The following is a 115,343-nucleotide window of genomic DNA, read 5'->3' as shown; positions in this document are numbered from 1 at the left end:
TCGTGCTCGAAGTGCCCGCGCCGTCGGCTGGCGTGCTCGCGCAAGTCATCAAGCATGACGGCGATATCGTCACGGCTGACGAGATCATCGCGAAGATCGACACCGAAGCGAAAGCAGGCGAAGCGCCCGCCGCCGCCGCCGCTGGCGACGCCGAAGTGAAGCCCGCGCCGCAAGCCGAGCCGGCCGTGGCGTCGTCGTCGGCGACCGCGCAAGCGACCGCCTCCGCGACGGGCGGTTCGGTCACGGGCGGCGCGGCATCGCCCGCCGCGACGAAGATTCTGGCCGAGAAGGGCGTGTCCGCCGACCAGGTGTCGGGCTCGGGCCGCGACGGCCGCATCACGAAGGGCGACGCGCTCGCCGCGCAAGCCGGCGCACCCGCCGCCGCCAAGGCGCCGGCACCGGCTGCTGCGCCCGCCAAGGCCGCGAAGCCTGCGCTGCCGCAAGTCAACGCGCCGGCATCGGCGGATCAGTGGCTGAAGGATCGCCCGGAACAGCGCGTGCCGATGTCGCGTCTGCGTGCGCGTATCGCCGAGCGTCTGCTCGAATCGCAGCAAACCAACGCCATTTTGACGACGTTCAACGAAGTCAACATGGCGCCGGTCATGGATCTGCGCAACAAGTACAAGGACCGCTTCGAGAAGGAACACGGCGTGAAGCTCGGCTTCATGTCGTTCTTCGTGAAGGCCGCCGTGCACGCGCTGAAGAAGTTCCCGCTCGTGAACGCATCGATCGACGGTAACGACATCGTCTACCACGGCTACTTCGACATCGGTATCGCGGTCGGTTCGCCGCGCGGTCTGGTCGTGCCGATTCTGCGCAACGCGGACCAGATGAGCCTCGCGGACATCGAGAAGAAGATTGCCGAATTCGGCGCGAAGGCGCGCGACGGCAAGCTGTCGATCGAAGAAATGACGGGCGGCACGTTCTCCATCTCGAATGGCGGCGTGTTCGGCTCCATGCTCTCGACGCCGATCATCAACCCGCCGCAGTCCGCCATTCTCGGCGTGCACGCGACGAAGGAACGCGCCGTGGTCGAGAACGGCCAGATCGTGATCCGTCCGATGAACTACCTCGCGCTGTCGTACGACCACCGTATCATCGACGGCCGCGAAGCCGTGCTGTCGCTCGTCGCCATGAAGGACGCGCTGGAAGATCCGGCCCGTCTGCTGCTGGACCTGTAAGAACACAGTGCCTTCGGTGCGCGCGATAGGCTCGCGCGCACCGCTCGAAGGCGTCTCCGCAAGAGCGGGGTCTACTCAAGGAAAGTCATGTCCAAGGAATTTGATGTCGTCGTGATCGGCGCGGGCCCGGGCGGCTATATCGCGGCGATTCGCGCAGCGCAACTCGGCAAGACGGTTGCGTGTATCGAGAAGTGGAAGAACCCGGCCGGCGCGCTGAAGCTCGGCGGCACCTGCCTGAACGTGGGCTGCATTCCGTCGAAGGCGCTGCTCGCGTCCTCCGAAGAATTCGAAAATACGTCGAAGCATCTGGCCGATCACGGCATCAGCGTGTCCGACGTGAAGCTCGATGTGTCGAAGATGCTGGCGCGCAAGGACGGCATCGTCGAAAAGATGACGAAGGGCATCGAATTCCTGTTCCGCAAGAACAAGGTCACGTGGCTCAAGGGTCACGGCAAGTTCACCGGCAAGACGGACGCCGGCGTGCAGATCGACGTGTCGGGCGAAGGCGAAACGGAAACCGTCACGGCGAAGAACGTGATCATCGCGACGGGCTCGAAGGCGCGTCATCTGCCGGGCATTCCGGTCGACAACAAGCTGATCGCCGACAACGAAGGCGCGCTCTCGTTCGATTCCGTGCCGAAGAAGCTCGCCGTGATCGGCGCGGGCGTGATCGGTCTGGAACTCGGCTCGGTGTGGCGTCGTCTGGGCGCTGAAGTGACGGTGCTCGAGGCGCTGCCGCAGTTCCTCGCCGCAGCGGACGAATCGCTCGCGAAGGAAGCGGCCAAGCAGTTCAAGAAGCAAGGGCTCGACATTCATCTCGGCGTGAAGATCGGCGAAGTGAAGACGACCGGCAACGGCGTCTCGATCGCATACACGGACAATCAGGGCAACGCGCAAACGCTGGAAGCGGACCGCCTGATCGTCTCCGTCGGACGCGTGCCGAACACGGACAACCTCGGTCTGGAAAGCATCGGCCTGAAGGCGAACGAGCGCGGCTTCATCGACGTGGACGATCACTGCGCGACGAGCGTGCCGGGCGTGTACGCTATCGGCGACGTCGTGCGCGGCCCGATGCTCGCGCACAAGGCGGAAGACGAAGGCGTGGCGGTAGCGGAAATCATCGACGGACAAAAGCCGCATATCGACTACAACTGCGTGCCGTGGGTCATCTACACGGAACCGGAGATCGCGTGGGTCGGCAAGACCGAGCAGCAACTCAAGGCGGAAGGCCGCGAGATCAAGACCGGCCAGTTCCCGATGATGGCCAATGGCCGCGCGCTGGGCATCGGACGGGCGGAAGGCTTCGTCAAGATGATCGCGGACGCGAAGACCGACGAGATTCTCGGCGTGCATATCATCGCAGCGGACGCATCGGATCTGATCGCGGAAGCGGTCGTCGCGATGGAGTTCAAGGCGGCGTCGGAAGACATCGGCCGCATTTGCCATCCGCATCCGTCGCTGTCTGAAGTGATGCGCGAAGCAGCGCTCGCGGTCGACAAGCGCGCGTTGAACATGTAATTCGGCTCGACTTCGGGCAACAAGCAGGGCATCGCACACGAAGGCGAGCGGATCAAACCGCTCGCCTTCGTCACATCGAACGGCAGAAGATGAACGTCACCGAATACTACGAAAACGAACTGCGCACGCGGGGCTACCAGTCCGACGAAGCGCAGCTGGCGGCGGTCGCTCGCCTGCAACGCTGCTACGAAGAATGGGTCGCGTACAAGGCGCGACGCTCGAACGCGATCAGGAAGTTTCTCGTGCATCCGGAACTGCCGCGCGGTGTGTACATGTGGGGCGGCGTCGGGCGCGGGAAGAGTTTCCTGATGGACAGCTTCTACGCCGTCGTGCCGGTGCAGCGCAAGACGCGCCTGCATTTCCACGAGTTCATGCGCGAAGTGCATCGGGAGCTGGAGGAATTGAAGGGACAGGCCGATCCGCTCGATGAACTGGCGCGGCGCATCGCGAAGCGTTACCGGCTGATCTGCTTCGACGAATTCCACGTCTCCGACATTGCGGACGCGATGATTCTGTATCGCCTGCTGGACCGCCTGTTCAACAACGGCGTGCAGTTCGTGATGACGTCCAATTACGAGCCGGACACGTTGTATCCGGAAGGCTTGCACCGCGACCGGCTGCTGCCGGCCATCGAGTTGCTTAAGAAGAATCTCGACGTGCTGAATGTCGACGCGGGCACCGATTATCGCAAGCGCACGCTGTCGCAAGTGCAGGCGTATCACACGCCGCTCGGCGCGGCGGCGGACAAGGCGCTGCGCGCGGATTACGCGAAGCTCGCGGCCGTGCCCGATGAAAGCCCGATCCTGCATATCGAGAAGCGCGAGATCAAGGCGCTGCGCAAAGCCGATGGCGTCGTGTGGTTCGACTTCGCGACGCTCTGCGGCGGCCCGCGCTCGCAGAACGACTATCTGGAGATCGCGAACCGCTTCCACGCGGTCATCCTGTCGGACGTGCCGCAGATGTCGCCGCGCATGGCGTCGGAAGCACGCCGCTTCACGTGGCTCATCGACGTCTTCTACGACCACAAGGTGAAGCTGCTGATGTCGGCGGCGGTGCCGGCAGAGGACCTGTACGTGGAAGGGCCGATGGCGAACGAGTTCGCGCGCACGGTCTCGCGCATCGTCGAAATGCAGTCGCAAGAGTATCTGGAGGCGCCGCGGCGGCTCGCGAACATTTCGCTTACCTGAGCTAATACGAGAATCAAAAACAGGCGTCTAGCCAAATGGCATAAGGCTTTCGCCGGGTTTTCAAGATTAGGACCTCTCTGATTTGCCGGTTGAAGGGCACTCGGTATTGTTCTGGCCAGTTAATCAGCAGTTAATTGGAGAGAATGCCGTGAAACCCTACCGCGATATGTCCGACGAAGAATGGCAGATGGTCGCACCGCTGCTTCCGGAATTGCGTCCGCGCTCGGAGTTGCGCGGCCGTCCTCTGGCCAACACGCGCGCCGTGCTCAACGGCGTGCTCTGGGTCATGTACAGCGGCGCGTCGTGGTCCACGCTGCCGCGCAAATATCCGTCGTATCAGACGTGCCATCGCCGCTTCAAGGCCTGGCATGAATCGGGCGTGTTGCTGCGCGTGATGACGCAACTCTTCGGCCCCGCCGGTGAATCGCTGTACGGGCTCATGACTTCCCGCATGCGCGTGCCGGCCGAATTGCCGGTTGCGACAGAGCAAGCCTTGGAGCCGATGCGCGCCCTCGCGGCGGCGCGCTCGCCGCAAGGCGATGAACCGGTTCGTCACGCTGCCTGAACCGCGCGCTGAATCAAAAGAAACGGGCGGAAGACAAGCAGTCTTCCGCCCGTTTTTCTTTGCGCGTTAAGAAGCGCTACTGCTGTCGCACCCACGTTTGCGAGCGCCCGAGCAGCGACACGCCGATATAACCGCGCACCACCAGCTTTTGTCCGCCGTCTTCCAGCTTCATCTTGCACTTGTACAGCTTGCCGTTTTCCGGGTCCAGAATCTGGCCGCCTTCCCACGTATCGCCGTTCTGCTTCATGCCCGTGATGATGGTCATGCCCTTGACCAGTTGATCCTTCCGGTCGTCGGTGCACGCGGTGCAGCGCCGGTCCGGATGATCGAACTCGCCGATGCCGCGCACTACCTTGCCGGAAAGCTGCCCGTTACCGTCGTCGATGATCTGGATGATCGCCTTTGGCTTGCCGGTGGCGTCATCGATGGTTTGCCAGGTGCCTGCGGGCGACGACGCCTGCGCGAACGCGCCCGCCGCCGACAATGCGATAAGCGCGCCGGCCGCGATGCGGACGAAGTGCTTCATGTTGCCTCCTTGTTTTTGTGATCGTGGCGCCCGAAGCGTTGCCGGGCGCGTTGCCGACGCAGCATACGAGAAACCGTGCGTTGCGTCTGGGAGGAAAGGCTCTAGGTTCACGCGCCGGCGCGCAGACCGGCTTCGAGCGTGGCGAACGTGCGGGAATCGGTGCGATCGAAATGCAGCGGCGTCACCGAAACGCGCTTGCTCGCGACCACGGCGGTTTCGCTGTCGGGCGCATTCTCGCGCTGACCGCGCTGGAATCTCAGCCAGAAGTAGTCGATGCCGCGCGGATCGGTCTCATCGAGCACGTCGATGCCTTCCACGAGCCCAACGCCCTGCCGCGTCACGGTGAGCGGACCGGCCGAGGATGCATCGCAGTCCGGGAAGTTGACGTTGAGACACGTCGGCGCGTCGTGCGAGATGGCCAGCAACTGACGGATCACGCCGGGCGCGAGCGCGCGCGCCGTATCCCAGCGCACGCTTTCACGGTCGGAGAACGTCTGACTGAGCGCGATCGAAGGCAGGCCGAGAAGAAGGCCCGTCATCGCCGCGCCGACGGTGCCTGAGAACATCGTCTCGACGCCGAGGTTCGCGCCGCGATTGATGCCCGACAGCACGAGCGTCGGCGGCGCGTCTTTCATGAGATGCCGCGCGGCCATCACGACGCAATCGCCGGGCGTGCCCTGGACGCCGAAGCGCCGCTCGCCCTGACGCGAGATGCGCAGCGGCGAATGCAGGCTGATGGAGTGCGAAGTACCGCTCTGATCGTGCTCGGGCGCGACGACCCAGACTTCGTGCGCGAGTTCTGCGGCGACGGCTTCGAGCACGGCCAGGCCGGGCGCATCGATGCCGTCGTCGTTGGTCAGCAGCACACGTTGAACGATGGGTTCCATGGCGGGCATCGCGAATCACTCCTCGGTCGGTTAAGAAGGTCGACCGATTATTACAGAGATCGCGACGACAAGACGGGCGCTTACTTGACGCCCAGGCCGCGCAGAACGGCGTTGCCGTCCTCGGTGAGCCGCACCTTGGGACCGTCCGCGTCGGGCGAGACGATTTCCACGTAGCCGTACTCCTGCAGCGAGGTCACGTCGGGCGGCGCGGCCATCGCGTCGATCGGCGCGTGCATCAGCAAAAGCAGCGTGGCAATCTCGTGGTGACTCAAGAGCCGTTTGATGGCTCGCACGGGAGCCGAAGCAGAGCGGAGGTTCATGCGCGAACTCCTTGGTTTACATGACGATTCGCGCCGCAGACAGTGCGGCGTCATGGATGTCGATGATGAAGTGCGGCAAGCGTATCGGCCGAAACTTAGGCGAGACTTAAACGCTGCTTAAACGCCGCGCATCGGCAAGGATGCGTGTGTTACAGCGCATGTCACGCAATCGGTGCGCGCTTCAGAAGCGGTAGTCGGGGTTGTGCGGATCGAATGTCAGGCCGTCGAACGTTTTCGGCTCGATGTGCTCGAAGACGACGCTTTCGAACACTCTGCCTTCGTTGTCGAAGGATTCGACCGCGCGGATCAGCGGCGCTTCGAGATCGAGGTCGATCACTTCGCGCTTCGCATAGAAGTCGGGCTGCCCGGCCGGCGCGACATACGTCAACGCGACGACGCGCGCGCCGTTGACGGTCGTCACCGCGATATCCGACGCCTGCGTGATGCCGGCGTCGGCGAACTTCCTGCCTTCGTCGATAAAACGCTGCGTCATGGCATCGATGCCGAGTTCGCGGATCGAATGATTCGATTGCGCGCGGGCGAGCGGGCCGTTCAGCGATGTCCACATCGGCACGACACCGAGCAAGCCGCCGAGATGGCCGTAGAGTTCGCCGGGGCGCCTGGACTCGTCGTAGATGACTTCCTGGCCCGCATGAGCGCCATCGGGCAGCCATCTGGCGTAGACGCGCAGCGGTTCGCGCGTGACGCGCACGAGCATGTGGTCGGGCCGCTCTGGCCATTTTCCGCCGATGCGCTCGCGTCGAACGATCGTGAATTCGCAGGATGCATAGCGGGCTAAGCCGTCGCGCAGGTAGCGCGGCAGCGTCGCCGGATCGAGCGCACGGAAGAGGGCGACGAGTTCGTCGTCGCTGAGGCGCGCGAGCGTGCCGTCGGCGGCGGCGCGTGAGAGCCATTGGGCTTGTTGGTCGGCCGTTTGCGTGGCAATTTTCGTGGACCGCCGGCTGTGGAGTCGCTCGGGCGGGGGCCGGGCTAGCAGTGATCGACGCTGACAGCGCGCACGCGAGCGTCGAGTAGAGGAGGCGACGGACGTGCGCTTGAGTCATGACTTGTCTTCGCGTTTGACGGTGCCGAAGCGGTCCCGTGTAAACGGCGAAGTGCAAGCATTCTTCCGTGAGCGCAAGCGCGAGTCGTCGGGAAAGGCGTTTCGACAGGTACGCCGCAAGCCCTATCCCGTCGCCCCCACTTCCTCCGCCGACCGCGTCATATCGATCCCCCTGCGTTCCCGGCTAAAGAAAATCAACGCCGCAATCACCACCGCAACGGTACCCGCGACGATCGCCATCGCCATGCCGTAGTTGTTTCCGTGAGAAGTGGCAATCGACGCCTGCATCGTCGCATTTATCGCGGCCAGCAAATTGCCGAGTTGATACACGAGCCCCGGAAAAGTGGCGCGAATCTCATCCGGCGATATCTCGTTCAAATGCACCGGAATCACGCCCCACGCGCCTTGCACCGATATCTGCATCAGAAACGCGCCGATTGCCAGCGCAACCGGAGTCGCCGAAAACGCCCATAGATAAAGCACCGGTAACGCGATCAATGCGGCGATGAAAATGGCCACGCGCCGCCCGATTCGCTCGGACAACGACCCGAAAAATAGCCCTCCGACAATCGCGCCGATATTCAGTACGATGGTAATGATGGACACCGTATGCGGATCGAAGTGATGCTGTTCGCGCAGAAACGTCGGATAAAGATCCTGCGTGCCGTGCGAAAAGAAATTGAATGCGGTCATCAGAACGATCGCGTAGAGCGAAAGTGTCCAGTTCTGTTTGAGCGTCGCGAGCAGGCCGGGACGTTTGCGCTTTTCCATCGCTCGCCATGCGGGCGATTCGGGGACATGCGCGCGAACATAAAGCACGAGCAGCGCGGGCGCCACGCCGACGAAAAACATACCGCGCCAGCCGACGAACTGGTACAGCACGCCGAATACGATCGACGCGAGCAGATAACCGCTCGGATAACCGGCTTGTAGCAAGCCGGACACGAAGCCGCGCGCCTTGGGCGGCACGGTTTCCATCGTCAGGGCAGAACCGACGCCCCATTCACCGCCCATCGCGATGCCGAAAAGCGAGCGCAAGATGAGAAGCGTCGTCAGGTTGGGCGAGAGGCCGGAGAGCAATTCCAGCAACGAATAACAGGCGATATTCACCATCAGCGTCGGACGGCGGCCGAACTTGTCCGCAAGCCGGCCGAAAATCAGCGCGCCGATAGGGCGCATGGCGAGCGTGAGCGTAATGGCAAAGGCGACTTCGGGAATCTTCGTGTTAAATTCCGCGGCAATGTCCTTCAGGACGAAAACCATCAGGAAGAAATCGAATGCGTCCAGCGTCCAGCCGAGATAAGCGGCAATCGTTACGTTTCTTTGTTCTCGCGTCCAACTCATCGCGTCGGTCTCCCAATCAGTATTGATCAGCTTGATATGCAATGCGGTTGCACGCGGCGGTTATGCGGTCACGCGGGCAGGACGAGTGTACGCCGCCGTTTAAGAGCGTGCTGAACGTTACTGATGGAGAAAAGACGATAGCGCGGCCGATCCATTCATTTCGCTTTAACCCGGTCAGAAGCCGAATAAAAACGAAAGAAAAGCGAAGCAGATTATAAGAAAGAGAACCGCGAGCAGAAAACAAAAAGCCCCACGTGCAATTGCGTGGGGCTTTTCGCGAGAAAGGGACCTTGGTGCCCAAGAGAGGACTCGAACCTCCACGGTGTTGCCACCGCTAGGACCTGAACCTAGTGCGTCTACCAATTCCGCCACCTGGGCAAGGGTGCGTTGCTGCGTATTTCTTTGTCTGCGTCAGCAGCAAAGAACGCCATTATAGCGACTCGCGAGCCGCTGTCAAGCGTTTCATCGCCGGTCGCGGCGGGGCCGGCGTTTGCTGCACTGGCAACGAGCAAGCGCCGGCCGGGCGGTCAGTGCGCACAATAGGCAGTGTTAGAATGATTTCAACGATTGCCGCTCGACTAACGGCAAAACACGGCGAAAGTCCAGTCCAACGAGAAGAACTCTATTAAGCCCTTGAGCAAATATCCGTATCCGATTCCCAGCCGCGAAGAGATTCTCGGCGTGCTGCGCACGAGCGAAACGCCTCACTCCGCGAACGACATCGCCGAGGCCCTGTCGATCAAGCGCCAGGAGCGCGAAGGATTTTTCAAGCGACTGGCGGCCATGGAACGCGACGGGCAAATCCGGCTCGACAAGCGCGGCCATTATCAGCTCACGCATCCGTCGAACTTCGTCGCGGGGCGCGTGCAAGGTCATCGCGACGGCTTCGGTTTTCTGATCCGCGATGACGGCCAGGACGATCTGTTCCTGCCCAACGGCGAAATGCAGAAGGTCATGCACAACGACCGCGTGCTCGCACGCATCGTCGGCTACGACCGGCGCGGGCGGCCCGAAGGCCATATCGTCGAGGTGACCGACCGCGCGAACAAGCGCATCATCGGGCGGCTCGTGAATGAAAACGGCGCGCTCATTCTCGTGCCGGAAGACAAGCGCATCGGCCACGACATTCTCATCACGCAGAACCCGAAAAAGGCGAAAGTCGGGCAGGTCGTGTCCGTGGATCTGACGGACTTTCCGAGCCGCCATTCGCAGCCGCTCGGGCGCGTGGCCGAAGTGATCGGCGATATCGACGATCCCGGCATGGAAATCGAGATCGCGGTGCGCAAGTACGGCGTGCCGCATCAGTTCAGCGAAGCCGCGCTCGCCGCAGCCGCGAAGCTGCCCGACGAAGTGCGGCCGGTGGACATCCGGCATCGCGTGGATCTGCGCGACGTACCGCTCGTCACGATCGACGGCGAAGACGCCCGCGACTTCGACGACGCCGTGTATTGCGAGCCCGTCGCTGTCGGCCGCGGACAAGGCTTCCGCCTGCTCGTGGCGATCGCCGACGTGTCGCACTACGTGCGCCCGAACGAGCCGCTCGATGTCGACGCGCTCGACCGCAGCACGTCGGTGTACTTCCCGCGCCGCGTGATCCCGATGCTGCCGGAGAAGCTCTCGAACGGGCTGTGCTCGCTGAATCCGGACGTCGACCGCTGCGTGCTCGTGTGCGACATGATCATCACGGCGCGCGGCGAGATCAAGGCGTACCAGTTCTATCCGGGCGTCATGCACTCGGCGGCGCGGCTCACCTACACCGAAGTCGCGGCCGTGCTCGCCAACACAAAGGGCCCGGAAGCCGCGCGGCGCGCGGAACTCGTGCCGCAGTTGCAGAACCTTTACGGCGTCTTCAAGGCGTTGCACGCGGCTCGCCAGAAGCGCGGCGCGATCGACTTCGACACGACGGAGACGTATATCGTCGTGAACTCGCAGGGCAAGATCGAGCAGATTCTGCCGCGTCATCGCAACGACGCGCATCGGCTGATCGAAGAGTGCATGCTCGCGGCGAACGTCTGCGCGGCGGACTTCCTGAAGCGCAACAAGCATCCGGGCCTGTACCGCGTGCACGCGGGGCCAACCGAGGAAAAGCTGGAGAACCTGCGGCAGTTTCTGCGTGGCGTCGGCCTGACGCTGACGGGCGGCGACAAGCCGCACGCGAGCGACTACGCGGCGCTGATCGCGCAAATCCGCGACCGGCCCGACGCGCAGATGCTTCAGTCGATGGTGCTGCGATCGATGCAGCAGGCCGTCTACAGTCCGGACAACATCGGTCACTTCGGGCTCGCGTATGAAGCGTACGCGCACTTCACGAGCCCGATTCGCCGCTATCCCGACCTGCTCACGCACCGCGCCATCTACGCGATTCTGCAGGGCAAGAAATACGTGCCGGATATCGGCCATGACGTTTCGCTGAGCACGGGCTTGACGAAGGCCGCGCGCGAAATGCAACTGGCCGACGACAGCGCACGCGGCCGGTCGCGCAACAGCGTCGCGGTGTGGGAGGAACTCGGCCTGCATTGCTCGTCGAACGAGCGTCGCGCCGACGAAGCGTCACGCGACGTCGAAGCCTGGCTCAAGTGCTATTTCATGCGCGACAAGCTCGGCGAGGAATACGGCGGCATGGTGAACGGCGTGACGTCGTTCGGCATCTTCGTGCAGCTGGACTCGCTCTTCATCGAAGGGCTCGTGCATGTGACGGAGCTCGGCTCGGACTACTTCCAGTACGACGAGATCAAGAACGAGCTGCGCGGCGAGCGCACCGGCATCCGGTATCGCATGTTCGATCGCGTGCGCGTGCAGGTGGGCCGCGTCGATCTCGATGCGCGCAAGATCGACTTCCGTCTGGTGCGCGATACGCCCGTCAAGCCGTCGCCGCGTTCGTCGTCGGGCGCGGCCGATCACGGCGCCTCGGGCGCGAATGGCGCGAATGGCGCAGCGGGTCCGCGCATTCGTCCGCTGAACGACGACGCGCCGAGCACGCGTCAGCGCGGCGGCACGAAGAAGGGCGCGTCACCGGCGGCGCGCGGCGGCGCGGCGAAGAAACGCGGGGGGACGTCCAACTCGGCGTCGAAGTCGGCGGCGCAGGGGCGGCCGGCGCGCAAGAAACGCTAGCGGGCGCTCATCGCGTCAACGAATACGCGCGGTCCGGTGCGCTTTGCGCCGGGCCGCGTCGTGCTTTTCATGGTCATCACGAAGGTTCGAATCAGTCATGTCACGTCTCAAGGTTCTTTACGGTTTCCACGCGGTGACGGCGCGCGTGCGGGCGGATGCCTCGTCTATCGAGGAAGTGTTGTACGACCCCACGCGGAAGGACCGGCGCATGCAGGACTTCCTGCGTGCCGCGAAGGACGCGGGCGTGCGTCTGATCGCCGCCGACGAAGGGCGTCTTTGGGGCCTCGCGGGCAATATCCAGCATCAGGGCGTCGTGGCCCGCGCGCACGACTTGCCGCTCGCGCAGAACCTCGCGGAACTGCTCGACGGCATCTCGGGAACGCCGTTGCTGCTCGTGCTCGATGGCGTCACCGACCCGCATAATCTCGGCGCATGCCTGCGCGTCGCGGACGCGGCGGGCGCGCACGCGGTCATCGCGCCGCGCGACCGCTCGGCGGGCCTGAACGCGACCGCCGCGAAAGTGGCGAGCGGCGCGGCCGAAAGCGTGCCGTACATCACGGTGACGAACCTGGCGCGCGCGCTGCGCGAACTGAAGGACGCCGGCGTCTGGGTGATCGGCACGGCAGGCGAAGCGACGGCGAGCGTCTACGAGACGAAGCTCGACGGCCCGGTGGCGATCGTCGTGGGCGCGGAAGGCGAGGGCATGCGCCGCCTCACGCGCGAAACGTGCGACGAGATCATGCATATCCCGATGGCGGGCGCGGTGGAAAGCCTGAACGTGTCGGTGGCGAGCGGGGTGTGCCTGTTCGAGGCCGTGCGGCAGAGGATGGTGAAGAAGTAAGGTGTTGCGCATGCTTCGCCTCGTCTGTCTCACGCTCGCCTGCGCTCTCGTTACCGCCTGCACCCCCACCATGCAAAACCGCGGCACCTACATCGCCGACACGCAACACCACGCGAAGAACGCCGATTCGCGCGTGCGTTTCCTCGTCATGCATTACACGGAAATCGACGAAGCGCGCTCGCTCGCCGTCCTCACGGGCGATGAGGTCAGCGTCCACTACGTCGTGCCGGACGCGCCGCGCATCGAGAACGGCGAGCCGGTCGTCTATCAACTCGTGCCCGAAGACAAGCGCGCGTGGCATGCCGGGCAGAGCTACTGGCAGGGCGCGACGGAGCTGAACGCGTCGTCCATCGGCATCGAGAACGTGAATCTCGGACCGATCGATACCCTCGCCGGCCGCACCTGGCAGCCGTATCCGCCCGCGCAGGTCGATGCGCTCGTGAAGCTCTCGCGCGACATCGTCGAGCGTTACGGCATTCCGCCGACGCGCGTGGTAGGCCATAGCGATATCGCGCCGCAGCGCAAGATCGATCCGGGTCCGCTCTTTCCGTGGCGCACGCTGTACGAGGCGGGCATCGGGGCCTGGCCCGACGACGCGACCGTCGCCGCGCATCTCGCGGGCCGCGATCCCAAAGCGCCGTGCGATGTGCGCGCGTTGCAGGAAAAGCTCAAGCGCTACGGTTACGACGTCGCCACCGACGGCATCCTCGACGAGAAGACCCGCCGCGTCTTCGGCGCGTTCCAGATGCACTTCCGGCCTTCGGACTACGCGGGCGACGCGGATGCGCAAACAGACGCCATCGCGCAGGCCTTGCTGGACAAATACTTCCCCTGACCGTTGCGTTAGACAAAAGAAGAAATGGGCGACTACTTTCTGCCGCTGCGCGCGCTCCATATGACGTGCGCGGGCCTGAGCATCGCGGGCTTCGTTTTGCGCTGGATCTGGATGCTGACGGACTCGCGCCTTCTCGCCGCGCGCGCGACCAGAATCCTGCCGCATATCGTCGATACGCTCTTGCTCGCGAGCGCGATTGCGCTCGTCGCGATCATCGGCTTCGGGCCGAACGCGGCGTGGCTGGGCGCGAAGATCGCGGGCCTCGTCGTCTACATCGTGCTCGGCACCTTCGCCCTCAAGCGCGGCCGGACGAAGGGCGCACGCGCCGTTTTCGGCGTGCTGGCGGTCATCGTGTTCGCGTTTATCGCGTCCGTCGCGCGCACGCACGATCCGCTCGGATTCCTGCACAGCATGCTCTGACCGCCTGCGCAAAAAGCCCGGGAAGGCGCGCGCGCTCCGATAAAATCGCGTTTTACCCTCACGCGCAGCACCATTTTCATGACTCAGGACGAACTCAAGCAGCGCGTCGGCCAGGCCGCGGCCGACTACGTGAACGCGCACGTGCCCGAAGGCTCGATCATCGGCGTCGGCACCGGATCGACGGCCAATTGCTTCATCGACGCGCTGGCCGCCTCGAAAGCGCGTTATCGCGGGGCCGTTTCGAGTTCGCTCGCGACGACGGCGCGGCTCGAATCGCACGGCTTCAAGGTGTTTGACCTGAACGACGTGGACACGCTGCCGGTCTACGTGGACGGCGCCGACGAGATCGACGCGAGCGGCGCGATGATCAAGGGCGGCGGCGGGGCGCTCACGCGCGAGAAGATCGTGGCGTCGGTGGCGGAGGTGTTCGTGTGCATCGCGGATGCGAGCAAGCGCGTCGACGTGATGGGCACGTTCCCGCTGCCCATCGAAGTCGTGCCGATGGCGCGCACCGCAATCGGCCGCAAGGTCACCGCGCTCGGCGGCGTGCCGATCGTGCGCGTGACGCAGGACGGCATGCCGTTCATCACGGACAACGGTAACGAGATCATCGACGTGAAGGGCCTCTCCATTACGGACCCGCGCGGACTCGAAGCGCAGATCAACGCGTGGCCGGGCGTGGTGACAGTGGGTCTGTTCGCGGCGCGCGGCGCGGACCTGTGCCTGCTCGGCACGGAGCAGGGCGTCGAGCGCATCGACTACTGAAGCGCCTGACCAAAAGCGCAACGGGCCCGGCAACGCGAGTCGCCGGGCCCGTTTTCTTTCGATGCAGCGCGCAGCTCGCTCAGTACGCGTTTCGTCCGATGAAGCCCTTGAACAGCGTCATCGCGACGATCTTGATGTCGAACCAGAACGACCAGTTGTGAATGTAGAACAGGTCGAATTTCACGCGGTTCTGCATCTTCTCGACCTTCTCGGTCGCGCCGCGATAGCCGTTCACCTGCGCCCAGCCGGTAATGCCCGGCTTGATGCGATAGCGGAACATGTAGCCGTAGACGAGATCCTTGTACAGATCGTCGTGTTCGATCGCATGCGGACGCGGCCCGACCACCGACATGTCGCCGAACAGCACGTTGATGAACTGCGGCAGTTCGTCGAGGCTCGTGCGGCGCAGGAACGCGCCGATCTTCGTCACGCGCGGGTCGTTGCGCGTCGCCTGCGTCACGTGTCCCTTCGACTCGCGATGCACGGCCATCGAACGGAACTTGTAGATCTTGAACGGCCGTCCGTCGGCGCCCTTGCGGTTTTGCGTGAAGAACACCGGCCCTTCCGATGTCGCCTTGATCGCGATCGCAATCGAAATCATGATCGGCGAGAGCGCGAGCAGCGCGGCCGCGGCAAAGCAGCGGTCGAACAGCATCTTCGGCCACATCTGCAAGGTGCTGACAGGCGACGTCGTCAGGTTGATGGTCGCAAGCCCCGCGACATCGGTCATCGAATGATTGAAGAGCGAGATGCTGCGCGTGTCCGGAATGAGCCGCAGATTCACGAAGTCGTGCCGCAGTGCATGCACGAAGCGGTAGATCGTGTGTTCCTGCGAAAGCGGCAGCGCGAGCCACACTTCGTTGATGTCCTCGGCGCGCACTTTCTCGACGAGTTCGTCGAAATCGTTGAGCACCGGCAGGCGCATGGACGCGCCGGGCCGGCTGCCGAGGCCGCTCGCATGCAGTTCTTCGTCGCCCGTCGTGTCGAGCAGACAGACGGGCGTGAAGCCTTGCTCGGGCGTGCTCGACAGATGGGCGAGCAGCGTGCGCGCGAAGCCCTGCGCGCCGACGATCGCCACCGTGCGCTGGTTAAAGCCGCGGCCGCGCATGATACGAAGGCTCGCGTACACCACGCATTTCGCGACCACGATGAGCGCGCCGGAGATCAGCGTCGAATACGTGAACCACAGCCGCGACACCGCATCCATGCGATGCAGCGTGAAGGCGAGCAGCAGCGCCGCGGCGGCCACCGTCATCCACGCGAGCGTGACGCGCGCCAGCATCATCGGAAGCGGCTTGCCGCGCCAGGCTTCGTACACGCCGAACGTCGGGAACAACAGCAATGCCAGCACGCTATTGAACGCGATCAGGAGCTTTTCGATATCGCTGAATTCGAGCGAGGAAAAGCGCATCGAATGCGCGATCACCCCGCCCGCGATGACGAAGAACACGTCCAGACAGCGCGCCGTCCAGCCGAACATATCGTGACTTTTATTGTGCATCCGTATCTCAGACACTGGAGGCCGAAGCCGTCTCCTGCGCGCGCAGACGCGGCAGCAGGCGGTCGAACTCACGTTTGACGAGGCCGTAGCATTCGCAGGCGCGCGCTTCCAGCCCTTCGCGATCCACCACCTTGATGCAGCCGCGGCTATGGTGGATGAGGCCCGCATCGTGCAGCTTGCCGGCCGCTTCGGTCACGCCTTCGCGGCGCACGCCGAGCATGTCGGCAATCAGCTGCTGCGTGACTTGCAGTTCGTTCGACGCGGTGCGGTCGATTTCGATCAGGAGCCAGCGGCACAACTGCTTGTTAAGCGAATGATGACGATTACATGCTGCGGTCTGCGCGACTTGCGTGAGCAGGGCCTGCATGTAGAGGAGCATCAGGCGGCGCAGAAAGTCCGAACGTCCGAACTGTTCGCGCAGCGCCTGGGCGCTCATGCGATACGCAAAGCCCGGGCACTGCACCTGGACACGCGTGGGCATGGTTTCGCCGCCGGTCAGGACCGGCACGCCCGTCATGCCTTCGCGGCCGACTGCGGCGATTTCGACCGAGCCGCCGTCTTCCATCGTATGCAGCAAAGAAATGATGGCGGTCGTCGGGAAGTACACGTGATGAATACGTTGGCCCGAATCGCAGAGCAGTTGCTCGGTGCGGAGTTGAACCAGTTCGAGATGCGGAGTCAGAGCTTGCCACTCATGTGCCGGAAGGGCGCCGAGGAGGTGGTTGCCGTGCAGGTCGGACTGAAGGGTCAGCATGTTTGTTCTCTCGTAACTTCGCGCGTTGCGCTTCACTTTTTTCTTTACTGGTGTGATCGTTCTCCGGTCGCGTCTGTCGCGGCTATGAAAACGTCTCACACCAGCCCCGTTTAACAGCCCGTGCTCGCTTGAGTTGATTTAGTAGATCGCGTCGCTTCGGGTTGCGCGACTCTTTTAGCGAGGACTGTGCCAATGCGGCGAACGTCAATGCTGGTGGGGCCTCACTGCTCGAACCCCCACTGTGATGCGGCGCAGCGTCGTCTTTTTGTTTCAGTCTTGAACATCGGTGGTCTTAGGAATCCCCATGCGCCCGGAGGGGTATCGTCAGCGCAAACCGCTCGCGGACGGGGCCGGGCTTTGACGATCACCGTGCGATAAGCCTCAGAGGCCCGCGTCCCGCCGAGAGAACCCCTCCTTTTGTAGGGACATTGAAAATTGATTCATCTGTGTTCCATCATGTTCGTGCCCTAACGAACGCGCTGCCGCCGCAAACCCTCTTGCCTCCCGCGAGAGCCTTGCTGCACAAGGCTTTGCGCGCAGTGAAGAATGTGTTCCATGGCGATTTCGCAAACGGCTAAACGTTGCGCCCGTTGCACGAAACGGCTCGTCTGTGGGCCAGGCCGCGCCCGAATGCGTGAATCGTGCCTGCAAGTGGGCGTGACTTCGCCCACATAGGGCATGCGAGCGACCGTCTTTTCCCCCGAAAACCCCGATGTGCGTGTCAAACGTTTGCGAAAGGCGCATGGGTTCCGAGCCTTGGCCCCAGATCAGAGCGTTCCCGACGAACGTATGGAACGCGCCATTACGCAGCGCGGAAATGTTTCATCGGGGACAATAGGGTCGTGGCCGCTCGTCGCATCTCACCATGCGAGCGTGAAATGCGCATGACGCGACGGGAATCATCGCGATGTCATGCGCGTGTGGGTGACGGATACCGCGTTCGAACGATCAGCAGACGATAGACGCCAGCGTGGGCACCACGCGTTCATACGCGGCTTCCATGATGTCGAACGACGCGTCGCAGAGATCCGCTTGCCCGTTGGCAAGCGCCCGCGCGAGCCGACATTGCAGAGCCATCGCTTCGCTCGCAATCGCGCGCGCGGCCACGTGGGTCGTCACCGGAATGTCGAAGCCCTGTTCGCGCATCCATTCGAGGTAATGCGCGAGCAACTCGAAGTTGCCGCCGAGCTGACGCATCACGTGAGACGCATAAGGCCGCGCATACGCTTCCCCGCGTTCGAGCATCGTTTCGACGTGTGCGGGAAACGCGCTGCGCCAGCGCGATATGGGGTTGTGCATCGGACGGCGCAGCAGATGCGCGCACAACAGGTCCGCCGACGCTTCCGCAAGCGGTGTCCCGCCGAGCGATTCGCGCGCGCGCTTGATGAACTCGACGTGCGGGAACAGTGCTTGCCCTCGCGTTGTGCCCGTTGCACCGGTTGAAGCCGCATCGTGCGCAGCGCTGGTTCCCAGCACGCCATCGTAGTCGTCGCCGTGAAGAAGGTGATAACCGCTGTGATGAAAGTAACCGAGCCGCCGTGCGTTGGGGTCGATCACATCAATGGCGATGGTCGTCTTCACATGCTCGCGCCGATAGAAGAGCGCGCGCATGTCGGGCAAGAAGAAGGCGTCGACCTCGACGAGCACCGTATTGCCGCGGCGCGTTTGCACGAGCGCGCGTTCTTCGAGCGAGCCGAACACGGCGAGTTCGTGGACCTGCAGGCCGTAGAGTTTCTCGATGTCTTCACGCGGCGGACGGCCGAGCGTGAACTGATCGTCCTCGAAGTCCTGCGCGACCGTGTAGGCCAGCATGGCAAGCGGTTCGAGTTGATTGCCATGCAGGAGTTCGATCCACAGATCGACGGGGTCTGCGCCATCGCGCCAGATGCGTTCGGCACGATGCAGCCCATGCGCGCGATGACGTTTCGCGCGCATGCGCAAAGGATCGAGTGAAACGACGCGTGAACGACTGACGCCGGAACTCGTCATACCGCTGGTATGAAACGCGCTCATGGGCTTACCTCGGGCCTGAAAAGCCGGCAACCGATACCGCGTGCGCGCCGAAGCATTCGTGGTTTTTACCTGCGCTTTTATCGCTTTTGTTTTTATCGCTTATTGAGGCGCCGCGTTCAATGGCGGGTTGCATTGTGATTTTCCCATGAAGGTGCGCAACGACGCGAGCGCTATCGCGGCACGTGCGCGAGTCGCCCGCGTGGCGCGGGACTCGGCTGAGATGTCGTGATGGATCTCGTGAAGGCGTCCTTTTTCCCCGAAGACGCCCTCTTGTGTGGTTGACCTTATTTGACGGGGCTGCAAGCCCTGGAGTCGGTGCGCCCCCGCACTGAAAGCTTGTTTCGCGGGACGTAACGTTCAATCGTCGCAACGCCGGTGAGAAACCGGCAGCAAGGAGAACAACCAATGAATTGGAAGACCCTGGATTTCGAACAGCTCACTGCGCGCGAGCTTTATCTGATTCTGCGTGCGCGCAGTGCGGTGTTCGTCGTCGAGCAGTCGCATGTGCATCTCGATGCGGACGGCCGCGATGAAACCGGCGTGCACGTCTTCGCAACCGACGACATGACGCGCCCGATGCCGGTGCTCGCTTACGCCCGCATTCACGAAGGCGATATCGAAGATCCCGAAGTCGTCGTGGACAAAATCCTGACGAGTCCGCTGCGCCGTGGCGATGGCACCGCGCACGCGCTCATCGAACGCGTGCTCAACGTGTGCGCCGAACGTTGGCCGGGCCGCGCGGTGCGGCTCACCGCGCCCGTGAGTCTGCGCGCGTTCTACGAAGCGTTCGGCTTTCGCAAGACCGAGGGACCGTTCCTCGAACATGGCATGCCCTACATCGGTCTGACAAGAAAAAGCCGCACGGCGCGCGAAACGAGCGCCAGCAAGTCGCAGCAAGCGGGCGCCAACGCGTTCGCCAATACGTACGAACTGCTCTGAAGCGAGACGCGCGCCCCGAGTCTTTCTCGCGTGCGTCTCTGCGGTATCCGTAGCTCTTCTTCATAACGATAACGAACCGCGCGGCCGGCGCATTCACGTATGCCGGCACGCGCAACCGGCACCCTCATGCGAATAGTCCATCTCGCCAATCACGCGCAGATCATCGGCAACGGCACCGTCAACATGATGGTCGATCTCGCATGCATCGAGGCGCGCATGGGACACGACGTGGTCGTCGCTTCGTCGGGCGGCGGCTTCGAGCCGCTGTTGCGGCGTCATGGCATCACGCACATTCCTTTGCAGCAGTCGAGACAGCCCTGGCGCGTGCCCTCGATGATCGCGGGCTTCAATCGTCTCATCGATCGCTTCGATCCCGACATCGTTCACGCGCACATGATGACGGGCGCGCTCATCTCGCGTTTCGGCAGCATGCGCCGCCGCTTCGCGCTCGTGACCACCGTGCATCACGAACTCCAGAAGAGCGCGTCGCTCGTGCGCGCGGGCGACCGCATGGTCGCCGTGAGCGATGCCGTCGCGCGTACGCTGGAAGAACGCGGCATCGGGCGCGAGCGCGTATCGGTCGTGCTCAACGGCGCGGTCGGCGCGCCGCGCCTCACGTGCCGTCCGGCGGCGCGCCCCGTGCCGATGAAGCGGCCGAGCGTCGTGTGCGTCGCGGGGATGTATCGGCGAAAGGGCATCGCGGATCTTTTGAAGGCCTTCGCGATGGTGCGCGAACAAACGGCGCATCAGCGCGACTTCATCGCGGAGCCGCACCTGTATCTGATCGGCGATGGTCCCGAGCGCGAGTCGATGGAGGCGCTCGCCGCCGAACTCGGCCTGCAATCCGCTGTTCATTTCACCGGCTTCGTGACGGACCCGCGCCCTTATCTCGCGAACGCCGATGTCTTCGCGCTCTTGTCGCATCAGGACCCGTGTCCGCTCGTGATCGCCGAGGCGCGCGAAGCGGGCTGCGCCATTCTCGCGACGCGCGTGGGCGGCATTCCCGAATTGCTCGATGGCGGCGGCGCGGGCGTGCTCGTGGCGCCGGGCGATCCGGCGCAGGCCGCCGTGAAATTGCGCTGGCTCCTGCTCGATTCGCAAGCCCGCGGCCAGTACGCGTCGCGCGCGCGGGAAGACATTCAGCGGCTTTCGGTCGAAAGAGTCGGCAGCGAATACGTGGCCATCTATCAGCAGACACTCGCCGAGCGCGAGTCGATGCAACGCCGCGATCAACGCATGCACGCGAGGCGTCCGCGCGCCTCGGACGGCGCCATGTAAGCGCCCCCATACGCCGCTCGCAGCCATGCGACGGCGCTCCAAAGCGGCATTCTCATGAACTAAGCACTGCATGAGAATTTCGCGGATCGCGTCATACAATAGCCGCCCCCGCGCGAGTGAGCGTTCGCGTTCGCACAGAAAGCCTACGAGATGCTTGCTCAAATGAGTGCATGAACGGCTGACGTTTTCTGGCCGAAAAAAACACACAAATACGCCGCGCCGAGACGCCGTCATTCATCAGTTTCCCTGAGGAATGACGGCGCCCGCGCGGCGCGAGCACAGGAATTCGAGCGTACAAATGCGGCAACGCATACGGCAGCGCGTGATGCAACGCGTGATGCAACGAACAGGAACGGCGGCAAGCGAAGGCGGCTTCGATGGCGACCAAAGGGAATACCCTGTCAGGAAATTCCTCACTGGTTTTCAGCGCAACGAAGCCGCAACGTGTAGTGCGACGAATGGATGTTCGGAAATTCGTCGCCTTGGCCGCCACGGGACGCGTGAGAGCGACGCGCACAGACACACATGGGCTACGGACAGGCGGATAGGGGAGAAGCGTGATGGATGAAAACAAAGAGCGGTCGCTGGTGGCGAAGGTCATGGACGGGCTCGTATCGGGGATCGTCGAGCAGAAATACGGCGCAATACTGCCGCCGCAAGACATCCTTTCCAAAGAGTTCGACGTGAGCCGCACCGTCATGCGCGAAGCGCTCTCGATGCTGCTCGCCCGTCACATGCTGGACGTGCGGCCGAAGACCGGCACGCGCATCCGGCCGATGAGCGACTGGCGTCTCATCGACGAAGACGTGGTGTCGTGGCGTTTTCGCGCGAAGCCGGATCAGACTTTCTTGCGGGATGTAATCGAATTCCGCATGCTGATCGAGCCGCGTGCCGCCGCGCTCGCCGCTGCGCGCGCGACGCCCGACGAGATCGCCGGCATCCGCGACGCGTTCGATACGCTTTCGCGCCTTCAGGTCGGCGAGCCCGAGTATCAGGCCGCGGACGAAGTGCTGCATACGCGCATCGTGGCCGCGAGCGGCAACCAGTTCTTCCGGCAGATGACGGCCATCGTGCGCGGCGCGCTCGTGACCGTGAATCCGATCGTGGACGGCATCGAGTCCGTGCGCGAGGCGACGCTCGCGGCGCAGCGCAGCGTCGTCGAGGCGATCGAGGCGAAAGACCCGGCAGCCGCCGAACGCGCGACGCGCTCGCTCGTCGATCTCGCGGCGGAGGAAGTGGGGCGCGCGTTCTCGCTCGAACGCATGAGTCAGCCGAGCCAGCCGGTCTCGCCGCCGGACGTGAACGCGTCGGCCGGCGCCTGAGCGGTCTACACCGCGCTGTTGACGCGGAACAATTGCATCGTCCGATGAAAGCCGGGCCTCGTGCCCGGCTTTGTCGTTTCCGCGCGGCGCGATCAGGCACAATCCCCGCACGACATACATCCGGAGGCAACCTACATGGAATCGATACGCTGGGGCATCGTCGGCGCGGGGCGCATCGCGCGGCGCTTCGCCGAAAGCCTGCAACACGTCGAGGGCGCGACGCTCGCGGGCGTGTCTTCGCGTCGGCCCGAGTCGGCGCGCGCGCTCGCCGAGCCGTTCGGCGCGGCCGCGTTCGATGACTTCGACACCTTGCTCGCCAACATCGACGCGCTCTACGTCGCGACGATGCAGGACAGCCACCCGCACTATGCGTTGCGCGCGTTCGCCGCGGGCAAGCCCGTGTTATGCGAGAAGCCCGCCGCCGTGAACGCGCGCATCTTGCAGCAAATGATCGACGCGGCGCGCGGCGCGAAGGTCCTCTTCATGGAGGCGATGAAGCCGCCGTTCTACCCGCTGTATCGACGCTTGCGCGAGCATCTGCAGGCCGATCCGATCGGCGATATCGGCCTCGTGCGCGCGGGCTGCTCGATGGCGAACGTGCCGGCCGATCATCCGTCGTTTTCGCTGGAGGCGGGCGGCGGCGCGTTGCTCGATATCGGCATCTACGAAGCGTTTCTCGCCGTCGACTGGCTCGGCGAGGCGCTCGACGTGCAGACGATCGGCCGCGTCGGCGCGACGGGCGTGGATGTCTTCGCGAGTCTGAACGTGCGGCATGAGCGCGGCATCGCGCAACTGTTCTGCGGAATGGACCTGCAAGGACGCGGCGACGCGCTCATCGGCGGCACGAAAGGCACCGTGACGATTCATGAGAACTGGTGGAACCCGGCTCGCGCGACCATCGCCTATACGGACGGCCGCAAGGTGGAACTCGACGAGCCCGTCTCAGGCGGCGGCCTCAACTACGAGACCGCGCACTTCTGCGAGCTGCTGCGCGCGGGTGCCACCGAAAGCCCGGTGATGCCGCATGTCATGTCCATGCGCATGATGGCGATCATGGACGCGGCGCGGCGCGACCTGGGCGTGCGCTTTCCGTTCGAGGAAGACTGAACGAGGCTGCGCGCGCGTTAGTGCCGCCCGGGCAGCGCGAGCCGCCGTTCGAACACGCGCTGAACGACTTCCAGCACGCTGCACAGCAGCCAGTAGACCAAGGCCGCCGCCAGATAGAGCGGCAGCGGCTGATAGGTCGCCGCGATCACTTCCTGCGCGCTACGCAAAAGCTCGGTCACGGTGATGACTGACACGAGCGACGTATCCTTGATGAGACTGATGAGGCTGTTCGACAGGCTCGGCACCGCAATGCGCAGCGCCTGCGGCCCGATCACGTAGCGCAGCGTCTGCGTGCGCGAGAGGCCGAGACTGTACGCCGCGAGCCATTGCCCGCTATGAATGCCGAGGATCGCGCCGCGCATGCTTTCCGACAGATACGCCGCCACGTTCGCCGATAGCGCGATAACGCCTGCGGGCGTCGGTTCGAGCGATATGCCGAGGCTCGGCAAGCCGTAATAGATCACGAAAATTTGCACGAGGAGCGGCGTGCCGCGCATCACGCTGACGTAGACGCGCCCGATGCCGACGAGCGCGCGGTTGCGGCTGATGCCCATCAACGCCAGCACGATCGCGGCGATGAGGCCGAAGAACATCGAATACAGCGCGAACTTGATCGTCAGCAGCGCGCCTTGCGCCAGCACCGGCGCGGATTGAACCAGCAGGGAAGTGGTCGACATGAACGGGAAAACGTAAGCGGAAAGCGCGCGGCTGGAAACGAAGAGCCGGGCGGCGCGCGAAAGCGCACATCATAAACCGGGCGCGAAAAAGAGAAGGGCGGCACCGTGAGACGATGCCGCCCGATCATGCGTGCGCTCGCGTGTCTGCGTGCTTACTTCGCCGGCTTCGTCACGTCGATGCCGAACCACTTGTCGGAGATCTTCGCGAACGTGCCGTCCTGTTCGAGCTGGGTCATGGCATCGTCGATCGCCTTCGCGAACTTCGGATTGCCCTTCTTGAACGGAATGCCCGACGGATTGCCCGCGCCGACGTTCGCGCCCGTGCGCAGCGGCAACTGCGAGTTCTTGAGCAAGTACGCGAGCATCAGGCGGTCGTTGAGCGCGGCGTCCAGACGGCCGGCGGCCAGATCGCGCAGATATTCCGGCGCGCCCGGGTACGTCTTCACGTCGATGCCCGGCACCGACTTCGCCATGTCCATGTAGTTCGTGCCGAGACCGACGCCGAGCTTCTTGCCCTTCAGGTCTTCGAGCGACTTGAATTCGCGCTTGTCGTCGGCGCGCTGGATCAGCTGCGCGTTCGAGTACGTGTACGCCGGCGAGAAGTCGAGCGTTTCCTTGCGCTTGTCGGTGATGCCGACCTGGTTCACGATCACGTCGAACTTGCCTGCCTGCAGGCCCGCGATGATGCCGCTCCACTCCGTCGTGACGAACTCGGGCTTCACGCCGAGCTTGGCGGCGACGGCCTTCGCGATATCCACGTCGAACCCGACGAGCTCGCCCGACGGCGCCTTCGAATTGAACGGCGGGAACGTGCCTTCCAGACCGACGCGCAGCGTGCCGCGCTGCTTGACCTGATCGAGCAGGTCTTCTGCGTGCGCCGTGGCCGTGACCGCGGTGAACGCCGCGCCGATCAGGCTGGCGGCGACGAGCTTCTTGAGCGTGGACAGGTTCATCGTGTTGTTCTCCTCGTGTTGGCAAAGTGGCGCGCCGGTTCTTTCCGTGCCGCGCCCGATAGGTGCGGCATCATAGAGAAACTGCAACCGGCGCGTAAGATCGTTTGCTTATGTCTATATTCCCTGCGCGAGCGACTCGACGCATTCGGTGACGAGCGCCGGCCCGCGATAGATCAGCCCCGTGTAGATCTGCACGAGCGATGCGCCCGCCGCGAGCTTCGCGCGCGCATCCGCGCCGGAGAAGATGCCGCCCACGCCGATGATCGGCACTTCCGTGCCCACTTCCGCGCGCAATTTGCGGATCACTTCGTTCGATGCATCGAACACCGGACGCCCCGACAGGCCGCCCGCTTCGTCGGCGTGCGCCATGCCCGCGACGGCGGTGCGCGAAAGCGTCGTGTTGGTAGCGATCACGCCGTCGATGCGATGCGCGAGCAGGGTGCCCGCGATCGACTTGATCTGCTCGTCGTCGAGATCGGGCGCGATCTTCAGCGCGAGCGGGACGAGCTTGCCGTGCAGGTCGGACAAACGCTGCTGCTTGTCCTTGAGCGCTCCGAGCAGCGCGTCGAGTTCGCCCGCGCCCTGAAGTTGCCGCAGGTTTTTCGTGTTCGGCGACGAAATATTGATCGTCACGTAGCTCGCGAACGGATACACGCGTTCGAGACAGTACAGATAGTCTTCGGCGGCGCGCTCCATCGGCGTATCCGCGTTCTTGCCGATGTTGAGCCCGAGCACGCCGCGATAACGCGCGGCCTGCACGTTCGCGACGAACTGATCGACGCCGCCGTTGTTGAAGCCCATCCGGTTGATGAGCGCGCCCGCTTCCGGCAGACGGAAGATGCGCGGGCGCGGGTTCCCCGGCTGCGCGCGCGGCGTCACGGTGCCCACTTCGATGAAGCCGAAGCCGAGCGCCGCGAGCCCGTCGATGCACGCGCCGTCCTTGTCCAGCCCCGCCGCGAGGCCGACCGGATTTCTGAACGTGAGGCCCATCACGGTGCGCGGCGAATCGGGGCCGCGCTTGCCGAGCGCGCCGGCCAGTCCGGTGCGGCCGGCCGCGCGGAGCATGCGCAAGGTCAGGTGATGCGCGTCTTCCGCGTCCATGCGAAAAAGGCGCGAACGCGCGAGCGGGTAGAGAGAACTGAACACGGATGAGCGCCGGCGACGGCGAATTTTTTTAAGACCGCTATTTTAGCGGCTTTGCGACGTGCGCCCGGAGCCGGATGACATGGCGCGTGGACGCCGTTATTTCGGCTGGCCCGGCCCGATGCTGCGTCCCGGCATCGGCAGGGCGCCGGCCGAGTGCGTCGTTGCGGGATCGAGCACGGACCAGCGGCCATCGACGAGCCCTTCCAGCGGCCGGAAATTGGCCTTGTACGCCATCTTTTCGCTCTCGCGTATCCAGTAGCCGAGATAGACGTGCGGCAAGTCCAGGCTTCGCGCCTGCTCGATCTGCCAGAGGATGTTGAACGTGCCGTAGCTCGTCTTCGGCAGGTCGGGCTCGAAGAACGTGTACACGGACGAGAGCCCGTCGCCGAGAATGTCGATCATGCTGATCATGCGCAGCGCGCCCGGCGTATCGGGCTGGTCAGCAGAGGCCGGTTCGCGGAACTCGACGAGCCGCGAGTTGATCCGGCTTTGCAGCAGAAACTGCTCGTACTGATCGCGGCTGTCGCGGTCCATGCCGCCGCCCGCGTGCCGCGCCGACTGATAGCGCATGTAAAGCGCGTAGTGCTCTTCGTCGTAATGCAAGGGCGCCACGCTCGCAATTAGATTGCCGTGCTGCTTCCACACGCGCCGCTGCGCGCGGTTCGGCGCAAAACGCGCGACGGGCACGCGCACCGGCACGCAGGCGCGGCAGCCGTCGCAGTACGGGCGATACGTGAAGACGCCCGAGCGCCGGAAGCCCGCCTTGACGAGTTCGGTGTAGACGTCCGAGTTGATCAGGTGGCTCGGCGTCGCGACTTGCGAGCGCGCCACGCGCCCTTCCAGATAACTGCAAGGGTAAGGCGCTGTTGCATAGAATTGCAGCGCGGAAAGCGGTGACAGTGGCAGCTCGTTCGGATGTGTCACTTTGGCGGCTCTCGCAGGCGTCGTCTCTTCGTTGCCGCGTGCGCTTCGCTGTCGGCGAAGGCGTGCGCGGCGGATCGTGCTTGTCTGAGTACTCGCGTCGCAAACGGTGCGCCCGGCGCGGGCTTCGGATGATCAGGGCGCGGCCGTGCCGATGAGGTCGATGAGCACGGACTTGTCGAAACGCCACGGGATCGGCGCTTCGGCGACCGCGCGGCGCAGATGCGCGACGAACGCGCGGCGAGGAATCTCGCGGCCGCCCAGCGACGCCAGATGCGACGTGTTCTGCTGGCAGTCTATCATCTCTATTTTGTGGCGGCGCAAGTGTCCGACAAGTGCCGCGAGCGCGATTTTCGAGGCATCCGTTTCGTGCGCGAACATGGATTCGCCGAAGAACATGCGCCCGAACGACACGCCGTACAGCCCGCCCACGCGCACGCCGTCGCGCCAGGTCTCGATGCTGTGCGCCTCGCCCGCGCGATGCAGCGACGTATAAGCCTCCACGATATCCGCCGTGATCCACGTGCCGCGCTGGCCTTCGCGCGGGGTGTCGGCGCAGGCGCGCATCACGGCGGGAAAGTCGTGGTCGACGCGCACTTCCCACGTATCGTCGCGAAGAACGCGTTTCAACGTCTTGCGCAGCGAATGCGACACCTTGAACTCGCCGGGCACGAGCACCATGCGCGGATCGGGACTCCACCACAGCACGGGCTGTCCGTCCGAATACCACGGGAAGATGCCGCGCCGGTAGGCGTCGACGAGCCGCGAGGGCAGCAGATCGGCGCTCGCGGCGAGCAGGCCCGGCGCGCCGCTCGATGCGCCGAGCGCGCGCTCGACCGGCGGAAACGGATCGTCGTGAGCGAGCCAGGGAACCATGATCGTCCGGCGCCGTTCAACCTTCGCGCAGCGTGCGGAAAATGTCGCCGGTATGCAGCGTGAAGTTGCCGGCGGCGCGGTCGGCGAAGAAAAAGCGCAGCGTCTGGCCGACGGTCGGGAACGCGATTTCGTCCCATGGAATTTCGCTCTCCTCAAAGAGCCGCACTTCCAGACTTTCCTCGCCGGGGTCCAGTTCGATATCGAGCAGCCGCGCGAGATAGAACAGATGCACCTGATGCACGTGCGGCACGTTCAAGAGCGTGAAGAGGCTCTGGATTTCGACGCGCGCGCCGGCTTCTTCCAGCGTTTCGCGGGCGGCGCCTTCGCTCGTCGTCTCTTCCATTTCCATGAAGCCGGCGGGCAGCGTCCAGTAGCCGTAGCGCGGCTCGATCGCGCGGCGGCACAGAAGCACCTTGTCGTCCCATACGGGCACGGTGCCCACGACGTTGCGCGGGTTCTGATAGTGCACGGTGCCGCAGTTGTTGCAGACGAATCGCTCGCGGTTGTCGCCGGGCGGAATGCTCAGGCCGACCTCGTGGCCGCAGACGGAACAGAATTTCATGGAAATGGACGCTGGAAGTGTGCTGCGAGTGTATCACTGGGGCGGGGCAGCTTTCGCGCGCGGCGGCGGGTGTCGGGTGCCGTGCGATGAGTCGCTACAATAGTTGCCGACCGCCTCACTTTTCCATTCCTTCAGCGCGCCGCGCTCCCAGCGAAGCCATGTCCTCTCCGTCAGCCGGTTCATCTCGTCCTCCGATGCTCGCCACAGCCGATGCCCTCGGTCGTCTGCTCGACGCCGCGCGTCCGGTTGCGGACACCGAGCGTATCGACACGCTCGACGCGCTCGGTCGCGTGCTCTCCGCCGACGTGGTTTCGCCGCTCGACGTCCCGCCGATGCACACCAGCGCGATGGACGGCTACGCGGTCCGCGCCGCCAATCTGGCCGCCGCCAGCGACGCCGCGCCGCTCAAGCTGCGCGTGTCGCAGCGCATCCCGGCCGGGCACACGGCCGAGCCGCTCGCGGCAGGCACGGCGGCGCGCATCTTCACGGGCGCGACGGTGCCGCCCGGCGCGGATGCCGTCGTGATGCAGGAAATGGCGCAGGCGTCCGACGATGGCACGGTTGCCTTCACGCAGCCGCCCGCTGCAGGCGAATGGATCACGCGGCAGGGCGCGGACATCGAGCGCGGCTCGGTCATTCTGCGCGCGGGCACGCGGCTCACGCCGCAGGCGCTCGGTCTCGCGGCGTCGGTCGGCTGCGCGGCGCTCGATGTGACGCGGCGCGTGCGCGTCGCGATTTTCTTCACCGGCGACGAACTGCGCATGCCCGGCGAGGCGCTCGCGCCCGGCGCCATCTACAACTCGAACCGCTTCACGCTGCGCGCGCTGCTCGCGAAGCTCGGCTGCGACGTGACGGACTTCGGCATCGTGGCCGATTCGCTCGACGCCACGCGCGACACCCTGCGCCGCGCCGCGCTCGACCACAATCTGATTCTGACGTGCGGCGGCGTTTCCGTCGGCGAGGAAGATCACGTGAAGCCGGCGGTCGAAGCAGAAGGGCGCATCGCGATGTGGCAGATCGCCATGAAGCCGGGCAAGCCGCTTGCGTTTGGCGCGGTCCGGCGCGGCGAAGGCGGGCAGGAGGCTTTTTTCATCGGCTTGCCGGGCAATCCCGTTTCGAGCTTCTGCACGTTCCTGCTGTTCGTGCGGCCGTTCGTGCTGCGCCTCGCGGGCGTCGAGGATGTCGCGCCGCGCGTCTACTCCATGCGCGCCGACTTCACGCAAAAGAAGGGCGATCGCCGCAACGAATTCCTGCGCGCGCGCGTGAACGACGGCGGCGGCCTCGATCTCTTCCCGAACCAGAGTTCGGCGGTGCTGACGTCCACCGTCTGGGGCGACGGCCTCATTGACAATCCGCCGAATCACGCGATCACCGCGGGCGAGACGGTGCGGTTCATTCCCTTTTCAGAGTTGATGCGGTAAGGAACGAAGTTTCATGAAAGTCGAACTGAGATTTTTTGCGAGCGTGCGCGAGGCACTGGGCGTCGCGAACGAGACGGTGAGCGTGCCGGATACGGTCGTCAATGTCGGCGACGTGCGCGCGTGGCTGCGCATGCGCGGCGGCGTGTGGGCCGAGACGCTCGCGGAAGGCCGCGCGCTGCGCATGGCCTGCAATCACGTGATGACGAACGCATCGCAGCGCATCACCGATGGCTGCGAAGTCGCGTTCTTCCCGCCGGTCACGGGTGGCTGACATGGGAACGCATGCGAAAGTCCGCGTGCAGGAAGCCGATTTCGACATCAGCGCCGAAGTGGCCGCGCTGCGCGCCGACAATCCGAAGGTCGGCGCGGTCGCGTGCTTCGTCGGCACGGTGCGGGATCTGAACGAAGGCAGCGCCGTCGAGACAATGGAACTGGAGCACTATCCCGGCATGACCGAGAAGTCGCTCGAAGCGATTGCCGATCAGGCGCGCGAACGGTGGCGCGGCTCGGACGTGCTCATCGTGCATCGCGTGGGCAAGCTCAAGCCGCTCGATCAGATCGTGCTCGTCGCGACGACGGCGATGCATCGCGCGGAAGCGTTCGAAACGTGCGCGTTCGTGATGGATTATCTGAAGACGCAGGCGCCGTTCTGGAAGAAGGAAAAGACGGAGCAGGGCGAACGTTGGGTGGACGCCCGCGAATCCGACGACGCGGCCCTCGCGCGCTGGACGCCGCCGCAAGGCTGACCAGCGGCAGTGGTTCTAGTCGTCGTCGCGCTTGTTCACGGCGCTGCTTTGGCAGCCGGACGCCGCCGCGCCGCTTATACGCGCGTCAGTCTTCGTCGGCGGGCTTGCCGACGAACTTTGCCGGAAACGGGTCGCCCGCCGGGCGCTCGGGGAAACGCGGCTCATCGCGGCCGCCGGTGCGCTGGCGCTTGAGCGCCGCGAGCAGGGCTTCCTGCTCCTCGGGAATCCGGTAGTCCCAGCCGAACTTGCTCAGTTGCAAACTTTGCGCGATGCGCAGCGCCGGCTCCATGAACTGGACCGCCGCGGCGGGCTCGTAGCGCGCTTCGACGGTGTTCAGAAACAGCGACAGCCAGCGCGCGAAGTGCTGCGGCTCGATGCCCGCGAGCGGCCGATGCGCCTCCTGCACGTTCCCCCGATACTGCTTCGAGCCGAGCACGAGGCTCGACCAGAACGTCGTCATCTTCGCGAGATGCTCGTCCCAACGGCCCTCGAGTTGCCGCGCGAAGATCGGGCCGAGCAGCGGATCGTCGTCCACGCGGCGATAGAACGCCTCGACGAGCGCGCGGATGTTCGTTTCCGTGGGCTCGCGCTCGCGGGTGATGGCGTGGCTCGTTTCGTCTCGGTTCATGGCTGAAGACTTCATGGCTGCAAACAGTAAGGCTGGCGTCGGAGGCCGAATCATCGTTAATCTGGCTGACGCAGGCACCCAAGTGGCGCAGAATGTGAACAGTGCTCTGGCGCGTGACGGATCTGTCGCGGCTGCCGCGAGCGGATATTAGACCCTGTGACGCTCGCGCGGGCGATGGCCCCGGCCGCCGCGCGGATTTGTCCCGGCCTCGTTCGCCCGTCAGTCGATTCACGCAACCTCGGCTTTTTTCCACCCGCCGTCCGACGCGCCAAAGCCATGCAACTGACCGACTACACCGATTATGCGCTGCGTGTGCTGCTGTATCTGTCCGTGCGGCCCGCGCGCCTCTCGACGATTCGGGAGATCTCCGACGCCTACGGCATCTCCAAGAATCACCTGATGAAGATCGTCCAGCAACTCGGCAATCTCGGCTGGGTGGAAACCGTGCGCGGACGTCACGGCGGCCTGCGGCTCGCGGCGCGCTCGCGCGGGCTGACCATCGGCGATATCGTCCGGAAAACCGAGGGCGACTTCGCGATCGTCGGCTGCTTCGGCGAGCGAACGGACGGCCGCTATTGCGCGATCCAGCCCGCTTGCCGCCTGCGCGGCGTGCTCGCGGCGGCGCGCGATGCCTTCCTCGCCGAACTCGACAAGCACACGGTCGGCGAACTGTCCGAGCCGGCGAGCGATCTCGCGCGGCTGCTGGGCATCGCGCCCGTCGATGCTGTGTATTCGGCTGCGCTCGTTCCGGGCGCACCGTCCTGACCGACGCTTCGGCGCGATCGCGGCACTGAACGAAACCTGCACAGCGCGGTCTTTCGAAAGCGCCGCCGCGCTGACGGACGCGGTCAAACTCGCAAAAAACCCCCGGAATGAGCGGTTTGCGCGCTTGAAACCGCCCGAAAGCGCCTCATTTTGGTCGTATTCGAATTGGAGCTCACCAAAAATGAGAATCGACAAACTCACTACCAAATTCCAGGAAGCACTCTCGGACGCGCAAAGCCTGGCTGTCGGCAACGACAATCAGTACATCGAGCCCGTGCATCTGCTTTCCGCGTTGATCGCGCAACGCGACGGCTCCGCGCGCTCGCTGCTTTCGCATGCCGGCGTGCAGGTTCAGGCGCTGCAGGCCGCGCTCAACGAGGCGATCAGCCGCCTGCCGCAAGTTCAGGGCACGGACGGAAACGTTCAAGTGAGCCGCGACCTCGCGGGTCTATTGAACAACGCCGACAAGGAAGCGCAGAAGCTCAACGACACCTACATTGCGAGCGAGATGTTCCTGCTCGCCGTGGCGGACGACAAGGGCGAAGCCGGGCGCATCGCGAAGCAGCACGGGCTCACGCGGCGCGCGTTGGAGGCGGCCATCAACGCCGTGCGCGGCGGCGCGCAGGTGAACAGCCAGGACGCCGAGAGCCAGCGCGAGGCGCTGAAGAAATACACCGTCGATCTGACCGAGCGCGCCCGCGCCGGCAAGCTCGACCCGGTGATCGGCCGCGACGACGAAATCCGCCGCTCGATTCAGATCCTCCAGCGCCGCACGAAGAACAATCCGGTGCTGATCGGCGAGCCGGGCGTGGGCAAGACGGCCATCGTCGAGGGCCTCGCGCAGCGCATCGTCAACGGCGAAGTGCCGGAAACGCTCAAGGGCAAGCGCGTGCTGTCGCTCGACATGGCGGCGCTGCTCGCGGGCGCGAAGTATCGCGGCGAGTTCGAGGAGCGGCTCAAGGCCGTGCTGAACGACATCGCGAAGGACGAAGGGCAGACCATCGTCTTCATCGACGAGATTCACACGATGGTCGGCGCAGGCAAGGCCGAAGGCGCGATGGACGCGGGCAACATGCTGAAGCCGGCGCTCTCGCGCGGCGAGTTGCACTGCATAGGCGCGACCACGCTGGATGAATACCGCAAGTACATCGAGAAGGACGCGGCGCTGGAGCGGCGCTTCCAGAAAGTGCTGGTCGATGAACCGTCGGTGGAAGCGACCATCGCGATCCTGCGCGGCTTGCAGGAGAAGTACGAGCTGCACCACGGCGTCGAGATCACGGACCCGGCTATCGTCGCGGCGGCGGAACTGTCGCATCGCTATATCACGGACCGCTTCTTGCCGGACAAGGCCATTGACCTGATCGACGAAGCCGCGTCGCGCATCAAGATGGAAATCGATTCGAAGCCCGAAGAGATGGACAAGCTCGACCGTCGTCTGATCCAGCTGAAGATCGAGCGCGAGGCCGTGAAGAAGGAGAAGGACGAAGCATCGCAGAAGCGCCTGCAACTGATCGAAGAGGAAATCGACCGGCTGAATCGCGAATATTCGGACCTCGAAGAAATCTGGACCGCTGAAAAGGCGGCGGTGCAGGGCAGCGCGCAACTGAAGGAAGAGATCGAGAAGGTGCGAGCCGACATCGCGCGTTTGCAGCGCGAGGGCAAGCTCGAAAAGGTTGCCGAGTTGCAGTACGGCAAGCTGCCCGAACTGGAAGCGCGCCTCAAGCAGGTCACGCAGGCGGAATCGGAGGAGCAGAACAATCCGACGCGTCCGCGTCTTCTGCGCACGCAGGTCGGCGCGGAGGAAATCGCGGAAGTGGTGTCGCGTTCCACCGGCATTCCCGTGTCGCGCATGATGCAGGGCGAGCGCGAGAAGCTCTTGCAGATCGAAAGCAAGCTGCACGAGCGCGTCGTCGGCCAGGACGAGGCGATCGGTGCGGTCGCGGATGCGATTCGCCGTTCGCGCGCCGGTTTGTCGGACCCGAACCGTCCGTATGGATCGTTCCTGTTCCTCGGGCCGACGGGCGTCGGCAAGACCGAGCTGTGCAAGGCGCTGGCGGCGTTCCTGTTCGACTCGGAGGATCATTTGATCCGCATCGACATGAGCGAGTTCATGGAGAAGCACAGCGTCGCGCGGCTGATCGGCGCGCCGCCGGGCTACGTCGGCTACGAGGAAGGCGGTTATCTGACCGAAGCCGTGCGCCGCAAGCCGTACAGCGTCATTCTGCTCGATGAGATCGAGAAGGCGCATCCGGACGTGTTCAACGTGCTGCTGCAAGTGCTCGACGACGGCCGCATGACGGATGGCCAGGGTCGCACCGTGGACTTCAAGAACACCGTGATCGTGATGACCTCGAATCTCGGTTCGCAGGTGATTCAGGGCATGGTCGGCGAGCCGCAGGAAGCCGTGAAGGACGCGGTCTGGGAAGAAGTGAAGCTGCATTTCCGGCCCGAGTTCCTGAACCGTATCGACGATGTCGTCGTGTTCCACTCGCTGGATCGCGCGAATATCGAGTCGATCGCGAAGATTCAGTTGCAGCGTCTGCACGACCGGCTGGCGAAGCTCGACATGCAGCTGGACGTCTCCGATGCCGCTCTCGAGCAGGTGGGCAAGGTGGGCTACGACCCGGTGTTCGGCGCGCGGCCGTTGAAGCGCGCGATTCAGCAGGAGATCGAGAACCCGGTCGCCAAGCTGATTCTCGCCGGGCGCTTCGGACCGAAGGACGTCATTCCGGTCGATGTCCGGGACGGCGAGTTCGTGTTCGATCGCGTGGTGCACTAAGGTCCAGTAAGGCGCACTTCTTTCCAAGGCAACGAAGCGATTCGTTGCCTTTTTTATTGCCCGCGATCTTTGAACGGTAGCCCTTGTAAAGCAAAAGCCCCGCGCCGGCGTAAGCCGGGCGCGGGGCCTAAAGCGACACGAAAAACGCGCTTATCCTTGCTTCGGCTCCTCGCTCTTGCCAAAGAGGCCCGCGAGACCGCCGAGCGAGCCGAGCACGCCCGTCAGGTCGAGCTTGCCTTCGGGCGGGACTTCGCCGTTGGGCGTCGCGCGATCGACGATATGCGGCAGCACCGCCGCAAGCATGCCGGAGAGCTGATCGCCCGACACGCCCGCCTTCTGCGCGAGCGCGCCGACGTTGTCCGCGCCGAGCACGTTGGTCAGGAGGCCCGGGCTGATCGGCTTGTTTTCGCCATTGCCGATCCACGACGAGACGATATCGCCCGCGCCGTTCTGATGGAAACGCTGAATCAGCCCCATGATGCCGCCGGGCTGGCTGTTCACGAATTCGAGCGCCGCCGCGATCAGCGCGGCCTGGCCGGATTGGCCGGCTTGACCGGATTGGCCGCCTTGTTGCGACGAATTGCCGAGGGAGGAGGCGAGGATATCGAGTAGGCTCATGGCAGTCTCAGTACTAAAGGTTGCAGATGGATTACAGGCTGGCAGCCGACGCGCTCGCCGCCTTGTCTTTCTTGCGCTTCGATTTCGAGGGCTTCGCGTCGCTCGTTGCCGCCGCAGCCGTGGCGCTCGACTTCTTGGCCGAAGCAGTGGTGGAAGCTGAAGCACCCGCCGGGCCCGATGCCGGGGCGACGGCCGGCGTCTGCGCGGCCGTGGCTGCGGGCGATGTTGCAGCGGTCGCCGCCGCCGATGACTTGATGGTCGAGTTCGGCGCGGCCGCGCCGTGAGAAGCCGTGGCGGCGGGCTTCGATGTTTTGCCGGTCGGCGGCAGCGAAGACCCGCCGATGGTCAGGCCGTTTTCTTCCAGCTTGGCGACCGACTTGGCGCCGAGTCCCTTCACGCGATTCGCAAGATCGTCGGCGTCCTTGAACGGGCCGTTCTTCGTGCGTTCGTCGACGATCGCCTTCGATTTGACGGGCCCGAGGCCCTTGACCGAATCGAGCGCGGCCTGATCGGCGGTATTGACATCGACGGCGGCGAACGCCGCGCCGATGGACAGCATGAACGCGAGGCACAGCATCAACAGCTTTCTCAGCATGACGACACTCCAGGCAGATTAACGGAACGAAAGGTACGAAGGCCGCACGGTCCGCCAAACGGACGATGCCGTTAAGGATAGGACAAATCCGTCTTTCGAACGCGGGCTGTCTGCATTGTGCATGAGGCCGGGGAATGCGCTCCGTCGGCGCACAATCTTTAACGTTGCAGGGCGTGCGACGAACGGCCGGATTGTGTCCGCGAGCAAATGAGTCGTTGAAACGCTTCGTCGTGCCAACGGTATGCCAGCGCCGGCAGCTATTTCACGGCAGGCGTGGCAGTTTTCGCGAAGGCGCCGCGCACTTCGAAGCCGACCGAATCGATCACCTCGCCGCGCGCATCGACGAGTTCCAGCCGATGACGGCCCGGCCACGGCAGCCATGCGGCGCGGGCGTCGCGGCTGAACGGCTTGCCGTCGAGCCGCCAGCCGAGCTGGCCGCTGCCGCCCGAGCGTTCGAACCACACGCGCTGGCGCGCGGGCGGAATGTCGGGATCGAGTGCGAAGATCGTGCCGTCGGTCGGCGCGCCGATCCTGGCCGGGCTCGCGGCGGGGCTTGCCGCGCTCGGCAAGCGTTCGCGGCGGCGAGCGTGCGCATCATCGGCTTCCGTTCCTGCCGCTGCATTCGCCGTGAGACCGATCTTGTTCATCTCGGTGCCGCGCAGAAACCATTCGTCGCGCGCCGGCTCGACGTCGTTCTGATACGCGACGCGCACCTTCACGACGCCCGGCGGCGCATCCGGCGCGCGGCTGTCCGCGTGGCTCATCGCGCGGCGGTGCAGATAATTGACGATCGCATTCCACGCCGGGGCCGCGCCGGTGACGCCGGAGACGTCCCACATCGGCGCGCCGTCCGCATTGCCGACCCACACGCCCACCGTATAGCGCGACGTGAAGCCCACCGCCCAGTTGTCGCGCATGTCCTTGCTCGTGCCGGTCTTTACCGCGCTGAACGTGCGCGTCGCGAGCAAGCTGTCGAAGCCGAACGTGCGCGTGCGGGCGTTGTTGTCCGAGAGGATGTCGGTGACGATGAAGCTCGCCTGCGGACTGAACACGCGCTGGCCCGCAGGCGCAGAAGCGTGGCCCGCGAGATCGAAAAACGGCCGCGCGATGCCGCCGTTTGCGAGCGCCCGATACGCGTTGGTCAGCGAAGCCAATGTCACGTCGGCGCTGCCGAGCGCGAGGCTAAAGCCGTAGTAGTCGCCGGTGCGCGTGAGCGGCAGGCCGAGCGCGACGAGCGTGCGCGCGAACCGATGCGGCGTGACGAGCACGAGCGCGCGCACGGCCGGCACGTTCAGCGACGAGCCGAGCGCCGTTCTCACGCTGACCCAGCCTTTGAAGTCGTGATCGTAGTTCTGCGGGATATAGAGGCCGCCGCCCGTGGCGAGATCGAGCGGCGCATCATCGAGCAAGGTCGCGGCGGTCAGCCGCTTTTCGTCGATGGCTTGCGCATAGAGAAAAGGCTTGAGCGTCGAGCCGGCCTGACGCGCGGCGAGCACGGCATCGACTTCCGGCGCATTCGACAAACCGCCCGCCGATCCGACCCACGCCAGCACGTCGCCCGATGCGTTGTCGATGACGATCGCCGCCGCGTCGTGCACGTTGCGCGGATGCGCGCGCGCGTTGAGCTCGGCGAGCGTGCGCGAGAGCGTATCGCGCGTGAAGCGTTGCAGGCGCGCGTCGAGCGTCGAGCGCACGCGCTCGCCCGCCGCCGGATGCGCTTCGCCGGCGATGCGCCGTGCGAGGTGCGGGGCGAGCGCCTCGTCGCCGGAAGCGAGCGCCGGCGCGGCGGCGCTGCGCGTAAGCGTCAGTTGCGCGTAGCTGTCGAGATTGGCGCACGGGTCGGGGTCGTTCATGTCGCGCAGAATCACGCACGCGCGCGCGGCGACCTTCCCGTACGACGCGTTCGGCGCACGCACGAGCGCGGCGGCCAGCGCGGCTTCGCGCTCGTCGAGGCCGGAGGGCGCCTTGCCGAAAAGCGTCTGCGAGAGCGCCGAGAGCCCGACGATCTCGCCCCGGAACGGCACGAGGTTCAGATACGCCTCGAGAATCTGATCCTTGCGCCACGTGCGTTCGAGCCATAGCGCGCCGACTGTCTGCTGCGCCTTCTCGCCGATACTGCGCCGTCCGGCGGGCTTGCGGCCTTCATCGCCGATCAGCCCGGTCAACTGCATGGTGACGGTCGATGCGCCGCGCGTGCGCGTATTCCACAGATTCGCCCAGGCGGCGGCGGCCGCGCCGCGCCAGTCGACGCCCGCGTGCTCGTAGAATCGTTTGTCCTCCGAAACGACGATGGCTTCGCGCAATGCCGGCGATACGTCTGCCAGCGCGATCCAGTCGCCGCGCCGCGCGCTTGCGTCGATGCGCGTGCGTTGCAGCGTTTCGCCGTTGCGGTCGAGCAGCAGCCAGTCGGAACTGCGCCAGTTCGCGCGCACGTCGTCGAAGCTGGGTGCGGCGTGCGCCGCCGCGCTCACGAGGCATGAGCTCACGAGGCATGCGATGACGAAACAGGCGGCGCGTGTCATTGCGTCATCTCGCGGCGAGCGGCTTCACGACCATCCGCGCATTGGGCAGCGCGCCGAAGGTCGACGGCGCATAGAGCGCCTCCACGCGCGTCGGCGGCAGGCCGAAGCTGCCGGCGTTGTTCAGTCGCATCGTGTATTCGACATGAAGCTTGCCCTTCGGCAGATAGTCGTAATACGCGCGATAACCGTCGAACGCGCGCTCCACGTACACCGGCCATTGCTCGCTGCTTCGCTCGCCTTGCGTGGCGGACTCCGAATCGCGGCCGAGCCCGGAACCGAGAATGGTCGCGCCGGCCGGAATCGGATCGTTGACGACGACCCATGTCATGTCGCTTTGCGCGTCGATGTCGAGGCTCACGCGCACGACATCCCCACGCGAGAACACGCCTTTCACGGCCGGTTCGACCGGCGTGATGACCTTCGCGATGCGATAGCCGGCCGCAAACGGTGCTTTCAGCGCGACGGCGGCGAGGCTTTCGATCGTCGCCCACGGCTTGCCGGTGCCTTGCTGCGTGAGCGCGAGCGAGCCGGTCGACCATGGCAGCAGGGCGCTGCGCGTGTTTGCGGTGCGCGTGATCGGCGTGGCGGACGCCATCGCGACGGGCGCGGCGGCGGCCCAGTTCACCGTTTGCGACGACGCGCCGAGGCGGATGTCCGTGCTGCCCGTGACCGGCGTGCTTTCGAACACGCGTGAGAACCGCGCGACCGCGAGCGAGCCCCACAGGTTGGCCGTCGTGGTGGACCATGCGCCGTTCGTCTGCAACGCGAGCAGGCCCGCGACGAGGCGCGGCATCTCGTCCTTCCAGCCGGGTGCGTCGGCGAACAAGAGCGCGGTGCGCGCGGCGTTGGTCTCGACGCCGGTCATGAGCCACCAGAGATCGTCGTCCGGCGCGGTCGAGAACGTCAGACGCGTGCCTTGATACGTGAGCCGCGCCCGGATGATCTGCTCGGCCTGCGCGCGCTTCGCTTCGCGGTCCGCAATGCCATCGACGCGCGAGAGGATCGCGTAGTAATCGAGCACGGCGGAAGTCGGCCACTGGTTCGGCGCGATCGTGATCGAATCCAGCATGCGCGGCTGCGCGAGGCCATAGCGCGACAGGGCTTCGATGGCCGCGAGCTTCTCGAAGTCGAAACCGTTGCGCGGCGCCCAGACATTGCGTTGAATCTTGCCGTCGACGAAGTTCGTTAGCCCCGCTGTTAGGCGCTCGCGCAGATCGGCGGGCAGGGCGAAGCGGCGGTCTGCCTTGGCCGCTTCGTCGGTCACCGCGAGCAAGTAGGCCGTGAGCGTCGGACTGCCGGTCGGACGCGAGTCGTCGTACGGCGGGAAGTAGTTCGCGAGGCCATCGGCATCCAGATAGGTCGCCATATGCGCGAGCACCGCTTGCCATTGCGCCGCGTCCATCAGCCCGAGCGCGCGCGAAGTCTGCTGCTCCAGACAACCGTACGGATAATCGAGGAACCAGCGGCGCACGCCCGGCAAGCCGTCCGCGAGCTTCGGCTGCAACGACACCGCGATGCCGCCGCGCACCGCGCCGGCAGCCGTCTTCGTGGCGTCGGCGGGCGGCGCGACCGGCACGCTCAGCGTGCCGTCGACTTGCGCGATGGTCGCCTGCTGCACCGTGACGGGAATCGCCGCGACGATGCGCTGCGTGAGCTTCAGCGCATCGCTGGCCTTGCCGGTGCCTTGTTCGACGGCGCTCACGTTCCACGCGAGGCTTGCCGACGATTCGCCGCTCGGCATATCCGGCGGCGTCACATCCCATGCGACTTCCTGCGACGACTCCGCCGCGAGGGAAACTGTGCGCGCATCGAGCGCGAGCGATCCGGCGCGCGGCGTCACGAGCACGCGCATCGCGCGGGGCGTGGTATTGCGCAGCGTGAACTGAGCGCGGAACGTATCGCCGACGCGCACGAGCGGCGGCAAGCCCGAGACCAGTTGCAGGTCCTGACTGGTCTGGATGGTTGCGCTGCCCGTGCCGAAGCGGCCCGCGCCGACCGCCGCGATCGCGACGATCCGAAAGCGCGTGAGGGAATCGTTGAGCGGCACGTCGAGCGTTGCCTCGCCGTTCGCATCGAGCGTCACGCGCGGATTCCAGAGCAGCAGCGTGTCGAAAAGCTCGCGCGTCGGGCTATGGCCGCCGCCGCCGCCCGCGGGCACCGCCTTGCGCCCGAAGTGCCGCCGCCCGATGATCTCCATCTGCGCCGTCGATGTCTCGACGCCATACGCGCGCTGCTGCAGCATCGCATCGAGCACGTCCCAGCTTTGATTGGGCATGAGTTCGAGCAACGCTTCGTCGACCGCCGCGACGGCGATCTGCGTGCCGGCGGGCGCGGCCTTGCCGTCGGGCAGGGCGACTCTCACCTTCACGCGCGCCTTGCCGCGCACCGCATACGACTTCGCGTCCGGGCTCACGCTGACCGCGAGCCTGTGCGACGCGATGCCGACCTTGATCGACGCCAGTCCATAGCGGAACGCGGGCTTCGACAGATCGACGAGCGGAGTCGGCGCCTGATACTGACGGCCTTCGTACCAGAACGCGCGCGCCCATTCGACCGGCGCCTTCCAGCCCCACGTGAAGAACGAGTACCACGGCACCTCGCGCAAGCGGCCGCGCAGCGCGAGCACCGACACGTACACGTTCGGCCCCCATGCATCCTGCACCTTCAGGTCGATGGTCGGGTCCTTGCCGTTCAGCTCGACCACATGCGTTTCCACGATGCCTTCGCGTTCGACTGCGACGAGCGCCGTCGCCGAGCGGAACGGCATGCGCACCTGGAACCGCGCGGTCTCGCCCGGCTCGTAGCTGGTCTTCTCCGGCAACACGTCGATGCGGTCGGTGTTCTCGCCGCCGAACCACAGTTCGTCTTCGCGCGTGACCCACACGGACGTCGTCGCGTTGGCTTCGCGGCCGTCGCCGTCTTTCGCGACCGCGATCAGATCGATATTGCCCGGCTGCTTGAGCTTCGCTTCGCACGACAGCAGGCCGTGGTCGTCGCTCTTGCCGCTGCACAGCGTGCCGAGATCGTTGGTCTCGGTGTGGTTGTCGTAGGCGTAGAAGCCGCCGACCATGCGCTTGCGCGAGCTCGTCATCGCGTGGACGACGCCCTTGATCTGCATCGGCACGCCGGCGCGCGGCTTGCCTTGCAGATCGAGCGCGATGGCCTGCACCGGCACCGTGCTGCCGACCGACACCCACGAGCCCGACTTCACGCCGACCGCCACGGCGGCGGGCCAGAGCATCGTGTTGCCGCTGATGGTCTGCACTTCGCCGTTCGGATCGGCGAAGGTGGCTTCGAGCGCAAGGCGCTTCGGCGCATCGACGGCGGGCAGCGGGGAGACCGTCAGCTTGCCGACGCCGTCACGGTCGAGCGTGATGCGCTCCTTGTCGGCGACGAGCTTCGTCGAGGCGTCGCTTTGTTGCTGCTGCGCTTCGTCGTCGTCGTTCTGGTCCTCGGCGGGCGCGCTCGCGCCGTCGTTAGCCGGCTTGCGATACGGCGCGAAGCTGAAGGCGTCGTATTGCGAAGCGAAGGGCGGCGCGATGTCCTTGACGAGCGCCGACACCGCGACCGGCACCTTCGACGCCGCGCCGCCCTGCACGTATTCGAGCCGCACGGAGACGGGCGCCTCGCGCGCCGCGATCAGTCCGGCCGACTTGCTGTCGCCGGCAGAAATCGAGCCTTTGAACACCGGCAGCCGGAACTCCTCGACGCGAAAGCTCCCGGTTTCATACGACTCCGTGACGCAGGCGTCGTCGTCATCGCTCGCGCCTTGGGCGGCGCCGTCGTCGAGCGAGACGCTGTACTCGCCGAGCTTCGCCGCCGTCGGCACGGTAAAGCTCGAGTCGGCGCTGTGATCGGCGGCCCACGTCAGCGGCAGATGCCACGTCTGCCCGCTGCCGACATGGCGGATGGTCACGCGCGTCGGATAACGCTTCGGAAAAGCGAGGCCGCCGAGCGTCTCGACGCGCATCAGATGCTTCATCGACACGGTTTCGCCTGCGCGCAGCAGCGTGCGGTCGAACACCGTGTGCGCGCGGGTGGTGCGCGTGCTGCTCATGTCGGTCGGAACGTTGAAGCGCCACGATTCGATGCCGCGATTCCAGTCCGACATCACGAAAGCCATGTCCGGACCGGTCGCGGGATCGCTGACGCGCGCCGACACGAAAAAGCCGCCGTAGGCGAGACTGTTTTCGTTGCACTCGTGCAGCGGCGCGAGCGGCTTGCCGATTCTCGCGATGCCTTCTGCGTCGGTGATGCCGGTGGCCACCTGTTCGCCGTTGCAGTCGGTCACGCGCACTTGCGCGTTGGGCACGGGCTTGCCCTTGTCGAGCGTCGTGACCCACACGAGGCTGTTCTCGCGTCCCTGCTTCAGATGCACGCCGAGGTTCGTGACGAGCACGGAGGTGCGCACATACATCGCCTGATGCTTCGCCATCAGCGACGCGCCGAGCGCGGGCGACGCCAGTTCGACGACATAGAAGCCGGGTTTGCCAAGCGGAATGCCGACGACTTCGAACGGCCGCAGCGCCTTCGGATCGGCCGCCGGCAGCGTCAGCGTCTCGACGCCCGCGTGCTTGCTCAGAAGCGAGAGCGAGCGCGCGTCGAAGTACACACCGTTCGTCGTGTTCGTGACGATCGGCGCGATGCCGTTGCTCAACGCATGCGGCGCGCGCGATTCCACGGTTCTTTGATCGATCGACATGCCGCTGAATGCGTCGACGGTCTTCATCCATTGGCGGATGTCCGTGTCCGCATCGACCCTGAGGCTCGTGACTTTCGACGTGCCGGAATTGAGCCCTTGCACATGCAGATCCGCTTCGACATGACGCAGCGTGACGGGCAGCATCGCGGGCATGTTCGGTTCCGCGAAGCGTTCGATGATGCCGAAGTCGCCCGACGAGAACTTCGCAAGCGGCGGCATCGGCGCGGTCTGCGTTCTGAGCGGGAAGAAGTCGGCGTTGGCAAGCTTGCGGCCGCTCACGTCTTTCAGATCGGCGGGCGCTTCGATCGTGAGGCTCGCGCGCTCGGGCAGCGGCGCGCTAAATTCGACGCCGCTCACCTCGTCGTCCTTGTTGCCGGGATCGAAGTGCGGAGCGGCGGTGCCTTTCGGTCCGCGCAGGACGAACTTCTGCGCGTCGGCGCGGCTGATCGGCGCGGTGAAGGTGACGCGCAGCGGCCGCAGCGGCGTGCACGGCGCCTGCGCGTTCTCGCGCTCGCACGTGAAGCCTGCCTTGAACGGCTCGCGCACCTTGAAATCGAAGCGCCGCTCGACATCGTTCGGAATGCCGCTCGGTCCCGTCACACCGACGCCGTAGACGAGCTGCATCTTGGTCGCGGAGGGCAGCGTCTGCTGGCACGCCAGCGTCAGTACGCGGTCGCTTTCTTTCTCGTAGTGGAATTGCTTGAGGATCGCGCCGCGCGTGGCGGAGTCGAGCATGCGCACCGGGATGCGATTGCCGATCGCGTTCGATTCGCACCACACATGATCGAGCACGGAAGCCTGCGTCGCCGGCCCGTTCAGGCGCAACACGAACGCCTGGTCTTCCTCGATGTCGCCGTAGTCCGGTTGAATGGCCGTCACGAACGGCCCGCCGGTCTCGAACGTGAAGTGGCTCGGGCCCGCGAGCGCATTGCCTGCGGTGGACTTGAGGCCGGCGTCGAGGTCGAGCGCGCAGCGCACGCCGGGCGGCAGATCGGCGGCGAAGTCGAAGGCCCACGTTTTCTGGTCGATCCAGCGGGCGCTGCCAGCGGTGGCCGCTGCCGGCGCGCCGCTACACGCGATCTTGCCGGGCGCGGCCGCGGCGGGATTGCCGAACGCGGTCATCGGCTCGTCGAACTTGACGACGACTTGTCTTGCCTGCGTGACCTTGCCTTGCGGCGAGACGCTGGCGGCGCGCGCGGCATCGGCACGATGCACGGCGGCGCTCAGGCCAAGCGCTGCCAGCACGGTGGTTGCGGCCAGGATCCATTTTTGTGTGTTCGTAACGCGGCTCATCCACTCGCTCCGAGATTCCTCGGGCGAGATTTTACGGGACTCCTACCGAAATCTTTCTACGCGGCACGGCCATCGACGCTTTTCGACGCTTTCTCCCGCTTTCGACGACACGCGCTGGTTCAGTCCGCGTCCACCGAAGGCAGATGCCGCACGCTCACGCGCCGCCAGTAGGCGAAGAGTCCGACGCCCGCCACGCCGAGGCTCAGCGAATTGGCGATCCAGAATCCGCGCGCGCCTTGCAGCCACGCAGGCACCGCGCCGCCGACATCGAAGCCGAGCAGATAACCGCCGCCGAGCCCGATGCCCCACAGCGCGATCGCATAGATGATGGTCGGCACGAGCGTGACCTTGTACGCGCGCAGAATGAACGCGGTGGTGATCTGCAACGCGTCGCAGAGGTGATAGACGACGATGATGAGCACGAGCGGCATCGCAGCTGCGATGACGTTCGCATCGGGCGTATAGGCCGCGATGATGTGCGGCCGCGCGGCGAGCAGGATCACGCCGTACACGAAGGCCAGCACGCACGCCATGCCGATGCCGTGCCGCGAGATCGACGCGGCGTCGTCGAAGCGCCGCGCGCCGAGCGCCTGCGATACCAGCGTCGACGACGCAATGCCGATGGCGAGCGGCGTCATGTAGAGCACCGCGCCGAGGTTGCCGGCGATCTGATGGCCCGCGAGCGTCGTCGTGCCGAAACGCGAGATGAAGAGCGCCATGAACGTGTACGACGTCACTTCGATCAGATAAGACAGCCCCATAGGAATGCCGAGCCGCAAGAGCGCGACTTGCCGCCTGAACGCGGGCCACGAAAAGCGCGAGAAGATGCCGAACGGGCGGAAGAACTCGAACTTCACGAGCACCGTCATGCCGACCGCCGCCAGCACCCAGTTAATGAGCGTGCTCGCGAGCGCGCAGCCGGGGCCGCCGAGCGCCGGCACGCCCGCGCCGCCGAAGATGAACCACGTATTCAGCGGAAACTTGAGAATCAGGCCGCCGACTTGCAGAAACATCACGAGCCGCGGCTTGCCGACCGCGTTGGTCAGCGAACTGTAGACGCGAAACGCGAGGCTCGCGGGCAAACCGAACGACAAGATGCGCAGATACTGCACCGTGCGGTCGTGCAGCGCGGGCGGCGCCTTCGCGAGACTCAAAAGCGGCTCGGGGAAAAAGAGCAGCGCGAAGCCGATCACCGTCAGCGCCACCGCGAGCCACAGCGCCTGACGCGTCTCCTCGCCGATCTCCCTCTCGCGTCCCGCGCCGAAAAGCTGCCCGGCAATCGGCTGAAGCGCCACGAGAATGCCCGTCAGGCCGATGTAGATGGAGATATAGACCGACGAGCCGAGGCCGAGCGCGGCGAGATCGGTGGCGGAGAAGCGGCCGACCATCGCGGTATCGATCACGCCGAACGCGATCACCGCGAGCTGGCCGATCAGCACCGGCCACGCGAGCGCCGCGATGGTGCGCACGTCGCGCCACATGCCGGCCTGGCCGTTGGGGATCGAGAGCTTCGGGAGCATGGCCTTACTGTGTCCGGCGCAGCGTGCGCGGGCGCAACGGCTTTTTCGCCGGCGGCGCGGGGCGCTCGATGCGCACGTAGAGGCGGAAGCGTTCGTCGCGGTCGGCGGCGCGGCGGCCTTCCCACACGAGCTTCCACTGGAACGTCGAGATGGACGGCGGATCGCCGTAATCGGCGCGGTCCTGTCGCAGGATCACATCGCAATCTTCGTCGAACGCGAAATGCATGCCGCCGAAATAGGCGAAGGTCGCGATCTGCGCATCGCCGAGACGCACCGGCGAAATGCACGTGTAGTCGGGCGGAAGATGATCCGCGATCTGCTCCGCGACGTCGCGATACGTGCGGCTGTAGTTGACGACCGGCAGCCAAAGGGTCATGAGCAGCACCCACATCAGCGTGGTGCCCGCGCTCGACAAGACGACGCTGCGCCACAGCACCTTCGGATGCCGCGCAAGCCGCCAGCGGGCGAGCAGGAACCAGCAGACCGTCACCGCCACCGCGCACACGAAGGAAATGAGCTTGAACTCGGGATGAAAGCCCGGCACGAGACGCGCGAGGTTGCGCGCCATCGGCGCCGGAAAGCCGATCATGCCCGCCGTCCACACGAGCCACACCAGCGAGCCGATGATCGTGAAGCTGAGCATCGCGAACCAGTCGATGGCGTTGATCGCACCGCGCTTGAGCGTCGGCAGCGCGAACGTCGCGAGCACGGACAGCGGCGGCAAGAGCAGCAGGAAGAGGCGGTTGGTCTCGTGTGCCTGCAACACGACGAGCACCAGCAGCGGCCCGATAATCGACAACGGCACCGCCACGTGCGGCGAGCGGCGCATGCCGCCCCAGCTCACGAACGCCCAGATCGCGAGCGGCCACGCGGGCCACGCGAAGAGCGGCAGGTTCTTCATCGCGTAGCCGAAGACGATGGAAGGTGGCCCGGAGAACGTATAGAAGCTCGTGCGCCACCATTGGCGCAGCCACCACTCGCCGTCGTCGGGAAAGAAGTGCAGCGTCGGCAGCACCCATGCGGCGATCAGCACGACCGCGACCGGCAGGCCGTAGATCAGCAAGGGCGCGGCGCGCACCTGACGCACGATGATCGTCATGGCGAGCGTGCAGAGCAGCAGCGCGAAGACGAGCACCGGCGAGCTCGACAGCCCGACGACGCCAATGGCCGCGCCCCACACGAGCGCGCCGTGTACCGGCTTGTCGAGGCTGCGCACGAGGCCGTAGATGAGCATGGCCGTGCCGGCGAACTGCGCGAGCTGCGGCGTGGTTTCATGCCCGCGCTCGGCAAGGCCGAAGCACGCGAGCAGGATCAGGAGCGCGCCATCGGCGAGGGTGCGGCCGTAGTCGCGCGGTTCCGGCTCGCCGCCGAACGCGTATTTGAAAGGCTGCGCTTCTTCGCGGCGGCCGAGCAGATACGTCGAATACCAGACGAACGCGCACGCGATACAGAAGAGCAGACCCGTCACGACGCGCGACGCGTTGCTCGCATCGACCCACGGGCTCAGGAGGCGGATGGACGTCGCGCCGAGCCAGTACATCAGCGGCCCGTCGGCTGTCGGCGCCTTGCCGAGCAGGTTCGGCAGGAGCCAGTCGCGGGCATCGCCGTTGGCCATCGTCCACATCACGCCGAAGCCCGCTGCGTCTTCGTTCTTCCAGGGATCGCGGCCGAAGAGGCCGAACGACGCATACGTGATGCAGATGGCGAGCAGGAGCCAGCGCGGCAGGGCGCTGGTGGCGGAGGCGGTCAGACGAACGACAGATCGCATGCGAGAAGGCTTGATGGAGAGACGGACCGCCGACAGGCGTGCGCAAAAAAGCGCGGCGGGGCCGGAGCATCCGGCATTGTAGTCGGGCAGCGGCTTTTCTAGCGTCTTGCCGCGTCGGCATGTAAGCGCGCGCAACAACGCTCGCCGAAGGTGCGGCGACAGATGCGACGACATAAGACGCAGGGACAAAAAAGGGCAGCCAAAGCTGCCCTTTTTGCTGAACCCTGAAGCCCGACTTACTTCTTGGTGGAGAAGCGCGCGAACTTGTTGTTGAACTTCTCGACGCGGCCGGCCGTGTCCATGATCTTCTGCTGGCCGGTGTAGAACGGGTGCGATTCCGACGACACTTCGATCTTCGCGAGCGGGTACGTCTTGCCGTTGTACTCGGCGGTTTCGCGCGTCTGGATGGTCGAGCGGGTCACGAACTTGAAGTCGTTCGACATGTCGACGAACAGGACTTCGCGGTAATCCGGGTGAATGCCTTCTTTCATGATCTTTCCTGGTATCTGGCGGTAGCCAACCCACTGCACCGTTCTCGGTGGCTTTAGCGAGTCACTTGCCTGGGGGTCGAAAAACGAAGATTATGCCAGAAAATCAGTCGGTTGATACTTTTTCCGAGACGTTTGCACGACTCGGTGTGCAGAACTCAACCCGCCAGCGCGCCCACGTTCGCCGGGTCTTGGCGGTAATAACGCGCGAGCAGCCGATACAACTCGGGATACTCGGCCTCGAAAGCCTGCGGCGTGACGAAGAGCGCCTCGCTGCATACCGCGAAGAATTCCGACGGATGGTCCGCCGCATACGGATCGATCAGCGATTCGCGCTCGAAGCGGCTCCAGCGGCGCTTCGGCACGGCGTCCACGCGCGCGCAAAACTGGTCGTATGCGTTGTCGAACACGTCGGACCATGCGGCATGGTCGAGCGGCGCGTGCCAGCGTCGAAAGAGCGGCGGATGCCCGTCAGCCTCGCCGTTCACCATGTCGATTTTGTGCGCGAACTCGTGGATCACGACGTTGTAGGCGTCCGAGCCGTCCGCCATCTGCGCGTCCTCCCACGAGAGCACGACCGGGCCGCCTTCCCACGCCTCGCCACTCGCGTCGTGCTCGATCTCGTGCACCACGCCGGCTTCGTCCTCCACGGTCTTCTTGATCACGAACTCGCCCGGATAGACGATCACACCGACCCAGCCGTCGTACAGATCGAGGCTCAGGTTGAGCACCGGCAGGCACGCCTGCGCGGCGATCGCGACGATCATCTCGTCGGTCAGTTCCAGTTCGTGCGCGGTGGAAAACGACTTCTGCGCGATGAAAAGGCTCGTCAACTCGCGCAGGCGGTCGCGGTCGGGCGCGCTCAGGTGGCCGAGAAACGGGAAGGCGTCGAGCGTGCGCTGCCAGAGGGCGTCGTCGATGGCGTACTTGCGCAGCGCGCGCTCGCGGCGTTGCGCGCCGAACCAGCGGGTGAAGAGGTTGGGCATCGGTCGGTCGAGTGGTTGCGCGGGATGACCCGGGGAACAGACCGAATTGTACGGATGCGCGCGGGCGGCATCGCGACCGCGGAGCACGCGCGGATAAAAAAACCGCCTGACGATGCAGGCGGTTCCTTGAAAGCGCGAAACAGGACGGAGAATCAACCCCCGCCGCGACGCATCAGGTCGAAGAACTCGGAGTTGCTCTTCGTCTGACGGATCTTATCGAGCAAGAATTCCATCGCTTCGACTTCGTCCATGTCGTGAATGAACTTGCGCAGCACCCAGACCTTTTGCAGCAGATCCGGCTTGATCAGCAGCTCTTCGCGGCGCGTGCCCGACTTGTTCAGGTTGATGGACGGATACACGCGCTTTTCCGCGAGACGGCGCTCGAGGTGCACTTCCATGTTGCCGGTGCCCTTGAACTCTTCGTAGATCACGTCGTCCATGCGGCTGCCGGTTTCGATCAGCGCCGTGCCGATGATGGTGAGCGACCCGCCTTCTTCGATATTGCGCGCCGCGCCGAAGAAGCGCTTCGGGCGCTGCAGCGCGTTCGCATCGACACCGCCTGTCAGCACCTTGCCCGATGCCGGCACGACCGTGTTGTAGGCGCGCGCGAGACGCGTGATGGAGTCGAGCAGAATCACGACGTCATGCTTCATTTCGACGAGGCGCTTCGCCTTCTCGATGACCATTTCGGCCACCTGCACGTGGCGCGCGGCAGGTTCGTCGAAGGTCGAGGCGATCACTTCGCCCGCGACCGAGCGCTGCATTTCGGTGACTTCCTCGGGACGCTCGTCGATCAGGAGCACGAACAGCACGACATCCGGATGATTGGCCTTCACCGCATGCGCGATGTGCTGAAGCATCACGGTCTTGCCCGACTTCGGCGATGCGACGAGCAGCCCGCGCTGGCCCTTGCCGATCGGCGCGATCATGTCGATGATCCGGCCCGTGACGTTTTCCTCGCCGCGCATTTCGCGTTCGAGCGGCAGCGGCTTGTTCGGATGCAGCGGCGTGAGGTTCTCGAACATGATCTTGTGTTTCGAGGCCTCGGGCGGCTGCCCGTTGACTTTGTCGACCTTCACCAGCGCGAAATAACGCTCGCCGTCTTTCGGCGTGCGTACTTCGCCTTCGATGGTGTCGCCGGTATGCAGATTGAAGCGGCGGATCTGCGACGGGCTGATATAGATATCGTCCGTACTCGCGAGATACGAAGTCTCGGGGGAGCGCAGAAACCCGAAGCCGTCGGGCAGCACTTCGAGCGTGCCGTCGCCGAAAATCGTGTCGCCAGCCTTGGCGCGCTTTTTAAGAATCGCGAACATCAATTCCTGCTTGCGCAGGCGGTTCGCGTTTTCGATCTCCAGGCCATTGGCCATCTCGATCAGTGCAGACACGTGCTGAGACTTGAGCTCGGATAAATGCATACGGATTTCCCGCCGGGGAGAAGAGGTGCGACAGAAAGATTTGGGGAAGAGGTGAGCGGAACCGCTCTAGACTTAATACTGCTAGTTAATACTTCTTGAAGTCTTGTGATTCTAGCATAGCACACGCCGCGCGAGCCTCGGATAGGCCGGGGACGGGGCTTTTCGGCCGATGTTGTCGTGCGACAACATCGGCTCACGCGCTTTTCATTCGAATCGCGCGCAATCGCGCAAAACCGCGCAGAGCGGGCGCCGATGAAAGCCGACGCCCGCCCGTGGTGCAGTTACAGGTTGCTGTCGAGAAATGCGGTCAGCTGCGACTTCGACAAGGCGCCGACCTTTTGCGCGGCGACGGCGCCGTTCTTGAACAGGATCAGCGTGGGAATGCCGCGCACGCCGAACTTGACCGGCGTCGACTGGTGTTCGTCCACATTGATCTTCGCGATCTGCAGGCGATCGCCGTAATCCTTTGCGACTTCGTCGAGGATCGGGGCAATCATCTTGCACGGACCGCACCACTCGGCCCAGAAGTCGAGCAGGACAGGTTTATCCGACTTGACGACGTCCTGTTCGAAAGAAGCGTCGCTGATGTGCTTGATTGATTCGCTCATTGTCTGAATACCTCTATTGATTCGAGGCCCGCGTTGGAATGCTCGCCACGATACACGAAAACTGGAAAAGGATTTCGCCGCTCATTTGCCGCTGAAGCTGCACCGCTGAATCTGCAGTTCATGCGCGAACGAATGTCCCGCCACCGCGCCCGCCGATTCGGGCATAAGCACGCACGGTCACAGGTGAGTCACATGCCATCTTAGCCTACTTTGCTATCCGTTGCCCGTGCCCGATAGCGACAATCTGAGGGCGAAAGCACGAAGCACAAGAGCACGGTCGCGCGTTGCCTTCGTAGCGAGCTTCGCGACCAGCCTTCCGGGCGGCGCGCCGAGCGTGATACAATTCGTCGTGACGGGCCTCCTCGCATGGTGGCGCGGTCAACCTGGTCAGGTCGGGAACGAAGCAGCCACAGCCGCTTTCCACCAGTGCCGAGGGTCGGGCTCGTCACCTTCCGCTTTTTCTCGCTTTTCTCCTCCAGCATTTCCCTGTTTCTCCAGTGCGGCGACAGCCTGCCTGGACGCCTGCCGCGTCCCGCTCTCGCGCGTTTGCCGCAAGTCGTTGCTGATACAATTTCGCGCATGACCTATCAAGTTCTCGCACGCAAATGGCGGCCGAAATCGTTCGAGTCGCTCGTCGGCCAGGAGCATGTCGTTCGCGCGCTCACGCACGCGCTCGACGGCGGCCGTCTGCATCACGCCTATCTGTTCACGGGCACGCGCGGCGTCGGCAAGACGACGCTTTCGCGCATCTTCGCGAAGGCGCTCAATTGCGAGACCGGCGTGAGCTCGAAGCCGTGCGGCGTGTGCCGCGCGTGCCGGGAAATCGACGAAGGCCGCTTCGTCGACTATGTGGAAATGGACGCGGCGAGCAATCGCGGCGTCGATGAAATGGCCGCGCTTCTGGAGCGCGCCGTGTATGCGCCGGTCGATGCGCGCTTCAAGGTCTATATGATCGACGAAGTGCACATGCTCACGAACCACGCCTTCAACGCCATGCTGAAGACGCTGGAAGAGCCGCCGGCGCACGTCAAATTCATTCTGGCCACCACCGATCCGCAGAAGATTCCGGTGACGGTGCTCTCGCGCTGCCTGCAGTTCAACCTGAAGCAGATGCCGGCGGGGCATATCGTCTCGCATCTCGAGCACATCCTCGGCGAAGAGCACATCGCGTTCGAGCCGCAGGCGCTGCGGCTTCTGTCGCGCGCGGCGGACGGCAGCATGCGCGACGCGCTTTCGCTGACCGATCAGGCTATCGCGTACTCGGCGAATCAGGTGACCGAGGAAGCCGTGCGCGGCATGCTCGGCGCGCTCGATCAAAGCTATCTGATCCGTCTGATCGACGCGCTCGCCGCCGGCGACGGTGCGGGCGTGCTCGCCATCGCGGACGAAATGGCGCTGCGCAGCCTGTCCTTCTCGACCGCGCTGCAGGATCTGGCGAGCCTGCTGCATCGAATCGCGTGGGCGCAGTTCGCGCCGTCGTCGGTGTTGGACGAGTGGCCCGAAGCCGAAGATATCCGCCGCTTCTCGGACGCGCTGTCCGCGGAGCAGGTGCAGTTGTTCTATCAGATTGCAACCGTCGGCCGCAGCGAACTCGGCCTCGCGCCGGACGAATACGCGGGCTTCACGATGACGCTGCTGCGCATGCTCGCGTTCGAGCCCGCGGGCGGGCCGGGCGGTGGCGGCGGCCTCGCGGTGAACGCGCCGCAAGCGGCGAAGCCGCAGCGCAGCGCGGCGCTCGTGGGCGCGATGGCCGAACGCGCGGTGGCGCCCGCGCCAGTCGCCGCGAAGGCGGCGAGCGGGGCATCTGCGGCGACGCGCGAGCCGCAAGCGCAGGTCCGTGATCGAAGCGTTGTTTCTCCGGCGCACGCGTCGACTTCTAGCGACGAAGCATCCGCGATGAATGGCGAACGCTCGGATGCGTCGCGCGTTTCCGCGATTGGTCCGGAAGACAAAGCCGCCGATGTTGGCAGCGCACAGCCAGCCGCGTCGCTTGTGTCGGCGAATCGCCCGGCAGACAAACCCGGCGAGAGAGACAGCGCACCGTCAGCCGAGTCGCTCGCTTCCGGGACTCGGCCGAAAGACGAAGCTGCCGATGTGCGCGATGCGCCACCATTAGCGTCGAGCGCTTCCGTGAATCAGCCGGAAGGCGAAGCTGCCGATGCGGGCAATGCATCGCTCGTCTCCGCGACTCGGCCGGAAGACCAAGCCGCCGACGCAGCGAACGCAGCCAACGAGCCACCCGCCGCCCCCGCGCCGCTTTCCGCCGCCGCGCGACAGACGGTGGACGCCGCTGCATCCGTGGAATCTCCCGCACCTTCCCGCGCCGGAAGCGGAGCCAGCGCCGCGCTCGAAGTGCTGCGCAGCGCAGGCATGCGGCTGTCGTCGGATCGGCCGGGGCGCGGGGTATCGGCGGCGGGACAGGCGAACGCGCCGGCCGCTGCGCCCAAGCCTGTCGCCAACGTCGCCAAGCCTGCCGTGAAAGTGCAGGTTCCGGAGCCGCGCCGGCCGGCGGCTCAAGCGGCATCCACGTCGGCACCCGCAGCCGCACCCGCGCCCCAGCCGCAAGCCAAGCCCGCCGCGAAAGTCATCCCGCCGTGGGAGGACATGCCGCCGGACGACTACGCCCCGGCATCGTCGGAAGATGCGTATTTCATGCCGCCCGACGACGGTTATATCCCCGCGTTCGACAACGGCCCCGACGACATGCGCTTTGGCAGCGAACCCGCGCCGAAGCCAGTCGCGAAGGCTGACACGGCGCCGTTGCCGCCCGCCGTTGCGCTCGATGCACTCGGCGTCGACATCGAATGGGCGGCGCTCGTCGTCGATCTGCCGCTCAAAGGCGTCGCCTATCAGCTCGCGTTCAACAGCGAACTGACCGCCTGCGACGCGAATTCGGTCACGCTCACTGTCGCCGTGCCCATGTACAAGGACGCCGGCCACGTCGCGAAGCTCAAGAGCGCGCTCGCCGAAAAACTCGGCCGCGCCGTCGAAGTTAATGTGAGCGTCGGTCCCGCGCGCCGCACGGCCGCCGCGCTCGACGCAGCCGAACGTGCGAAGAAGCAGCAGGAGGCCGAGCAGGAGATCCAGCGCGATCCGTTCGTGCAGTCGCTCATCCGCGATTTCGGCGCGAGCATCGTGCAAGGCTCGATCAGGCCGCTTGCCGCATCGGGCGGACATACGCCGGGCGCATCCGCCTGACGGGCACGGTACAGTAAGCAGCAAGACACGCCGCACATTCGCCGCATGTGCGGCTTGAATCCCGAAGCGCGCCGCCGCACGTTCCGGCGCGCTCGCCGCCATCCGCATATCCGCTTTTCAGGAAGGAGCCGCACCATGATGAAGAACCAACTCGCCGGGCTGATGAAGCAAGCTCAGCAGATGCAGGAAAACATGAAGAAGATGCAGGATCAGCTCGCGCTGATCGAGGTCGAGGGCCAGTCGGGCGCCGGCCTCGTGAAAGTGACGATGACCTGCAAGAACGACGTGAAGCGCGTGCAGATCGACCCGAGCCTGCTCGCGGACGACAAGGACATGCTCGAAGACCTCGTCGCCGCCGCGTTCAACGACGCCGTGCGCAAGGCCGAAGCCACCACGCAAGAGAAAATGAGCGGCATGACCGCCGGCATGCCGATGCCGCCGGGCTTCAAGCTGCCGTTCTGATCGCGCGCGCCGAAGCGCATTCGGCGCGTTTCGACGCCAACGAAGGACACATGAAACAACCTTCCGCCCTCTCGGCGCTCGTCGAGGCGCTGCGCGCGCTGCCGGGCGTCGGCCCGAAATCCGCGCAGCGCATGGCGTATCACCTGATGCAGCACGACCGCGCCGGCGCCGAGAAGCTCGGCAATTCGCTGCTGTTCGCGACCGAGCACCTGCGTCACTGCGAGAAGTGCAACACCTTCACCGAGGCGCCGATCTGCGAAGTCTGTCTCGATCCGGAGCGCGATCCGGCTCTGCTGTGCGTCGTCGAGACGCCCGCCGACCAGATCATGCTCGAACAGACGCTCACGTATCGCGGGCTGTACTTCGTGCTGATGGGCAGGCTGAGTCCGCTCGACGGCATCGGGCCGAAGGAGATTCACTTCGAGCGCCTGATCAACCGCGCGCTGGATGGCGTCGTGCAAGAGGTCGTGCTCGCGACGAACTTCACCAACGAAGGCGAAGCCACCGCGCATTACCTCGCGCAGACGCTCAAGTCGAAAGGGCTGAAGGTCACGCGGCTCGCGCGCGGCGTGCCGGTGGGCGGCGAGCTCGAATATGTCGATGCAGGCACCATCGCGCGCGCGATGCTCGACCGGCGCTCCGTATAAGGAAGACTTCATGACAGAAAGCGAAGCTCTCGCGCTCGCCACGCATCGGCATTACAAGGGCGGGCTGTATCGCGTGATCGGCGTGGCCCGGCACTCCGAAACGGAAGAAGCGATGATCGTCTACGAACACCTGTGGCCGCACGAGCGCGGCTTGTGGGTGCGGCCCGCCGCGATGTTCAACGAGACGCTCGCCGACGGCACGCCGCGCTTCAAGCCGCTGGATCTGCCGCTCTGAAAGCCCGTACAAAAACAAAGGAGACGAAAACATGAGCGCAACCGCGGGGCCGCTCGCCGGCGTCAAGGTGCTCGAATTGGGCACGCTCATCGCGGGGCCGTTCGCCGCGCGCTTCATGGGCGAGTTCGGCGCGGACGTCATCAAGATAGAAGACCCGAACGGCGGCGATCCGCTGCGCAAGTGGCGCAAGCTGTATCCGGAAGTCGGCGGCACGTCGCTCTGGTGGGCGGTGCAGGCGCGCAACAAGAAGTCCGTGACCGTGAACCTGAAGGCCGAAGAGGGCAAGGAAATCGTCCGGCGGCTCGTGAAGGAAGCGGACATCGTCATCGAGAACTTCCGGCCGGGCTTGCTCGAAAAGCTCGGTCTCGGTTACGAGACTTTGTCAGCCGAGAACCCCGGCCTCGTGATGGTGCGGCTTTCCGGCTACGGGCAGACCGGGCCGTATCGGGACCGTCCGGGCTTCGGCGCGATTGCCGAATCGATGGGCGGCCTGCGGCACATCACCGGCTATCCGGACTTGCCGCCGCCGCGCATCGGCATTTCCATCGGCGATTCGATTGCCGCGCTGCACGGCGTGATCGGCGCGCTGATGGCGCTGCATCATCGGCAAGTGAACGGCGGCAGAGGGCAGGTGGTCGACGTCGCGCTCTACGAAGCCGTCTTCAACATGATGGAAAGCGTCGTGCCCGAATACGGCGTCTACGGTCTCGTGCGCGAGCGCACGGGCGCGTCGCTGCCGGGCATCGTGCCGTCGAACACGTATCCGTGCCGCGATGGCAGCATCGTCATCGGCGGCAATAGCGATCCCATCTTCAAGCGGCTGATGACCGCCATCGACCGCGCCGATCTCGCGAACGATCCGGCGCTCGCCTCGAACGACGGCCGCGTGCCGCGCACGCAGGAAATCGACGACGCCATCGCCGCGTGGCTTTCGACGCGCAGCATCGACGAGGCGCTCGCCGTGCTGAATGCGGCCGACGTGCCGGCCGGGCGCATCTACAGCGTCGCCGACATGTTCACGGACCCGCAGTACATCGCGCGGCAGATGCTGCAACGCTTCCCCTGGCAGGACGGCCGCGAGATCACGCTGCCGAACGTCACGCCGAAGCTGTCCGACACGCCCGGCGAGACGCGCTGGCTCGGGCCGCAACTCGGTGAACACACCGATGAAGTCCTTACAACGCTCGGGTATCATCCCGACGATATCGCGCGACTGCGGGCCGCCAAGGTGATCTGAGCGAATCGCGACACCCGGCCGGCAGCGCAGACCAGAACGACAAGCAACCGGAGCGCTTCATGCGACATCCGGTCGACAGGAGACAACAACGATGAAACGCAGGACGTTCATCGCGAGCGGCGCCGTGCTCGCGGGTAGCGCAGTGTCAGGCATGCCGCTCGCGTTCGCGCAAGGCAAGCCGGAACAGACGAAGGTGTCGATCGCCGTCGGCGGCAAGAACCTTTTCTACTATCTGCCGCTCACCATCGCGGAGCGCCGCAACTACTTCAAGGACGAAGGACTCGATATCGAGATTGCCGATTTCGCCGGCGGCGCGAAGGCGTTGCAGGCGGCGGTCGGCGGCAGCGCGGACGTGGTGTCCGGCGCGTTCGAGCACACGCTGCTGCTCCAGGCAAAGAATCAGTATTTCCGCGAGTTCGTGCTGCAAGGTCGCGCGCCGCAGATCGTGCTCGCCGTATCGAAGAAGGCGATGCCCAACTACAAGTCCGTCGCGGACCTGAAGGGCAAGAAGATCGGCGTGACGGCGCCGGGTTCGTCGACGTCGATCATGGCGAGCTTCGTGCTCGCGAAGGCCGGTCTCAAGGCGACGGACGTGTCGTTCATCGGCGTCGGCGCGGGAGCGGGCGCGATCGCGGCGCTGGAGTCCGGCCAGATCGACGCCATGGCGAACCTCGATCCCGTGATGACCAAGCTCGACCGCGCGGGCGACATTCGCATTGTCTCGGACACGCGCACGCTCGCGGATACGCGCACCGTGTTCGGCGGCAACATGCCTGCGGGGTGTCTGTACGCGTCGCAGAGCTTCATCAGCAAGAATCCGAACACGACGCAGGCGCTCACCAACGCGATGGTGCGCGCGCTGAAGTGGCTGCAGTCGGCATCGGGCAAGGAACTGATCGCGACGGTGCCGGAAGGCTATCTGCTCGGCGACCGCGCGCTGTATCTGGATTCGTGGCAGCACGTGAAGGAAGCCATGTCGCCCGATGGCCTGATGCCGGAAGACGGCCCGGCCACGTCGCTGAAAACGCTCCAGGCGTTCGACGAAACCGTGAAGGGCAAGCCGATCGACTTGTCGAAGACCTGGACGAACGACTTCGTGAAGAAGGCGCTCGCCTCGGTCAAGGCGTAGCCGATGGCGACGCCCGACCAACCCGCGCTCGCACTGCACGACGTCACCTGCACGTTCGCGTCGCGCGAGAATCGTAAGGACCGCTATACCGCCGTTCGCAATACCACTTTGGCCATTGCGCCGGGCGAGTTCGTGTCCGTGGTAGGCCCGACCGGATGCGGCAAGTCCACGCTGCTCAACATCTCGGCGGGCTTGCTGCAGCCGTCGTCGGGCACGGTGAGCGTGTTCGGCGAACCGCTGAAAGGCATCAACCGCCGCGCCGGCTACATGTTTCAGGCCGACGCGCTGATGCCCTGGCGCTCCGCGCTCGACAACGTGACCGCCGGCCTCGCGTTCGACGGCGTGCCGAAGGACGAAGCGCGCTCGCGCGGCGAAGCGTGGTTAAAGCGCGTGGGCTTGTCCGGCTTCGGCGACCGGTATCCGCATCAACTGTCGGGCGGCATGCGCAAGCGAGTCGCGATGGCGCAGACCCTGATTCTCGATCCCGACATCATCCTGATGGACGAGCCGTTCTCCGCGCTCGACATCCAGACGCGGCAGTTGATGGAGAACGAGCTGCTCGAACTCTGGGCCGCCAAGCGCAAAGCCGTGCTCTTCATCACGCATGATCTGGACGAAGCCATCTCCATGTCCGACCGCGTCGTCGTGCTGTCGGCGGGGCCGGGCACGCATCCCATCGGTGAATTCGCGATCGACCTTCCGCGTCCGCGCGATGTCGCCGAGATTCGCTCGCATCCCCGCTTCGTCGAATTGCACGCGCAGATCTGGGGCGTGCTGCGCGAGGAAGTGCTCAAGGGTTATCAGCAGCAATTGAAGCCCGCCGTCGCCGGATAAGAATACGAACATGTGGAACAAGCTGCGCCCCAATCGGGCCAATCTCGCGCTGTGGCAATGGCTGCTGCTCGTCGCGTGCTTCGTCGTGTGGTACGTGCTCACGAGTCCGACGCTCTTGCCGCCTTTTTATTTCGACGACGCCAACAAGGCCGCGTTCTTCTTCGGCGAGCCGCAGAAGGTGCTTGCCCGCATCTGGGAATGGTTCAGCGGCGGCGAGATTTATATCCACCTTTGGGTGACGCTGATCGAGACGGTGCTCGCCTTCGTCATCGGCACGGTGTCGGGGCTCGCGGTCGGCCTATGGCTGGCGCTCGCGCCGACGACGAGCGCGCTGCTCGACCCCTACATCAAGGCCGCCAACTCCATGCCGCGCGTGATCCTCGCGCCGATCTTCGCGGTGTGGTTCGGGCTCGGCATCTGGTCGAAGGTGGCGCTCGGCGTGACGCTCGTTTTCTTCATCGTGTTCTTCAACGTCTATCAGGGCGTGAAGGAAGTCAGCCCGGTCGTGCTCGCGAACGCGCGCATGCTCGGCGCGAATCGCAAGCAACTGCTGCGTCATGTGTATCTGCCGAGCGCGACGAGCTGGGTGTTTTCGAGCCTGCATACGTCGGTCGGCCTCGCGTTCGTCGGCTCGGTGGTGGGCGAGTATCTCGGTTCGGCGCGCGGCGTCGGCTATCTGATTCTTCAAGCCGAAGGCACGTTCGATATCAACACCGTGTTCGCCGGCATTCTCGTGCTGACCGCGTTCGCGCTGGTGCTCGACGGGCTGGTGGCGCTCGTCGAGCGGCGGCTCATGAAATGGCAGCCGAAAACCGGCGATACCGAGAAGCTGTGAGATAGCAGCGATTTACGGCTCGATCACGACCTTGCCCGTCACGCGGCGATTCATCATGTCGTCGAGTGCTTGCGGCGTCTCACCGAGCGTATAGCGCTTCGTGACGACGGGGCGCAGCTTGCCTGCTTCGATCCATTCGACCATCGTCGCGAATTCGCGGTCCGCGAGCGCGTGTTCGCGCCGCATGTGATCGCCCCAGAACACGCCGACGATGCTCGCGCCTTTCAGTAGCGCGAGGTTGAGCGGCAGCTTCGGAATCTCGCCGTTCGCAAAGCCGACGACGAGATATCGCCCGCGCCACGCGATGCTGCGAAACGCCGGTTCCGAATACGCGCCGCCGACGGGATCAAATATGACATCCGGACCGTTGCCGCCGGTCAGCGCCTTGATGCGCTCGCGCAAGTCTTCCTTCGTGTAGTCGATGACATCGTTCGCGCCGTGCTCGCGGCAGAACGCGAGCTTCTCCGCGCTCGATGCCGCCGCGATCACCCGCGCGCCGACGATCTTGCCGATCTGCAGCGCCGCCAGCCCGACGCCGCCCGCCGCGCCGAGCACGAGGAGCGTCTCGCCGGCCTTCAGCTCGCCGCGATCGACGAGCGCGTGATACGACGTGCCGTAGGCGAGCGTGAACGCGGCGGCCTCTGCGAGATCGACATGATCCGGCAGCGCGATGCATGCCGTCTCGCTCGCGCGCACCTGTTCGGCGAACGCGCCGTGCGCCGTGTACGCGGCCACGCGCATGCCGGGCGTGAAGCGCGTCACGCCCGCGCCGACTTCGCGCACCACGCCCGCCAACTCCGCGCCCGGCGTGAACGGCAGCGGCGGCTTGAATTGATACTTGTTCTGAACGATGAGCACGTCCGGAAAATTGACGCTCGCCGCCTTCACGTCGATGATGATTTCCCCGGCTTCGGGGTGCAGGTCCGGCAGCGTCTCGATGGTGAGCGTGTCGGGTAAACCGTATCGATTGCAGCGAACCGCGCGCATGTCGTCTCCTCGTCGTCGAGGCGTTCAGTGTAGGGCACGGCAGCGGTCCGGGCGAGCCCGCGCGCGCGTTCGCGCGTCATCTTTCCTCGGTTACAATCGTCAGATGCGAATCCTACTCAGCAACGACGACGGCTATCTGGCGCGCGGCATCAACGTGCTGCACGACGCCTTGCAACCGCTCGGCGACGTGACCGTGATGGCGCCCGAGCAGAACTGCAGCGGCTCGTCGAACTCGCTCACGTTGTCGCGGCCGTTGAGCATTCATCGCGCGCCGAACGGTTTCAACTTCGTGAACGGCACGCCGACCGACTCCGTGCATATCGCGCTCACCGGCATGCTGGACGAGCAGCCGGACCTCGTGGTGTCGGGTATCAACAACGGCCAGAACGTCGGCGAGGACACGCTGTATTCGGGCACGGTCGCCGCCGCCACCGAAGGCTTCATGTTCGGCATTCCGGCCATCGCGTTTTCGCTCGTCGGCCGCGACTGGCTTCATCTGGAAGATGCGGCGCGCGTCGCGGCGGAAATCGTCGCGCATTTTCTCGAGCATCCGATGCCGGGTCATCCGTTGCTGAACGTCAATATTCCAAGCCTGCCGTACGATCAGCTCGGCGAATGGCGCGTGACGCGCCTCGGCAAGCGGCATCCTTCGCAGCCGGTCATCCGCCAGACGGACCCGCGCGGCAACCCGATCTACTGGATCGGGCCGTCGGGCGATGCGCTCGATGCCAGCGAAGGCACCGATTTTCACGCCGTCGCGAACGGCTATGTCTCCATCACGCCGCTGCAACTCGACCTGACGCACACGAAGCTCATGGCCGAGACGCGCGAATGGGCCGCCGCCGGGAGCCGCCGCTCATGACGGACGAGCGCGCCAAGCGCTTTCCGCTGGCGCTCGCGGACCTGGTACGCGAGCCGCGCAAGCCCGGCGGCCGCGCGGATGCGTCGCGCGTGAAGCCCGCGGCCACGCCGGGCGCGTTGCGATCGGCCAGCGGCGCGCAGAAAGCGGCGTCGGCGTTTCCGTCGAAGCTTGGGAGCGAGAAACCGGTTTCCGCCGCGACGCGCAGTCCGGCTCAGGCGCCCCATCCAAGAACGAGCGCGTTGCGCACCACGCAGCGGCCCGCCGAGCGCAATCCGACTGCGAACACCAACGCCGCGACGAAGAAGGGCGCGCCGAACGTCGCGCTGACGAGCACGCAGACGCTCACCTCCGAACGCGTGCGCGAGCGCATGGTCGAGCGGCTGCGCGGGAACGGCATCACCGATCCCCGCGTGCTGAACGCCATGTCGGTCGTGCCGCGCCACATGTTCGTCGATCCGGGCCTCGCCGCGCAGGCGTACGAAGACGCGGCGCTGCCAATCGGTCACCATCAGACCATCTCGAAGCCTTCTGTCGTCGCGCGCATGATCGAACTGGTCGCGGCCGGCCGCACGCTCGACAAGGTGCTGGAGATCGGGACCGGCTGTGGTTATCAGGCGGCGGTGCTGTCGCAGGTCGCAACCGAGGTTTATTCGATCGAGCGCGTACGGCCGCTGTCCGAACGCGCGAAGCTCAACCTTCGGCCGCTGCGCGTGCCGAACATCCGGCTGCACTACGGCGACGGCCGTCTCGGCCTGCCCGCGGCCGCGCCGTTCGATGCGATCGTCATCGCGTGCGCGGGGCTCGACGTCCCACAAGCCTTGCTGGATCAACTGGCGGTCGGCGGCAGGCTCGTCGCGCCGGTCGGATCGCAGGCCGCGCAGTCGCAGGTGCTGACGCTCGTCACGCGCGTTTCGGCGACGCAGTGGCGCGAGTCGCAGCTGGATCGCGTTTTCTTTGTACCTTTGAAATCCGGAGTGATTTGACACCGATGAGTATCTTGCGTGCTTGGCGAGTAGGGAGTGCGAACGTTCGCCTGACGGCGGCGCAGCGCAGCGTGTGTGTCGTTGCGCTAACCGTGCTGGCGGCGTGTTCGACGCGCATGGACATGGCGCCGGTGGTGGATAGAACCGGCGCGCCCATCGGCACGGACGCCGCGCAGGCCGCCGCGTCCAACGGTCCGCCGCCGCCGGGCTTCTACCGCGTGAAACCGGGCGACACCCTATATCGGATCGCACTGGAAAACGGTCAGAATTATCACGACATCGCTGCCTGGAACAATCTGACCAACCCGAATCAGATCGAGGTCGGTCAGCTGGTGCGCGTCGCGCCGCCGGGAGCGAATGTCGCCGCCGCGACGCCGGGTGTGTCGACCGCGCCGATCGCGGGTGGCGCAGTCCAAGCGCAGCCGCTCAACGGCGGCGCGCAGCAGCCGGGCGCGACGACGGCCGCGACCCAGCCGCCGTACTACGGGCCGAGTTCCGGCATGGGAACCGCGCCGGGCGCAGCGGCAGGCGCGGTGCCGGGCGTGGCGGCGGGCGTCGACAACAGCGCGACGGCGGCAGCGCAGCCGGCGTTCATCTGGCCGGCGCGCGGTCCGATTCTCGGCACGTTCGACGACGCGAGAAACAAGGGTTTGAATATCGGCGGTGCGGCGGGAGATCCGGTCAACGCTTCGGCGGACGGGCGGGTGGTCTACTCCGGAAATGGGCTGCGCGGCTACGGCAATCTCATTATCATCAAGCACGATGCGACTTTTCTCACGGCGTATGCACATAACCGCGCTTTGATGGTAAAAGAGGGAGACGCGGTGACTAAAGGGCAGAAAATCGCTGAGATGGGGAACAGCGATTCGGACCGTGTGATGTTGCATTTCGAAGTTCGCCGGCAGGGTAAACCTGTTGACCCACTGAAGTATTTGCCGCCGCAATAAAAGCGGAGCCATCATGCCGAAAACGAAGCGCCGCCTGCCGCAAGCCGAGACTGAGACGATCAGCCGACCTTTGCAAGTGTCGGTGGAAGAGGGCGCTTCTACCCGCGACGAGGACGCCGAGAACATCGACGTCGATGTCGATTCCGACGAAGACGGCGCGGGCCGCGGCAAGCGCGCGGAAGACGGCGCTGAAACCGCCGACGGCGCAAACGATTCCCCGCCCGACGCGGACGACTTCCGCTCGCTCCTTCAGGCCGAACTCACGGCCGACACTATTCAGCATTACCTGAATCGCATCAGCGTGAAGCCGCTGCTCACCGTCGAGGAGGAGCAGCGGTATTCGCGTCTCGCGAAGGCGGGCGAGTTCGAGGCGCGGCAGGTCATGATCGAGCGCAATCTGCGGCTGGTCGTCAGTATCGCGAAGGGTTATCTGAACCGCGGCGTGCCGCTGCTGGATCTGATCGAAGAAGGCAACCTCGGCCTCATGCACGCGATCGAGAAATTCGATCCGACGCGAGGTTTTCGCTTCTCGACCTACGCGACGTGGTGGATACGTCAAAGCATCGAGCGCGCCATCATGAATCAGGCGCGCACGGTGCGGCTGCCGGTTCACGTCATCCGCGAACTGAATCAGGTGCTGCGCGCGAAGCGCCATCTGGAGAAGAACTCGGCCAACGCGAACGATCCCGTGGCGCCCGAACGCCGCGACGCCAGCATCGACGACATCGCGTATCTCACCGGCAAGACGCCCGAGGAAGTCACCGACATTCTCGCGTTGAACGAACACACCGCTTCGCTCGACGCGCCGCTCGACCTCGATCCGGGCAGCAGCCTGCTCGACCTGCTTTCCGACGATCAAAGCCAGTCGCCGGATGCCGAAGTGCAGCACCGCGAACTGGAAACGCTGACGCGGCTGTGGCTCTCGCGGCTGTCGGACAAGCATCGGCATGTGATCGAACGACGTTTCGGACTCAATCACATCGAGCCGGCCACGCTGGAAGAGCTGGCCGACGAAATGGGCCTCACGCGCGAGCGCGTGCGCCAGATTCAGCAAGAGGCGCTCGTGAGGCTCAAGCGTTTCTTCGCGTCCAACGGCGTTCGCAAGGACGCCGTGCTTTAACGCTTTCCTGGCGCCTGCGAGGGCGTCGTTGCATTTGTTCTGCCGCATTCCCAGGATTCAATGACACCGATTCTCGTATTCGACATCGAGACGATCCCCGATGTCGACGGCATTCGCCGTCTCGAAGATTTGCCCGCCGATCTTTCGGATCGCGAAGTCGCCGACTATGCGTTCCAGATGCGCCGCGAGCGCGTCGGCAACGATTTTCTGCCGCACCATTTGCAACGCGTCGCGGCCATTTCCTGCGTGTTTCGCGACAACAACGGCTTTCGCGTGCGCTCGCTCGGCGCGCCCGGCGACGGCGAGGCGGCGCTGATTCAATCGTTCTATCGCGTGATCGAGAAATACACGCCGCAACTCGTTTCATGGAACGGCGGCGGCTTCGATCTGCCGGTGCTGCATTACCGCGCGCTCGTGCACGGCATCGCCGCGCCGCGGTATTGGGACCTGGGCCAGGACGACCGCGAATTCAAGTTCAATAACTACATCAGTCGCTATCACATGCGGCATATCGACCTGATGGACGTCCTCGCGATGTATCAGGCGCGCGCCAACGCGCCGCTCGACGCGCTCGCGAAGCTCTGCGGCTTTCCCGGCAAGCTCGGCATGGACGGCGGCAAGGTGTGGGATGCCTTCTGCGACGGCCAGCTCGACGAGATCCGCAACTATTGTGAGACGGACGTCGTCAATACGTATCTGATGTATTGCCGCTTCCAGTTGATGCGCGGCGGCTTCTCGGCCGATGAATACAGCGACGAAGTCAACTTCGTGAAGAACGCGCTCTCGCAGGAAACGTCGCCACACTGGGCCGAGTATCTGGCCGCGTTCGGCCGATGAGTTCTTGACGCTTCGTCTACAATCTCGCCTTTGCTATCACGTCAGTCAGGAAGTACGCAGGTGTCTGAAGCCGCTCGAAAAAATCCGCATCGCCGCCGCGCGGCGCCCGCGAAGTCCGTCACGCCCGATCCGTCGTTCGTCGCGCCTGAAATCGAAATCGACGCGCTCGATATGGACGCGCGCGGCGTCGGCCGGACGGTGAACGAGGACGGCGAGCCGGGCAAGGTCATCTTCGTGGAAGGCGCGCTGCCGGGCGAACGCGTGAGCTATTCGAGCTATCGCAAGAAGCCGAGCTTCGAGCAGGCGCAGGTGGTCAAGGTGCTGCGTGAAGCGGTGATCCGCACGAAGCCGAAGTGCCAGTTCTTCGGCACGTGCGGCGGCTGCTCGATGCAGCATCTCGACGTGCGCGCGCAGATCGCGGTCAAGCAGCGCGTGCTGGAAGACAATCTTCAGCATCTGGCGAAATTGCGCGCGGAAACCATGTTCCGGCCGATTCACGGTCCGTCGTGGGGATACCGCTACCGGGCGCGGCTGACCGTGCGCCACGTCGAAAAGAAGGGCGGCGTGCTGGTCGGCTTTCACGAGCGCAAAAGCAGCTACGTCGCCGACATGACGAGCTGCGAAGTGCTGCCGCCGCACGTTTCCGCGATGCTCGTGCCGCTGCGTCATCTCGTGGCGGGCCTGTCGATTCGCGATCGCATGCCGCAAATCGAGCTGGCAGTGGGCTCGGACGTGACGGCGCTGGTTCTGCGCATCCTGGAACCGCTGACCGAAGCCGACGAAGCGTTGCTGCGCGCGTTCGCCGACGAGCACAACGTGCAGTTTTGGCTGCAGCCGAAGGGTCCGGACACCGTTTATCCGTTTTATCCGCTCGGCCGAGAACTTGCGTACACGCTGCCGGAATTCGACATTCGGATGCCGTTCAAGCCGACCGACTTCACGCAGGTCAATCATCAGATCAACCGTGTGCTCGTGTCGCGCGCGTTGAGCCTGCTCGCGGCGGAGCGCACCGATCGCGTGCTCGATCTGTTCTGCGGCATCGGCAATTTCACGCTTCCGCTCGCAAGAGTGTCGCGCGAAGTGGTGGGCATCGAAGGCAGCGAGGCGCTGACGGCTCGCGCGCTCGAGAATGCGAAGGCGAACGGCGTCGATGGACACACGTCCTTCGCGTGCCGCAATCTGTTCGAAGTCACCGCCGACGACATGCGCGCGCTCGGCCGCTTCGACAAGTTCCTGATCGATCCGCCGCGCGAAGGCGCGCTCGCGGTGTCGAAGGCGCTCGCGGACATCGCGCAAAGCGGCGACGACGCGATCCTGCCGAAGCGCATCGTCTATGTGTCCTGCAATCCGGCGACGCTTGCGCGCGATGCCGGCCTGCTCGTGCACGAGGCCGGTTACCGGATGAAGGGCGCGGGCGTCGTGAACATGTTTCCGCATACATCGCACGTCGAATCGATCGCGCTGTTCGAGCGGGACTGAGCTTCGCGCGTTTTCAGCAGGCAAAGAAAAACCGGCCCGAAGGCCGGTTTTTCGTTTCAGCGAAGCGTTTCGCGATCAGTTGCGATTGCCGCCGAAAATGCCGAGCAGCGCCAGCAGGTTCGTGAAGACGTTGTACAGATCGAGGTAGATGGCGAGCGTCGCGCTGATGTAATTCGTCTCGCCGCCGTTCACGACGCGCTGCACGTCGAACAGCATGTACGCGGAGAAAATCACGATGGCGAGCACGGAGATCGTCATCATGAGCGCCGGCAGTTGCAGGAAGATGTTCGCGAATGCGGCGAGCAGAATGACGAGCACGCCCATGAACAGGAACTTGCCCAGCCCCGAGAAATCACGCTTGCTGACCGTCGCGATGGTCGCCATGGCCGCGAAAATCACGCCCGTGCCGCCGAAGGCCATCATGATGAGCTGCGGCCCGTTCGAGAAGCCGAGAATGAAGCTCAAGAGGCGCGAGAGCATCAGCCCCATGAAAAACGTGAAGCCGAGCAGGACGACCACGCCCATGCCGCTGTTCTTCGTCTTTTCGATCGCGAACATGAAGCCGAACGCGATGGCTAAGAACGCGATGAAGCTCATTGCCGGGCTCGTGGCCGCGAACAGCGAGAAGCCTGTCGCGACGCCGATGTACGCGCCGAGAACCGTCGGCACCATCGAGAGCGCTAGCAGCCAGTAAGTATTGCGCAGCACCTTGTTGCGCACCTCGACCGAGGTGACTGCGCCAGTGCGGCCGAAGCCGTAGGGTGATTCGTTCATGGTTTCTCCTTGCTCCAATTGTCCGTCGTTCAGTTTTACCGCTACGTTCTGATTACACGGGATCCTAACGTCGCTGACTTAAGCCAATATGAGTATCGCAATGGTGCACGGCCGGTTCCATTGAGATACCGCGTTTTGCTCCAATATGGCGGCGGCGCGCGCAGAATTCAATGCTTGCCCGCTCTATTTCAGAGCCCGCATGCAGCCAGCCCACGCATGCTTTGATCCTTACGGAGCCGTAAGGTTTCAATCGCAATCATACCTTGCTTCGTGCTACAATTGTCGATTCGTTTTAATCCGTAAACCGTTCATTTTTTGGAGTTTTTCATGGCGATCGAGCGCACCCTGTCGATTATCAAGCCGGACGCAGTGGCAAAGAACGTTATCGGCCAGATCTACAGCCGTTTCGAGAACGCTGGTCTGAAGATCATCGCGTCGCGCATGGTTCATCTGTCGCGCGCCGACGCAGAGAAGTTCTACGCGGTGCACGCCGCGCGTCCGTTCTTCAAGGACCTCGTCGAGTTCATGGTGTCGGGTCCGGTCATGATCCAGGTGCTGGAAGGCGAAAACGCAATCGCCAAGAACCGCGACCTGATGGGCGCCACCGACCCGAAGAAGGCTGACAAGGGCACGATCCGCGCCGACTTCGCCGACAGCATCGACGCGAATGCCGTGCACGGTTCCGACGCTCCGGAAACGGCGCGCCAGGAAATCGCGTTCTTCTTCCCGGAAGTGAACGTCTACTCGCGTTAATTCGTGTGCTGGTCGCCGCGCCTATTCAAAGGCGCGGTCAAACGCGCCTCAGCACAAGAATAGCTGCAAAAATGAGTTGTGAATAAGCAGGAATTTGGCGCGAACGGTCCCGGGCAAGCGCCCGGGCTTCGCAATCTGGAAATGGCAGAACTCGACATGACGAGCAGCAGCACCGTCAATCTTCTCGATCTCGACGCCGCCGGGCTGGTCGCGTACTGCGGCAGTCTCGGCGAAAAGCCGTTTCGCGCCAAGCAATTGCAACGCTGGATCCATCAGTTTGGCGCCGACGACTTCGACGGCATGACGGATCTCGCGAAATCTTTGCGCGAAAAACTCAAGGGCCGCGCCACGCTGGCGATGCCCGACATCATTCGCGACCACGTTTCCGCCGACGGTACGCGCAAGTGGCTGATCGACGTCGGCAACGGCAACGCGGTCGAAACCGTGTTCATCCCCGAAGAGACGCGCGGCACGCTTTGCGTGTCGTCGCAGGCGGGGTGCGCGGTCAACTGCCGGTTCTGCTCCACCGGCAAGCAAGGCTTCTCCCGAAATCTAACGACCGGCGAAATCATCGGCCAGCTGCGCATGGCGGAATTCGCGCTGCGCAAGTCGCTCGGGCGTGACGTCGGCGGGCCGGGCAAGGGCGAGCGCGTCGTCACCAACGTCGTGATGATGGGCATGGGCGAGCCGATGCTGAACTACGACGCCGTCGTGCCGGCCATGCGCCTCATGCTCGACGACAACGCCTACGGCCTGTCGCGCCGCCGCGTCACGCTGTCCACGTCCGGCGTCGTGCCGATGATGGACCGCCTCGCGGCCGATCTTCCCGTGGCGCTCGCCGTGTCGCTGCACGCGCCGAACGATCCGCTGCGCGACATGCTCGTGCCGCTCAACAAGAAGTATCCGTTGCGCGAACTGATGGCGGCATGCCAGCGGTATCTGAAGGTCGCGCCGCGCGACTTCATCACGTTCGAATACTGCATGCTGGACGGCGTGAACGACAGCGAGGCTCACGCCCGTGAATTGCTCGCGGTGACGCGCGACGTGCCGTGCAAGTTCAACCTCATTCCGTTCAATCCGTTCCCGGAATCTGGCCTCACGCGCTCGAAGAACGAGCAGATCAAACGGTTCGCGCAGGTGCTGATCGACGCGGGCGTCGTCACGACGGTGCGCAAGACGCGCGGCGACGACATCGACGCGGCATGCGGTCAGCTCGCGGGCGCGGTGCAGGATCGCACGCGGCTCGCCGAGCGCACGAACCGCGCGGGAAGCAAGGTGATCGAGGTGCGCGCGGTCTGACGGATTCGCGGCTGCGCCCACGCGTCGACATGGCCAGACCGCAACGACCATGAGGCAATCGCCGCGCGAAGGCGAACATTTTGTTATAAAGCGGTCTGCAACGGCGCCGGGGTTGTATCGTTCAGTGCTTTTGAACCTGACGGCGCAGCAGCGCAATATAAAAGAATCGATGCGAGGAATTTGGGATGAGTGAGCCGCAACACCCGACGCCTTTCGGCAGTCATACCGACGAAATGTCCGGCGATCAGCATGATGCCCGGACGCGGGTCGGAGGGGCGGCATCGCGCGCGAGCCAGCCGGAGACGCTGGACTCGTTGCAGGCAGTCGGCGCGCGTCTCGTGCAACTTCGGCACGCGAAAGGCTGGTCGATCGACGACGTGTCCGCCCGGCTCAAGGTATCGCCGCAGAAGCTCGCCGCGCTCGAAGAAGGCGACATCAGCCAGTTGCCCGACCGGACGTTCGCGGCGGGCATCGTGCGCAGCTATGCGAAAGTGCTCGGCGCCGACCCCGCGCCGTTCACGCAGGCGTTTCGGCGTGACGGCGTGCCTGTCGAGCACAATCTCAAGGTGCCGGCGTCGTCCGGCGCGGGTTTGCCGCGCGGCCGCGTGTCGGTGCCGCTCGGCAATTCGTCGGGCCGCAAGCGTTCGTGGTTATGGGGCGTCGCGGCGATCGTCGCGGTGCTCGCGGCGCTGGTGATGTGGCATACCGGCGGCGATTCGTCGGCGTGGCTCGCGCGGCTCAAGTCGAGCACCGGCGCGGGACTCGCGTCGACGTCCGGCGACAAGCCCGCCGCGTCGCAAGTCGCGACGCCCGACGAGGCCGCCGCCGCGAACACCGGCGAAGCCTCGCTGCCCGAAGTGGCGGCCGCGCCCGGCGAGCAACCGATGCCGCGCCCGCTCGGCACGAACGCGCTGCCGGCGTCGTCGTCCACCATTACGGCGGTGCAAAGCGCGAGCGCGCCCGCAGTTGCCGCGCCGGCGCCGAAGGCCGCGTCGGCGGCTGTCGCGACGGCACCGGCTTCGGCCGCGACCGTGGCGACCACGGGCAAGGGCGCGAACGCCGTCGAATTGAAAGTGAAGGAAGATAGCTGGTTCAGCGTGCGCGGCAAGGACGGCAAGGAAGTGTTCTCCGGACTGGTGCGCGCGGGCAGCACGCAGCGCGTCGAGGGCGAAGCGCCGTTCAAGGTGACGGTCGGAAACGCGCGGGGCGTCGAGTCGCTGTCGGTGGACGACGAGCCCGTCGACGCCAAGAAGTATTCTTCCGCCCGCGGAAACGTCGCGCGCTTCTCGTTGCCGTAAGGCCATCACGCGGGCGGCTTGCGGCTGCCCGCGACGCGCGGACAAGTCAGGGGCGCCGCGGCCTTTGCCGTGACGCCCATTCGAGGTTCCATTCAAGCAACTCCGGCTGCCTGTCAGCGCCCCGGTTGCCAAAGGGTTTTTCGATGCAATCCGAAGCTCAATCCCTGATTAGCAGCAAAATCTGTTCGACGGAGCCGGTTTTCGGCGGTCCGTTGCCGCGGCGGTCGTCGCATGCGGTGGACGTGCGCTGGGGCGGCCAGCTTGTGACCATCGGCGGGGATGCGCCCGTGCGCGTCCAGTCGATGACCAACACCGATACGGCCGACGCCATCGGCACCGCGATCCAGATCAAGGAACTCGCGCAAGCTGGCTCGGAACTCGTGCGCATTACGGTAAATACGCCGGAAGCGGCGGCGGCCGTGCCGCATATCCGCGAGCAACTCGACCGCATGGGCGTGACCGTGCCGCTCGTCGGCGACTTCCATTACAACGGCCACTTGCTGCTGCGCGATCATCCCGCGTGCGCCGAGGCGTTGTCGAAGTATCGGATCAACCCGGGCAACGTCGGACAGGGCGCAAAGCGCGACACGCAGTTCGCGCAGATGATCGAAGCGGCCATTCAGTACGACAAGCCGGTGCGCATCGGCGTGAACTGGGGCAGTCTCGATCAGGACCTGCTCGCGCGCATGATGGACGAAAACGCCGCCCGCGCGACGCCGTGGGAACTGCAAAGCGTGATGTACGAGGCGCTGATCCAGTCGGCGATCGGCTCGGCGGAACGCGCGGTGGAACTGGGGCTCGGACGCGATAAGATCATCTTGTCGTGCAAGGTGAGCGGCGTGCAGGATCTGATCGCGGTTTATCGCGAGCTGGCCAAGCGCTGCAGCTTCGCGCTGCATCTCGGCCTGACCGAGGCGGGCATGGGCTCGAAGGGCATCGTGGCGTCGACGGCGGCGCTGTCGGTGCTGCTGCAAGAGGGCATCGGCGACACCATCCGCATTTCGCTCACGCCCGAGCCGGGCGGCGCGCGTACCGGCGAAGTGGTCGTCGGACAAGAGATTTTGCAGACCATGGGCCTGCGCTCGTTCACGCCGATGGTCATTGCATGCCCCGGCTGCGGGCGCACGACGAGCACGCTGTTCCAGGAACTCGCGTCGCAGATTCAAACCTACCTGCGCAACTCCATGCCCGTCTGGCGCGATCAGTATCCCGGCGTCGAAAAGATGCACGTCGCCGTGATGGGCTGCATCGTCAACGGGCCAGGCGAGTCGAAGCACGCGAACATCGGCATCAGCCTGCCGGGTTCGGGCGAAAATCCGGCCGCGCCGGTGTTCGTCGACGGCGTGAAGGTGAAGACGCTGCGCGGCGAGCGCATTGCCGAAGAATTCCAGCAAATCGTTAGCGACTACGTCGAGCGCACTTACGGCAAGCGCGTCGAAACGTCCGCGGCATCAATCTAAAGACAGATGACTGAACAGAAGAAACGGCTCGCGAAGCTGACGGGCGTGAAGGGCATGAACGACATCCTCCCGCAGGATGCCGCGTTGTGGGACTTCTTCGAAACCACCGTGAAGTCGATGCTGCGCGCATACGGCTATCAGAACATTCGCACGCCGATCGTTGAGCATACGCAGCTTTTCACGCGCGGTATCGGCGAAGTGACCGATATCGTCGAGAAGGAGATGTACAGCTTCACCGACGCGCTGAACGGCGAGCATCTCACGATGCGCCCGGAAAATACGGCGGCCGTCGTGCGCGCGACCATCGAGCACAACCTGCTGTACGACGGCCCGAAGCGCCTGTGGTACATCGGCCCGATGTTCCGGCACGAGCGTCCGCAGCGCGGGCGTTATCGCCAGTTCCATCAGGTCGGCGTCGAGGCGCTCGGCTTCGCGGGTCCGGACACGGACGCCGAAATCATCATGATGTGTCAGCGCCTGTGGGACGACCTTGGGCTGACCGGCATCCGCCTCGAACTGAACTCGCTGGGCCAGGCGCACGAACGCGCGGCGCACCGCGAGAAGCTGATCGCGTATCTGGAACAGCACGTCGATGTGCTCGACGAGGAAGCGAAGCGCCGTCTCTACACGAACCCGCTGCGCGTGCTCGACACGAAGAATCCGGCGATGCAGGAGATCGCGCAGAACGCGCCGAAGCTCGTCGATTTTCTCGGCGATGAGTCGCGCAAGCACTTCGAGGGCGTGCAGCGGCTGCTGAAGGCCAACAATATTCCGTTCACGATCAACCCGCGTCTGGTGCGCGGCCTCGACTACTACAACCTCACCGTGTTCGAATGGGTGACCGACAAGCTCGGCGCGCAGGGCACGGTGGCGGGCGGCGGGCGCTACGATCCGCTGATCGAGCAGCTCGGCGGCAAGCCGACCGCCGCTTGCGGCTGGGCGATGGGCGTCGAGCGCATTCTCGAACTGCTGAAGGAAGAAAATCTGGTGCCGGAGGCCGAGGGCACGGACGTCTACGTGGTGCATCAGGGCGAGCAGGCGGCAGAGCAGGCGTTCATCGTTGCCGAGCGTCTGCGCGACACGGGGCTCGACGTCATTCTGCATTGCAGCCCGGACGGCGCGTCTTCCAGCTTCAAGTCGCAGATGAAGAAGGCGGACGCGAGCGGCGCGGCGTTCGCGGTGGTGCTCGGCGAAGACGAACTCGCGCAGGGCATGATCGGTGTGAAGCCGCTGCGCCGCTCGGGCGACGAAACGTCCGACGCGCAAAAGAACGAGCAGGTGAACGTTCCGGCGGAAGACTTGACCGAATACCTAATCAATGCGATGGTTGCAACCGCCGCGGACGACGATGCCTAAAGCTTAGGCATCGAAGCGAAGCCGTGCGCATCCGGCGGAGTCGAGTGCAAGCGCGTGCAAGCACGTGCAGGCGCGTTCCGCCATCGCGCCACGCGAACGAAGGGCCATGAAACGCAGGAAGGAATAGCTGGACGATGAGTTACCACGACGAACAAGAATCGCTGGAAAGTGTCAAGGCCTGGTGGGCCAAATGGGGTAACGCCACGACGTGGATCGTGCTCGTGGCGCTCGTCGTTGCGGCCGCTTTCAACGGCTGGAATTACTGGCAGCGGCGTCAGGCTGCCGAGGCTTCGGTGCTGTACGACCAGCTTCAGCAGGCGGTCAACGGCAGCGACCAGAAGCTCGTCGCGCGGGTGGCATCGGACATGGAAGACAAGTTCGGCCGCACCGCTTACGCCGAGATGAGCGCGCTTCTGGCCGCGAAGTCCCTGTATATGGCAGGCGATACGGCCGGCGCGAAGGCGCAGTTGCAGTGGGCCGTCGATCACGCGAAGGACGACGAGTACAAGCAGATCGCGAAGCTGCGCCTCGCGCTCGTGCTCTCCGACGAGAAGAACTACGACGCGGGCCTCAAGCTCCTCGCCGACGCGCCGCTCGATGCGTTCAAGGGCGTGATCGCGGACCGCCGGGGCGATCTGCTCGCCGCGCAAGGCAAGCGCGACGATGCGCGCGCCGCGTACCAGACGGCGCTCGCGGCGCTGCCCGCGAACGACACGTCCGCGCGGCAACTGGTCCAGTTCAAGCTCGATGCGCTCGGCGGCTGATCCGCATCGCTTCCGACGTTCGGCGCTCCGCTAGCGCCGAAGCCGTTTCGCCAATCAAGCCGCCGCGCCGCGTGTCGCCCGCAAGCGATTCGCGGCCGCGCCGGTCAACCGAATTCACATTCATGTTGCGTCCTCCGATGATCCAATTGAAACGCTACGCCGTGCCGCTCGCCTGCGCGATGACCGTGCTTCTGGCAGCCTGTTCGTCGACCAAAGACGAGCGCCGCGTGCCGACGCCGCTCGTCGAGTTCAAGCCGGTGCTGAACGTCACCCAGGCGTGGAAGGCCAGCGTCGGCAAGGCCGGCCGCTATCTGTTCTCGCCGGTCGCGGTGGGCGACGCCGTCTACGCCGCAGGCGAGAACGGCACCGTCGCGAAGATCGACGCGAAGACGGGCCAGGACGTCTGGCGCACGAAGCTCAAGGACGACCTGTCCGCAGGCGTCGGCAGCGACGGCAATCTGACGGCGGTCGGCGGCCTGAAGGGCGCGGTCTACGTGCTCGGACCCGACGGCAAGCAGCTGTGGACGGCCACCGCGCCGGGCGAAATCATCTCGCCGCCGCTCGTCGGCAACGACCTCGTGATCGTGCGCACCATCGACGGCAAGGTCGTCGCGTTCAACGCGCAGACCGGCGAGCAGAAGTGGATCTTCCAGTTGCGCGCCGTGCCGCTGAACCTCCGCGTGGCCGCCGGCATGACGTTCGCGGGCAGCCAGGCGGTGCTCGCGGGCTTCCCGGGCGGCAACTTCGCCGCGATCAACTTGCAGACGGGCGATGCCTACTGGCAAGCGCCGGTGTCGTATCCGAAGGGCGTGACCGAAGTCGAGCGCATCAACGACGTCACAGGCGCGCCCGGTCTCGTCGGCGCGCAGACCTGCGCGGTCACCTTCCAGGGCAAGATCGGCTGCTTCGACGCCAATTCCGGCCGTGCGGTGTGGGAGAAAAACTTCTCGAGCGACAGCGGCCTCGCGCAAGACGAGCAGATCGTCGCAGCGGGCGACGACTGGTCGGTCGTGAATGCGTTCCGCGCCGCCGACGGTTCGCCCGTCTGGAAGAACGACAAGCTCAAGAACCGCCAGGTGAGCGTGCCGTTCATCCTCGGCCGCGCGGTCGTTCTCGGCGACTACAAGGGCTTCGTGCATTTCCTGAGCACGGACAGCGGCGAACTCGTAGGCCGCGTGCCGACCGACGGCAGCGCGATCACCGCCGCGCCGGTGCTGGCGGGCAATACGCTCGTCGTGCAGACGCATGACGGCGATCTCTACGGCTTCCGTCCGCAGTAAGTCTCGGAACGGCGCTTGGGCTCGCCTCGAGGCGAAGCGCCGTAGAAAGCCGCGCTGGCAGCTTTGTCCACGCGGTTTGCAGGAAAGAGGGCGCGCCCACCGTACGCGCCCGGCAACACGACTCGATACCTAGGGCCTGACAGAACAAAGCGCGTCGCGCGGTGACGCGGCGCGAGAATAGCCCTCGGACAGACAGAACAACGGCGCACGGCGCCGGCGCTCGATCGCCACGCACCCTCGCGTGGCTCGGGCCGAATCCATGCTAATTTTCGACAAGCGCAGCCATTGCGCGGCGTAGGCGGGACTGACGTTCGCACCGCACGTTTCGCGTTCGCCTTGCGTTCAACCGTGAACAACATCTGATGAAACCCGTGATTGCCCTCGTCGGGCGCCCCAATGTGGGGAAATCGACTCTCTTCAACCGGCTGACGCGTTCGCGCGATGCGCTCGTCGCCGACCTGCCCGGCCTCACGCGCGACCGCCATTACGGCGAAGGCCGCGTCGGCGGCGAACGGCCGTATCTCGTCGTGGATACGGGCGGCTTCGAGCCGGTGGCGAAAGACGGCATCCTGCACGAAATGGCGCGGCAGACGCGGCAGGCCGTGGAAGAAGCGGACGTCGTCGTATTCATCGTCGATGGACGCAACGGACTCGCGCCGCAGGACAAGTCCATCGCGGACTATTTGCGCAAGACCGGCCGGCCGCTCTTTCTCGTCGTGAACAAGGCCGAGGGCATGAAGTACACGGCGGTCGCGTCCGACTTCTACGAGCTCGGTCTCGGCGATCCCCGCGCCATCTCGGCCGCGCACGGCGACGGCGTAACCGAGATGATCAACGACGCGCTCGACATCGCCTATGCCGGTCACGCGGAAGAGAGCGAGGAAGAAAAGGCGCAGCACGGCGTGAAGATCGCCATCGTCGGGAGACCGAACGTCGGCAAGTCGACGCTCGTGAACACGCTGATCGGCGAGGAGCGCGTGATCGCGTTCGACATGCCGGGCACCACGCGCGATTCGATCTATGTTGATTTCGAGCGACAAGGCCGCAAATACACGTTGATCGACACGGCCGGGCTGCGTCGCCGCGGCAAGGTGTTCGAGGCGATCGAGAAGTTCTCGGTCGTGAAGACGCTGCAGTCGATCTCGGATGCGAATGTCGTGATTCTGCTGCTCGACGCGCAGCAGGACATCTCGGATCAGGACGCGCATATCGCGGGCTTCGTCGTCGAACAGGGACGCGCGCTAGTCGTGGGCGTGAACAAGTGGGACGGTCTGGACTCGCATGTGCGCGAGCGCACCAAGGCCGATCTCACGCGCAAGCTCAAGTTTTTGGACTTTGCTAAATTCCACTACGTCTCGGCGCTGGAGAAAACCGGCATCGGCGCGCTGATGAAATCGGTCGACGACGCCTACGCCGCCGCGATGGCCAAGCTGCCGACGCCGAAGCTCACGCGCGCGCTGATCGAAGCCGTCGAGTTCCAGCAGCCGCGCCGCCGCGGGCCCGTGCGGCCGAAGCTTCGCTATGCGCACCAGGGCGGTCAGAATCCGCCGATCATCGTCGTGCATGGCAACGCGCTCGATGCGGTCACGGATACCTATAAACGGTATCTGGAAGGGCGCTTTCGGGAAACTTTTGGACTGGCCGGCACTCCATTGCGCATAGAGTTCCGCTCGAGCAAGAACCCCTATGCGGACAAGGACTGAGAGCCGCTTCAGTCAAGCGTTGCGGCCCGATTGGCCGGGTGGCCGATCTCTTGCCGAAACGAAAATCGGCTATAGTGTAGCGATTGTCGGCGGATCTCTTTTTCTTCGTCCACAATACTTCTAACCTGCAAAAAAATACGGAGTTTGCTATGAGCAACAAAGGGCAATTGTTACAAGACCCGTTTTTGAACGCGCTGCGTAAAGAGCACGTGCCGGTGTCCATCTATTTGGTCAACGGCATCAAGCTTCAAGGGAACATCGAATCGTTCGACCAGTACGTTGTGTTGCTCAGGAATACGGTCACCCAGATGGTCTACAAGCACGCCATTTCCACGGTCGTGCCGGCCCGTCCGGTGAATTTCCATCCGGACGCCGAATCGTCCTAAACCTCGTCGCGACCGGCGGCAAGATCGCAGCTAAATGCGACTCGCCGGTCGCTTCAAAAACGAATACATCAATTTGATTAACGCCGCACTCGTCGGCATCGACTTCGGCAAGATCGATTTCGAAGCCAGTCTCGAAGAACTCAGTCTGCTCGCAGAAAGCGCGGGCGCCCATCCCGCCGTTACGCTTACCGGGCGCAGGTCCAGTCCGGACGCCAAAATGTTCATCGGCAGCGGAAAGGTCGAAGAACTGCGCCTTTCCTGCGAAGCGAACGACGTCGAACTCGTCATCTTCAATCACGCCCTCGCACCGGCGCAGCAGCGCAATCTCGAGATGGCGCTGAACCGCCGCGTGGTGGATCGCACGAGCCTCATCCTCGATATCTTCGCGCAGCGCGCCCGCAGCCACGAAGGCAAGCTGCAGGTCGAACTCGCGCAACTGCAATATCTGTCGACGCGGCTGATTCGCGCGTGGACTCACCTCGAACGGCAGAAGGGCGGCATCGGCTTGCGCGGTCCCGGCGAAACGCAGCTGGAAACCGACCGCCGTTTGATCGGCGAACGCATCAAGGCGCTCAAGACGCGTCTTGCCAAACTGCGCCGCCAGCACGGCACGCAGCGCCGGCAGCGCACGCGCAATCGCACGTTGTCGGTGTCGCTCGTCGGTTATACGAACGCGGGCAAGTCCACGCTCTTCAATGCGCTCACCAAGGCGCAGGCGTACGCGGCCAACCAGTTGTTCGCCACGCTCGACACCACTTCGCGCCGCGTGTTTCTCGGCGAGGAAGCGGGGCAAGTGGTGGTGTCCGATACGGTCGGCTTCATCCGCGAGTTGCCGCACCAGCTCGTCGCCGCATTTCGCGCGACGCTGGAGGAAACCGTTCATGCGGATTTGCTGCTGCATGTCGTGGATGCATCGAGCCCCGTGCGCCTGGATCAGATCGATCAGGTGAACGAGGTATTGCGCAGCATCGGCGCTGAATCCATCCGCCAGATTCTCGTCTTCAACAAGATCGACGCGGTGCCGGAACTCGCGGCCCGCGGCGAGGCGGTTGAAAGGGACGAGTATGGTAATATTTCGCGCGTCTTTTTGAGCGCGCGCACCGGTCAGGGACTCGACGAACTGCGCGCCGCCATCGCCGAAATTGCTGCGGCCGACGAAGGCGAACCCGAAGAAAGCCTGCCCAGCGTGCTCGCCGAAACACAAGCGCCGGCGGAAACGCCGGAAATGTCGGGAACGCCGGAAGTGTCGGATGAGCCGGAAGCCACGCAATCCGGCCAACCCGCGCAGTCCGGGCCGAACGAGACACACGACGCCAACGCACAGCCGGAAGACCACCGGCCAGCCGAACAACGTGACGGCCACCAGGTTCCCGAGCACGGACACTGAACTGCTCCGCAATACCGACGCGGCATCGAACCGGCTGTCTAATGGTGAATCACCGAGTGAACGATTACAACGAGCGCACTAACAGGCAGCGCATGCGCGCCGTCTTTTCCATCAACGATCCGCGCTGGGGGCGGGGCGACGCCAATGGTGTAAAGAACGACGCGAAGCGTCCGCAAGACGGCAAGCGCGGCAACGGCAAGGAAGAAGGCCCGCCCGACCTCGACGAAATGTGGCGCGAGTTCAATCGCCGGATCGCGGGCATCTTCGGCCGCAAGCCGGGCGGCGGCATGCCGCGCGACAACGGCCGCGGCACGAAGATCGGGGTCGGCATCGTCATCGGCGTGTTGATCGCCATCTATCTCGGCAGCGGCGTGTTCGTGGTGCAGGACGGGCACGTGGGCGTGGTGTCCCAGTTCGGCCAGTATCGGCAGACGGTGCCGCAGGGCATCCACTGGCGCTTGCCGTATCCGTTCCAGTCGCACGATATCGTCGATACGTCGCAGATCCGGTCGGTCGAGATCGGGCGCGGCGTCGCGCTCGCGCAGGGCAACGTGCGCGATGCATCGCTGCTCACGAACGAGGCCGACATTCTCGACGTGCGCTTCGCGGTGCAGTATCAGATCAAGTCGCCGACCGACTTCCTTTTCCGCAATTTCGATCCCGACCAGAGCGTGACCGAAGCCGCGCAAGCCGCCATCCGCGAGATCGCGGGCGCGTCGGCGACGGACGATCTGCTCTACAAGGACCGCGACACGCTGCGCGCGCGTCTGGCCGAGACCATCCAGCACTCGCTCGACGCCTATCGCACGGGCTTGCAGGTCACCGGCGTCACGGTGCAGAGCGTGCAGGTGCCGACTCAGGTGCAGGCAGCGTTCGAAGAAGCGTCGCGCGTGCGGCAGGACAACGAGCGCGCCCGCGACACCGCCGAAGCCTACGCGAATCAACTGCTGCCGCGCGCGAAGGCCGATGCCGCGAAGATGATCGACGAAGCGACTGCCTACAGCAATCGCCAAGTCACGCAGGCACAGGGCGACGCGGAACGCTTCAAGCAGGTCTACGCCGAATACTCGAAGGCGCCCGCCGTCATTCGCCAACGCATGTACCTGGACACGATGCAGCAGATCTACTCCCGCACCACGAAGGTCTTCGTGGACAGCAAGGCCGGCAACAACGTGGTGTACTTGCCGCTCGACAAGCTCGTCGAAGCGAATCGCCAGCAGGCGAAAGACGCAGCCGCGAACACGGCCGACGCCGCGTCGGCCAGCGCGCCCGCGGCTAGCGCCGAAGTGCGCGCGCCGAGCGCGACGGCAGGCTCGGCTGCAGCCGCTTCCGTGCCCGCCAGCGGCGCGGCAGGCGCGAGCGCGCCGAACGCCGCGAGCGGCGCAGGCGATCCGCTGCGCTCGCGCGATGCGTTCCGCTCGCGCAGCCGTCAAGACGATCTGCAGTAAGGAGCGCTCAACATGAATCGAATCATTGCGCTCGTCGTCGCAGTCGTGGTCGTGCTCTTCATCGGCTCGTCGATGGTCTTTACCGTCGACGAACGGCATGCCGGCGTCGTGGCCGCGCACGGCGACAGCAACCCGCGTCTCGATGGCCCCGGCCTGCACTTCAAGCTGCCGCCGCCGTTCCAGACGCTCACGCTTATCGACACCCGCACGCTCACCATCGACGAGGGCGGGGCAGACCGCTTCACCACGTCCGACAAGAACGAAGTGCTGGTGAACACGGTCATCAAGTATCGCGTGGCGGATCCGCTGAAGCTTTTCGTAAGCAACGAAAAGAACACGCAGAGCGCGCAGGAGCGCCTCGCCGCGCTGACGCGCACCGCGCTTGCAAGCGCGTTCGCGAATCGTTCGCTGAGCGATGCGCTCGGCAATCAGCAGGCGCTCGAAACCGAGGCGCAGAAGGCGGTGGAAGGCGCGGCATCGGGGTTCGGCGTGAAGCTGGTCGATCTGCAGATGACGCGCGTCGACTTTCCGTCGGCGGTCGCGGATTCCGTCTACAAGCGCATGATTGCCGCGCGTCAGCAAGCGGCCGCGAACGAGCGCGCGAAAGGCACGGCGGACGCCGACAAGATCAGGGCCGACGCCGAGCGCGAGCAGCAGCAGATTCTCGCCGACGCCTACAGCCAGGCGCAGTCCATCAAGGGCGAAGGAGACAGCAAGGCGGCAGCCATCGCCGCCGATGCCTATGGACGCGACCCGCAGTTTTACCAGTTCTATCAGAGCCTCGAAGCGTACAAGAAGACGTTCAAGCCGGGCGACGTGATCGTGGTCGACCCGAGCAGCGACTTCTTCCGCTTCATGAAGAGCCCGAACGGCGGCGCCGACACGTCCGCCTCCGCCGCGCCGAAGCGCTGACCGCACCCCGCGCCGCGCGGCTTTCTCGTCGCGCGGCGCTCATCCTCCGTAGACAATGGTCGAGACGATACTGCTCGCTCTTGCGTTGATGTTGATTATCGAAGGCATGTTCCCCTTCGTCTTTCCGACGGCCTGGCGCGATACGTTCCGCCGCATCGCCGAGCGCCCGCCGCATCACATCCGCATCGGCGGGTTGATCGCGATGGTGCTGGGGCTGATTCTGCTCGTTATCGCGACGTAGCCGCGAAGCCGCGTCTTTTCGCCTATCTTTGTCCTTATCCTTCCATGCGCGCCGCGCTTTGACGCGTCGCGCCCCGCAGGAAACGTATCGATGTCCACCTGGCTTCTTCCCGAGAATATTGCCGACGTGTTGCCGTCGGAAGCGCGCAAGATCGAAGAACTGCGCCGGCGCCTGCTCGACCGCTTCCGTTCGTACGGTTACGAGCTCGTCATGCCGCCGATGCTCGAATACCTCGAATCGCTGCTGACGAGCGGCGGCAGCGACCTCAATCTGCGCACGTTCAAGCTCGTCGATCAGTTGTCGGGGCGCACGCTCGGCCTGCGCGCGGACATCACGCCGCAAGTCTCGCGCATCGACGCGCATTTGCTGAACCGGCAGGGCGTCACGCGCCTGTGTTATGCCGGCGTCGTGCTGCACACGCGTCCGCGTGGCCTGCACGCCACGCGCGAGCAGATTCAGATCGGCGCGGAAATCTTCGGCCACGCCGGCCTCGAAGCGGACCTCGAAATTCAGCAGCTGATGCTCGATTCGCTGCATCTCGCCGGTCTGACGAAAGTGCGGCTCGATTTGTGCCATGCGGGCGTGCTGGCCGCGTTGCTGGAACTCGAGCCGGCGGCGGCATCGCTCGGCGAGGCGCTCTATGACGCGCTCGCGAGCAAAGACGTGCCGCGCCTCACCGAACTGACGGCGCATCTCGGTCAAGTGCCGCGCGAGGCGTTGCGCGCGTTGCCCTCGCTGTACGGCGATGCCTCCGTGCTCGAGACGGCGCGTGCGCGTCTGCCGAATCTGCCGGTGATCGCCCGCGCGCTCGACGATCTCGCGTTCCTCGCGTCTCAAGCGGATGGCGCGGAACTGATGATCGACCTCGCCGATCTGCGCGGCTACGCGTACCACAGCGGCGTGATGTTCTCGGCGTACGTCGATGGCGTGCCGAACGCGGTGGCGCGAGGCGGCCGTTACGACGACGTGGGCCTCGCCTATGGCCGGGCGCGCCCCGCGACGGGCTTTTCGCTCGATCTGCGCGAGGTGGCGCGCATTTCGCCGGTGGACGCGCGCGGTAGCGCGATCCTCGCGCCGTGGAAGCACGACGAACCGCTGCGCGCGGCGGTGGCGGCCTTGCGCGATGCCGGAGAAGTCGTGATTCAGGCGCTGCCGGGCCACGATCACGACCTCGACGAGTTCGCGTTCGACCGCGTGCTGATCGAACGCGACGGCCGCTGGGAAGTGGAAGAGCGGGTGACGCCGGCGCGCGCAGGCGTCTGATCGGCAAGGACTTTTGCGAAGGCGCGCGTGCGCGCGCCGACGTGACGGAATCGCGAAACGCGTCCCGAAAAATTCGGAACGCGCCGCGAACATAGGTAAAATACGTTTTTAACCAGCTAACGAATCAACATGTCTGCCAGTGCAGTGAATGTGAACCCAGGGCGCAATGTCGTCGTGGTGGGCACCCAATGGGGTGATGAGGGCAAGGGCAAGATCGTCGACTGGCTGACGGACCACGCCCAGGGCGTCGTGCGCTTCCAGGGCGGTCACAACGCCGGACACACGCTCATCATCGGCGGCAAGAAAACCATTCTGCGCCTCATTCCGTCGGGCATCATGCGCGCGGGCACGGCCTGTTACATCGGCAATGGCGTCGTGTTGTCGCCCGAGGCGCTCTTCAAGGAAATCGACGAACTGGAAGGCGCGGGCATCGACGTTTCGAAGCGCCTGTTCATCTCCGAAGCCGCCACGCTGGTTCTGCCGTACCACGTCGCCATCGACCAGGCGCGCGAAGCCAAGCGCGGCGCCGGCAAGATCGGCACGACCGGGCGCGGCATCGGCCCGGCGTACGAAGACAAGGTCGCGCGCCGCGGCCTGCGCGTGCAGGATCTCTTCGACCGCGCCGTGTTCGAAGAGCGTCTCTCCGAAGCGCTCGACTTCCATAACTTCGTGCTGACGCAGTACCTGGGCGCGAAGGCCGTCGACTTCCAGCAAACGCTCGATACGATGCTCGGCTTCGCCGACCGTCTCGCGCCCATGGTCACCGACGTTTCCCGCCGTCTCTACGACGAAAACCACGCTGGCCGCAATCTGCTGTTCGAAGGCGCGCAAGGCACGCTGCTCGATATCGACCACGGCACCTATCCGTTCGTCACGTCGAGCAACTGCGTCGCGGGCGCGGCGACGGCCGGCGCGGGCGTCGGCCCGCAGAAGCTGAACTACATTCTCGGCATCACGAAAGCGTATTGCACGCGCGTCGGTTCCGGCCCGTTCCCGAGCGAGCTCTACGATGCGGAGAACGCGCAGCGTCAGGACCAAGTGGGACTGAACCTCGCCACGGTCGGCAAGGAATTCGGCTCGGTCACGGGCCGCCCGCGCCGCACCGGCTGGCTGGACGCCGCCGCGCTGCGCCGTTCCATTCAGATCAACGGCATCTCGGGCCTGTGCATGACCAAGCTCGACGTGCTCGACGGCCTCGAAGAAGTGAAGCTGTGCGTCGGCTATACGCTCGACGGCAAGCCGGTCGATATCCTGCCGCGCGGCGCGTCGGAAGTGGCGCGCTGCGAGCCGGTCTACGAGACCTTCGGCGGCTGGAAGGAAAGCACCATCGGCATCACGCAGTGGGACAGCCTGCCGGAGAATGCGCGCGCTTATCTCACGCGCGTGCAGGAAGTGGCCGGCGTGCCGATCGACATGGTTTCGACCGGTCCGGACCGCGACGAAACCATTCTGCTTCGTCATCCGTTCAAGGTCTGAGCGCGCGTTAGCCTCGACCTGAACCGGACGCTGTAAAGAATGTGGCCGCTTCATGCGGCCACATTTCGTATATAACCGCAGTATGCAATCGAAAGAGCCTCACCATGATCGCGATGACCGACCCGCGTAACGACGACAAGAATCTCTGGGTCAACTGGGACGAATATCACCGGTTGATCGAACTGCTCGCGCTTAACGTGCACGACTCCGGATGGAAGTTCGACAAGATCCTGTGTCTCGCCCGTGGCGGCCTGCGCGTGGGCGACCAGCTGTCGCGCATCTACGACCTGCCGCTCGCCATTCTCGCGACGAGTTCGTATCGCGAAGCCGCGGGCACGCAGCAGGGCGACCTCGACATCGCGCAGTACATCACGATGACGCGCGGCGAGTTGTCGGGCAACGTGCTGCTCGTGGACGATCTCGTCGATTCGGGCGTGACGCTCGCGCGCGTGCAGGAGCATCTGAAGGAGCGTTATCCCGCGATCACCGCCGTGCGTTCCGCAGTGCTGTGGTACAAGGCGTGCTCCAAGGTGAAGCCGGACTATCACGTTCAGTTTCTCGAAACGAATCCGTGGATTCATCAGCCGTTCGAGGAATGGGACACCGTGCGTCCGCACAACCTCGGCGCGTGGATCAAGCGAGGCATGCAGAACGGCCGCGCGTAAGCGAGCCACCGCTTTGTTTCGACAAGAAGCGCCGTTGCGCCCGGGCTTACGCCCGGCGCAACGGCGTTTTGCGTTTCAGGCCGCTTTCGCCGCGCACCGCGCATCAAGCCAGCGGAAGGATGCGTGAAAGCACGCACGACCTGCCGACGCGTTTGGGGCGCGATGCTAAACTTCCAGTCGCGCCTGTCGTGGCAAGTGAGCAACATGCGAGAGGCCGTTTTTGCGCGCGGCGTTAGATAGAATGGCGTTCGGTTTTTTACCGCTCTGGACGGACATTTCGTTTTTATGACTACCCTGACTCACGCGCAAGAGCGCAAACAGCCGTTGCCTTCGCTTGCGCTCGCGGCCATCGGCGTCGTCTTCGGCGACATCGGCACGAGTCCTCTTTATGCGCTGAAGGAAGCCTTCAGTCCCTCGCACGGCATCGGTCTTTCCGAAGCCTCGATTCTCGGCGTCATCTCATTGCTCTTCTGGGCCATCGTAATGGTGGTCGCGATCAAATACGTGCTGTTCGTCATGCGCGCCGACAACAACGGCGAAGGCGGCGTGTTCGCGATGATGACCCTCGCGCTGCGCAGCGTGAAAGATCCCGGCCGACTCTCCGGCGTGCTGATGATGCTCGGCATCTTCGGCGCGTGCATGTTCTATGGCGATGCCGTCATCACGCCGGCCATGTCCGTCATTTCGGCGGTGGAAGGCCTCGAAATCGCCGCGCCGAAGCTGTCGCCGTACGTGATTCCGATCACGATGGTCATCCTCATCATGCTCTTCTGGATTCAGCGGCACGGCACGGCGGTCGTCGGCAAGCTGTTCGGGCCCATCATGCTGCTGTGGTTCCTGACGCTCGCGGTGCTGGGCGGCTATCACATCGCGCTCGAGCCGGGCGTGCTGATCGCGCTGAATCCGTACTATGCGATCTCGTTCATGGCCGACCATGTGCTGCAGGCGTATATCGTGCTCGGCTCGGTGGTGCTGGTGCTGACAGGCGCCGAGGCGCTCTACGCGGACATGGGGCACTTCGGCGCGAAGCCCATCCGCTTCGGCTGGTATGGCATCGTGATGCCGTCGCTCTTGCTGAACTACTTCGGCCAGGGCGCGTTGCTGATGCATTCGCCGAAGGCCATCGAGAGTCCGTTCTTCCTGCTCGCGCCGGAATGGGCGTTGTTGCCGCTCGTGATTCTCTCGACCATCGCCACCGTCATCGCGTCGCAAGCGGTCATCTCGGGCGCGTACTCGCTCACCAGCCAGGCTATCCAGCTCGGTTACGTGCCGCGCATGAAGATCCTGCATACGTCGGAACTGGCCATCGGGCAGATCTATATTCCGCTCGTCAACTGGATGCTGCTGTTCATCATTCTGTGCATCGTCGTCGGCTTCAAGAGCTCGGAGAATCTGGCGGCCGCCTATGGTCTCGCCGTGACCGCGACGATGCTCGTGACCACCATCCTCGTGTCGGTCGTCATGACGAACCTGTGGGGCTGGAACCGCTTTCTCGTCGGCGGGATGATCGCCGTGTTCCTCGTGATCGACATCGGCTTTTTCGGCGCGAGCCTGTTGAAGATCGAGCAGGGCGGCTGGCTGCCGCTGTGCATCGGAGGGGCGCTCTTCTTCCTCTTGATGACGTGGTACAAGGGCCGCATGATCGTGAAGGACCGCACCGCCGCAGACGGTATTCCGCTCATGCCGTTCCTTCAGGGCTTGCTCGCGCATCCGCCGCATCGCGTGTCGGGCACGGCCATCTATCTGACGGGCAGCGATTCGCTCGTTCCGGTGAGCCTCCTGCACAACCTGAAGCACAACAAGGTGCTGCACGAGCGCACGATATTTCTCAACTTCATTACGCGCGACATTCCGTACGTGGACGACTCGCATCGTCTGGACGTGAAGGACATCGGCGGCGGGCTGTTTCTCGTAAAAGCGGCGTACGGCTTCAACGAAACGCCGGACGTGAAGGCCGTGCTCGAGCAGATCACGCGCACGCACGCGATGACCTTCGAGCTGATGGACACCTCGTTCTTCATGGCGCGCGAAACGGTCGTGCCGACGGAGCTGCCGGGCATGTCGGTATGGCGCGAGCGTGTCTTCGCGTGGATGCATCAGAACGCCGCGAAGCCGACCGATTTCTTCAGCATTCCGGCGAACCGCGTGGTCGAACTCGGGACCAAGATCGAAATCTGACCGCGCTTCCGAGCACGCAGCGCAAACAAAAAACCCACGCCGTGAAGCGTGGGTTTTTTTCGTTGGAGCCTGCCGAATCAGCGTTTGAGTTTCGCGAACGCCGCGGCCATCGCGCCTGCCGGTTCCGGCTCGCGGCGCTGGTTCGGACGCGCGTCGCGCCCGCCGCCCGCGCGCCGATCCTGCCCGCTGCGCGCAGGCGCGCCCGCGTTGGCTGCGGATGCGGGAGCGAAGTCGTCGTCGAGGCGCATCGTCAGCGAGATGCGCTGGCGCTTGACGTCGGTCTCGAGCACCTTCACCTTCACGACCTGACCGGCTTTCACGACTTCGTGCGGGTCCTTGATGAACTTCGTCGACATGGCCGACACGTGGACGAGTCCGTCCTGATGCACGCCGATATCGACGAACGCGCCGAAGGCCGCGACGTTCGTCACCACGCCTTCGAGCACCATGCCCGGCGCGAGGTCCGAAATCTTCTCGATGCCTTCGCGGAACGTCGCGGTCTTGAACTCGGGGCGCGGATCGCGGCCCGGCTTCTCCAGTTCCGCGAGAATGTCGCGCACGGTCGGCAGACCGAAACGATCGTCGACGAACTCGGCGGGCGAGAGGCCCGCGAGCGCCTCGCGCTTGCCGAGCACATCGCCGACGTGCTTGTTGATCTTCGCGAGGATGCGCTCGACCACCGGATACGCTTCCGGGTGCACCGACGAGCGGTCGAGCGGATTCTCGCCGTTGTTGATGCGCAAGAAGCCCGCCGCCTGCTCGAAGGTTTTGTCGCCGAGACGCGGAACCTTGCGCAAATGCTCGCGCGACGGAAACGGCCCGTTGGCGTCGCGGTACTCGACGATATTGCGCGCGAGCGTCGCATTGAGACCCGACACGCGGGCGAGCAGGGCGACGGAAGCCGTGTTCGCATCCACACCGACGGCGTTCACGCAGTCTTCCACCACGGCGTCGAGCGAGCGCGCGAGTTCACGTTGATTCACGTCATGCTGATACTGACCGACGCCGATGGCTTTCGGCTCGATCTTGACCAGTTCCGCGAGCGGGTCTTGCAGACGCCGCGCGATCGACACCGCGCCGCGCAGCGATACGTCGAGTTCCGGAAACTCCTTCGCCGCGAGTTCGGACGCCGAATACACCGACGCGCCCGCTTCCGACACCACGATCTTTTGCAGCTTCAGATCCGGATGCTTCGCGATGAGTTCGCTCGCGAGCTTGTCGGTTTCGCGCGATGCCGTGCCGTTGCCGATCGAAATGAGCTCGGCCTTCGTCTCGCGTGCAATCCGCGCGAGCTTCGCAAGCGAGCCGTCCCAGTCGCGGCGCGGCTCGTGCGGGTAGATCGTATCGGTGGCGAGCAGCTTGCCGGTGCGATCGACGACCGCCACCTTCACGCCGGTGCGCAGACCAGGATCGAGACCGATCACGGCCTTCGGTCCGGCGGGCGCGGCCAGCAGCAGGTCTTTCAGATTGCGCGCGAACACGCGAATCGCTTCGTGTTCGGCTTCTTCGCGCAGTTGCGTGAGCAATTCGTTCTCGATATGCGGCTGCACCTTCACGCGCCAGCACCAGCGGCAGACATCGGAGAGCCACTTGTCGGCCGGGCGGTTGCGATTCGAGATGCCGACATGGTGCGCGATCATCGCTTCGCACGGATGCGGCACTTGTGTATCGAGTTCTTCGCCGAGACCGAGCTTCACCGACAGCACGCCGGCATTGCGCCCGCGAAAGAGCGCGAGCGCGCGATGCGACGGCACCGTGCGCACCGTCTCACTGTAGTCGTAGTAATCGCGGAATTTCTCGCCTTCTTCGCCTTCCTTGCCGTCCACCACGCTCGATATCACGAGCCCTTGATTGAACAGATAGTCGCGCAGCTTGCCGAGAATCTCTGCGGTCTCGCCGAACTGCTCCGAGAGAATGTCGCGCGCGCCGTCGAGCGCGGCTTTCGTGTCCGCGACGCCTTTCTCCGCATCGACGAACTTTGCCGCTTCGGTGTGCGGATCGAGCGTCGGATCGGCGAGCAGTGCCTGCGCGAGCGGCTCCAGCCCGGCTTCGCGCGCGATCTGGGCGCGCGTGCGGCGCTTGGGCTTGTACGGCAGATAAAGGTCTTCGAGCACCTGCTTGCTGTCGGCGCCTTCGATCGCGCCGCGCAGTTCGTCGGTCAGCTTGCCTTGCTCGTCGATGCTTTGCAGAATCGCCGCGCGTCGGTCTTCGAGTTCGCGAAGATACAAGAGGCGTTCTTCGAGCGTGCGCAGTTGCGTGTCGTCGAGATTGCCGGTGACTTCCTTCCGATACCGGGCGATGAACGGGACAGTCGAGCCTTCGTCGAGAAGCTGCACGGCGGCGGCGACCTGGCGCGGCTGCACGGTGAGCTCGGTGGCAATGCGCTGTACGATCTTGAGTGCTACGGTTTCCGTCATGATTGCGCTGTCTGCTGGCTCGTCGGAAAGCGGCGCGGGCGTCCTGCATCGCCGTGTCGGGCGGGCGGCGCCCGAGGCCTCGCGGCGCGCCGCGACGAGCGATGGGCCGGGTTTCTGAGCGGGGCATTTTGCCATAAATGCCGAAGCGCTCCGGCGCGCGGTGATAGAATTTCGGGACCGCGCACGCCCGTTTTTCACCTTCGCGCACCTGATTCCTTATCACGTTGCCGTTCATCAACTTGCTCAATTTTCGCCTTACGAAGCTCGCGCCGATGGCCCTTGCCGCATCGTCGATATGCGCGCTTGCCGTCGTCTTGCCGCAGCATGCGAACGCCCAGACGCCGAAGCCCATCGACCCGACGACCGCGGTGAGCACGCAGCCGCTCGATGCGTCCCAAAGCGGCCCGGCCAGCGCCGAGAGCAGCGCCGACAACAGCGCGGACAACAGCGCGGACAACAGCGCGGACGCCGCCCTTCGAGCCGGCTTCGAGCGGCGTCAGAAGGCGCTCGACCAGCGCACGTCGGAGAACGACTATCGCTATGGCGTGAAGCAGCACGACTGCTACAGCAAGTTCTTCGTGAACCATTGTCTCGACAATGCGCGCACCGAAATGCGCGAGGCGCGTCAGCAGATCCGGCGGGAGCAGCTCGCGCTGAACGACGAGCAACGCGCCGAACGCGTGAAGGAGCGCGACCGGCAGACGGCGCTGAAACAGGCGCAATACGAAGCCGACGCGCCGCAACGCGCGGCCAACGAGCGCGCGAACCAGCAGGCGTACGAGGACAAGCAGCGCCAGAACGCGCTCGCCGCCGCGCAGCGCAACGCGGAAGCCCCGCAGCGCGCGGCGAACCAGAAGGCTTACGATCAGAAGCAGGCGGACTACCAGAAGAAGCTGGAGGACGCCCGCGCCCGCGGCGTGCAGGAAGCGCAGGAGCGCGAACTGAAGGCGCAGCGATTCGAGCAGAAGCAGCAGGAAGCCGCGCAGCATCGCGCGGAAGTCGAGGCGCGTCAGAAGGAAGCCGCCCGCAAGCAGCAGGAAAAGGCACAACAGGCACAGCAAGAGCAGTCGAAGCAGCAACAGCAGCAACAGCAGCAGCAAGGCAAGTAGCGCCAAGTCGGCGCGAAGACCGGACCGGGTGTCCCGGGCAAGGAGGCGAGCATGCAGCAACGCTTGAACGCACCCCGACAAACCGCAGTTGATGCCGCGATGATCCGCGACCGGATCGCGCAATTGCAGGACGAGCATCGCGGTCTGGACACGCTCATCGGCAAGCTGTCCGGCATCGACGACCTCGAGCTGCGGCGCTTGAAAAAGCGCAAGCTCAAGGTGAAAGACACCATCCTCCTGCTGCAATTGCAGCTGGACACAGACCCGCACTGAGCGGCCCCGACGCGTGGCGCAGTCGCCTGCGCGTGGCGCACGGCACGAAACCGCAGTATTCGCAGGATCAGGCTCCCTTTGAACTCTCCCGCCCAACCGTCCGATGCCGCGAGCGCGCCGCTCGCGCTGACGAACAAACGCAGCGTCGAACTCGATGCGATTTTCTCCGCCGATGGCCTGCTCGCCCGCGCCATCGACGGCTATCGGCCGCGCGCATCGCAGATCGAAATGGCGCGCTCGGTCGCCGCGGCGATGGAAGCGTCCGGCCGCGCAATGCCCGAGCCCGCGATGTTCGAAGCGGAGCGCCGCCCCGCGCGCAAGCTCGGGCCGTCGGACAAGCCGCATGCGCCCGACGACGAGACGGCCGACGACGTCGGCATCGCGACCGCGAAAGCTGCCATCGACGGCGGCGAGAACACGTTGATCGTCGAAGCCGGCACCGGCACGGGCAAGACCTACGCGTACCTCGTTCCCGCCATGTTGTGGGGCGGCAAGGTCATCGTCTCGACCGGCACGAAGCATCTGCAGGACCAGCTTTTTCAGCGCGACATCCCGACCGTGCGCGACGCGCTCGCCGTGCCGGTGTCGGTCGCGATGCTCAAGGGCCGCGCGAACTACCTTTGTCATTACTATCTGGAGCGCACCGCCGACAACGGCCGGCTGCCCTCGCGGCAGGACACGTCGCATCTGCAGGAGATCGTCCGCTTCGCGAAAATCACGCGCACCGGCGACAAGGCCGAACTCGCGAGCGTCCCCGAAAACTCGCCCGTCTGGCCGATGGTCACGTCCACGCGCGACAACTGCCTCGGTCAGGAGTGTCCGCACTACAAGGACTGCTTCGTGATGCAGGCGCGCAAGGAGGCGCAGCAGGCGGATATCGTCGTGGTGAATCACCATCTGTTCTTTGCCGACGTGATGTTGCGCGATACCGGCATGGCCGAATTGCTGCCGATGGCCAACACCATCATCTTCGACGAAGCGCATCAGTTGCCCGAGACGGCGACGCTCTTCTTCGGCGAGACGCTTTCGACCACGCAACTGCTGGAACTGGCGCGCGATACGGTCGCGGAAGGCCTGAGTCACGCGCGCGACGCGGCGGACTGGACGAAGCTCGGCGCGGCGCTGGAGCGGGCGGCGCGCGACCTGCGGCTCGCGTTCAAGGAAGATTCGGCGCGCTTTTCGCTCGGCCAGCTTCCGGACGGTCATCCGCTCTTCGAGGCGCTCGACACGCTCGAAACGCATCTCGATGCGCTCGCGGCGGCGTTGTCGTCGCATGCGGAGCGGGCGGAATCGCTCCAGGCGCTCGTGCGGCGCGCTCGCGAGTTGCAAGACTTGCTCGCGGGCTGGACCACGCCGCCGACGCCGCTCGAACGCGCCGTCGCGGACGACGAAGACACCGCGCAACAGACGGCGAAGGACGAGCCGAACGAGATGGTCCGCTGGGTCGAGGTGTTCTCGCACACGGTGCAACTGCACGAGACGCCGCTATCGGTGGCGCCGATCTTCGCGAAGCAGCGCGCGGGCGTGCCGCGTGCGTGGATCTTCACGTCGGCGACGCTTTCGGTGCGCGGCGACTTCACGCACTATGCGGCGCAGATGGGCCTGAACGCGCGGCGCTCCATGACGCTGCCGAGCCCGTTCGACTATCCGACGCAAGGGCTCTTGTACGTGCCGCGCAATCTGCCGCAGCCGTCGTCGCCCCAGTTCACGGATGCGGTCTTCGAGGCCGCGCTGCCCGTGATCGAAGCGGCCGGCGGCGGCGTGTTCGTGCTGTGCACGACGCTGCGCGCGGTCGATCGTATTTCGGCGCGCCTGCGCGACGTGATCGAGCGGCGCGGCTGGCAGAACCCGCTGCTGGTTCAGGGCGATGCGAGCCGCACGGAACTGCTCGACCGCTTCCGTGCTTACGGCAACGCGATTCTCGTGGGCAGCCAGAGCTTCTGGGAAGGCGTCGATGTGCGCGGCGATGCGCTCTCGCTCGTCGTGATCGACAAGCTGCCGTTCGCGCCCCCGGACGATCCGGTGCTCGCCGCGCGGCTCGATGCGCTCACGAAAAAAGGACTGAGCCCGTTCGCCGTGCATCAGTTGCCGCAGGCGGTCATCACGCTGAAGCAGGGCGCGGGCCGCCTGATCCGCGCGGAAACGGATCGCGGCGTGCTGATGATCTGCGATACGCGCCTCGTCGACAAACCGTACGGACGGCGCATCTGGCAAAGCCTGCCGCCGTTCAAGCGCACGCGCGAACTCGATGTCGTGCGCGCGTTCTTCAGCGATTCGTGCAGTTCGGCGGTGGAACTGGCCGACTAGCCTTCCGTGACGCTGCGCACGTTGAAGATGGCCTGAGCGAGCCGCGCGGCGCGCTCGGCTGCGGCTTGTTCCGCGCCACGCGCGAGGCGCACGTGCATCGATTGACGGCCGTATGCGCCGCCGAAGCTCGGACGCGTGGCAGGCTTGCCGGCAATGGGCTTCGGCGTGGTTTCGTCGCGCCGCGCCGGCGCGTCCGCGAAAATGCGCGCGTTGACGATCGCGCCCGGCTTCACGCGGATGCCGTTCGACGCCAGCACGCGGTTGACCTCGGCCGCCAACGGCTGCGCCCGTTCCCGCGACTGCAAGTCACCGCGAAACTCACGGATGGCGCGCGCGTCGGGAAAGCCGTCGCGTTCGGCGTCGATACGCGCGAACCGCTGAAGGCCGATGCTGTCGATGAGCGCGTCCGCGCAATCACGATCGGACAGACCGAACCAGTTTTGCAGCACGCAGATTCGCAGCATGCGCTCGGTGGTCGCCCGCGCCTGAACGTCCGGCTGGATGATCGCGCACAGCGTCGGCCAGGGCAGCAAGGAATCCATCGTGTCGAGAAATGCATCGCGCTGGGTGCGCGGAACCGTTACAGCCATACTGGTCTCTTGCAAGAAGCGGGGCGCGGGCGAGGCTTCGCTTGATGCGATGTCTGCCGATGCGTTAAGCATTGCTAATTTTTGTTGCCAAGTGACAAAAATCTGGACGAAAAAATAGGGCGATTCAACGCCCTTGCAAACGAAGCCGGCGCAAGCGCGCCGGCCGTTCGACATGCATTACCAGATCTGATACCAGGGCTTATCCGTGCCCGCGCGACGCTTGCCGGTGACATACGGGCTGTCCGGGAACGTCGCGGCCAGCACGCGCTTGGTGTCGTCGGCGAGTTGCGGCTGATCGAGCCTCTGATACGACATCATCATGATATGCAGCGCGTCTTCGGTCGCCGGGGCGTTCTTGTATTCGCGAATGGCGAGCTGCGCCCGGTTGATGGCGGCCACATACGCGCCGCGGCGGAAATAGTAATCGGCGGCATGCACTTCATGCGACGCCAGCGCGTTCACGATATAGCGCATGCGCTGCGCGGCGTCGGGCGCGTATTTGCTTTGCGGATACTTGTCGACGACCACCTTGAACGCGTCATACGACTCGCGCAGCGACTTCGGATCGCGCTCGCTCATGTCCTGGCCGGAGAAGCGGCCGAAGAGACCGAGGTCGTCGTTGAAGTGGATCATGCCCTTCAGATAATACGCATACGCGATATCCGGATGATCCGGATGCAGGCGAATGAAACGGTCGATGGCCTGATCCGCCGAGGCGGTTTCGCCGTCCTTCCAGTTGCAGTACGCGACGTTGATCTGCGCCTGCTGCGCGAAGTGGCCGAACGGGTCGCGGCCTTCGAGCGCCTCGAAATACTTGGCGCACTTGCCCCAGTCGCTGCCGGATAGCGCGTCCTGGGCCTCCGTATATAATTTGTTGTTATTCCACGTTGCCGTTTCGTCGGTTTTCTCGGGCAGGCCGTGGCAGGCCGTGACGATGGCGACGCTCGCGGCCAGCGCCAGATACTTGATCGATCGCTGCATCGCTCGATGAATGGTGTTGAAGGCTCGCATCAGTGCTTGCATTTCCTGGGCTGATTTCTGGCTTGCTTCTTAACTGATTCCAACTGTGTGCGGCAGTACTTCCGGTGCAGTCTTTGCGCACGGCGCGCTGCTCGGTCAATCACGTCGTTTCGTGACTCGCAACGGTTGCGCGTGGTGACTCGTCGGGCTGTCGGCTTCGATCGAGACCGCGGCTGCTTCCCGTCAATCTCTCGTTCACATGACTCGCTCAAGTACTCGTCGTACCAAAGACCAACTCGAAGATTATAGCCCATGCGCCAACGGCGACGACTCGGCTTTGCCCGAATCGGAAGCCGGCGCGGGACAGCAACCAGGCGCCGATGCGCCCCGCACGGCGCGCGTGCCCGACGAACTTGCGGGCGACCGGCTCGACAAGGTGCTTGCCAAGGTTTTCCCGGAGTTTTCGCGCAGCCGTCTGCAAAGCTGGATCGAAGAGGGCCGCGTGCTGGTGGACGGCGCGAGCGCGAAAGTGCGCCAGCCGGTGCCGCTCGGCGCGACCATTTCGCTCGTCCCGGATCTGTTGCCCGAGCAACTTGCCTTCACGCCCGAGCCGGTGCCGCTCGACATCGTCTACGAAGACGAGGCGCTCGTCGTCATCAACAAGCCCGCGGGGATGGTCGTGCATCCCGCGGCCGGCAACTGGAGCGGCACGCTGCTGAACGGCCTGCTGCATCGCTACGGCAGCGCCGCGGCCGGCTTGCCGCGCGCGGGCATCGTGCATCGGCTGGACAAGGAGACGTCCGGGCTGATGGTCGTCGCGCGCACGCTCGAAGCGCAAACGGACCTCGTGCGTCAGTTGCAGGCGCGTACGGTCAAGCGCCGCTATGTCGCTTTCGTATGGGGCACCATGCCGGAAGACGGCACCATCGACGCGCCGATCGGCCGCGATCCGCGCGAACGCACGCGCATGGCGGTCGTGCAGAGCGCGGCGGGCAAGCCCGCGCGCACGCACTTTCGCACTATCGACCGGGCGAGATGGCAGGGCCAGCCGGTGAGCGCCATTCATTGCGATCTCGAAACGGGCCGAACGCACCAGATTCGCGTGCATTGCGCGCACGTCGGACATCCGCTTCTGGGCGATCCGGTCTACGGGCGCGCGCGCGGCAAGCGTTCGGTGACGCCGCTGCCCGACGGCTTCGCGCGGCAGGCGCTGCATGCGTGGCGGCTCGGCCTGATCCATCCGGTGACGGGCAAGGCAGTGCACTGGCGCGCCGACGTGCCCGAGGATATGACCGCGCTCGCCGCCGCACTCGGATTCGGACGCGAAGAGGAAGCGGAATTCGACGAGGACGATGGAGACGAAGAGTTCGTGCAGGTCTATGAGGCCGATGAAGATTGGGATGAAGACGACGATTACGAGGACGACGAAGCATGACCGATTCACACGCGGCGCAGTCACAAGCATTGGACCCGAAACACTGCCTCTGGCCGCAATGGCGCGTGGCGCCGCGTGTTCGCGCATTCGTGACGACGCGTGCGGGCGGCGTGAGCGAGGCGCCGTATGACGGCGGCGCGCCGCAAGCGGGCGGTTTGAATCTGGGACTTTCGACCGGGGATGCGCCCGCCGCCGTGCAGGAGAATCGCCGCCGCGCGCTCGCGCTGACCGGCGCGCGCGATGCCGCGTGGCTCGAACAGATCCACGGCACGCAAGTCGAAGACGCCCACGCGGTCATCGAGGCGCGGGCGTCCGGACCGACGCGCGCCGACGCGAGCGTGACGGATCGGGCGGGCGTCGTCTGCGTCGTGATGACGGCGGACTGCCTGCCCGTGCTCTTTTGCGATGACGAAGGCCGCGCGGTCGGCGCGGCGCATGCGGGCTGGCGCGGGCTCGCGGGCGGCATCGTCGAGAAGACCGGCGAGCGCGTCGCGGCGCTCGCGGGCGCGCCGGCATCGGCACTCAACGCTTATCTCGGACCGGCGATCGGGCCAGATGCGTTCGAAGTCGGCGAAGACGTGCTCGACGCCTTCGTCGCCGCGAGCGGGGCGCATCGACGCGATGCGACCGCGGCCGCGTTCAAGGCGACCGGCACGCCCGGCAAATACTTCGCGGACATTTACGCGCTCGCGCGGTTGCGACTCGCCGATATCGGTATCGACGCGGCGCGCATTCACGGTGGAACGCACTGCACGGTGACCGAAGAAACGCGCTTCTATTCCTACCGGCGCGACCGCGTGACGGGCCGCATGGCCGCGATGATCTGGCTCGCCGACTGATCGAGAAGCCGCATCACCCAACGCCCGGAAACGCGCGGCAAACGAGCATTTCTTTCATGGGGGAAAACGATAATTATAAAAACATCGCACTGCGGCAAAATCGGGACGAAGCATTGACATGCTTGACGCCCAAGCGCAAGAATGTTCGCAGAATTGTGTTCAATCGGGCACGGCGTAGCGCGGGCGGCTTCCGCCCGGCGCGCAAAGGCGCACCCATACTTTCGCGCGCTGGCCGAGACGGCCCGGCAATGCCTGCATCAGCAATCAGTCTTTCGAGACTCAGAGGTCAAAGGCGGGTATGGCTTCCAATACATCCTCTTCATCTTCCCGCTCCCGTACCGCCGCCGAAGACAGCACCACGGCGCAGCCAGCAGCCGACAACACGGCAGGCGTACAGCAGGCATTCGAGCAATGGCTGAATGCGTGGCGCGCGGTCGCCGATCCGGCGCAGTGGGCGAAATTCACTCAACAGACGAATCCGGCGAATCCGGCGGCTGACGGCGCGTCCGCAAACGGCGGCGCTTCGCCTTCTTCGGCATTCGGCGGCTTCCCGTTCCACGGTTTCGGCGGTCTGCCCGGCGCGCTTCCAGGCACGCTCCCCGGTGGATTTCCGACCGCATTCCCGACCATCGCGAGCATGCCGCAGATGCCCGACCTCGCGAAGATGAACGGTCTCGCCGAATTCGCGAAGCTCGCGAGCAGCATGCCGGGCTTCGGCGCGGCCATGCAGGGCTTGCCGACGCTGCCCAAGATTCCGACGGCGGCCATCGCGCCGGAACGCCTGCATCAGCTGCAAAGCGACTACACGCGCGACGTCGGCGAACTGATGAAGCAGGCGAGCGGACAGAGCATCGATCCGGCCGCACTCAAGGATCGGCGCTTCAAGGACACCGCGTGGCAATCGACGCCCGCGTTCGCGTTCACGGCCGCATGGTATCTGCTGAACGCGCGCTATCTTCAGGAACTCGCCGACGCCGTGCAGAGCGACCCGAAGACGCGCGAGCGCATTCGCTTCGCCGTGCAGCAGTGGGCCGCCGCGGCCGCGCCGAGCAACTATCTCGCGCTCAATCCCGAGGCGCAGAAGGCGCTCATCGAAAGCAAGGGCGAAAGCCTGCGTCAGGGCATGCTGAACCTGCTCAACGACATGCAGCGCGGCAAGATCTCGCAGTCGGACGAATCGGTGTTCGCCATCGGCAAGAACGTCGCGACGACCGAAGGCGCGGTCGTGTACGAGAACGAGCTCATGCAGCTCATTCAGTACAAGCCGCTCGCGCCGAAGGTCTACGCGCGGCCGCTTCTGATCGTGCCGCCGTGCATCAACAAGTTCTACATCCTCGATCTTTCGCCGGAAGGCTCGCTCGTACGTCATGCGCTCGAATCGGGCCAGCAGGTGTACATGATCTCGTGGCGCAATGCGGACCAGTCCATTGCTCACAAGACATGGGACGATTACGTCGGCGAAGGCGTGATGCAGGCGATGAGCGTGGTCTCCGACATCTCCGGTGCGGACAAGATGAACACGCTCGGCTTCTGCATCGGCGGGACGATGCTCGCAACCGCGCTCGCCGTCGAGAAGGCGCGCGGCAACGAGCCGGCCGCGTCGATGACCCTGCTTACCTCGATGCTCGACTTCTCCGACACGGGCGTGCTCGACGTCTTCGTCGACGAGGCGCACGTGGCGATGCGCGAGCAGACCATCGGCGGCAAGAACGGCGCGCCGCCGGGACTCATGCGCGGCATCGAGTTCGCCAACACGTTCTCGTATCTGCGCCCGAACGATCTGGTGTGGAATTACGTCGTCGATAACTACCTGAAGGGCCGCACGCCGCAAGCGTTCGATCTGCTCTACTGGAACAGCGATTCGACGAACCTGCCCGGTCCCATGTGCGTCTGGTATCTGCGCAACACGTATCTGGAAAACAAGCTGCGCGAGCCGGGCGCGGTGACGGTGCTCGGCGTGCCCATCGACTTGTCGACCATCACGACGCCGACATTCATCTATGGCTCGCGCGAAGACCATATCGTGCCGTGGAAATCGGCGTATGCTTCGGCGCCGCTGCTTTCCGGGCCGCAGACCTTCGTGCTCGGTGCATCGGGGCATATCGCGGGCGTGATCAATCCGCCGTCGAAAAACAAGCGCAGTTTCTGGATGCTCGATAGCGCGGGCGAGCGCCTGCCGGAGACCGCGGACGCGTGGTTCGAGGCCGCGAGCGAGCATCCCGGCAGCTGGTGGCCGGCGTGGACGCAGTGGCTTGCCAAGCAGTCCGGCGAGCAGCAGAAGGCGAGCGCAGGGCTCGGCTCGAAGGATTATCCTGTGATCGAGGCGGCTCCGGGCCGTTACGTCCTCAAGCGCGACAGTTGACAGGCGCGAACGGATCGGCCGCACAAACCGCTCTAACATTCGACGCCAAAGGAAACGGAAATGACTGACGTAGTGATCGTATCGGCCGCGCGCACCGCGGTCGGCAAATTCGGCGGCTCGCTTGCGAAGATCGCAGCGCCGGAACTGGGCGCAACCGTGATTCGCGCGGTGCTCGAACGCGCGGGTCTCAAGCCCGAGCAAATCAGCGAAGTCATTCTGGGTCAGGTGCTGACCGCGGGATCGGGCCAGAACCCGGCGCGCCAGTCGGTCATCAAGGCCGGCTTGCCCGAAATGGTCCCCGGCATGACGATCAACAAGGTCTGCGGCTCCGGACTCAAGGCAGTGATGCTCGCGGCCAACGCGATCATCGCGGCCGATTCGGAGATCATCGTCGCGGGCGGCCAGGAGAACATGAGCGCGGCGCCGCACGTGCTGCCCGGCTCGCGCGACGGCTTCCGCATGGGCGATGCGAAGCTGATCGACTCGATGATCGTCGATGGCCTGTGGGACGTCTATAACAACTACCACATGGGCACGACGGCGGAGAACGTCGCGAAGGAATACGGCATCACGCGCGAAGCGCAGGACGCGTTTGCCGCGCTCTCGCAGAACAAAGCCGAGGCCGCGCAGAAGGCCGGCCGCTTCGACGACGAGATCGTGCCGGTTTCGATTCCGCAGCGCAAAGGCGAGCCGATCCAGTTCGCCACCGACGAATTCGTGCGCCACGGCGTGACCGCCGAAGCGCTCGCGGGACTGAAACCCGCGTTTTCGAAGGAAGGCACGGTGACGGCGGCGAACGCATCGGGCATCAACGACGGCGCGGCGGCGGTGGTCGTCATGTCGGCGAAGAAGGCCGAGGCGCTGGGCCTCACGCCGCTCGCGCGCATCAAGGCGTACGCGAGCGCGGGCGTCGATCCGAAGATCATGGGCATGGGCCCGGTGCCGGCCTCGAAGCGCTGTCTGGAACGCGCGGGCTGGAGCATCGACGATCTCGACCTGATGGAGATCAACGAAGCATTCGCCGCGCAGGCGCTCGCGGTGCACAAGCAGATGGGCTGGGATCAGGAAAAGATCAACGTGAACGGCGGGGCGATTGCGATCGGGCATCCGATCGGCGCATCGGGCTGCCGCATTCTGGTCACGCTGCTGCACGAAATGCAGAAGCGCGAGGCGAAGAAGGGCCTCGCGTCGCTGTGCATCGGCGGCGGCATGGGCGTCGCGCTGGCGGTCGAGCGGCTGTAGAGCGAGGCCGGGTCGGAATAGGGAAGGGACAAGCGGGCGGCGCCCCCGGGCGCACCGCATAACGAACGAGGAGTCGAGCATGACGAAGCGCGTAGCGTATGTAACCGGCGGGATGGGCGGCATCGGCACCAGCATCTGCCAGCGGCTGCACAAGGACGGCTTCACGGTCGTGGCAGGTTGCGGTCCGAACTCTCCGCGCCGGGTGAAATGGCTCGAAGACCAGAAGGCGCTCGGCTTCGACTTCATCGCCTCCGAGGGCAACGTCGGCGACTGGGAATCGACCAAGAACGCGTTCGACAAGGTGAAGGCCGAAGTCGGCGAAGTGGATGTGCTCGTCAACAACGCGGGCATCACGCGCGATGTCGTGTTCCGCAAGATGACGCACGAGGACTGGACCGCGGTCATCGACACGAATCTGACGAGTCTCTTCAATGTCACGAAGCAGGTGATCGACGGCATGGTCGAGCGCGGCTGGGGCCGGGTCATCAATATTTCGTCGGTGAACGGGCAGAAAGGCCAGTTCGGCCAGACGAACTATTCGACGGCCAAGGCCGGCATTCACGGTTTCACCATGGCGCTCGCGCAGGAAGTGGCGACCAAGGGCGTAACGGTCAACACGGTCTCGCCGGGCTATATCGGCACGGACATGGTGAAGTCCATTCGCCCGGAAGTGCTGGAGAAGATCGTCGCGACCATTCCGGTGCGGCGACTCGGCACGCCGGACGAGATCGGCTCGATCGTCGCGTGGCTCGCGTCGGAGGAATCGGGTTTCGCCACCGGGGCGGATTTCTCGCTCAACGGTGGTTTGCACATGGGCTGACGGGCCGCGATCGCCGGCGGGCGCATGGGGCGCCCGCGCCGGCGAATGCCGCCTGCCGGATACATCAACGATGCGGCGAACCCGCAGCAACGCTTTTTTGCGACAACGCAAGACATGCTTGCTGCCATCGCAGTAAAGTCTCGCGTTTTGAAGGCGTTCAATGACCACCACGACTACTACAAAGAAATCCGCCGAACGACTCATCAAAAAATATCCGAACCGGCGGCTCTATGACACGGAGACGAGCACCTACATCACGTTGTCCGACGTGAAGCAGCTCGTGCTCGATCAGGAAGACTTCAAGGTGCTCGACGCCAAGTCCAACGACGACCTGACGCGCAGCATCCTGTTGCAGATCATTCTGGAAGAAGAGAGCGGCGGCTTGCCGATGTTCTCGTCGGTGATGCTTTCGCAGATCATCCGCTTCTACGGCCACGCGATGCAGGGCATGATGGGCACGTATCTGGAGAAGAACATCCAGGCGTTCATCGACATCCAGCAGAAGCTCTCGGAGCAGAGCAAGGGCATCTACGACGGCAACGCGCTCAATCCGGAAGTCTGGTCGCAGTTCATGAACATGCAGGCCCCGATGATGCAGGGCATGATGACGAGCTACATCGAGCAGTCGAAGAACATGTTCGTGCAGATGCAGGAGCAGATGCAGAATCAGGCGAAGACGATGTTCAACACGTTCCCGTTCCCGACGCCGAGCGCGCCGTCAGGGGACAAGAAGTAGGGAAGCCGGGCGTTCTCGCTTCGGGCCAGCGGCCCGGAACGGCTTCCCGGATGCTCCGGGGTAAAATACGGGATTGGCCTCGTGCGTCCGGCGACGCCCCTCATCCGACCGTTTCCCCGTGAAAAATTCCCTAGATTCAATCGTCAAGACGAACTCCGCGCCGAAGATCGGCATGGTCAGCCTCGGCTGCCCGAAAGCCCTCGTCGATTCGGAGCAGATCATCACCCAGTTGCGCGCCGAGGGTTATCAAATCTCCGGCAGCTATGACGGCGCCGACCTCGTCGTCGTCAACACCTGCGGCTTCATCGACGAAGCCGTGCAGGAAAGCCTCGACGCTATCGGCGAGGCGCTCAACGAAAACGGCAAGGTCATCGTGACCGGCTGCCTCGGCGCGAAAAAGAGCGCGAGCGGCAGCGGGCTCATCGAGGAAGTGCATCCGAAGGTGCTCGCCGTGACCGGCCCGCACGCGACCAACGAAGTGATGAACGCGGTTCACGCGCACTTGCCGAAGCCGCACGATCCGTTCGTCGATCTCGTGCCGCCGGCCGGCATCAAGCTCACGCCGCGCCATTACGCGTATCTCAAGATTTCCGAAGGCTGCAACCACCGCTGCACGTTCTGCATCATTCCGTCGATGCGCGGCGATCTCGTTTCGCGTCCCGTCGCGGAAGTGATGCTCGAAGCCGAGAATCTCTTCAAGTCGGGCGTGAAGGAACTGCTCGTCATCTCGCAAGACACGAGCGCGTACGGCGTCGATGTGAAGTACCGCACCGGTTTCTGGAACGGCAAGCCGCTCAAGACGCGCATGACCGAACTCGTCGGCGCGCTGGGCGAACTGGCCGCGCAGTACGGCGCGTGGGTGCGCCTGCACTACGTCTATCCGTATCCGAGCGTCGATGAAGTCATCCCGATGATGGCGGAAGGGCCGCTCAAAGGCCACGTGCTGCCGTATCTCGACGTGCCGTTCCAGCACGCGCATCCTGAAGTGCTCAAGCGCATGAAGCGCCCGGCCAATGCCGAAAAGGTGCTGGAGCGCGTGAAGGCATGGCGCGCCATGTGCCCGGATCTGACGATTCGCAGCACGTTCATCGCGGGCTTTCCGGGCGAGACGGAAGAGCAGTTTCAGACGCTGCTCGACTTCATCGAGGAAGCGGATCTGGATCGCGTCGGCTGCTTCGCGTATTCGCCGGTCGAAGGCGCGACCGCCAACGAACTCGACGGCGCGCTGCCCGACGAGGTCCGCGAGGAACGCCGCGCGCGCTTCATGGAACTGGCCGAGGAACTGTCGGCAAAGCGCATGAAGAAGAAAGTCGGCAAGACGCTGAAAGTGCTCGTCGATGAAATCAGCGCGGAAGGCGGCATCGGGCGCACGGCGGCGGATGCGCCGGAAATCGACGGCGTCGTGTATATCGCGCCGCCGACGAAGGCGTCCAAGCGCTACAAGGCAGGCGACTTCGTTTCGGTGAAGATCACGGGCGCGGACGGCCACGATCTCTGGGGCGAGGTCTGACCGATGCCCCCCCACACGCCGCACATCCTCGCGCTCGGCGAGGCGATGATCGAGTTCAATCAGGCGAAACGTGACGAGCCGACGTATCTGCAAGGCTTCGGCGGCGACGTATCGAACTTTCTGATCGCGGCGGCGCGGCAGGGCGCGGCGACGGGCTTCGTTTCGGCGGTCGGCAACGATGGGTTCGGGCAACTGCTGCTCGATCTGTGGCGTGCGGAGAACGTCGATACGTCCGCCGTTCGCGTCGATCCGGACGCGCCAACGGGCGTCTATTTCGTGTCGCACGGCGCGAGCGGGCATCGCTTCGACTATCTGCGCGCGGGGTCGGCGGCGAGCCGCTATGCGCCGTCGCATCTGCCGCTCGACATGATCGCGGCGGCGAAAGTCGTGCATCTGTCGGGCATCAGTCTCGCCATCGGCGTGAGCGCGTGCGATGCCGCGTTCGCCGCCATCGACCATGCGCGCAGCAACGGCGTGCGGGTCAGCTTCGACACGAACCTGCGGCTCAAGCTCTGGCCGCTCGCGCGCGCCCGCGCGGTGATGCTCGAAGCAATCCGCCAGAGCGATATCTGTCTGCCGAGCTGGGACGACGTCACCGTGCTCACGGGCCACGAAGACAAAGACGCCATCGTCGATACGCTGCTCGCGCTCGGCCCAAAAATCGTCGCGATGAAGCTCGGCGCGGAAGGCGCGTATATCGCGACGCCGGACGAGCGGCGCGTGGTGCCGGGCCGCGTCGTCAATGCGGTCGATGCGACCGGCGCGGGCGATTGCTTCGGCGGCGCGTTCATCGCGCGGCTCGTCGCGGGCGACGATCCTTTCGCGGCCGCGCACTACGCGAACGCGGCGGCGTCCTTGTCGACGCAAGGCTTCGGCGCCGTCGCGCCGATTCCGGACCGGGCGGCCGTCGAACGAGCGCTGGCCTGAGCTTTCATAAAATCATTCGATAGGCAAAGGAGACGACATGGAACGCGAAGTGGTGGTGGCAAGCGGCGTGCGCACGGCAATCGGCGGTTTCGGCGGCGCGCTCAAGGATTTCACGCCGACCGATCTCGGGGCGCGCGTGGTGCGCGAGGCGCTGTCCCGCGCGAGCGTCGCGGGCGAGGAAGTCGGACACGTCGTGTTCGGCAACGTGATCCAGACCGAGCCGCGCGACATGTATCTGGCGCGCGTCGCGGCGCTCGACGGCGGCGTGTCGCAGCACGCGCCCGCGCTCACGGTGAACCGGCTGTGCGGCTCGGGCTTGCAGGCGATCGTGTCGGCCGCGCAGTCGATTCTGCTCGGCGATGCGGACATCGCCATCGGCGGCGGCGCGGAAAGCATGAGCCGCGCGCCGTACGTGATGCCCGCCGCGCGCTTCGGCCAGCGCATGGGCGATGCGCGCGTCGTCGACATGATGCTGGGCGCGCTGAACGACCCGTTCCACAAGATTCACATGGGCGTGACGGCCGAGAACGTCGCGAACCAGTACGGCATCACGCGCGAGGCGCAGGACGCGCTCGCGCTCGAATCGCACCGTCGCGCGGCCAACGCCATCGAGGCCGGCTACTTCAAGGAGCAGATTCTGCCGATCACGCTGGCGTCGAAGAAGGGCGACACCGTGTTCGACCGCGACGAGCACGTGCGCATGAACGCGACGGCGGAGGACTTCGCGAAGCTGAAGCCGGTGTTCGCGAAGGAGAACGGCACGGTGACGGCGGGCAACGCGTCGGGCATCAACGACGCGGCGGCGGCCGTCGTGCTGATGGAACGCGGCGTCGCGGAGAAGCGCGGCGCGCGGCCGCTCGGGCGGCTCGTCGCGTACGCGCACGCGGGCGTCGATCCGACCATCATGGGCATCGGCCCGGTGCCGGCCACGCGCAAGGTGCTGGAGCGCGCCGGGCTTTCCGTCGACGATCTCGACGTGATCGAAGCCAACGAAGCGTTCGCCGCGCAAGCCTGCGCGGTCACGCAGGAGTTGCGCCTCGATCCCGCGAGGGTGAACCCGAACGGCTCCGGCATTTCGCTCGGACATCCGATCGGCGCGACCGGCGCGCTCATCACGGTGAAGGCGCTGTACGAGCTCCAGCGCATTGGCGGGCGTTACGCGCTCGTGACGATGTGCATCGGCGGCGGGCAGGGGATCGCCGCGATCTTCGAGCGTATTTGACGTGGTATCGAAGGAAAGAAGGATGAGAGAAGCAACGAAGGCAACGAAGCGGCCGGGCTTGCCGGCCGCGCTGACGATGACCGCCGGCTTGGCCGCGGCGCTCGCGCTCGCGGGCTGCAATTCGCCGATGCCGCCGGATGCATCGGCGTCGGCGTCCGCAAGCGCCCGAAGCGCGCCGAGCGGCGAATCATACGGCGCCGACAAGGCGATCCGGACGCTAGCGCTGCCGCCGCAAAAGCCGCTTGCGCCGAATCCGGAGTACGCGCGCTTTCCGCGCTACGTGGGCACGCTCGGCGGCAAGCAGATCGAGATGAAGCTCGGCGCCAAGACCGATGACGCGTCCGGCGTGCATGGCGAGTATCGCTTCGCCGGCAGTCCGACGGTGATTCTCGTGGCGGGCGACCGCGACGGCGAAACGCTCGAAATCGAGGAGTCGAACGACGGCACGCACATCACCGGCAACTGGGTCGGCAAGTTCGAGGCGGACGGAAGCGTCTCGGGCGAGCGCATGGACCCGGACGATTCCAATGCGCAGCCTTTCGAGTTGCGGCCTGCCGTGGCCGGCGTAATGCTGCCGCGCGCGCCGGCTAGCACCGGCACTGTTGCCGCGCCCGCCGCGCCTTCGCTCGAACCCGCGCCGCCTGCGTTGCCTTCCTCGCCGCCGAACGCCGTGGGCGGCACGACGAACGTCATCATCGGCGAATAACGCCTTCCTTCATTCACGCTGACAGCAAGCCCATGACCGATTCCAGCAGCAAGGACCGAGACCTGCAAACGCGCATCGTCCAGCCGGACGACCGCATCACGCCCGGCTTCGAGTCGTTCTCCGTGCCGGTGGCGCGGGCCTCGACGGTCGTTTTTCCGGACCTCGCGACCATGCGCGCGCTCGTCTGGAGCGACGACTCCAAGTGGCGCTACGGCCTGCACGGCACCCCGACGACGATCGCGCTTGCCCAGCGCCTCGCCGCAATCGAGGGTGGCGAGCATGCGCTTTTGCAGCCGTCCGGCCTCGCGGCGATCTCGAACGTGTACTTCGGCCTCGTCAAAGCGGGCGATCACGTGCTTATGCCGGACAACGCGTACTCGCCGAATCGCGAGCATGCGGACTGGCTCGCGAGCGACTTCGGCCTCGAAGTCAGCTACTACGATCCGATGATCGGCGCCGGCATCGCCGATTCGATCCGTCCCAACACGAAGCTCATCTGGCTCGAAGCGCCCGGCTCGGTCACCATGGAAGTGCAGGACGTGCCGGCGATTACGGCGGTCGCGCGGGCGCGCGGCATCGTGACCGCGATCGACAACACGTTCTCGGCGGGACTCGCGTTCAAGCCGTTCGATCACGGCGTCGATATTTCGGTGCAGGCGCTGACGAAGTACCAGTCGGGCGGCAGCGACATTTTGATGGGCGCAACCATCACGCGCGATGTCGAATTGCACAAGAAGCTCAAGCGCGCGCGCATGCGGCTGGGCGTCGGTGTGTCGGCGGACGATGCATCGCTCGTCTTGCGCAGCCTGCCTTCGATGAAACTGCGCTACGAAGCGCACGACCGCTCGGCGCTCGCGCTCGCGCGGTGGCTCAAGACGCGCCCCGAAGTGGCGGCGGTTCTGCATCCCGCGCTCGACGATTGCCCCGGCCACGAGTTTTTCGCACGCGACTTTTCGGGCGGCGCGGGCGGTCTGTTCTCGATCGTATTCGATGCCCGCTACAGCGCCGAAGAGGTCGATGCGTTCGTCGAGGCGCTCGAGCTGTTCTCGATCGGCTGGAGCTGGGGCGGCGCGCATAGCCTCGCGATGCCCTACAACGTGCGCTCGATGCGCACCGCGTCGCAATGGCCGCACGAAGGCGTGCTGGTGCGGCTGTACGTGGGTCTGGAAGATGAAGCGGATTTGCGCGCGGATATCGAATCCGCGCTGGGCAAAGCGTTCGCGTGATCAGAACAGCCGAAGCAGTCCGTCCAGTCCGACGAAGTTGAACGCGACGCTCGCCGACTCGCGCACGACGGGCTTCGCGCGAAACGCCACGGACAGGCCGGCTTCGGCCATCATCTTCAGATCGTTGGAGCCGTCGCCCATTGCAATCGCCCGCTCGGGATCGATGCCGATCTTCTCGCACGTCTCGCGCAGCGTGCGCGCCTTCACGTCGGCATTCACGATTTCCCCGATGACCTTGCCGGTCAGCTTGCCATCGACGATTTCGAGCGTGTTCGCACGCGTGTAGTCGAGCCCGAGCCGCGTTTTCAGCCGCTCGGTGAAGAACGTGAAGCCGCCGGACACGAGCAGCGTCTTCAGTCCCGCCGCGCGCGCGCCTTCCAGCATGCGTTCGGCGCCCGGCGACAGTCGCAGGCGTTCTTCGTAGACGCGTTCGAGCGCCGTGGCGTCCAGCCCCTTCAGCAGAGCGACGCGGCGCGTGAGGCTTTCGTTGAAGTCCTTGATCTCACCGCGCATCGACGCTTCCGTGATGGCCGCGACTTCGGCCTTCAGCCCGCAAAAGTCCGCGATCTCGTCGATGCATTCGATGGTGATCAGCGTCGAGTCCATGTCCATGGCAACGAGACCGAAATCCGAAAGCTGCGCTTGCGGCTCGATGTACGCATAGTCGAGCGCGTGCGTCCCGCAATAGGCATCGACGTCGGGACGCTGAAGCGGATCGGCATCGACGAGGCGCAAGAGCGTGTCGTCGATACGCGAAGCGGTGCGCGAGCGGGCGAGGGCGGCAAGCGGCCGCAAGTGCGAATCGGCGATCGGGGCGGGGCTTTGAATGACGAGGTTCATCGGAGCGGGTGTTTGTCGAGCGATGGCGCGGGAAGCGGGTATTGTACGGGGCTAGCGTTGTTTCGACGCCGGGCGGGCATGCTTGGCATTTTGCATGCGGCATCATGCATGCGGCATGCAGTACGCGAACCTCCCTACCGCACGACCGCAGCCGGTTCGACTCGCCAATACGGCGGCTCGCCGAACCGCTTTGCGAGATGTACGGGCGGGGGCTACCTCAACGCCTGCGAGCAGCGTTGGCATCTTGCATGCGGCATAGGGCACGGTGCATGCAAAACACAGAACTCCCTACCGCACGACCGCAGCCGCAGCCTATTCGACGGTCTCGGTACGGCGGGTGGCCGAACCGCCTCGCGAGATGTACGCGAGGGGCGCGACCTCGACGCCGGGCGGGAATGCTTGGCATTTTGCATGCGGCCTCCTGCATGCGGCATGCAAAACGCAAAACCTGCTAACGCATCACCGCCGCCGGCTCCACGTCCCAGTAAGGCGGGTCCCCGAACCTTCCCGCAAGAAACTCGATGAACGCCAGCGTCTTCGGCGGAACGAACGCGCGACTCGGATACACCGCCCAGATCGCGACCGTCTGCGCGATAGGATAGTCATCGAGCACGGTGACGAGTTCTCCGCTCGCGAGCAACGGCGCCACGCTCCACGTCGACTTCAGCCCGATGCCGATGCCTGCCGCGAGCGCATCGCGGATGACCTCGCCGTTGTCCGTGACGAGCCGGCCGGACACGCGCACATCGATCACGCCGGTCGGCGTGACGAAACTCCAGTCCCGCTGATCGGCGAGAATCACGCATTCGTGCTGCGCAAGGTCGGCGGGATGGCGCGGCGTGCCGTGTTTCTCCAGGTAAGCGGGCGACGCGCACAGCACGCGCCGGTTGCTCGCAAGCTTGCGCGCGACGAGCGTCGAGTCCTTCAACGCGCCGATGCGTATCGCGAGGTCGATGCCTTCATCCACGAGATCGACGATCTGATCCGTCATGCGCAAGTCCATCGTCACGCTTGGATATTGGGCGAGGAATGCCGGAATCAGCGGCGAGATGTGCTGACGGCCGAGCGATGAGGGCATCGTCACGCGCAGCCTCCCGTGGGGCTCCGCGAGCGCCCGGCCGACCGACGCGCGCGCCGCTTCTGCCGCATCCAGCAACTGGCGCGCATGCGCCGCGAAGATCTCGCCTTCCTGCGTGACGCTCACGCGCCGCGTCGTCCGATGCAGCAGCCGCGCGCCCAGCATGCGCTCCAGACCCGCGATCCGCGCGCTCGCCACGGCCGGCGACAAGCCGAACTCGCGCGCCGCCGACGACAGGTTCGCCAGCGCCGCCGCGCGCACGAAAAGGCTCACGTCGAGCAGATCGAGCCGGTCTCGCGCGTGTCCTTCAACCCATGCGTCGCTCGCCATTCGATGGATTTCCCAAAAAATGTTTCCTGCATTATCGCGGTTTTGCGAAAGCGTGACGCGCGCTACGATGCAGTCACCGTTTGCATTAAGAATCAAAAGTCACCTCACCAAGGACACGCCATGAAAGCCATCGGTTTGACCCGCTACTTGCCGATTTCGAATCCTGAATCGCTCGTCGACATCGAAGTCGATAAGCCCACGCCGACCGGTCGCGATCTGCTCGTGAGAATCGAGGCCATCGCGGTGAATCCGGTCGACACCAAAGTGCGCGCGCCGAAGGACAAGATCGAGGAAAGCCCGCGCGTGCTCGGCTGGGACGCTGCCGGCGTCGTGGAAGCCGTCGGTCCGGACGTCTCGCTCTTCAAAGTGGGCGATGCCGTCTATTACGCCGGCGACATCACGCGGCAAGGCGCGAACAGCGAATTCCATCTGATCGACGAGCGCATCGTCGGCGCGAAGCCGAAGTCGCTCGACTTCACGCACGCGGCCGCGCTCCCGCTCACCACGCTCACGGCATGGGAAGCGTTATTCGACCGGCTGAAGGTGTCCGCCGAAGGCAAGGACGCGGGCAAGACCGTGCTCATCATCGGCGGCGCGGGCGGCGTCGGCTCGATCGGTATTCAGCTCGCCAAGCAAGTGGCGAAGCTCCATGTGATCGCGACGGCGTCGCGGCCCGAGTCGGCGAAATGGGCGACGGAGCTGGGCGCGGATCGCATCGTCAATCACTTCGAGAGCATTCCGGCGCAACTGAAGGACGCCGGCATTCCGCAGGTCGACTACGTGCTCATCTTCAACGACACCGACAAGCATTTCCCGGCCGCGGCCGAAGTCGTGAAGCCGCAGGGCGGCATCTGCACGATCGTCGAGAACGCAGCGCCGCTTCCCGTCGAACTGCTGAAGGCGAAAAGCGCGGCGTTTCACTGGGAGTTCATGTTCACGCGCGCGATGTTCCAGACGCCCGACATGATCGAGCAGCACAAGCTGTTGTCCGAAGTGGCGCGGCTGATCGACGCAGGCATCATCCGCACGACGCTCGGCAAGATCCTCGGAAAGATCAACGCAGCGAATCTCAGAGAAGCGCATCGCCTTCTGGAAGAAGGGCGCGCGATCGGCAAGCTGGTGATGACGGGTTTCTGAAACGCTTCGGCGCATTTTTTCCGGCGTGCGCGGGCTCGGGTTTTCCCCGACGAAGCCCGCGCATCCTCGGCGCTAGACTGACTCCGCCTTAAGCCGATCCGGCGCCCGCCACGCCGGATTGCTCTCGCGCTTATTCAGGAGATGCCGGATGAATCGACTCTCGAACGCAGTGCGCGGCGCCTTCGCAGCCGCCGTCGCTGGCGGCGTGCTTGCGGCCGCGCACGCCACGCCCGGCATTCGCGTCTTGTCCGAAGCGCCGAACGACGGGCCGATCAAATACACGGTCAAGATGACGTCGAAGACCTTCGGCAACGAACAGGAGACGCGCACGATCCGCTCCGGCCAGAGCGATGACTTCACCTGGCAAGCGGCCGCCCCCAAGGGCGCGCAGGCGGTGCCGGACGCTTGCCCGCAGCTTTCGTCGATCCCGCGTGGCGCCGACGGCGCAGCGGTGCGCCAGGTGCAGATCCGCTTTGCGCCCGTCGTCGCGGACAACGGTTCGGCCAACGTGCAACTGAGCTTTCGCGGCTATGCGCCGAAGGGCACGAGCAAGGTCACGGTCGGAGGCAAGGCATTGCAGTGTCCCGTCGATTCGCGCGTCAGCCAGATCGTGCGTTTCAACATGCCGACGTCGACCGGATCGAAGAAGACCGTCACGCTCGATGACGGCACTCAGCTGACCATCACGGCGAGCCGGAAGTAGGTCGCTCGCGCCGCGCCTCAACGCGGCAGATCATCGCGCAACTAACGGTCTTCGTTGCCCGCCTGCGCCAACAGCAGGCGGCCGCCGATGTTGGCATCCTTCCTGCTACCAGAACCGATGCGCATGGCGTCGCGCCCGAAACGCGCCGCCGACATGCCAACCGCCAACGCATCGACCGTTCCGACAGCGAGGTAATCGCGATGCCGCACATGATCTGGAAAGGCGCGATCAGCTTCGGGCTGGTCCACGTGCCTGTGCAACTCTATCCGGCCACGCAGTCGGAGAAGGTCGGATTCAATCTGCTCGACAAACGGTCGATGGACCCCATCGGCTACAAGCAGATCAACAAGAACACAGGCAAGGACGTCACGCGCGACAACATCGTGCGGGGCTTCGAGTACGAGAAGGGCAAGTACGTCGTGATGACGGATGCCGAAATCCGCGCGGCGAATCCCGAGTCGACGCAGACGGTCGATATCCTCTCGTTCGTCGATGCTCCCGAGATCTCGTTCCTCTCACTCGACACGCCGTATTACCTCACGCCCGACCGCAAGGGCGAAAAGGTCTATGCGCTCCTGCGCGACGCGTTGAAGGATACCGGCAAGGTAGGCATCGCGAGCGTCGTGCTGCATAACAAGCAGCATCTGGCCGCGCTGATCCCGGTCGGCCCCGCGCTTGCGCTCAACACGCTGCGCTGGGGCGATGAAGTGCGCGACTTCAGCCAGTTCACGTTTCCGGACGAAGACACCAAGAAGGCGGGCGTCACGACGAAGGAACTGGACATGGCCAAGCGTCTGATCGACGACATGAGCGACTCGTGGGACCCGACCAAGTATCACGACACCTTCCGCGACGACATCATGGCGCTCGTCGAGAAGAAGGTGAAGGAAGGCAAGGTCGCCGAAGTGATGAAGTTCGAGGAAGGCGGCGAGGAGAAGGCAAGCGCGGACATTCTCGACCTGTCCGAACTGCTCAAGCGCAGCCTGAAGAAAGGCGGCGCGCCGAAGCGCGGCGGCAGTTCCCGCAATGCCGACGACGGCAGCGATGACGCAGGTAAGGACGCCGCCGAGGAACCCGCGCGCCCGGCGCGCAAGACGGCGCGTCGCAAGCGCGCTTAGCGCGAGATAAGCGCCATCGGACGACACAAGGACTCCACGACGATGACGGGCAAGCTCGAAACCTATCAGCGGATGCGGCGTTTCAACGAAACGCCCGAGCCTTCGGGCGAAAAGGCCGTCGCGCGCAAAACGGCGCGCCGCAAGAAGGCGCCCGCGCAGGCGCTTTCTTTCGTGATTCAGGAACACGACGCGCGGCGGCTGCACTACGACTTCCGCCTCGAGCTCGACGGCACGCTGAAGTCGTGGGCGGTGCCCAAAGGGCCGAGCCTCGATCCGTCGGTCAAGCGCCTGGCGGTGCATGTCGAAGATCACCCGATCGACTACGGCTCGTTCGAAGGCGACATTCCCGAGGGCAATTACGGCGCGGGTAGCGTCATCGTGTGGGATCGGGGGACGTGGGCGCCGCAGACCGGCACCGTCGAAGACGCCGCCCGCGAGTACGAAAAGGGCAAGCTCAAGTTCACGCTCGACGGCGAAAAGCTGCACGGCGGCTGGACGCTCGTGCGCAGTCACATGCGCGGCAGCGGCGACAAGGAACAGTGGTTTCTCATCAAGGAACGCGACGAGGAAGCGCGGCCCGAATCCGAATACGACGTACTCCTGAAGAAACCCGGCAGCGTGCTTTCCGACTCGCTCGGCGCGCGGCTCGAAAACGGCGAACTGCGCGATCGCAACGAGCGCAAGGCGAAGCCGGCGGCGCGCAGAACGGTGCCGCGCCCGCCGAGCGACGCATCGAACGGGCACGCGCATCCGGATATCGTCGCGACGCGCAACAGCGAATCGCTGCGGGCGCTGTCGCACGATCCGGCTATCGAAGGCGCCGAGAAAGCCAAGCTGCCCGCGCTTCTGAAGCCGCAACTCGCCACGCTCGTCGATGCCGCGCCGCCCAGCGACGACTGGTCCTACGAGATCAAGTTCGACGGTTATCGCGTGCTCGCGCGCATCGAGCGAACGAAGGGCAAGAGCGATATCCGCATCCTCACGCGCAACGGCAACGACTGGACGGCCAAGTTTCCGAAGCAGGTGAAGGCGCTGGAGAAGCTCGATATCGAGAGCGGCTGGCTCGACGGCGAAGCGGTCGTGCTGGACGACCGCGGCTTGCCGGACTTTCAGGCGCTGCAAAACGCCTTCGATGTCGGGCGTCCTCAGGGCATCGTCGTGTACTTCTTCGACCTCGCGTTCCTGAACGGCTACGACTTGCGCAACGTGCCGCTCGTGCAGCGCCGCGCGCTCTTGAAAGCGATCGTCGAACCGGTCGACGACCCCGCCTTGCGCTATTCCGAAGACTTCGCCTTCAGCGCCGACGACCTGCTCAAGAGCGCATGCGACATGGCGCTCGAAGGGATCATCGGCAAGCGGATCGACTCGACATATGTCTCCGGGCGCAGCAACTCGTGGATCAAGCTCAAGTGCCGGCGCCGACAGGAGTTCGTCGTCGCGGGTTACTCGGAGCCGTCCGGCAGCCGCGGAGAATTCGGCGCGCTCCTGCTCGGCGTGTACGACGCGAAGGGCAAGCTGCAATACGCGGGGCGCGTGGGCACCGGCTTCGATC

100 protein-coding genes, 1 tRNA gene and 1 other RNA gene (2 of these 102 running past the window's edge) are annotated in these 115,343 nt (G+C 64.9%); 68 read left to right on the top strand and 34 right to left on the bottom strand.

Annotated elements, in window-relative coordinates:
• The 4 genes from odhB to NCR35_RS09530 all read left to right on the top strand — a co-directional run.
• Positions 1-1,181: the 3' portion of a 2-oxoglutarate dehydrogenase complex dihydrolipoyllysine-residue succinyltransferase gene (odhB, locus tag NCR35_RS09545; protein ID WP_244846596.1), read on the top strand. Its footprint begins 133 nt before the window's first position; 1,181 of the gene's 1,314 nt are visible here — the last part of the coding sequence; its start codon lies off the left edge, out of view; its stop codon occupies positions 1,179-1,181.
• 87 nt (positions 1,182-1,268) lie between these two features.
• On the top strand, positions 1,269-2,699 hold the full coding sequence (gene lpdA, locus NCR35_RS09540; protein ID WP_250534181.1) for a dihydrolipoyl dehydrogenase: 1,431 nt from the start codon (positions 1,269-1,271) through the stop codon (positions 2,697-2,699).
• A gap of 89 nt (positions 2,700-2,788) precedes the next feature.
• Positions 2,789-3,886, top strand: coding sequence for a cell division protein ZapE (gene zapE, locus NCR35_RS09535; RefSeq protein ID WP_250534180.1), 1,098 nt, complete (start codon positions 2,789-2,791; stop codon positions 3,884-3,886).
• Positions 3,887-4,034: 148 nt separating this feature from the next.
• Complete coding sequence (locus tag NCR35_RS09530; RefSeq protein WP_250534179.1) at positions 4,035-4,451, top strand: transposase; 417 nt, start codon at positions 4,035-4,037, stop codon at positions 4,449-4,451.
• Between the two features lie 76 nt (positions 4,452-4,527).
• Here the strand turns inward: NCR35_RS09530 and NCR35_RS09525 are convergent, their stop codons facing one another.
• From NCR35_RS09525 to NCR35_RS09500, 6 genes are all read right to left on the bottom strand, one after another.
• A complete protein-coding gene (locus NCR35_RS09525) occupies positions 4,528-4,977 on the bottom strand; it encodes a DUF2147 domain-containing protein (protein WP_250534178.1) in 450 nt (149 codons plus the stop codon).
• A 107-nt stretch (positions 4,978-5,084) separates the two neighbouring features.
• Entirely contained in the window at positions 5,085-5,873 is a 789-nt protein-coding gene (gene surE, locus NCR35_RS09520) for a 5'/3'-nucleotidase SurE (RefSeq protein ID WP_250534177.1), read from the bottom strand.
• A 71-nt stretch (positions 5,874-5,944) separates the two neighbouring features.
• Entirely contained in the window at positions 5,945-6,184 is a 240-nt protein-coding gene (locus tag NCR35_RS09515) for a hypothetical protein (protein WP_250534176.1), read from the bottom strand.
• A 181-nt stretch (positions 6,185-6,365) separates the two neighbouring features.
• A complete protein-coding gene (locus NCR35_RS09510; protein ID WP_250534175.1) occupies positions 6,366-6,902 on the bottom strand; it encodes a DUF1571 domain-containing protein in 537 nt (178 codons plus the stop codon).
• Between the two features lie 468 nt (positions 6,903-7,370).
• Positions 7,371-8,591: an MFS transporter gene (locus tag NCR35_RS09505; RefSeq protein WP_250534174.1), complete on the bottom strand. Its 1,221-nt coding sequence runs from the start codon at positions 8,589-8,591 to the stop codon at positions 7,371-7,373.
• A gap of 291 nt (positions 8,592-8,882) precedes the next feature.
• Positions 8,883-8,969: transfer RNA gene (locus NCR35_RS09500), tRNA-Leu, on the bottom strand.
• Positions 8,970-9,224: 255 nt separating this feature from the next.
• Here NCR35_RS09500 and rnr point away from each other — a divergent pair.
• The 5 genes from rnr to rpiA all read left to right on the top strand — a co-directional run bounded on the left by rnr (position 9,225) and on the right by rpiA (position 14,563).
• Complete coding sequence (gene rnr, locus NCR35_RS09495; protein WP_250534173.1) at positions 9,225-11,702, top strand: ribonuclease R; 2,478 nt, start codon at positions 9,225-9,227, stop codon at positions 11,700-11,702.
• 97 nt (positions 11,703-11,799) lie between these two features.
• A complete protein-coding gene (gene rlmB / locus NCR35_RS09490) occupies positions 11,800-12,543 on the top strand; it encodes a 23S rRNA (guanosine(2251)-2'-O)-methyltransferase RlmB (protein ID WP_175940483.1) in 744 nt (247 codons plus the stop codon).
• Positions 12,544-12,553: 10 nt separating this feature from the next.
• A complete protein-coding gene (locus NCR35_RS09485) occupies positions 12,554-13,378 on the top strand; it encodes an N-acetylmuramoyl-L-alanine amidase (protein ID WP_250534172.1) in 825 nt (274 codons plus the stop codon).
• A gap of 24 nt (positions 13,379-13,402) precedes the next feature.
• Positions 13,403-13,798 (top strand): SirB2 family protein, encoded by a 396-nt coding sequence (locus NCR35_RS09480; RefSeq protein WP_250534171.1) that lies wholly within the window; start codon positions 13,403-13,405, stop codon positions 13,796-13,798.
• 78 nt (positions 13,799-13,876) lie between these two features.
• Positions 13,877-14,563, top strand: coding sequence for a ribose-5-phosphate isomerase RpiA (gene rpiA / locus NCR35_RS09475; protein ID WP_244846571.1), 687 nt, complete (start codon positions 13,877-13,879; stop codon positions 14,561-14,563).
• A 79-nt stretch (positions 14,564-14,642) separates the two neighbouring features.
• Here the strand turns inward: rpiA and NCR35_RS09470 are convergent, their stop codons facing one another.
• From NCR35_RS09470 to NCR35_RS09460, 3 genes are all read right to left on the bottom strand, one after another.
• Complete coding sequence (locus NCR35_RS09470) at positions 14,643-16,043, bottom strand: undecaprenyl-phosphate glucose phosphotransferase (protein ID WP_244846568.1); 1,401 nt, start codon at positions 16,041-16,043, stop codon at positions 14,643-14,645.
• A 28-nt stretch (positions 16,044-16,071) separates the two neighbouring features.
• Positions 16,072-16,818: a Crp/Fnr family transcriptional regulator gene (locus NCR35_RS09465; RefSeq protein WP_159836384.1), complete on the bottom strand. Its 747-nt coding sequence runs from the start codon at positions 16,816-16,818 to the stop codon at positions 16,072-16,074.
• Positions 16,819-17,766: 948 nt separating this feature from the next.
• Positions 17,767-18,753, bottom strand: coding sequence for a DUF1839 family protein (locus NCR35_RS09460; protein ID WP_250534170.1), 987 nt, complete (start codon positions 18,751-18,753; stop codon positions 17,767-17,769).
• A gap of 483 nt (positions 18,754-19,236) precedes the next feature.
• Here NCR35_RS09460 and NCR35_RS09455 point away from each other — a divergent pair, with 483 nt between their 5' ends.
• Positions 19,237-19,770, top strand: coding sequence for a GNAT family N-acetyltransferase (locus tag NCR35_RS09455; RefSeq protein WP_244846562.1), 534 nt, complete (start codon positions 19,237-19,239; stop codon positions 19,768-19,770).
• 126 nt (positions 19,771-19,896) lie between these two features.
• Positions 19,897-21,048, top strand: coding sequence for a glycosyltransferase family 4 protein (locus NCR35_RS09450; protein WP_250534169.1), 1,152 nt, complete (start codon positions 19,897-19,899; stop codon positions 21,046-21,048).
• A 91-nt stretch (positions 21,049-21,139) separates the two neighbouring features.
• Here the strand turns inward: NCR35_RS09450 and NCR35_RS09445 are convergent, their stop codons facing one another.
• A complete protein-coding gene (locus NCR35_RS09445; protein WP_250534168.1) occupies positions 21,140-21,649 on the bottom strand; it encodes a hypothetical protein in 510 nt (169 codons plus the stop codon).
• On the opposite strand from NCR35_RS09445, the gene NCR35_RS09440 reads away from it, so the two are divergent.
• Positions 21,609-22,370 (top strand): FadR/GntR family transcriptional regulator, encoded by a 762-nt coding sequence (locus tag NCR35_RS09440; RefSeq protein WP_244846556.1) that lies wholly within the window; start codon positions 21,609-21,611, stop codon positions 22,368-22,370. The genes NCR35_RS09445 and NCR35_RS09440 overlap by 41 nt on opposite strands.
• Positions 22,371-22,505: 135 nt before the next feature.
• Entirely contained in the window at positions 22,506-23,477 is a 972-nt protein-coding gene (locus tag NCR35_RS09435) for a Gfo/Idh/MocA family protein (RefSeq protein WP_250534167.1), read from the top strand.
• Positions 23,478-23,494: 17 nt separating this feature from the next.
• On the opposite strand, the gene NCR35_RS09430 is transcribed toward NCR35_RS09435, so the two are convergent.
• The 6 genes from NCR35_RS09430 to NCR35_RS09405 form a co-directional block, all read right to left on the bottom strand.
• Positions 23,495-24,154 carry an amino acid ABC transporter permease gene (locus NCR35_RS09430; RefSeq protein WP_250534166.1) on the bottom strand — a complete coding sequence of 220 codons (660 nt, stop codon included), beginning with the start codon at positions 24,152-24,154 and terminating at the stop codon, positions 23,495-23,497.
• Between the two features lie 152 nt (positions 24,155-24,306).
• Complete coding sequence (locus tag NCR35_RS09425) at positions 24,307-25,107, bottom strand: cystine ABC transporter substrate-binding protein (RefSeq protein WP_250534165.1); 801 nt, start codon at positions 25,105-25,107, stop codon at positions 24,307-24,309.
• 114 nt (positions 25,108-25,221) lie between these two features.
• A complete protein-coding gene (locus tag NCR35_RS09420; protein ID WP_250534164.1) occupies positions 25,222-26,253 on the bottom strand; it encodes a quinone-dependent dihydroorotate dehydrogenase in 1,032 nt (343 codons plus the stop codon).
• Between the two features lie 96 nt (positions 26,254-26,349).
• Positions 26,350-27,177 carry an arginyltransferase gene (locus NCR35_RS09415; RefSeq protein ID WP_250534163.1) on the bottom strand — a complete coding sequence of 276 codons (828 nt, stop codon included), beginning with the start codon at positions 27,175-27,177 and terminating at the stop codon, positions 26,350-26,352.
• A gap of 132 nt (positions 27,178-27,309) precedes the next feature.
• On the bottom strand, positions 27,310-28,050 hold the full coding sequence (aat, locus tag NCR35_RS09410; protein ID WP_250534162.1) for a leucyl/phenylalanyl-tRNA--protein transferase: 741 nt from the start codon (positions 28,048-28,050) through the stop codon (positions 27,310-27,312).
• A 16-nt stretch (positions 28,051-28,066) separates the two neighbouring features.
• Complete coding sequence (locus NCR35_RS09405; protein ID WP_175940470.1) at positions 28,067-28,612, bottom strand: NUDIX hydrolase; 546 nt, start codon at positions 28,610-28,612, stop codon at positions 28,067-28,069.
• A 194-nt stretch (positions 28,613-28,806) separates the two neighbouring features.
• Between NCR35_RS09405 and NCR35_RS09400 the strand changes: the two genes are divergently transcribed.
• From NCR35_RS09400 to moaE, 3 genes are read left to right on the top strand one after another with little or no spacing between them, the layout of a single operon-like run.
• Entirely contained in the window at positions 28,807-30,033 is a 1,227-nt protein-coding gene (locus NCR35_RS09400) for a molybdopterin molybdotransferase MoeA (RefSeq protein WP_350029194.1), read from the top strand.
• Between the two features lie 13 nt (positions 30,034-30,046).
• Complete coding sequence (moaD, locus tag NCR35_RS09395; protein ID WP_035970519.1) at positions 30,047-30,304, top strand: molybdopterin converting factor subunit 1; 258 nt, start codon at positions 30,047-30,049, stop codon at positions 30,302-30,304.
• 1 nt (position 30,305) lies between these two features.
• Positions 30,306-30,779, top strand: coding sequence for a molybdopterin synthase catalytic subunit MoaE (gene moaE / locus NCR35_RS09390; RefSeq protein WP_250534160.1), 474 nt, complete (start codon positions 30,306-30,308; stop codon positions 30,777-30,779).
• Positions 30,780-30,864: 85 nt separating this feature from the next.
• Here moaE and NCR35_RS09385 read toward each other — a convergent pair whose 3' ends face one another.
• Positions 30,865-31,407: a group III truncated hemoglobin gene (locus NCR35_RS09385; RefSeq protein ID WP_250534159.1), complete on the bottom strand. Its 543-nt coding sequence runs from the start codon at positions 31,405-31,407 to the stop codon at positions 30,865-30,867.
• Positions 31,408-31,683: 276 nt separating this feature from the next.
• Between NCR35_RS09385 and NCR35_RS09380 the strand changes: the two genes are divergently transcribed.
• Together NCR35_RS09380 and clpB are read left to right on the top strand one after the other, a co-directional pair.
• Positions 31,684-32,172 (top strand): Rrf2 family transcriptional regulator, encoded by a 489-nt coding sequence (locus tag NCR35_RS09380; RefSeq protein WP_250534158.1) that lies wholly within the window; start codon positions 31,684-31,686, stop codon positions 32,170-32,172.
• 181 nt (positions 32,173-32,353) lie between these two features.
• A complete protein-coding gene (gene clpB, locus NCR35_RS09375) occupies positions 32,354-34,951 on the top strand; it encodes an ATP-dependent chaperone ClpB (protein ID WP_248319962.1) in 2,598 nt (865 codons plus the stop codon).
• Between the two features lie 150 nt (positions 34,952-35,101).
• Here clpB and NCR35_RS09370 read toward each other — a convergent pair whose 3' ends face one another.
• The 10 genes from NCR35_RS09370 to trxA form a co-directional block, all read right to left on the bottom strand.
• Positions 35,102-35,569, bottom strand: coding sequence for a YidB family protein (locus NCR35_RS09370; RefSeq protein ID WP_250534157.1), 468 nt, complete (start codon positions 35,567-35,569; stop codon positions 35,102-35,104).
• A gap of 31 nt (positions 35,570-35,600) precedes the next feature.
• Positions 35,601-36,164 carry a ComEA family DNA-binding protein gene (locus NCR35_RS09365; protein ID WP_250534156.1) on the bottom strand — a complete coding sequence of 188 codons (564 nt, stop codon included), beginning with the start codon at positions 36,162-36,164 and terminating at the stop codon, positions 35,601-35,603.
• Positions 36,165-36,421: 257 nt separating this feature from the next.
• Positions 36,422-38,686, bottom strand: a complete 2,265-nt coding sequence (pbpC, locus tag NCR35_RS09360; protein ID WP_250534155.1) for a penicillin-binding protein 1C — start codon at positions 38,684-38,686, stop codon at positions 36,422-36,424.
• 4 nt (positions 38,687-38,690) lie between these two features.
• Entirely contained in the window at positions 38,691-44,681 is a 5,991-nt protein-coding gene (locus tag NCR35_RS09355) for an Ig-like domain-containing alpha-2-macroglobulin family protein (protein WP_250534154.1), read from the bottom strand.
• 119 nt (positions 44,682-44,800) lie between these two features.
• Complete coding sequence (locus NCR35_RS09350; protein ID WP_250534212.1) at positions 44,801-46,162, bottom strand: MATE family efflux transporter; 1,362 nt, start codon at positions 46,160-46,162, stop codon at positions 44,801-44,803.
• Positions 46,163-46,205: 43 nt separating this feature from the next.
• A complete protein-coding gene (locus NCR35_RS09345) occupies positions 46,206-47,969 on the bottom strand; it encodes an ArnT family glycosyltransferase (protein WP_250534153.1) in 1,764 nt (587 codons plus the stop codon).
• A gap of 236 nt (positions 47,970-48,205) precedes the next feature.
• A complete protein-coding gene (locus NCR35_RS09340) occupies positions 48,206-48,460 on the bottom strand; it encodes a type B 50S ribosomal protein L31 (RefSeq protein WP_175940459.1) in 255 nt (84 codons plus the stop codon).
• Between the two features lie 155 nt (positions 48,461-48,615).
• Complete coding sequence (locus NCR35_RS09335; protein WP_250534152.1) at positions 48,616-49,443, bottom strand: M90 family metallopeptidase; 828 nt, start codon at positions 49,441-49,443, stop codon at positions 48,616-48,618.
• A 152-nt stretch (positions 49,444-49,595) separates the two neighbouring features.
• Positions 49,596-50,861: a transcription termination factor Rho gene (rho, locus tag NCR35_RS09330; protein ID WP_159836362.1), complete on the bottom strand. Its 1,266-nt coding sequence runs from the start codon at positions 50,859-50,861 to the stop codon at positions 49,596-49,598.
• A gap of 281 nt (positions 50,862-51,142) precedes the next feature.
• Positions 51,143-51,469, bottom strand: a complete 327-nt coding sequence (gene trxA, locus NCR35_RS09325; protein WP_008349330.1) for a thioredoxin TrxA — start codon at positions 51,467-51,469, stop codon at positions 51,143-51,145.
• A gap of 351 nt (positions 51,470-51,820) precedes the next feature.
• Between trxA and ffs the strand changes: the two genes are divergently transcribed.
• From ffs to NCR35_RS09280, 9 genes are all read left to right on the top strand, one after another.
• An RNA gene (gene ffs / locus NCR35_RS09320) (signal recognition particle sRNA small type) lies at positions 51,821-51,919 on the top strand.
• A gap of 129 nt (positions 51,920-52,048) precedes the next feature.
• Entirely contained in the window at positions 52,049-54,667 is a 2,619-nt protein-coding gene (locus NCR35_RS09315; RefSeq protein WP_250534151.1) for a DNA polymerase III subunit gamma/tau, read from the top strand.
• 135 nt (positions 54,668-54,802) lie between these two features.
• The gene (locus NCR35_RS09310) at positions 54,803-55,129 is read left to right on the top strand and encodes a YbaB/EbfC family nucleoid-associated protein (RefSeq protein WP_159836360.1); all 327 of its coding nucleotides are present in this window, start codon (positions 54,803-54,805) and stop codon (positions 55,127-55,129) included.
• 50 nt (positions 55,130-55,179) lie between these two features.
• Positions 55,180-55,776, top strand: a complete 597-nt coding sequence (gene recR, locus NCR35_RS09305; protein WP_248319957.1) for a recombination mediator RecR — start codon at positions 55,180-55,182, stop codon at positions 55,774-55,776.
• 10 nt (positions 55,777-55,786) lie between these two features.
• On the top strand, positions 55,787-56,011 hold the full coding sequence (locus tag NCR35_RS09300; RefSeq protein ID WP_175940455.1) for a DUF1653 domain-containing protein: 225 nt from the start codon (positions 55,787-55,789) through the stop codon (positions 56,009-56,011).
• 31 nt (positions 56,012-56,042) lie between these two features.
• Positions 56,043-57,248: a CaiB/BaiF CoA transferase family protein gene (locus tag NCR35_RS09295; RefSeq protein WP_250534150.1), complete on the top strand. Its 1,206-nt coding sequence runs from the start codon at positions 56,043-56,045 to the stop codon at positions 57,246-57,248.
• Between the two features lie 91 nt (positions 57,249-57,339).
• Entirely contained in the window at positions 57,340-58,377 is a 1,038-nt protein-coding gene (locus NCR35_RS09290) for an ABC transporter substrate-binding protein (protein WP_250534149.1), read from the top strand.
• Positions 58,378-58,380: 3 nt separating this feature from the next.
• Positions 58,381-59,211 (top strand): ABC transporter ATP-binding protein, encoded by an 831-nt coding sequence (locus NCR35_RS09285; RefSeq protein ID WP_250534148.1) that lies wholly within the window; start codon positions 58,381-58,383, stop codon positions 59,209-59,211.
• Positions 59,212-59,221: 10 nt separating this feature from the next.
• The gene (locus tag NCR35_RS09280; protein ID WP_250534147.1) at positions 59,222-60,046 is read left to right on the top strand and encodes an ABC transporter permease; all 825 of its coding nucleotides are present in this window, start codon (positions 59,222-59,224) and stop codon (positions 60,044-60,046) included.
• A gap of 12 nt (positions 60,047-60,058) precedes the next feature.
• Here NCR35_RS09280 and NCR35_RS09275 read toward each other — a convergent pair whose 3' ends face one another.
• On the bottom strand, positions 60,059-61,033 hold the full coding sequence (locus NCR35_RS09275) for an NADPH:quinone oxidoreductase family protein (RefSeq protein ID WP_250534146.1): 975 nt from the start codon (positions 61,031-61,033) through the stop codon (positions 60,059-60,061).
• A 103-nt stretch (positions 61,034-61,136) separates the two neighbouring features.
• On the opposite strand from NCR35_RS09275, the gene surE (NCR35_RS09270) reads away from it, so the two are divergent.
• Genes surE (NCR35_RS09270) through rlmD form a run of 6 tightly spaced genes read left to right on the top strand, consistent with a single transcriptional unit; the run spans position 61,137 to position 67,261 of the window.
• Positions 61,137-61,895, top strand: a complete 759-nt coding sequence (gene surE / locus NCR35_RS09270) for a 5'/3'-nucleotidase SurE (protein WP_175940449.1) — start codon at positions 61,137-61,139, stop codon at positions 61,893-61,895.
• A complete protein-coding gene (locus NCR35_RS09265; protein WP_250534145.1) occupies positions 61,892-62,878 on the top strand; it encodes a protein-L-isoaspartate(D-aspartate) O-methyltransferase in 987 nt (328 codons plus the stop codon). The genes surE (NCR35_RS09270) and NCR35_RS09265 overlap by 4 nt, the downstream gene beginning before the upstream one ends.
• Positions 62,879-62,883: 5 nt before the next feature.
• Positions 62,884-63,825 carry a peptidoglycan DD-metalloendopeptidase family protein gene (locus tag NCR35_RS09260; RefSeq protein WP_250534211.1) on the top strand — a complete coding sequence of 314 codons (942 nt, stop codon included), beginning with the start codon at positions 62,884-62,886 and terminating at the stop codon, positions 63,823-63,825.
• A 13-nt stretch (positions 63,826-63,838) separates the two neighbouring features.
• Positions 63,839-64,945, top strand: coding sequence for an RNA polymerase sigma factor RpoS (rpoS, locus tag NCR35_RS09255; protein ID WP_248319948.1), 1,107 nt, complete (start codon positions 63,839-63,841; stop codon positions 64,943-64,945).
• Between the two features lie 60 nt (positions 64,946-65,005).
• Positions 65,006-65,782, top strand: a complete 777-nt coding sequence (locus NCR35_RS09250; protein ID WP_250534144.1) for a 3'-5' exonuclease — start codon at positions 65,006-65,008, stop codon at positions 65,780-65,782.
• A 60-nt stretch (positions 65,783-65,842) separates the two neighbouring features.
• On the top strand, positions 65,843-67,261 hold the full coding sequence (gene rlmD / locus NCR35_RS09245; protein WP_502801664.1) for a 23S rRNA (uracil(1939)-C(5))-methyltransferase RlmD: 1,419 nt from the start codon (positions 65,843-65,845) through the stop codon (positions 67,259-67,261).
• Positions 67,262-67,336: 75 nt separating this feature from the next.
• Here rlmD and NCR35_RS09240 read toward each other — a convergent pair whose 3' ends face one another.
• On the bottom strand, positions 67,337-68,035 hold the full coding sequence (locus NCR35_RS09240; protein WP_244846485.1) for a Bax inhibitor-1/YccA family protein: 699 nt from the start codon (positions 68,033-68,035) through the stop codon (positions 67,337-67,339).
• A 327-nt stretch (positions 68,036-68,362) separates the two neighbouring features.
• On the opposite strand from NCR35_RS09240, the gene ndk reads away from it, so the two are divergent.
• The 17 genes from ndk to NCR35_RS09155 all read left to right on the top strand — a co-directional run bounded on the left by ndk (position 68,363) and on the right by NCR35_RS09155 (position 87,904).
• Complete coding sequence (gene ndk, locus NCR35_RS09235) at positions 68,363-68,788, top strand: nucleoside-diphosphate kinase (protein ID WP_175940443.1); 426 nt, start codon at positions 68,363-68,365, stop codon at positions 68,786-68,788.
• 156 nt (positions 68,789-68,944) lie between these two features.
• The gene (rlmN, locus tag NCR35_RS09230; protein WP_244849066.1) at positions 68,945-70,087 is read left to right on the top strand and encodes a dual-specificity RNA methyltransferase RlmN; all 1,143 of its coding nucleotides are present in this window, start codon (positions 68,945-68,947) and stop codon (positions 70,085-70,087) included.
• A 185-nt stretch (positions 70,088-70,272) separates the two neighbouring features.
• The gene (locus NCR35_RS09225) at positions 70,273-71,385 is read left to right on the top strand and encodes a helix-turn-helix domain-containing protein (RefSeq protein WP_250534143.1); all 1,113 of its coding nucleotides are present in this window, start codon (positions 70,273-70,275) and stop codon (positions 71,383-71,385) included.
• 143 nt (positions 71,386-71,528) lie between these two features.
• Positions 71,529-72,845: a flavodoxin-dependent (E)-4-hydroxy-3-methylbut-2-enyl-diphosphate synthase gene (gene ispG, locus NCR35_RS09220; protein ID WP_175940440.1), complete on the top strand. Its 1,317-nt coding sequence runs from the start codon at positions 71,529-71,531 to the stop codon at positions 72,843-72,845.
• Between the two features lie 6 nt (positions 72,846-72,851).
• Positions 72,852-74,201, top strand: coding sequence for a histidine--tRNA ligase (gene hisS / locus NCR35_RS09215; protein WP_250534142.1), 1,350 nt, complete (start codon positions 72,852-72,854; stop codon positions 74,199-74,201).
• Positions 74,202-74,335: 134 nt separating this feature from the next.
• Complete coding sequence (locus NCR35_RS09210) at positions 74,336-74,965, top strand: tetratricopeptide repeat protein (protein ID WP_250534141.1); 630 nt, start codon at positions 74,336-74,338, stop codon at positions 74,963-74,965.
• A 137-nt stretch (positions 74,966-75,102) separates the two neighbouring features.
• Positions 75,103-76,245, top strand: coding sequence for an outer membrane protein assembly factor BamB (bamB, locus tag NCR35_RS09205; RefSeq protein ID WP_244849050.1), 1,143 nt, complete (start codon positions 75,103-75,105; stop codon positions 76,243-76,245).
• Positions 76,246-76,607: 362 nt separating this feature from the next.
• A complete protein-coding gene (gene der, locus NCR35_RS09200) occupies positions 76,608-77,948 on the top strand; it encodes a ribosome biogenesis GTPase Der (protein WP_175940437.1) in 1,341 nt (446 codons plus the stop codon).
• A gap of 149 nt (positions 77,949-78,097) precedes the next feature.
• A complete protein-coding gene (gene hfq, locus NCR35_RS09195) occupies positions 78,098-78,334 on the top strand; it encodes an RNA chaperone Hfq (RefSeq protein ID WP_006999489.1) in 237 nt (78 codons plus the stop codon).
• A 34-nt stretch (positions 78,335-78,368) separates the two neighbouring features.
• Positions 78,369-79,721, top strand: coding sequence for a GTPase HflX (hflX, locus tag NCR35_RS09190; RefSeq protein WP_250534140.1), 1,353 nt, complete (start codon positions 78,369-78,371; stop codon positions 79,719-79,721).
• Between the two features lie 56 nt (positions 79,722-79,777).
• Positions 79,778-81,169, top strand: a complete 1,392-nt coding sequence (gene hflK, locus NCR35_RS09185) for an FtsH protease activity modulator HflK (protein WP_250534139.1) — start codon at positions 79,778-79,780, stop codon at positions 81,167-81,169.
• Positions 81,170-81,181: 12 nt separating this feature from the next.
• Positions 81,182-82,081, top strand: coding sequence for a protease modulator HflC (hflC, locus tag NCR35_RS09180; protein ID WP_250534138.1), 900 nt, complete (start codon positions 81,182-81,184; stop codon positions 82,079-82,081).
• Positions 82,082-82,136: 55 nt separating this feature from the next.
• A complete protein-coding gene (locus NCR35_RS09175) occupies positions 82,137-82,322 on the top strand; it encodes a DUF2065 domain-containing protein (protein WP_175940433.1) in 186 nt (61 codons plus the stop codon).
• Between the two features lie 90 nt (positions 82,323-82,412).
• Complete coding sequence (locus NCR35_RS09170; RefSeq protein WP_250534137.1) at positions 82,413-83,585, top strand: ATP phosphoribosyltransferase regulatory subunit; 1,173 nt, start codon at positions 82,413-82,415, stop codon at positions 83,583-83,585.
• A 129-nt stretch (positions 83,586-83,714) separates the two neighbouring features.
• Complete coding sequence (locus tag NCR35_RS09165; RefSeq protein WP_244846469.1) at positions 83,715-85,061, top strand: adenylosuccinate synthase; 1,347 nt, start codon at positions 83,715-83,717, stop codon at positions 85,059-85,061.
• Between the two features lie 104 nt (positions 85,062-85,165).
• Positions 85,166-85,726: a phosphoribosyltransferase gene (locus NCR35_RS09160; protein WP_244846467.1), complete on the top strand. Its 561-nt coding sequence runs from the start codon at positions 85,166-85,168 to the stop codon at positions 85,724-85,726.
• A 285-nt stretch (positions 85,727-86,011) separates the two neighbouring features.
• Entirely contained in the window at positions 86,012-87,904 is a 1,893-nt protein-coding gene (locus NCR35_RS09155) for a potassium transporter Kup (protein WP_250534136.1), read from the top strand.
• Between the two features lie 77 nt (positions 87,905-87,981).
• On the opposite strand, the gene NCR35_RS09150 is transcribed toward NCR35_RS09155, so the two are convergent.
• On the bottom strand, positions 87,982-90,321 hold the full coding sequence (locus NCR35_RS09150) for a Tex family protein (RefSeq protein WP_250534135.1): 2,340 nt from the start codon (positions 90,319-90,321) through the stop codon (positions 87,982-87,984).
• 272 nt (positions 90,322-90,593) lie between these two features.
• Between NCR35_RS09150 and NCR35_RS09145 the strand changes: the two genes are divergently transcribed.
• From NCR35_RS09145 to yoaA, 3 genes are all read left to right on the top strand, one after another.
• Positions 90,594-91,430, top strand: a complete 837-nt coding sequence (locus NCR35_RS09145; protein WP_250534134.1) for a flotillin family protein — start codon at positions 90,594-90,596, stop codon at positions 91,428-91,430.
• 51 nt (positions 91,431-91,481) lie between these two features.
• Positions 91,482-91,703: a DUF465 domain-containing protein gene (locus NCR35_RS09140; RefSeq protein ID WP_250534133.1), complete on the top strand. Its 222-nt coding sequence runs from the start codon at positions 91,482-91,484 to the stop codon at positions 91,701-91,703.
• A 78-nt stretch (positions 91,704-91,781) separates the two neighbouring features.
• Entirely contained in the window at positions 91,782-94,010 is a 2,229-nt protein-coding gene (yoaA, locus tag NCR35_RS09135) for a DNA repair helicase YoaA (protein ID WP_250534132.1), read from the top strand.
• Here the strand turns inward: yoaA and NCR35_RS09130 are convergent.
• Together NCR35_RS09130 and NCR35_RS09125 are read right to left on the bottom strand one after the other, a co-directional pair.
• On the bottom strand, positions 94,007-94,600 hold the full coding sequence (locus NCR35_RS09130; protein ID WP_250534131.1) for a transposase: 594 nt from the start codon (positions 94,598-94,600) through the stop codon (positions 94,007-94,009). The two genes, yoaA and NCR35_RS09130, sit on opposite strands and share 4 nt — an antisense overlap.
• 177 nt (positions 94,601-94,777) lie before the next feature.
• Positions 94,778-95,611, bottom strand: coding sequence for an outer membrane protein assembly factor BamD (locus tag NCR35_RS09125; protein ID WP_244846454.1), 834 nt, complete (start codon positions 95,609-95,611; stop codon positions 94,778-94,780).
• A 208-nt stretch (positions 95,612-95,819) separates the two neighbouring features.
• Between NCR35_RS09125 and NCR35_RS09120 the strand changes: the two genes are divergently transcribed.
• The 11 genes from NCR35_RS09120 (at position 95,820) to NCR35_RS09070 (ending at position 108,585) form a co-directional block, all read left to right on the top strand.
• The gene (locus NCR35_RS09120) at positions 95,820-96,995 is read left to right on the top strand and encodes an RluA family pseudouridine synthase (RefSeq protein ID WP_250534130.1); all 1,176 of its coding nucleotides are present in this window, start codon (positions 95,820-95,822) and stop codon (positions 96,993-96,995) included.
• Positions 96,992-97,834 carry a peptidoglycan editing factor PgeF gene (gene pgeF, locus NCR35_RS09115; RefSeq protein ID WP_250534129.1) on the top strand — a complete coding sequence of 281 codons (843 nt, stop codon included), beginning with the start codon at positions 96,992-96,994 and terminating at the stop codon, positions 97,832-97,834. The genes NCR35_RS09120 and pgeF overlap by 4 nt, the downstream gene beginning before the upstream one ends.
• 298 nt (positions 97,835-98,132) lie before the next feature.
• Complete coding sequence (gene phaC / locus NCR35_RS09110; RefSeq protein ID WP_250534128.1) at positions 98,133-100,196, top strand: class I poly(R)-hydroxyalkanoic acid synthase; 2,064 nt, start codon at positions 98,133-98,135, stop codon at positions 100,194-100,196.
• A 60-nt stretch (positions 100,197-100,256) separates the two neighbouring features.
• On the top strand, positions 100,257-101,438 hold the full coding sequence (locus tag NCR35_RS09105) for an acetyl-CoA C-acetyltransferase (protein ID WP_250534127.1): 1,182 nt from the start codon (positions 100,257-100,259) through the stop codon (positions 101,436-101,438).
• Between the two features lie 79 nt (positions 101,439-101,517).
• Positions 101,518-102,258: a 3-ketoacyl-ACP reductase gene (locus NCR35_RS09100; protein ID WP_250534126.1), complete on the top strand. Its 741-nt coding sequence runs from the start codon at positions 101,518-101,520 to the stop codon at positions 102,256-102,258.
• 160 nt (positions 102,259-102,418) lie between these two features.
• On the top strand, positions 102,419-102,994 hold the full coding sequence (gene phaR / locus NCR35_RS09095; protein ID WP_244846440.1) for a polyhydroxyalkanoate synthesis repressor PhaR: 576 nt from the start codon (positions 102,419-102,421) through the stop codon (positions 102,992-102,994).
• 172 nt (positions 102,995-103,166) lie between these two features.
• Positions 103,167-104,504 carry a 30S ribosomal protein S12 methylthiotransferase RimO gene (gene rimO, locus NCR35_RS09090; RefSeq protein WP_250534209.1) on the top strand — a complete coding sequence of 446 codons (1,338 nt, stop codon included), beginning with the start codon at positions 103,167-103,169 and terminating at the stop codon, positions 104,502-104,504.
• Between the two features lie 3 nt (positions 104,505-104,507).
• Positions 104,508-105,431, top strand: coding sequence for a sugar kinase (locus NCR35_RS09085; protein WP_250534125.1), 924 nt, complete (start codon positions 104,508-104,510; stop codon positions 105,429-105,431).
• Between the two features lie 37 nt (positions 105,432-105,468).
• Entirely contained in the window at positions 105,469-106,653 is a 1,185-nt protein-coding gene (gene bktB / locus NCR35_RS09080; protein WP_250534124.1) for a beta-ketothiolase BktB, read from the top strand.
• Between the two features lie 22 nt (positions 106,654-106,675).
• Positions 106,676-107,359 (top strand): hypothetical protein, encoded by a 684-nt coding sequence (locus tag NCR35_RS09075; protein ID WP_250534123.1) that lies wholly within the window; start codon positions 106,676-106,678, stop codon positions 107,357-107,359.
• Positions 107,360-107,391: 32 nt separating this feature from the next.
• On the top strand, positions 107,392-108,585 hold the full coding sequence (locus NCR35_RS09070) for a cystathionine beta-lyase (RefSeq protein WP_250534122.1): 1,194 nt from the start codon (positions 107,392-107,394) through the stop codon (positions 108,583-108,585).
• Here the strand turns inward: NCR35_RS09070 and serB are convergent, their stop codons facing one another.
• Together serB and NCR35_RS09060 are read right to left on the bottom strand one after the other, a co-directional pair.
• A complete protein-coding gene (gene serB, locus NCR35_RS09065; RefSeq protein ID WP_250534121.1) occupies positions 108,586-109,425 on the bottom strand; it encodes a phosphoserine phosphatase SerB in 840 nt (279 codons plus the stop codon). It lies immediately after the preceding gene.
• Positions 109,426-109,876: 451 nt separating this feature from the next.
• Positions 109,877-110,833, bottom strand: a complete 957-nt coding sequence (locus NCR35_RS09060; RefSeq protein WP_250534120.1) for a LysR family transcriptional regulator — start codon at positions 110,831-110,833, stop codon at positions 109,877-109,879.
• A gap of 120 nt (positions 110,834-110,953) precedes the next feature.
• On the opposite strand from NCR35_RS09060, the gene NCR35_RS09055 reads away from it, so the two are divergent.
• The 4 genes from NCR35_RS09055 to ligD all read left to right on the top strand — a co-directional run.
• On the top strand, positions 110,954-111,970 hold the full coding sequence (locus NCR35_RS09055; protein ID WP_250534119.1) for a zinc-binding alcohol dehydrogenase family protein: 1,017 nt from the start codon (positions 110,954-110,956) through the stop codon (positions 111,968-111,970).
• Between the two features lie 148 nt (positions 111,971-112,118).
• The gene (locus NCR35_RS09050) at positions 112,119-112,673 is read left to right on the top strand and encodes a DUF6013 family protein (RefSeq protein ID WP_250534118.1); all 555 of its coding nucleotides are present in this window, start codon (positions 112,119-112,121) and stop codon (positions 112,671-112,673) included.
• A gap of 200 nt (positions 112,674-112,873) precedes the next feature.
• On the top strand, positions 112,874-113,791 hold the full coding sequence (gene ku / locus NCR35_RS09045; protein WP_250534117.1) for a non-homologous end joining protein Ku: 918 nt from the start codon (positions 112,874-112,876) through the stop codon (positions 113,789-113,791).
• Between the two features lie 42 nt (positions 113,792-113,833).
• On the top strand, positions 113,834-115,343 hold the 5' portion of the coding sequence (gene ligD, locus NCR35_RS09040; RefSeq protein ID WP_250534116.1) for a DNA ligase D. The gene runs 1,265 nt beyond the window's last position; only the first 1,510 of its 2,775 coding nucleotides appear in the window; its start codon is at positions 113,834-113,836; the stop codon falls past the right edge of the window.

This window comes from Caballeronia sp. AZ10_KS36, assembly GCF_023631105.1.
Classification (GTDB): domain Bacteria; phylum Pseudomonadota; class Gammaproteobacteria; order Burkholderiales; family Burkholderiaceae; genus Caballeronia.
Note: the sequence above shows the minus strand (reverse complement) of the source record. Positions and strands in the feature narration are given on the sequence as shown.

What these genes read in the sequence shown, in the direction of transcription:
- NCR35_RS09275 (WP_250534146.1), bottom strand. Translation starts at nt 61,033, where the DNA reads ATGCGCGCGGTTCGCTGCAATCGATACGGTTTACCCGACACGCTCACC.
- recR (WP_248319957.1), top strand. Translation starts at nt 55,180, where the DNA reads ATGAAACAACCTTCCGCCCTCTCGGCGCTCGTCGAGGCGCTGCGCGCG.
- NCR35_RS09155 (WP_250534136.1), top strand. Translation starts at nt 86,012, where the DNA reads ATGACTACCCTGACTCACGCGCAAGAGCGCAAACAGCCGTTGCCTTCG.
- clpB (WP_248319962.1), top strand. Translation starts at nt 32,354, where the DNA reads ATGAGAATCGACAAACTCACTACCAAATTCCAGGAAGCACTCTCGGAC.
- NCR35_RS09295 (WP_250534150.1), top strand. Translation starts at nt 56,043, where the DNA reads ATGAGCGCAACCGCGGGGCCGCTCGCCGGCGTCAAGGTGCTCGAATTG.
- NCR35_RS09300 (WP_175940455.1), top strand. Translation starts at nt 55,787, where the DNA reads ATGACAGAAAGCGAAGCTCTCGCGCTCGCCACGCATCGGCATTACAAG.
- ispG (WP_175940440.1), top strand. Translation starts at nt 71,529, where the DNA reads ATGCAATCCGAAGCTCAATCCCTGATTAGCAGCAAAATCTGTTCGACG.
- NCR35_RS09440 (WP_244846556.1), top strand. Translation starts at nt 21,609, where the DNA reads ATGGATGAAAACAAAGAGCGGTCGCTGGTGGCGAAGGTCATGGACGGG.
- rimO (WP_250534209.1), top strand. Translation starts at nt 103,167, where the DNA reads ATGGTCAGCCTCGGCTGCCCGAAAGCCCTCGTCGATTCGGAGCAGATC.
- NCR35_RS09400 (WP_350029194.1), top strand. Translation starts at nt 28,807, where the DNA reads ATGCTCGCCACAGCCGATGCCCTCGGTCGTCTGCTCGACGCCGCGCGT.
- rpoS (WP_248319948.1), top strand. Translation starts at nt 63,839, where the DNA reads ATGCCGAAAACGAAGCGCCGCCTGCCGCAAGCCGAGACTGAGACGATC.
- aat (WP_250534162.1), bottom strand. Translation starts at nt 28,050, where the DNA reads ATGGTTCCCTGGCTCGCTCACGACGATCCGTTTCCGCCGGTCGAGCGC.
- NCR35_RS09150 (WP_250534135.1), bottom strand. Translation starts at nt 90,321, where the DNA reads ATGACGGAAACCGTAGCACTCAAGATCGTACAGCGCATTGCCACCGAG.
- NCR35_RS09280 (WP_250534147.1), top strand. Translation starts at nt 59,222, where the DNA reads ATGTGGAACAAGCTGCGCCCCAATCGGGCCAATCTCGCGCTGTGGCAA.
- NCR35_RS09340 (WP_175940459.1), bottom strand. Translation starts at nt 48,460, where the DNA reads ATGAAAGAAGGCATTCACCCGGATTACCGCGAAGTCCTGTTCGTCGAC.
- NCR35_RS09165 (WP_244846469.1), top strand. Translation starts at nt 83,715, where the DNA reads ATGTCTGCCAGTGCAGTGAATGTGAACCCAGGGCGCAATGTCGTCGTG.
- NCR35_RS09170 (WP_250534137.1), top strand. Translation starts at nt 82,413, where the DNA reads ATGTCCACCTGGCTTCTTCCCGAGAATATTGCCGACGTGTTGCCGTCG.
- NCR35_RS09350 (WP_250534212.1), bottom strand. Translation starts at nt 46,162, where the DNA reads ATGTGGCGCGACGTGCGCACCATCGCGGCGCTCGCGTGGCCGGTGCTG.
- NCR35_RS09370 (WP_250534157.1), bottom strand. Translation starts at nt 35,569, where the DNA reads ATGAGCCTACTCGATATCCTCGCCTCCTCCCTCGGCAATTCGTCGCAA.
- NCR35_RS09385 (WP_250534159.1), bottom strand. Translation starts at nt 31,407, where the DNA reads ATGAACCGAGACGAAACGAGCCACGCCATCACCCGCGAGCGCGAGCCC.
- ndk (WP_175940443.1), top strand. Translation starts at nt 68,363, where the DNA reads ATGGCGATCGAGCGCACCCTGTCGATTATCAAGCCGGACGCAGTGGCA.
- rpiA (WP_244846571.1), top strand. Translation starts at nt 13,877, where the DNA reads ATGACTCAGGACGAACTCAAGCAGCGCGTCGGCCAGGCCGCGGCCGAC.
- ku (WP_250534117.1), top strand. Translation starts at nt 112,874, where the DNA reads ATGCCGCACATGATCTGGAAAGGCGCGATCAGCTTCGGGCTGGTCCAC.
- NCR35_RS09345 (WP_250534153.1), bottom strand. Translation starts at nt 47,969, where the DNA reads ATGCGATCTGTCGTTCGTCTGACCGCCTCCGCCACCAGCGCCCTGCCG.
- surE (WP_250534177.1), bottom strand. Translation starts at nt 5,873, where the DNA reads ATGCCCGCCATGGAACCCATCGTTCAACGTGTGCTGCTGACCAACGAC.
- NCR35_RS09355 (WP_250534154.1), bottom strand. Translation starts at nt 44,681, where the DNA reads ATGAGCCGCGTTACGAACACACAAAAATGGATCCTGGCCGCAACCACC.
- NCR35_RS09060 (WP_250534120.1), bottom strand. Translation starts at nt 110,833, where the DNA reads ATGGCGAGCGACGCATGGGTTGAAGGACACGCGCGAGACCGGCTCGAT.
- NCR35_RS09125 (WP_244846454.1), bottom strand. Translation starts at nt 95,611, where the DNA reads ATGCGAGCCTTCAACACCATTCATCGAGCGATGCAGCGATCGATCAAG.
- NCR35_RS09075 (WP_250534123.1), top strand. Translation starts at nt 106,676, where the DNA reads ATGAGAGAAGCAACGAAGGCAACGAAGCGGCCGGGCTTGCCGGCCGCG.
- NCR35_RS09405 (WP_175940470.1), bottom strand. Translation starts at nt 28,612, where the DNA reads ATGAAATTCTGTTCCGTCTGCGGCCACGAGGTCGGCCTGAGCATTCCG.
- der (WP_175940437.1), top strand. Translation starts at nt 76,608, where the DNA reads ATGAAACCCGTGATTGCCCTCGTCGGGCGCCCCAATGTGGGGAAATCG.
- bktB (WP_250534124.1), top strand. Translation starts at nt 105,469, where the DNA reads ATGGAACGCGAAGTGGTGGTGGCAAGCGGCGTGCGCACGGCAATCGGC.
- NCR35_RS09485 (WP_250534172.1), top strand. Translation starts at nt 12,554, where the DNA reads ATGCTTCGCCTCGTCTGTCTCACGCTCGCCTGCGCTCTCGTTACCGCC.
- NCR35_RS09310 (WP_159836360.1), top strand. Translation starts at nt 54,803, where the DNA reads ATGATGAAGAACCAACTCGCCGGGCTGATGAAGCAAGCTCAGCAGATG.
- lpdA (WP_250534181.1), top strand. Translation starts at nt 1,269, where the DNA reads ATGTCCAAGGAATTTGATGTCGTCGTGATCGGCGCGGGCCCGGGCGGC.
- NCR35_RS09470 (WP_244846568.1), bottom strand. Translation starts at nt 16,043, where the DNA reads ATGTTCGGCTGGACGGCGCGCTGTCTGGACGTGTTCTTCGTCATCGCG.
- NCR35_RS09265 (WP_250534145.1), top strand. Translation starts at nt 61,892, where the DNA reads ATGACGGACGAGCGCGCCAAGCGCTTTCCGCTGGCGCTCGCGGACCTG.
- NCR35_RS09160 (WP_244846467.1), top strand. Translation starts at nt 85,166, where the DNA reads ATGATCGCGATGACCGACCCGCGTAACGACGACAAGAATCTCTGGGTC.
- pgeF (WP_250534129.1), top strand. Translation starts at nt 96,992, where the DNA reads ATGACCGATTCACACGCGGCGCAGTCACAAGCATTGGACCCGAAACAC.
- rlmB (WP_175940483.1), top strand. Translation starts at nt 11,800, where the DNA reads ATGTCACGTCTCAAGGTTCTTTACGGTTTCCACGCGGTGACGGCGCGC.
- NCR35_RS09380 (WP_250534158.1), top strand. Translation starts at nt 31,684, where the DNA reads ATGCAACTGACCGACTACACCGATTATGCGCTGCGTGTGCTGCTGTAT.
- rlmN (WP_244849066.1), top strand. Translation starts at nt 68,945, where the DNA reads ATGACGAGCAGCAGCACCGTCAATCTTCTCGATCTCGACGCCGCCGGG.
- serB (WP_250534121.1), bottom strand. Translation starts at nt 109,425, where the DNA reads ATGAACCTCGTCATTCAAAGCCCCGCCCCGATCGCCGATTCGCACTTG.
- NCR35_RS09085 (WP_250534125.1), top strand. Translation starts at nt 104,508, where the DNA reads ATGCCCCCCCACACGCCGCACATCCTCGCGCTCGGCGAGGCGATGATC.
- NCR35_RS09505 (WP_250534174.1), bottom strand. Translation starts at nt 8,591, where the DNA reads ATGAGTTGGACGCGAGAACAAAGAAACGTAACGATTGCCGCTTATCTC.
- NCR35_RS09445 (WP_250534168.1), bottom strand. Translation starts at nt 21,649, where the DNA reads ATGACCTTCGCCACCAGCGACCGCTCTTTGTTTTCATCCATCACGCTT.
- NCR35_RS09460 (WP_250534170.1), bottom strand. Translation starts at nt 18,753, where the DNA reads ATGCGCGCGAAACGTCATCGCGCGCATGGGCTGCATCGTGCCGAACGC.
- moaE (WP_250534160.1), top strand. Translation starts at nt 30,306, where the DNA reads ATGGGAACGCATGCGAAAGTCCGCGTGCAGGAAGCCGATTTCGACATC.
- NCR35_RS09435 (WP_250534167.1), top strand. Translation starts at nt 22,506, where the DNA reads ATGGAATCGATACGCTGGGGCATCGTCGGCGCGGGGCGCATCGCGCGG.
- NCR35_RS09050 (WP_250534118.1), top strand. Translation starts at nt 112,119, where the DNA reads ATGAATCGACTCTCGAACGCAGTGCGCGGCGCCTTCGCAGCCGCCGTC.
- NCR35_RS09070 (WP_250534122.1), top strand. Translation starts at nt 107,392, where the DNA reads ATGACCGATTCCAGCAGCAAGGACCGAGACCTGCAAACGCGCATCGTC.
- NCR35_RS09335 (WP_250534152.1), bottom strand. Translation starts at nt 49,443, where the DNA reads ATGCCCAACCTCTTCACCCGCTGGTTCGGCGCGCAACGCCGCGAGCGC.
- NCR35_RS09225 (WP_250534143.1), top strand. Translation starts at nt 70,273, where the DNA reads ATGAGTGAGCCGCAACACCCGACGCCTTTCGGCAGTCATACCGACGAA.
- NCR35_RS09290 (WP_250534149.1), top strand. Translation starts at nt 57,340, where the DNA reads ATGAAACGCAGGACGTTCATCGCGAGCGGCGCCGTGCTCGCGGGTAGC.
- NCR35_RS09210 (WP_250534141.1), top strand. Translation starts at nt 74,336, where the DNA reads ATGAGTTACCACGACGAACAAGAATCGCTGGAAAGTGTCAAGGCCTGG.
- NCR35_RS09130 (WP_250534131.1), bottom strand. Translation starts at nt 94,600, where the DNA reads ATGGCTGTAACGGTTCCGCGCACCCAGCGCGATGCATTTCTCGACACG.
- phaR (WP_244846440.1), top strand. Translation starts at nt 102,419, where the DNA reads ATGACCACCACGACTACTACAAAGAAATCCGCCGAACGACTCATCAAA.
- phaC (WP_250534128.1), top strand. Translation starts at nt 98,133, where the DNA reads ATGGCTTCCAATACATCCTCTTCATCTTCCCGCTCCCGTACCGCCGCC.
- hflX (WP_250534140.1), top strand. Translation starts at nt 78,369, where the DNA reads ATGCGACTCGCCGGTCGCTTCAAAAACGAATACATCAATTTGATTAAC.
- NCR35_RS09145 (WP_250534134.1), top strand. Translation starts at nt 90,594, where the DNA reads ATGGCCCTTGCCGCATCGTCGATATGCGCGCTTGCCGTCGTCTTGCCG.
- NCR35_RS09315 (WP_250534151.1), top strand. Translation starts at nt 52,049, where the DNA reads ATGACCTATCAAGTTCTCGCACGCAAATGGCGGCCGAAATCGTTCGAG.
- NCR35_RS09240 (WP_244846485.1), bottom strand. Translation starts at nt 68,035, where the DNA reads ATGAACGAATCACCCTACGGCTTCGGCCGCACTGGCGCAGTCACCTCG.
- NCR35_RS09510 (WP_250534175.1), bottom strand. Translation starts at nt 6,902, where the DNA reads ATGCTCGTGCGCGTCACGCGCGAACCGCTGCGCGTCTACGCCAGATGG.
- NCR35_RS09465 (WP_159836384.1), bottom strand. Translation starts at nt 16,818, where the DNA reads ATGCTGACCCTTCAGTCCGACCTGCACGGCAACCACCTCCTCGGCGCC.
- zapE (WP_250534180.1), top strand. Translation starts at nt 2,789, where the DNA reads ATGAACGTCACCGAATACTACGAAAACGAACTGCGCACGCGGGGCTAC.
- moaD (WP_035970519.1), top strand. Translation starts at nt 30,047, where the DNA reads ATGAAAGTCGAACTGAGATTTTTTGCGAGCGTGCGCGAGGCACTGGGC.
- hisS (WP_250534142.1), top strand. Translation starts at nt 72,852, where the DNA reads ATGACTGAACAGAAGAAACGGCTCGCGAAGCTGACGGGCGTGAAGGGC.
- NCR35_RS09430 (WP_250534166.1), bottom strand. Translation starts at nt 24,154, where the DNA reads ATGTCGACCACTTCCCTGCTGGTTCAATCCGCGCCGGTGCTGGCGCAA.
- NCR35_RS09175 (WP_175940433.1), top strand. Translation starts at nt 82,137, where the DNA reads ATGGTCGAGACGATACTGCTCGCTCTTGCGTTGATGTTGATTATCGAA.
- hfq (WP_006999489.1), top strand. Translation starts at nt 78,098, where the DNA reads ATGAGCAACAAAGGGCAATTGTTACAAGACCCGTTTTTGAACGCGCTG.
- NCR35_RS09120 (WP_250534130.1), top strand. Translation starts at nt 95,820, where the DNA reads ATGACTCGCTCAAGTACTCGTCGTACCAAAGACCAACTCGAAGATTAT.
- rho (WP_159836362.1), bottom strand. Translation starts at nt 50,861, where the DNA reads ATGCATTTATCCGAGCTCAAGTCTCAGCACGTGTCTGCACTGATCGAG.
- NCR35_RS09480 (WP_250534171.1), top strand. Translation starts at nt 13,403, where the DNA reads ATGGGCGACTACTTTCTGCCGCTGCGCGCGCTCCATATGACGTGCGCG.
- NCR35_RS09365 (WP_250534156.1), bottom strand. Translation starts at nt 36,164, where the DNA reads ATGCTGAGAAAGCTGTTGATGCTGTGCCTCGCGTTCATGCTGTCCATC.
- surE (WP_175940449.1), top strand. Translation starts at nt 61,137, where the DNA reads ATGCGAATCCTACTCAGCAACGACGACGGCTATCTGGCGCGCGGCATC.
- hflC (WP_250534138.1), top strand. Translation starts at nt 81,182, where the DNA reads ATGAATCGAATCATTGCGCTCGTCGTCGCAGTCGTGGTCGTGCTCTTC.
- NCR35_RS09455 (WP_244846562.1), top strand. Translation starts at nt 19,237, where the DNA reads ATGAATTGGAAGACCCTGGATTTCGAACAGCTCACTGCGCGCGAGCTT.
- NCR35_RS09450 (WP_250534169.1), top strand. Translation starts at nt 19,897, where the DNA reads ATGCGAATAGTCCATCTCGCCAATCACGCGCAGATCATCGGCAACGGC.
- NCR35_RS09100 (WP_250534126.1), top strand. Translation starts at nt 101,518, where the DNA reads ATGACGAAGCGCGTAGCGTATGTAACCGGCGGGATGGGCGGCATCGGC.
- NCR35_RS09250 (WP_250534144.1), top strand. Translation starts at nt 65,006, where the DNA reads ATGACACCGATTCTCGTATTCGACATCGAGACGATCCCCGATGTCGAC.
- pbpC (WP_250534155.1), bottom strand. Translation starts at nt 38,686, where the DNA reads ATGACACGCGCCGCCTGTTTCGTCATCGCATGCCTCGTGAGCTCATGC.
- bamB (WP_244849050.1), top strand. Translation starts at nt 75,103, where the DNA reads ATGATCCAATTGAAACGCTACGCCGTGCCGCTCGCCTGCGCGATGACC.
- NCR35_RS09425 (WP_250534165.1), bottom strand. Translation starts at nt 25,107, where the DNA reads ATGAACCTGTCCACGCTCAAGAAGCTCGTCGCCGCCAGCCTGATCGGC.
- NCR35_RS09285 (WP_250534148.1), top strand. Translation starts at nt 58,381, where the DNA reads ATGGCGACGCCCGACCAACCCGCGCTCGCACTGCACGACGTCACCTGC.
- NCR35_RS09525 (WP_250534178.1), bottom strand. Translation starts at nt 4,977, where the DNA reads ATGAAGCACTTCGTCCGCATCGCGGCCGGCGCGCTTATCGCATTGTCG.
- NCR35_RS09260 (WP_250534211.1), top strand. Translation starts at nt 62,884, where the DNA reads ATGAGTATCTTGCGTGCTTGGCGAGTAGGGAGTGCGAACGTTCGCCTG.
- NCR35_RS09515 (WP_250534176.1), bottom strand. Translation starts at nt 6,184, where the DNA reads ATGAACCTCCGCTCTGCTTCGGCTCCCGTGCGAGCCATCAAACGGCTC.
- NCR35_RS09055 (WP_250534119.1), top strand. Translation starts at nt 110,954, where the DNA reads ATGAAAGCCATCGGTTTGACCCGCTACTTGCCGATTTCGAATCCTGAA.
- trxA (WP_008349330.1), bottom strand. Translation starts at nt 51,469, where the DNA reads ATGAGCGAATCAATCAAGCACATCAGCGACGCTTCTTTCGAACAGGAC.
- NCR35_RS09105 (WP_250534127.1), top strand. Translation starts at nt 100,257, where the DNA reads ATGACTGACGTAGTGATCGTATCGGCCGCGCGCACCGCGGTCGGCAAA.
- NCR35_RS09140 (WP_250534133.1), top strand. Translation starts at nt 91,482, where the DNA reads ATGCAGCAACGCTTGAACGCACCCCGACAAACCGCAGTTGATGCCGCG.